At 58.3% G+C, this 115,343-nt stretch carries 88 protein-coding genes, 1 pseudogene and 1 riboswitch (2 of these 90 running past the window's edge); of the genes and pseudogenes, 68 read left to right on the forward strand and 21 right to left on the reverse strand.

From position 1 onward, the window contains the following. Both PQG80_RS07305 and PQG80_RS07310 read left to right on the forward strand, forming a co-directional pair. Positions 1-1,485, forward strand: partial view of a response regulator transcription factor gene (locus PQG80_RS07305; RefSeq protein ID WP_271750597.1) — the 3' portion only. 108 nt of this gene lie to the left of the window's left edge; only the last 1,485 of its 1,593 coding nucleotides appear in the window; its start codon lies off the left edge, out of view; the stop codon is at positions 1,483-1,485. A 44-nt stretch (positions 1,486-1,529) separates the two neighbouring features. Continuing rightward, positions 1,530-4,337, forward strand: coding sequence for a DUF8487 domain-containing protein (locus PQG80_RS07310; protein WP_271750598.1), 2,808 nt, complete (start codon positions 1,530-1,532; stop codon positions 4,335-4,337). A 169-nt stretch (positions 4,338-4,506) separates the two neighbouring features. Here the strand turns inward: PQG80_RS07310 and PQG80_RS07315 are convergent, their stop codons facing one another. Then, positions 4,507-5,019 (reverse strand): RrF2 family transcriptional regulator, encoded by a 513-nt coding sequence (locus PQG80_RS07315; RefSeq protein WP_271750599.1) that lies wholly within the window; start codon positions 5,017-5,019, stop codon positions 4,507-4,509. 186 nt (positions 5,020-5,205) lie between these two features. Between PQG80_RS07315 and PQG80_RS07320 the strand changes: the two genes are divergently transcribed. Further along, a complete protein-coding gene (locus tag PQG80_RS07320) occupies positions 5,206-5,853 on the forward strand; it encodes an FMN-dependent NADH-azoreductase (RefSeq protein ID WP_271750600.1) in 648 nt (215 codons plus the stop codon). Between the two features lie 25 nt (positions 5,854-5,878). Beyond that, a complete protein-coding gene (locus tag PQG80_RS07325; protein WP_271750601.1) occupies positions 5,879-6,517 on the forward strand; it encodes an HD domain-containing protein in 639 nt (212 codons plus the stop codon). A 92-nt stretch (positions 6,518-6,609) separates the two neighbouring features. Here PQG80_RS07325 and PQG80_RS07330 read toward each other — a convergent pair whose 3' ends face one another. After that, the gene (locus tag PQG80_RS07330) at positions 6,610-7,173 is read right to left on the reverse strand and encodes a TetR/AcrR family transcriptional regulator (RefSeq protein WP_271750602.1); all 564 of its coding nucleotides are present in this window, start codon (positions 7,171-7,173) and stop codon (positions 6,610-6,612) included. Between the two features lie 198 nt (positions 7,174-7,371). Between PQG80_RS07330 and PQG80_RS07335 the strand changes: the two genes are divergently transcribed. Next, positions 7,372-8,388 carry an oxidoreductase gene (locus tag PQG80_RS07335; protein ID WP_271750603.1) on the forward strand — a complete coding sequence of 339 codons (1,017 nt, stop codon included), beginning with the start codon at positions 7,372-7,374 and terminating at the stop codon, positions 8,386-8,388. A 28-nt stretch (positions 8,389-8,416) separates the two neighbouring features. Next, positions 8,417-8,713 carry a cupin domain-containing protein gene (locus PQG80_RS07340; RefSeq protein ID WP_271750604.1) on the forward strand — a complete coding sequence of 99 codons (297 nt, stop codon included), beginning with the start codon at positions 8,417-8,419 and terminating at the stop codon, positions 8,711-8,713. 57 nt (positions 8,714-8,770) lie between these two features. On the opposite strand, the gene PQG80_RS07345 is transcribed toward PQG80_RS07340, so the two are convergent. Beyond that, positions 8,771-9,637, reverse strand: a complete 867-nt coding sequence (locus PQG80_RS07345; protein WP_271750605.1) for a helix-turn-helix domain-containing protein — start codon at positions 9,635-9,637, stop codon at positions 8,771-8,773. A 189-nt stretch (positions 9,638-9,826) separates the two neighbouring features. On the opposite strand from PQG80_RS07345, the gene PQG80_RS07350 reads away from it, so the two are divergent. Together PQG80_RS07350 and PQG80_RS07355 are read left to right on the forward strand one after the other, a co-directional pair. Further along, positions 9,827-11,041 (forward strand): Gfo/Idh/MocA family protein, encoded by a 1,215-nt coding sequence (locus PQG80_RS07350; protein WP_271750606.1) that lies wholly within the window; start codon positions 9,827-9,829, stop codon positions 11,039-11,041. A gap of 84 nt (positions 11,042-11,125) precedes the next feature. After that, on the forward strand, positions 11,126-12,115 hold the full coding sequence (locus PQG80_RS07355; RefSeq protein WP_271750607.1) for an aldo/keto reductase: 990 nt from the start codon (positions 11,126-11,128) through the stop codon (positions 12,113-12,115). 45 nt (positions 12,116-12,160) lie between these two features. On the opposite strand, the gene PQG80_RS07360 is transcribed toward PQG80_RS07355, so the two are convergent. From PQG80_RS07360 to PQG80_RS07370, 3 genes are read right to left on the reverse strand one after another with little or no spacing between them, the layout of a single operon-like run. Next, a complete protein-coding gene (locus tag PQG80_RS07360) occupies positions 12,161-12,763 on the reverse strand; it encodes a hypothetical protein (RefSeq protein ID WP_271750608.1) in 603 nt (200 codons plus the stop codon). Between the two features lie 41 nt (positions 12,764-12,804). Continuing rightward, on the reverse strand, positions 12,805-13,503 hold the full coding sequence (locus PQG80_RS07365) for a response regulator (RefSeq protein WP_271750609.1): 699 nt from the start codon (positions 13,501-13,503) through the stop codon (positions 12,805-12,807). Continuing rightward, positions 13,496-15,073, reverse strand: coding sequence for an ATP-binding protein (locus tag PQG80_RS07370; protein ID WP_271750611.1), 1,578 nt, complete (start codon positions 15,071-15,073; stop codon positions 13,496-13,498). The genes PQG80_RS07365 and PQG80_RS07370 overlap by 8 nt, the downstream gene beginning before the upstream one ends. A gap of 457 nt (positions 15,074-15,530) precedes the next feature. Continuing rightward, positions 15,531-15,694: riboswitch (cyclic di-AMP (ydaO/yuaA leader) on the forward strand. A gap of 116 nt (positions 15,695-15,810) precedes the next feature. Here PQG80_RS07370 and PQG80_RS07375 point away from each other — a divergent pair. The 7 genes from PQG80_RS07375 (at position 15,811) to PQG80_RS07400 (ending at position 23,777) form a co-directional block, all read left to right on the forward strand. Beyond that, positions 15,811-16,224, forward strand: coding sequence for a hypothetical protein (locus tag PQG80_RS07375; RefSeq protein ID WP_271750612.1), 414 nt, complete (start codon positions 15,811-15,813; stop codon positions 16,222-16,224). A 123-nt stretch (positions 16,225-16,347) separates the two neighbouring features. Beyond that, positions 16,348-16,425, forward strand: a complete 78-nt coding sequence (kdpF, locus tag PQG80_RS28890; RefSeq protein WP_432432735.1) for a K(+)-transporting ATPase subunit F — start codon at positions 16,348-16,350, stop codon at positions 16,423-16,425. Positions 16,426-16,469: 44 nt separating this feature from the next. Further along, on the forward strand, positions 16,470-18,149 hold the full coding sequence (kdpA, locus tag PQG80_RS07380) for a potassium-transporting ATPase subunit KdpA (RefSeq protein WP_271750613.1): 1,680 nt from the start codon (positions 16,470-16,472) through the stop codon (positions 18,147-18,149). 21 nt (positions 18,150-18,170) lie between these two features. Further along, positions 18,171-20,207 (forward strand): potassium-transporting ATPase subunit KdpB, encoded by a 2,037-nt coding sequence (kdpB, locus tag PQG80_RS07385; protein WP_271750614.1) that lies wholly within the window; start codon positions 18,171-18,173, stop codon positions 20,205-20,207. 47 nt (positions 20,208-20,254) lie between these two features. After that, positions 20,255-20,869 carry a potassium-transporting ATPase subunit KdpC gene (gene kdpC / locus PQG80_RS07390; protein WP_271750615.1) on the forward strand — a complete coding sequence of 205 codons (615 nt, stop codon included), beginning with the start codon at positions 20,255-20,257 and terminating at the stop codon, positions 20,867-20,869. Between the two features lie 27 nt (positions 20,870-20,896). After that, the gene (locus tag PQG80_RS07395; RefSeq protein ID WP_271750616.1) at positions 20,897-21,529 is read left to right on the forward strand and encodes an alpha/beta fold hydrolase; all 633 of its coding nucleotides are present in this window, start codon (positions 20,897-20,899) and stop codon (positions 21,527-21,529) included. Beyond that, a complete protein-coding gene (locus PQG80_RS07400; RefSeq protein WP_271750617.1) occupies positions 21,456-23,777 on the forward strand; it encodes a histidine kinase in 2,322 nt (773 codons plus the stop codon). The genes PQG80_RS07395 and PQG80_RS07400 overlap by 74 nt, the downstream gene beginning before the upstream one ends. Before the next feature lie 79 nt (positions 23,778-23,856). Here the strand turns inward: PQG80_RS07400 and PQG80_RS07405 are convergent, their stop codons facing one another. From PQG80_RS07405 to PQG80_RS07425, 5 genes are all read right to left on the reverse strand, one after another. Continuing rightward, a complete protein-coding gene (locus PQG80_RS07405; protein ID WP_271750618.1) occupies positions 23,857-25,056 on the reverse strand; it encodes a trans-sulfuration enzyme family protein in 1,200 nt (399 codons plus the stop codon). Positions 25,057-25,086: 30 nt separating this feature from the next. Next, complete coding sequence (locus tag PQG80_RS07410; RefSeq protein ID WP_271750619.1) at positions 25,087-25,917, reverse strand: carbohydrate ABC transporter permease; 831 nt, start codon at positions 25,915-25,917, stop codon at positions 25,087-25,089. Beyond that, positions 25,918-26,793, reverse strand: a complete 876-nt coding sequence (locus PQG80_RS07415; RefSeq protein ID WP_271750620.1) for a carbohydrate ABC transporter permease — start codon at positions 26,791-26,793, stop codon at positions 25,918-25,920. It abuts the gene before it with no gap. Positions 26,794-26,885: 92 nt separating this feature from the next. Beyond that, the gene (locus tag PQG80_RS07420) at positions 26,886-28,247 is read right to left on the reverse strand and encodes an ABC transporter substrate-binding protein (RefSeq protein ID WP_271750621.1); all 1,362 of its coding nucleotides are present in this window, start codon (positions 28,245-28,247) and stop codon (positions 26,886-26,888) included. A gap of 182 nt (positions 28,248-28,429) precedes the next feature. Next, positions 28,430-29,113 (reverse strand): FadR/GntR family transcriptional regulator, encoded by a 684-nt coding sequence (locus PQG80_RS07425; protein WP_271750622.1) that lies wholly within the window; start codon positions 29,111-29,113, stop codon positions 28,430-28,432. Positions 29,114-29,315: 202 nt separating this feature from the next. Between PQG80_RS07425 and PQG80_RS07430 the strand changes: the two genes are divergently transcribed. Together PQG80_RS07430 and PQG80_RS07435 are read left to right on the forward strand one after the other, a co-directional pair. Further along, positions 29,316-31,328: a glutaminase family protein gene (locus PQG80_RS07430; RefSeq protein ID WP_334219810.1), complete on the forward strand. Its 2,013-nt coding sequence runs from the start codon at positions 29,316-29,318 to the stop codon at positions 31,326-31,328. Positions 31,329-31,486: 158 nt separating this feature from the next. Continuing rightward, positions 31,487-31,975 carry a DinB family protein gene (locus PQG80_RS07435; RefSeq protein ID WP_271750623.1) on the forward strand — a complete coding sequence of 163 codons (489 nt, stop codon included), beginning with the start codon at positions 31,487-31,489 and terminating at the stop codon, positions 31,973-31,975. 12 nt (positions 31,976-31,987) lie between these two features. Here the strand turns inward: PQG80_RS07435 and PQG80_RS07440 are convergent, their stop codons facing one another. Then, complete coding sequence (locus PQG80_RS07440; RefSeq protein WP_271750624.1) at positions 31,988-33,370, reverse strand: MFS transporter; 1,383 nt, start codon at positions 33,368-33,370, stop codon at positions 31,988-31,990. Positions 33,371-33,517: 147 nt separating this feature from the next. Between PQG80_RS07440 and PQG80_RS07445 the strand changes: the two genes are divergently transcribed. From PQG80_RS07445 to PQG80_RS07495, 11 genes are all read left to right on the forward strand, one after another. Continuing rightward, positions 33,518-34,486, forward strand: coding sequence for an AraC family transcriptional regulator (locus PQG80_RS07445; protein ID WP_271750625.1), 969 nt, complete (start codon positions 33,518-33,520; stop codon positions 34,484-34,486). Between the two features lie 214 nt (positions 34,487-34,700). Continuing rightward, positions 34,701-36,389 carry a CehA/McbA family metallohydrolase gene (locus tag PQG80_RS07450; protein WP_271750626.1) on the forward strand — a complete coding sequence of 563 codons (1,689 nt, stop codon included), beginning with the start codon at positions 34,701-34,703 and terminating at the stop codon, positions 36,387-36,389. Between the two features lie 110 nt (positions 36,390-36,499). After that, the gene (locus tag PQG80_RS07455; protein ID WP_271750627.1) at positions 36,500-38,110 is read left to right on the forward strand and encodes a response regulator; all 1,611 of its coding nucleotides are present in this window, start codon (positions 36,500-36,502) and stop codon (positions 38,108-38,110) included. Between the two features lie 41 nt (positions 38,111-38,151). Further along, a complete protein-coding gene (locus tag PQG80_RS07460) occupies positions 38,152-39,897 on the forward strand; it encodes a sensor histidine kinase (protein WP_271750628.1) in 1,746 nt (581 codons plus the stop codon). Between the two features lie 338 nt (positions 39,898-40,235). Further along, positions 40,236-41,099 carry an ABC transporter permease gene (locus PQG80_RS07465; protein WP_271750629.1) on the forward strand — a complete coding sequence of 288 codons (864 nt, stop codon included), beginning with the start codon at positions 40,236-40,238 and terminating at the stop codon, positions 41,097-41,099. Between the two features lie 36 nt (positions 41,100-41,135). Then, the gene (locus PQG80_RS07470; RefSeq protein ID WP_271750630.1) at positions 41,136-42,023 is read left to right on the forward strand and encodes a carbohydrate ABC transporter permease; all 888 of its coding nucleotides are present in this window, start codon (positions 41,136-41,138) and stop codon (positions 42,021-42,023) included. Between the two features lie 99 nt (positions 42,024-42,122). Further along, positions 42,123-43,799, forward strand: a complete 1,677-nt coding sequence (locus PQG80_RS07475) for an extracellular solute-binding protein (protein WP_271750631.1) — start codon at positions 42,123-42,125, stop codon at positions 43,797-43,799. A 90-nt stretch (positions 43,800-43,889) separates the two neighbouring features. After that, on the forward strand, positions 43,890-44,549 hold the full coding sequence (locus PQG80_RS07480; RefSeq protein WP_271750632.1) for a histidine phosphatase family protein: 660 nt from the start codon (positions 43,890-43,892) through the stop codon (positions 44,547-44,549). 44 nt (positions 44,550-44,593) lie between these two features. After that, positions 44,594-45,823, forward strand: coding sequence for an amylo-alpha-1,6-glucosidase (locus PQG80_RS07485; protein WP_271750633.1), 1,230 nt, complete (start codon positions 44,594-44,596; stop codon positions 45,821-45,823). Between the two features lie 51 nt (positions 45,824-45,874). Further along, on the forward strand, positions 45,875-48,415 hold the full coding sequence (locus tag PQG80_RS07490; protein ID WP_271750634.1) for an alpha-L-rhamnosidase: 2,541 nt from the start codon (positions 45,875-45,877) through the stop codon (positions 48,413-48,415). Positions 48,416-48,490: 75 nt separating this feature from the next. Then, positions 48,491-54,352 carry an InlB B-repeat-containing protein gene (locus PQG80_RS07495; RefSeq protein ID WP_271750635.1) on the forward strand — a complete coding sequence of 1,954 codons (5,862 nt, stop codon included), beginning with the start codon at positions 48,491-48,493 and terminating at the stop codon, positions 54,350-54,352. A 154-nt stretch (positions 54,353-54,506) separates the two neighbouring features. Here the strand turns inward: PQG80_RS07495 and nudK are convergent, their stop codons facing one another. Together nudK and PQG80_RS07505 are read right to left on the reverse strand one after the other, a co-directional pair. Next, positions 54,507-55,532 (reverse strand): GDP-mannose pyrophosphatase NudK, encoded by a 1,026-nt coding sequence (gene nudK / locus PQG80_RS07500; protein WP_271750636.1) that lies wholly within the window; start codon positions 55,530-55,532, stop codon positions 54,507-54,509. After that, positions 55,529-56,719, reverse strand: a complete 1,191-nt coding sequence (locus PQG80_RS07505; protein ID WP_271750637.1) for a MerR family transcriptional regulator — start codon at positions 56,717-56,719, stop codon at positions 55,529-55,531. Before PQG80_RS07505 ends, nudK begins: the two co-directional genes overlap by 4 nt. Positions 56,720-56,920: 201 nt before the next feature. On the opposite strand from PQG80_RS07505, the gene PQG80_RS07510 reads away from it, so the two are divergent. From PQG80_RS07510 to PQG80_RS07555, 10 genes are all read left to right on the forward strand, one after another. Beyond that, a complete protein-coding gene (locus tag PQG80_RS07510) occupies positions 56,921-57,433 on the forward strand; it encodes a hypothetical protein (RefSeq protein ID WP_271750638.1) in 513 nt (170 codons plus the stop codon). Continuing rightward, a complete protein-coding gene (locus PQG80_RS07515) occupies positions 57,399-58,097 on the forward strand; it encodes a response regulator transcription factor (protein WP_271750639.1) in 699 nt (232 codons plus the stop codon). The genes PQG80_RS07510 and PQG80_RS07515 overlap by 35 nt, the downstream gene beginning before the upstream one ends. A 130-nt stretch (positions 58,098-58,227) precedes the next feature. After that, the gene (locus PQG80_RS07520) at positions 58,228-59,334 is read left to right on the forward strand and encodes a sensor histidine kinase (protein ID WP_271750640.1); all 1,107 of its coding nucleotides are present in this window, start codon (positions 58,228-58,230) and stop codon (positions 59,332-59,334) included. Positions 59,335-59,445: 111 nt separating this feature from the next. After that, positions 59,446-60,840, forward strand: a complete 1,395-nt coding sequence (locus PQG80_RS07525) for an MBOAT family O-acyltransferase (protein ID WP_271750641.1) — start codon at positions 59,446-59,448, stop codon at positions 60,838-60,840. Between the two features lie 17 nt (positions 60,841-60,857). After that, on the forward strand, positions 60,858-61,973 hold the full coding sequence (locus tag PQG80_RS07530) for a hypothetical protein (protein ID WP_271750642.1): 1,116 nt from the start codon (positions 60,858-60,860) through the stop codon (positions 61,971-61,973). A gap of 126 nt (positions 61,974-62,099) precedes the next feature. Then, positions 62,100-62,849 carry a creatininase family protein gene (locus PQG80_RS07535; RefSeq protein WP_271750643.1) on the forward strand — a complete coding sequence of 250 codons (750 nt, stop codon included), beginning with the start codon at positions 62,100-62,102 and terminating at the stop codon, positions 62,847-62,849. Continuing rightward, positions 62,846-63,763, forward strand: coding sequence for a GNAT family N-acetyltransferase (locus PQG80_RS07540; protein WP_271750644.1), 918 nt, complete (start codon positions 62,846-62,848; stop codon positions 63,761-63,763). The genes PQG80_RS07535 and PQG80_RS07540 overlap by 4 nt, the downstream gene beginning before the upstream one ends. 190 nt (positions 63,764-63,953) lie before the next feature. Then, a complete protein-coding gene (locus PQG80_RS07545) occupies positions 63,954-64,625 on the forward strand; it encodes a helix-turn-helix domain-containing protein (RefSeq protein ID WP_271750645.1) in 672 nt (223 codons plus the stop codon). 42 nt (positions 64,626-64,667) lie between these two features. Further along, positions 64,668-66,017: a cytochrome P450 gene (locus PQG80_RS07550; RefSeq protein ID WP_271750647.1), complete on the forward strand. Its 1,350-nt coding sequence runs from the start codon at positions 64,668-64,670 to the stop codon at positions 66,015-66,017. A gap of 83 nt (positions 66,018-66,100) precedes the next feature. After that, positions 66,101-67,483, forward strand: a complete 1,383-nt coding sequence (locus PQG80_RS07555; protein WP_271750648.1) for a copper amine oxidase N-terminal domain-containing protein — start codon at positions 66,101-66,103, stop codon at positions 67,481-67,483. Between the two features lie 43 nt (positions 67,484-67,526). Here the strand turns inward: PQG80_RS07555 and PQG80_RS07560 are convergent, their stop codons facing one another. Further along, positions 67,527-68,480, reverse strand: a complete 954-nt coding sequence (locus PQG80_RS07560; RefSeq protein WP_271750649.1) for a TRM11 family SAM-dependent methyltransferase — start codon at positions 68,478-68,480, stop codon at positions 67,527-67,529. Between the two features lie 126 nt (positions 68,481-68,606). Between PQG80_RS07560 and PQG80_RS28845 the strand changes: the two genes are divergently transcribed. From PQG80_RS28845 to PQG80_RS07575, 4 genes are all read left to right on the forward strand, one after another. Continuing rightward, a complete protein-coding gene (locus PQG80_RS28845; protein WP_334219811.1) occupies positions 68,607-69,077 on the forward strand; it encodes a hypothetical protein in 471 nt (156 codons plus the stop codon). Further along, positions 69,078-69,314: a GNAT family N-acetyltransferase gene (locus PQG80_RS28850; protein WP_334219812.1), complete on the forward strand. Its 237-nt coding sequence runs from the start codon at positions 69,078-69,080 to the stop codon at positions 69,312-69,314. Positions 69,315-69,346: 32 nt separating this feature from the next. Continuing rightward, entirely contained in the window at positions 69,347-69,853 is a 507-nt protein-coding gene (locus PQG80_RS07570) for a DUF2569 domain-containing protein (RefSeq protein WP_271750650.1), read from the forward strand. Positions 69,854-70,023: 170 nt separating this feature from the next. Next, positions 70,024-70,560 carry a hypothetical protein gene (locus tag PQG80_RS07575; protein WP_271750651.1) on the forward strand — a complete coding sequence of 179 codons (537 nt, stop codon included), beginning with the start codon at positions 70,024-70,026 and terminating at the stop codon, positions 70,558-70,560. A gap of 19 nt (positions 70,561-70,579) precedes the next feature. Here the strand turns inward: PQG80_RS07575 and PQG80_RS07580 are convergent, their stop codons facing one another. Together PQG80_RS07580 and PQG80_RS07585 are read right to left on the reverse strand one after the other, a co-directional pair. After that, a complete protein-coding gene (locus tag PQG80_RS07580) occupies positions 70,580-71,212 on the reverse strand; it encodes a GntR family transcriptional regulator (RefSeq protein ID WP_271750652.1) in 633 nt (210 codons plus the stop codon). Between the two features lie 4 nt (positions 71,213-71,216). Further along, entirely contained in the window at positions 71,217-72,014 is a 798-nt protein-coding gene (locus PQG80_RS07585) for a sugar phosphate isomerase/epimerase family protein (RefSeq protein ID WP_271750653.1), read from the reverse strand. Positions 72,015-72,188: 174 nt separating this feature from the next. Between PQG80_RS07585 and PQG80_RS07590 the strand changes: the two genes are divergently transcribed. The 9 genes from PQG80_RS07590 to PQG80_RS07630 all read left to right on the forward strand — a co-directional run bounded on the left by PQG80_RS07590 (position 72,189) and on the right by PQG80_RS07630 (position 84,815). Further along, entirely contained in the window at positions 72,189-73,043 is an 855-nt protein-coding gene (locus tag PQG80_RS07590; RefSeq protein ID WP_271750654.1) for a phosphogluconate dehydrogenase C-terminal domain-containing protein, read from the forward strand. Positions 73,044-73,055: 12 nt separating this feature from the next. Beyond that, positions 73,056-74,123, forward strand: coding sequence for a Gfo/Idh/MocA family protein (locus tag PQG80_RS07595; protein WP_271750655.1), 1,068 nt, complete (start codon positions 73,056-73,058; stop codon positions 74,121-74,123). Beyond that, a complete protein-coding gene (locus tag PQG80_RS07600) occupies positions 74,120-74,881 on the forward strand; it encodes an amidohydrolase family protein (protein WP_271750656.1) in 762 nt (253 codons plus the stop codon). Before PQG80_RS07595 ends, PQG80_RS07600 begins: the two co-directional genes overlap by 4 nt. Beyond that, the gene (locus PQG80_RS07605) at positions 74,878-76,158 is read left to right on the forward strand and encodes a glycoside hydrolase family 140 protein (protein ID WP_271750657.1); all 1,281 of its coding nucleotides are present in this window, start codon (positions 74,878-74,880) and stop codon (positions 76,156-76,158) included. Before PQG80_RS07600 ends, PQG80_RS07605 begins: the two co-directional genes overlap by 4 nt. Positions 76,159-76,367: 209 nt before the next feature. Then, positions 76,368-78,659, forward strand: a complete 2,292-nt coding sequence (locus PQG80_RS07610; protein ID WP_271750658.1) for a fibronectin type III domain-containing protein — start codon at positions 76,368-76,370, stop codon at positions 78,657-78,659. Positions 78,660-78,898: 239 nt separating this feature from the next. After that, positions 78,899-79,813: an ABC transporter permease gene (locus tag PQG80_RS07615; RefSeq protein ID WP_271750659.1), complete on the forward strand. Its 915-nt coding sequence runs from the start codon at positions 78,899-78,901 to the stop codon at positions 79,811-79,813. Between the two features lie 14 nt (positions 79,814-79,827). Beyond that, on the forward strand, positions 79,828-80,772 hold the full coding sequence (locus tag PQG80_RS07620) for a carbohydrate ABC transporter permease (protein WP_271750660.1): 945 nt from the start codon (positions 79,828-79,830) through the stop codon (positions 80,770-80,772). 103 nt (positions 80,773-80,875) lie between these two features. After that, positions 80,876-82,414: an ABC transporter substrate-binding protein gene (locus PQG80_RS07625; protein ID WP_271750661.1), complete on the forward strand. Its 1,539-nt coding sequence runs from the start codon at positions 80,876-80,878 to the stop codon at positions 82,412-82,414. A 73-nt stretch (positions 82,415-82,487) separates the two neighbouring features. Then, positions 82,488-84,815, forward strand: coding sequence for an AraC family transcriptional regulator (locus tag PQG80_RS07630; RefSeq protein WP_271750662.1), 2,328 nt, complete (start codon positions 82,488-82,490; stop codon positions 84,813-84,815). Positions 84,816-84,923: 108 nt separating this feature from the next. On the opposite strand, the gene PQG80_RS07635 is transcribed toward PQG80_RS07630, so the two are convergent. Then, on the reverse strand, positions 84,924-85,763 hold the full coding sequence (locus PQG80_RS07635) for a phytanoyl-CoA dioxygenase family protein (RefSeq protein WP_271750663.1): 840 nt from the start codon (positions 85,761-85,763) through the stop codon (positions 84,924-84,926). A 137-nt stretch (positions 85,764-85,900) separates the two neighbouring features. Here PQG80_RS07635 and PQG80_RS07640 point away from each other — a divergent pair, with 137 nt between their 5' ends. The 7 genes and pseudogenes from PQG80_RS07640 to PQG80_RS07670 all read left to right on the forward strand — a co-directional run bounded on the left by PQG80_RS07640 (position 85,901) and on the right by PQG80_RS07670 (position 100,857). After that, positions 85,901-86,770, forward strand: coding sequence for a helix-turn-helix transcriptional regulator (locus PQG80_RS07640; RefSeq protein WP_271750664.1), 870 nt, complete (start codon positions 85,901-85,903; stop codon positions 86,768-86,770). Between the two features lie 162 nt (positions 86,771-86,932). After that, positions 86,933-88,450: a malate:quinone oxidoreductase gene (locus tag PQG80_RS07645; RefSeq protein WP_271750665.1), complete on the forward strand. Its 1,518-nt coding sequence runs from the start codon at positions 86,933-86,935 to the stop codon at positions 88,448-88,450. A 213-nt stretch (positions 88,451-88,663) separates the two neighbouring features. After that, the gene (locus PQG80_RS07650) at positions 88,664-90,562 is read left to right on the forward strand and encodes a PAS domain S-box protein (protein WP_271750666.1); all 1,899 of its coding nucleotides are present in this window, start codon (positions 88,664-88,666) and stop codon (positions 90,560-90,562) included. Between the two features lie 164 nt (positions 90,563-90,726). After that, entirely contained in the window at positions 90,727-91,479 is a 753-nt protein-coding gene (locus tag PQG80_RS07655; RefSeq protein ID WP_271750667.1) for a YheC/YheD family protein, read from the forward strand. 266 nt (positions 91,480-91,745) lie between these two features. After that, entirely contained in the window at positions 91,746-95,165 is a 3,420-nt protein-coding gene (locus PQG80_RS07660) for a fibronectin type III domain-containing protein (RefSeq protein ID WP_271750668.1), read from the forward strand. A gap of 296 nt (positions 95,166-95,461) precedes the next feature. Beyond that, positions 95,462-99,358: pseudogene (locus PQG80_RS07665) on the forward strand (fibronectin type III domain-containing protein); the annotation flags it as partial. A 209-nt stretch (positions 99,359-99,567) separates the two neighbouring features. After that, the gene (locus tag PQG80_RS07670; protein WP_271750670.1) at positions 99,568-100,857 is read left to right on the forward strand and encodes an FAD-binding protein; all 1,290 of its coding nucleotides are present in this window, start codon (positions 99,568-99,570) and stop codon (positions 100,855-100,857) included. Positions 100,858-100,878: 21 nt separating this feature from the next. Here the strand turns inward: PQG80_RS07670 and PQG80_RS07675 are convergent, their stop codons facing one another. Further along, positions 100,879-101,688, reverse strand: coding sequence for an AraC family transcriptional regulator (locus PQG80_RS07675; RefSeq protein ID WP_271750671.1), 810 nt, complete (start codon positions 101,686-101,688; stop codon positions 100,879-100,881). 135 nt (positions 101,689-101,823) lie between these two features. Here PQG80_RS07675 and PQG80_RS07680 point away from each other — a divergent pair, with 135 nt between their 5' ends. Beyond that, positions 101,824-102,570 (forward strand): phytanoyl-CoA dioxygenase family protein, encoded by a 747-nt coding sequence (locus tag PQG80_RS07680; protein WP_271750672.1) that lies wholly within the window; start codon positions 101,824-101,826, stop codon positions 102,568-102,570. A gap of 64 nt (positions 102,571-102,634) precedes the next feature. Here PQG80_RS07680 and PQG80_RS07685 read toward each other — a convergent pair whose 3' ends face one another. Further along, positions 102,635-103,486, reverse strand: coding sequence for an AraC family transcriptional regulator (locus PQG80_RS07685; protein ID WP_271750673.1), 852 nt, complete (start codon positions 103,484-103,486; stop codon positions 102,635-102,637). A 121-nt stretch (positions 103,487-103,607) separates the two neighbouring features. On the opposite strand from PQG80_RS07685, the gene uxaC reads away from it, so the two are divergent. Beyond that, positions 103,608-105,026: a glucuronate isomerase gene (uxaC, locus tag PQG80_RS07690; RefSeq protein WP_271750674.1), complete on the forward strand. Its 1,419-nt coding sequence runs from the start codon at positions 103,608-103,610 to the stop codon at positions 105,024-105,026. A gap of 345 nt (positions 105,027-105,371) precedes the next feature. Here uxaC and PQG80_RS07695 read toward each other — a convergent pair whose 3' ends face one another. Then, a complete protein-coding gene (locus tag PQG80_RS07695) occupies positions 105,372-106,211 on the reverse strand; it encodes an AraC family transcriptional regulator (protein WP_271750675.1) in 840 nt (279 codons plus the stop codon). A gap of 156 nt (positions 106,212-106,367) precedes the next feature. On the opposite strand from PQG80_RS07695, the gene PQG80_RS07700 reads away from it, so the two are divergent. The 8 genes from PQG80_RS07700 to PQG80_RS07735 all read left to right on the forward strand — a co-directional run. Continuing rightward, a complete protein-coding gene (locus PQG80_RS07700) occupies positions 106,368-108,443 on the forward strand; it encodes a beta-galactosidase (protein ID WP_271750676.1) in 2,076 nt (691 codons plus the stop codon). Positions 108,444-108,749: 306 nt separating this feature from the next. Beyond that, positions 108,750-109,607 (forward strand): hypothetical protein, encoded by an 858-nt coding sequence (locus tag PQG80_RS07705; RefSeq protein ID WP_271750677.1) that lies wholly within the window; start codon positions 108,750-108,752, stop codon positions 109,605-109,607. A 118-nt stretch (positions 109,608-109,725) separates the two neighbouring features. Continuing rightward, positions 109,726-110,463: an ABC transporter ATP-binding protein gene (locus PQG80_RS07710; RefSeq protein ID WP_271750678.1), complete on the forward strand. Its 738-nt coding sequence runs from the start codon at positions 109,726-109,728 to the stop codon at positions 110,461-110,463. After that, positions 110,460-111,206 carry an ABC transporter permease gene (locus PQG80_RS07715; protein ID WP_271750679.1) on the forward strand — a complete coding sequence of 249 codons (747 nt, stop codon included), beginning with the start codon at positions 110,460-110,462 and terminating at the stop codon, positions 111,204-111,206. The genes PQG80_RS07710 and PQG80_RS07715 overlap by 4 nt, the downstream gene beginning before the upstream one ends. Positions 111,207-111,242: 36 nt before the next feature. After that, positions 111,243-112,721, forward strand: coding sequence for a sensor histidine kinase (locus tag PQG80_RS07720; protein ID WP_271750680.1), 1,479 nt, complete (start codon positions 111,243-111,245; stop codon positions 112,719-112,721). Continuing rightward, positions 112,718-113,410 carry a response regulator transcription factor gene (locus PQG80_RS07725; protein ID WP_271750681.1) on the forward strand — a complete coding sequence of 231 codons (693 nt, stop codon included), beginning with the start codon at positions 112,718-112,720 and terminating at the stop codon, positions 113,408-113,410. The genes PQG80_RS07720 and PQG80_RS07725 overlap by 4 nt, the downstream gene beginning before the upstream one ends. 52 nt (positions 113,411-113,462) lie before the next feature. Beyond that, positions 113,463-114,110, forward strand: coding sequence for a DUF2306 domain-containing protein (locus tag PQG80_RS07730; protein ID WP_271750682.1), 648 nt, complete (start codon positions 113,463-113,465; stop codon positions 114,108-114,110). Between the two features lie 169 nt (positions 114,111-114,279). After that, positions 114,280-115,343, forward strand: the 5' portion of a protein-coding gene (locus tag PQG80_RS07735; RefSeq protein WP_271750683.1) for an FAD-dependent oxidoreductase. The gene runs 367 nt beyond the window's last position; the window shows 1,064 of its 1,431 coding nt (coding positions 1-1,064); the start codon lies at positions 114,280-114,282; its stop codon lies beyond the right edge, outside the window.

The raw sequence follows: 115,343 nt of genomic DNA on the forward strand, positions 1-115,343 counted from the left end.
GGGGATGCGGCGCTCCGGATCATGCGCGAGCATCGGGTCGACGTCTTGATTACGGATGTCTCCATGCCCGTCATGACCGGAATCGAGCTGGTCGCCCGATGCAAGGAAGCGGATCCGGCCGTGCAGGTGCTCATGGTCAGTGGCTTCAACGAGTTCGAATTCGTGCAGGAAGCGATCCATGTTGGGGCGCAGGGTTACGTGCTAAAGCCGATCAAAGTGGAGGAAGTCGAATCCAAGTTGACCGCTTTTCGCGTCGCGATCGAGAAACGGCGCCGCATCGAGGAGGAAACGAACGAGCTGCAGGAGAAAGTGACGGAAAGCCTCAATGCCGTGAAGGAGCGGTTCGCCCACGACCTGATACAGGGGGCGGTAGACGCCAGCATGGTGGAATCTTGGAGCCGACTGCTGGAATTGCCAAGCTTGACTGGCGGCATACGCATTGCGGTGTTCGGATACGATCGCTTCATGGACGGCGGTCTGGACGCCAGAGGCCGGGTCGTTCGCGGCGTGGGTTTTCAACAAGCGGTCAGCGTAGGTCTGTCGGACATCGCTTCCGTCATCGTAGCCCGAATCGGCGCGGACGAAGTACTCGCCTTGCATCTGAATCCGACGCCGGAGGCCCAAGCGATTACGGAGAAGCAGATTGCTTTTATCCAGCGCTTCATGGAGGAACAATACGGTTCTACCATCACGGTCGGCATCAGCCACAAATTCGCGGAGTGGGGCGAGACACCGCTTGCCTATAAGAGAGTGAAGTTCATGATTGCGCGGGCACGATTAATCGAAGGCGGGCAGCTGCTGTACGAGGACCGGTTGGACAAGATGGATTACCAGGATTATCGGGTCCGGGAGGAGTATATCCCGGAGATCGTCCGGATGCTGGCGGAGTCGGACGACGCGAACGAAGTGCTTGAATACGCCCGCAACGTGTTCGACCTGCTGGTGACGCGGCACTCTTTCTCCTACATCCAAGCGTTCGGAATCGGACTCATCAGCGAGCTCATGCGCAGGCAGAGACAGACGGATAATTCTGCGGCCGAATGGAACGTATCGGTCATGCAGCGGTTGATCGACAGCAACCAGGCAGCCTCGGTTCGCGAGATGGTGCTCGATTATATCGATCGTTATGCCGCAGCCGAACGGACGGAGCAGGTGAACCAGCAGCATCATCTGATTCGCCGGATCGCGGCCTATATCGAGGAGCATCTGCACGAAAACGTGACGGTCAAGCATCTTGCGGAGCTGCATAACATCAATGTCAGCTACTTGAGCGTCCTATTCAAGAAGGAGACGGGTAAGACGGTGTTGGAATTCATCCAGGAGACCCGAATGAACAAGGCGATCGCGCTGCTGCAGGATCCAACGATACGAATCTATGAGGTCGCTGAACGGGTAGGGTTCCAGACGGCGGCGTACTTCGCCTACCTCTTCAAGAAGTTTACGGGCCGGACGCCGCAGGAATACAGAGATTACCACTGGAAATGACTACGGGTGCGCGAAGAAGCGCCGAAAGGTCTGAGAATGACAGCATGCTTACGAGAATCGGATTGGAAGGCACTTGGGAATTGCAATTGGACGCGAACAAGGAAGGGCTTCGTCAGCCGCTCGGCGACACGATGACGCTGCCGGGGACGACTTCGTACGCACGGAAGGGCCAACGGAACGAGCTAGTCGAGACAGGCACGCTCACGGATGAATATAAATTCGAAGGCTATGCTTGGTTCTCGCGAGAGGTCGACATCCCGGAAGCGTTGGACGGCGTCGCCTGCACGTTGTATCTCGAGCGGACGCGCGTGACGACCGTTTGGGTCGACGGCCGCGAGATCGGGACGCAGAACAGCCTGTGCACGCCGCATCTCCATGAGATCGGCGGGCTGACGAGCGGCAAGCATAGGATCACGATCCGGGTCGATAACACCGACTACCCGACGAAGGGCGGACATATGACCTCCCGCGATACCCAGACCAATTGGAACGGCATCACCGGCCGAATCGAACTGCAGTTCTACGGAACGGCGTATCTGCATGATGTGCAAGTGTACCCCGAACCCCGGGACAAGTCGGTGACCATACGCGCGCAAGTGATCGGGACGCCGGAAGGGTCGCTGAGCGTATCGGCAGCATCCGTTCATGGGGGGAGCGGGGACAGCGCAGAAACGGTGTCGTACGCGGTGAGAGCAGGCGAGGTCGTCGCTCGCTATGAGCTGGGGGAAGATGCGAAGCTCTGGAGCGACTCGGAGCCTCATCTGTACCGGCTTACGCTTCGTCTCACCGGCGGCGATCAGCGGGTGGATACTTATGAGACCCTGTTCGGCCTGCGCGAATTCAAGGCCGACGGGGACAAATTCGCGATTAACGGCGCGAAGACATTCCTTCGGGGCAAGCATGACGGGCTGATCTTCCCGCGGACCGGCTTTGCCCCGACGACGGTAGAGGAATGGCTCGACGTGCTCGGCACCGCCAAGTCCTACGGCATTAATCACTATCGCTTCCACACGTGCTGCCCGCCGGAAGCCGCCTTCACGGCTGCGGACATGCTCGGGATCTATATGGAGCCGGAGCTGCCCTTCTGGGGGACGATCACCGAGGAAGGCGACGAGAAGCACGATCAGGCCGAACAGGACTACTTGATCGAAGAGGGCTTCCGCATCCTCCGTGCGTTCGGCAACCACCCGTCGTTCGTCATGATGTCGCTAGGCAATGAGCTGTGGGGCAGCAAGTCCACGCTGAGCAGGATCCTGAAGGCTTACAAGACGTACGATGACCGCCATCTCTATACGCAGGGATCGAACAACTTCCAGTTCGTGCCGGTCATCCTCGAGGAAGAAGATTTCTTCACCGGCGTCCGCTTCTCGCGGGACCGCCTGTTCCGCGGCTCGTATGCGATGTGCGACGCGCCGCTCGGCCACGTGCAGACGGACAGGCCGGGCACGATGAGAGACTATGACGAACAGATCGTACCCGCTCGCAAGCCGTATGGTACGGACGGGACAACGACCGACGGCGGCACGATCCAGATCCAATACGGCACCGAGGCTCGGACGGTGAAGGCGGACGCGGCAGGGGAGGAGCTGATCCCGCATCTGCCGGTCGTCTCCCATGAGATCGGACAATATGCCATGTATCCTCGGTTCGGCGAGATCGAGAAGTATACGGGGCCGCTTAAGGCGCGCAACTTCGAGACGTTCCGCGACCGCCTCGAGGCGAAGGGCATGGGCCATCTGGCGGACCGCTTCTTCGAGAGCTCGGGTCAGCTCGCTGTAGCCTGCTATAAAGAAGAGCTGGAGGCAGCCTTCCGTTCGAAGCGCCTGGCAGGCTTCCAACTGCTCGACCTGCAGGACTTCAGCGGCCAGGGGACGGCGCTCGTCGGGATCCTGGACGCGTTCATGGATGCCAAGGGGCTGATCTCTCCGGAGGAATGGCGGCGTTACTGTTCGGATGCCGTGCTGCTCGGCCGATTCGAGAAGTACAACTACGTCGCAGGCGAGCCGTTCAGCGCCGCAGTGGAACTCGCCTACTTTCGGCCCTCCCCGCTTCGCAGCGTGCAGCTGACATGGTCGCTTGCGGCAGGGCAGCGCGTCATCGCCGGCGGCCAGCTTGAAGCAGCGGCGGAGGCGGGCATGGCCTACATCGGCGTAGGCGAGATCGCCTTAGACATGCCGGACGTGACGGAGATGACAAAAGTCCACCTGACCATGGCGATTGCGGGTACGGACATTGCGAAATCGTACGATCTGTGGATCTATCCCAAGGGCGTGGACGCCGATGCGGACCTGGCGGGCGTGCATCTGTTCCATTCGTTGTCCGCGGAGGCGCTCGTCCTGCTAGAACGCGGAGCGAACGTGCTGATCATGGCAAAGACCGACGATCTTTCCCATACGATCGAGGGTACCTATTGCACGGATTTCTGGTGCTACCCGATGTTCCGCTCGATCTCGGAGAGCATGAACAAGCCAGTGCCAGTAGGCACGCTAGGCTTGTTCATCGATCATGCGCATCCGGCATTACAGCGATTCCCGAGCGAGGCGCACTCGACCTACCCGTGGTGGAGCATCGTGATGCGTTCGCGCTCGTTCATCCTGGACGACATGCCGAGGGAGCTGCAACCTATCGTCCAGACGATTGATAACTTCGAGCGCAACCACAAGCTTGGTTTGTTGTTCGAGTGCCGCGTTCTGAACGGGAGCGTAGTCGTGTGCGCGCTCGATGCCGCCGCCGTAGCAGAGACGCCGGAAGGGCGGCAGTTCTTGCGCAGCCTTGCCCGGTATGTCCGTTCCGAACAGTGCCAGCCATCCGTTCGGCTGGAAGTATCCCAACTAGGACGGCTGCTGGGTTAAGCATCTCGCTTGATTCTTCTTGTTGAATAGGTCATCAGCCTGAACCCTTGCTGGTTCAGGCTTTTTTCGTCCGACGGCAGGCGACCGGGTTAGGTGAGGAATATTCAATCGAGGTTTTGGGGAGTTTACTAACGATTTTCACAGTCGTAGCGATCTTATATCCGGTTATTTATTCGCTCTCGTAAACGGAATCGTTCTTTGCGAAAAAGGCGCGAGTATCCCTGCGTGTCTGCGCAGGCAGCACACGGTCCAACTCCTCCTCCAGCCAGGACAATTTTTTACTCCGCAAGAAATTTTGCATCGCCTCTTCGGCTTGGAGCATGACTAAGTTAATGGAGCAGAAGCTCGTGGCGTCCGTACAGTCCGAACAGTCGCGATCGCGATATAAATACCCTTTATCCTTAATGTTCTGACACTGGAAAATCGGCTTCTTGCCCTCGACGGCCTCGACCACATCCCAGAAGGAAATCTCATCCGGATTCCGAGCCAGTTTAAATCCGCCTTTGACGCCGGGAACCGACAAGACGATACCTGCGTTCGCAAGCTTCGTAAATATTTTGGATAAGTAGGTCTCCGGAACGCCTTGGAAAAAAGCAAGTTCCTTGATGCCGATCTTCGTATCGTTTGGAATTAAGTAAACCAGACAATGGAGCGCATATTCGACGCCGACGCTGTACTGCATAATAAAGCCTCCCCTCTTATTAGGGACAAATAATTTATAAATCTAATGATAACAGAGCCTATTGTCAAATGTAGGGGTCTCCATAAAAAGGATTTGACGTGCGTCATCCACTGAAGTATATTGAGGTCGAAGATTATCGACGATTAAAGTTGTCGCCAATATGAAATGTAATGAGGAGTGGAAAAAATGGAAAAGTTACTGGTGATCAATGCGCATGCCACCGTCGATTCCCCTGGCTCAGTCAGTCTTCAAGTCGGCAAACACTTTTTAGACAGCTACCGCCAGATGAATCCGAACGCACCGATCGAGCAAATCGATCTATATGGCGAAGAAATACCGGAAGTGAACGGCGTCGTTCTGAGCGCTTGGGGGAAATTCGCTACTGGCGGAGAGTTGACGGACGAGGAGAAACGCGTGACGGGCAGAATGAACGACATTTTGCAGCAATTCAAGAGCGCGAAAAAATACGTGATTATCATGCCGCTTCACAACTTCAATATTCCCTCGCGGCTTAAAAATTACATGGATAACATTATGATCGCCCGCGAAACCTTCAAATATACGGAAAATGGCGGAGTTGGTTTGCTGACCGACGGGCGCAGTCTGCTCGTGATTCAAGGAAGCGGCGGCGTGTATACGAATAACGACTGGTACACCGATAACGAATTTTCCCACAAATACCTGAAGTCTATGTTTAACTTCCTCGGCATTGAGGATTATGAAATCATCCGAGCTCAAGGTACGGACTTGCTTGATAAAGCAGAGGTGCTGAATCAAGCAAAAATGGAGGCCCAAAAAGCCGCAGCGCGCTTGTCGAAAGAGGTAACGGTCTGAAGCGAGCATAAGGGGGATGTTTGAGGTGACGAATTTAATCGCTGATATCAAGATTCCGGATAGTAAACTAGCCGTCGAAGCTGCTGAATTGGTGCGCGAGCATGCCGACGACCTTCTGTGGAACCATTCGAACCGGGTATTTCTGTTTGCGGCTATGAACGGTAACTTGAATCAAATGAAATACGATGCTGAATTGCTTTATATCAGTTCGCTATTCCACGATCTCGGCCTTACTCCCGCATTCCGAAGCCCGGACAAACGCTTTGAGGTCGATGGGGCGAATGCCGCACGCGATTTTCTGAAAAGCCGCGGCGTCCCGGAACAATCCATTCGGCTCGTATGGGATGCCGTTGCCCTGCATACCACCATCGGAATCGTCGAATATAAGGAAACCGAAGTGGCGCTTATGAATTTTGGCGTCGGTTATGACGTCGTCGGGAAAAATTTCGAAGACATATCTTCGGCCGCGCGTCAGGAAATCGTCCAGGCCTTTCCTCGCAACGAGTTCAAACACAAAATCCTGCATGCCTTCTTGGAAGGGTTCAAGCACAAACCGGAAACAACGTACGGAACGATAAACGCCGACATTTGCGAAGCGCTCCTGCCGGAATATAAGCGTCCCAACTTCTGCAATCATGTCCTTCATTCCCAATGGGATGAGTAATCGGCTTAGATCGATGAAGTGTTATACAAGTAAACGGGACAGTCCGGCATCCGGGCTGTCCCGTTTACTTTGTTCATCGCTTGGAATCGGCATTAAGAGGCGGAGGCAAGGAAAATGCGGAGCAGGTCTTCGATCATTCGGCGAAGCTCAGACGCGTCTTTTGCGACCATTTTAAACCCGCGCATGGCGCTTGTTAAAAGATGCGCCAAATTCTCTGGAGCGAGGCCGTGCGGGCTGCCTGCGGCGTTCGATCGCGACTCAAAAACAGAGGTCAGAACGGCTTCGAGTTTCTTGTAGCACGCATCGAGTGCCTCTTGCGCGAATGCGTAAGAGCTGTCGGTCATTTCTTTCACTTCCGGCGACCGCAAAGACTCGTCGAATTGGTTTAAGGTCCACACTTCGAAAGCAAATAAAATTTTGTCTTCCGTCGAATTTCTGGCCGACATTCCTTTCCCGATTTCCTCAATGAGCCGGTCGCCATAATGGAGAATCGTCGCGTTAAAAACTTCCTCCTTGTTCTTGAAATATAAATAGAGACCCGCACGCGAAATTCCAGCCGCTTCGGCTATTTCATTCATGGAGACTCGCTTGTACCCATACTTGAAAAACACGTCCAAAGCGACAGACAGTAGATGAAGCTTCTTTTTGTCGTCCATGAAACGATTATTATACACTTTACAAACTTTGTCCAGTCGTATAATATAGGCACATAGACAAATTACGATAACTGTCTAAAAGAATAAAAAGGGGAGCATGCCTGAATGAATCAACGAGCATAGTATCCGAAATGCGAGGGCCGTTCAATCGGTTTAAAAATACAAGTCGCATTCGCTGCGACACTAAAGGAGATTCATATGACAACGAAGATAACGAAACAAACACCTATCGGCTCCGGCTATGGAGCTTCCTCTACGGCTGAAGACGTCATCAAGGGTATCGACCTGTCCGGCAAAATCGCCATCGTCACCGGAGGCTATTCCGGACTCGGTCTTGAGACCGTGCGCGTGCTGCGTTCCGCCGGGGCTAAGGTCATCGTCCCGACGCGCGATCGCAACAAAGCGGCGGCTGCGCTTGCGGATATCGACGGCATTGTAATTGAAGAAATGGACTTGCTGGACCCTGCCTCGATAGATGCCTTTGCGGAGAAAATTCTTGCCACCGGCGAGCCGCTGCACATTTTGGTCAACAGCGCGGGCATCATGGCATCGCCCTTGAAACGCGATTCGCGCGGATATGAATCGCAATTCGCGACGAACCATCTGGGGCATTTCCAGCTTGTCGCGCGTCTATGGCCTGCGCTGCGCCGGGCGAACGGCGCGCGGGTGGTTTCGGTGTCGTCCTGGGGACATCACTTTTCCCCGATCGTGTTCGATGATCCCCACTTCGATCGACGCGATTATGACCGCTGGGGAGCTTACGGCCAGTCAAAGACGGCTAACATTCTCTTCGCGGCAGCGCTCGACCAACGCGGCAAGGATCATGGCGTGCGCGCCTTTTCTCTTCATCCGGGCAGCATCGTGGGCACCGGCCTCGAAAAACATCTTTCGAAGGAAGAACTGCAAGCGTCCGGCGTCATCGACGAGAACGGAGAGCCGGTCCTCGACCCGGCAAAAAATCTCAAGACGGTAGGGCAAGGCGCCGCTACCAGCGTCTGGTGTGCGACGAGCCCGCAGCTTGACGGTATGGGCGGCGTCTATTGCGAGAACTGCGATATCGCCCCACTGGGGAAGGACGCCGAGTCCGACTTTGAGTTCGACAACAACAACACCTTGACGGACTCCGGCGTCATGCCATATGCAGTCGATCCCAAGGCGGCCGATCGGCTCTGGAGCCTTAGTGAGCAGCTGGTAGGTTTAACGTTTGCGCTATAAAAAACGGATGGCGTGAGGAGAATAAAAGATGGAACGGACGGAACGGGAGGAGGTATTCGAGATTCTTGAAGGCTCCTTCCGTTTCCAATGCGGAGGACAGGAATTCGAAGCTGCTCCCGGAACGAGCGTCGTGGTTCCGCGCGGCGTACCTCACGCCTGGGCGAATGTCGGATCCGGGATGGGACGTATCCTTTTTACCTTCGCGCCCGGCGGCATCGACGATTTCTTCCGTGAAATCGGCCGGCATTCCATCGAGGAAATCGGACCGCTGGCCGAGCAGAACGACACGCTGATTGTTGGACCGCCCTTGCTTTCGCAATTTTGACGATATTGTAACCAGAATGATGGACTTCCATCTCAAAAGGAATGTCGTACAGAACGGCTATTCGCCGCCGGTCGTCATATACAGGCTCGCGCAATACTGGGACAGGCTGATGCCTGTCTTTTTTTTGAACATTTTGCCGAAGGTGTGGACGTCCGAGTAGCCGACTTCGGCAGCGATCTGGCTGACGGATAGCTTCGTCTGGATCGCGAGATCCTTGGCGCGCTGTACTCTGAGCCAGGTCAAATACTGCAGCGGCAGCATGCCGAATTCCTGTCGGAACAGGTGGCAGAGGTAATTGCGCGACAGCCCGGACACTTCCTCCAGCTCATCGAGCCGGACATCCTCGGCGAAGCGGGCGTGAATATAGTTTTTGACATGCAGCAGTATCGTTTTATGCTTCAGCTGCACGGGCGTCATTTCGCTTTGCCTGGACAGCTTGGCCAGCTCGGCGAGCGTGCGCATCAGCTGCTGCTGGCACTCCATCTGCCGCAATACGCCCGGTTGATGGTAGTGCGAGACGATCTCCTGCAGCAGCTCGTCGATCGGGTGATCGGCCAGGCCGGCAAAATAATGCCGCTCCCCCAATAAGTCCTTTACCGGAAACGGCGCGCTGCCGAAGTGGAATACGATGGATATGCAAGAATACGGCTCTCCGGGTTCAGTGAACACGTGATGCTTTTCATGGGGACGATGGAGAATGAGATCCCCTTTGCGCGTGAGGTATTCCCGATCCTCGACGACGTAATGTGCCAGGCCGTGGCTGACGTATTGGATCTGATACTGCTTATGGAAGCCGAGCGGCTTGCGCCAGCCTTCGGGCGCATGAAAAAGATGGGCCAAAGTGATATAAGGGGGAATGAAGTAATCCCGCAGCATCGGGATCGTCTCGTCCGGCTCCCAATTCTCCATATCGATTCGTTTCATGACAGTACCTCGATCAACTCGTTTTTTCTAGCATAAGACACCGGCCCCAAGCGCACAACCAGCCCGCAAACAAATTGTGCGATTGGCAACCAAATTGCGAGTTTAAGCCAAATACAACGGGTAAACGGGAGGCTATACTAGAGGCGTGCAAAAGGTACGATCCTAGAATAGAAACGGAGACGATCGGATATGGGACTGAAAATAGGCGTGCTCGGCGCAGGAATGTTCGCTACCGAGTTTATCCCGCTGTTTCAAGCGCATCCGCTGGTGGACAGCGTCGCCCTGGCCGAGATTAATCCGGAACGGCTGAGCGAGATCGCAGGGAAATTCGGTATATCGGAAACCTACGCTTCCTTGGAGGCGTTGTGCCGGAGCGATGTCCATGCGATCGCCATCTTTACGCAGCGTCATTTGCACGGTCCGCATGCGCTGCAGTCTCTGCGCGCGGGCAAGCATACTTACTGCGCCGTGCCGATGGCACATTCGCTCGAAGACGTGCGGGCCATCGTAGAAGAAGTGACTAGCAGCGGACTGATCTATATGACAGGGGAAACGAGCTATTATTATCCGAGCACCATCTATTGCCGCGACCGGTTCGCCAAAGGGGACTTCGGCGATTTCGTGTATGGCGAGGCGCAATACCTGCACGATATGTCGCACGGGTTTTATGACGCGTTCCAGCACTCCGGCGGCAGCGAATGGAAGCAGGTGGCCGGATTTCCGCCCATGTACTACCCGACGCACTCCGTCAGCATGCTGTTGTCGGTCACGGGCGCCAAGGCGACCCATGTCTCGTGTCTGGGCTATCGCGATCGTCACGCCGACGGCGTATTCCGCGAGGACAGCAATCTGTGGCGCAACGCGTTCAGCAACGAAACGGCGCTCGTGCGCACGTCGGACGGCGGCATGGCCCGCCTGAATGAATTCCGCCGGGTCGGCTGGTCCGGCAAAAACAGCGTCTACCTGAGTATGTTCGGCACGCTCGGCAGCTTCGAGGAGCATGCCGATTCATCGATCTGGACCTCGATCGTGCCCGACGATATTCAGCCGCTGGACGATCTGCTGCGTACGGCGCCGTCGATCGCGCACGACGGCGAAGATGCGCTGCCCGCCGGGCTCCGGCGCGATTTCCACAGCGGCGTGAGCCGCGTGCATCCGAAGGAGCGTCTGCCTGCCGGGTTCGAGAATATGCCGAACGGCCATTTCGGTTCGCATCAGTTCCTCGTCGACGACTTCGTCCAGAGCGTGACGCAGATGAAGCTGCCGCCGAATCATGCATGGAATGCGGCCAAGTATTGCGTGCCGGGTATCGTCGCGCACGAATCGGCGCTGCGCGACGGCGAGCAGCTGCCGGTCCCCGATTTCGGCGAGCCGGGTGCCCAGTGGGAGCATCTGAAGCTGTAGGCGCTTCCTGTTCCTTGTCATCGTCGGGAGGGGTATATTATCGACGTATGCATGGACATCCCGCATGGGGAGGAATCGTTTAAAATGGAATACGTTAAACTAGGGAATACCGGCTTGGACGTATCCAGGCTATGCCTCGGGTGCATGAGCTTCGGCGATGCGAGCAGATGGACGCATCCCTGGGTACTCGACGAAGAACGGAGCCGACCGATCATTCGAAAAGCGCTTGAACTCGGCATTAATTTTTTCGATACGGCCAATGTGTATTCGACGGGCGCGAGCGAGGAGATCGTAGGCAGGGCGCTGAAAGACTACGCGAACCGTGACGAGGTGGTCATCGCCACGAAGGTTCACTTTCGCATGCGGCAAGGCCCTAACGGCGCCGGACTCTCCCGCAAGGCCATCTTGAGCGAGATCGATCGGAGTCTGCAGCGGCTGGGCACCGATTATGTGGACCTGTACCAGATCCACCGCTGGGACTACGACACGCCCATCGAAGAAACGATGGAGGCGCTGCACGATGTCGTGAAGGCGGGGAAAGCAAGGTATATCGGCGCTTCTGCGATGTTCGCCTGGCAGTTCCTCAAGGCGCTGCATACCGCGGAGAAGAACGGCTGGACCCGTTTCGTCTCGATGCAGAATCATTACAACCTTCAGTATCGCGAAGAGGAGAGGGAGATGCTCCCGCTCTGCAAGACGGAGAAAATCGGCGTTATTCCTTACAGTCCGCTTGCATCCGGCAGGCTGCTACGGAATTCGGGGGAGACGACGACCCGCAGCGTATCCGATGAAGCCCAGAAGATGAAGTATGACGCGATGGCGGCGGCCGACCGGCCGATCGCCGAACGGGTAGCGGCGATCGCCGCGCGGCGCGGCGTCCCTCGCGTGCAGATCGCGCTGGCTTGGATGCTGCAAAAGGAGACCGTCAGCTCCCCGGTCCTCGGCGTGACGAGCCTGATGCAGCTCGAAGAAACGATTCCGGCGCTGTCCGTCAAGTTGACGCCGGAGGAGATCGCGTCGCTGGAGGAACCGTACGTTCCGCATCCCGTCGTCGGCGCCATTGCTACCAGATAAATGACGGATATGCCTAGGCACGGCCTCCACAAGGTCGTGTCCTTTTTATTTGAAGTAACAGATATAATGGGTGGCCTGCTCGAGCAGAAGGGACCGTTTATCCAAGGGGGTGGGTTCTGTATCGCCCGCGATCCGCCGCAGCGCTGCGGCGGCTAGCCGGGCATGAACGCTGTCCCGGCCAAGTTTTTGCATCAACCCGTCCAGGTCATGAGATTCGCAGGCATTTAAAATTTTGCGAAAACAAGAAGACCAAGTCACCCAATCGGCCGGTTTCTCATAGGCTTCAAGCCTAGTATCGCAGGTCAGCAGCCCCGCGTCCGTCGATAACCATAGATGGACGCGGTACCCGCCGCCAACCTGGTCCTCTTGGTTTACGACGAAGAGCTCCAGCTCCCTGATCTGAACGAATCTCGAGAGGCTGGGCTTAGCAAGCTGTGGTTCGATCGTTTGCACGGACATGTCGTTCACCTGGGTTTCCCGCTGTTTTTCCAATCCGAAGGCATTCAGCGAATAATCATAGCCGGCGCCGGCTTGCCATTTATCATATGCCGCTCCGGATCTTCTGTAAAACGCCGCGAACGTAGATTGGCCCGTAATTTTCGGCAATTTGATCACCGGCAGTAAATCTAGGACCGTAAAATCACGCATATTGCGGCGTATCTCGCTGAATCTCGTTTAATCTGCCCGGATCAAGAATCCCGGGATCGAAAGCGGTACCCGACCCCCGGCTCCGTCACGATCAATTGGGGCTGCGTCGAATCCTCCTCGAGCTTCTTGCGCAGATGACCGATATACACCCGCAAATAATGGCTGTCCGACTCGCCGTGCTGGTCGCCCCACACCTGCTGCAGAAGCTGACGCTGGGTTACGACCTTCCCGGCGCTGAGCGCCAGGATCTTCAGCAAGTCGTATTCGGTCGGGGTCAGCTTGATCCGCACGCCTTTCAGCTCCACGACGCGCTGCACCAGATCGATGGTCAGCTCGCCGAAGGAAAGGACGGGTTCATTGACGGCATGGGCCGCATGCCGCAGCGCTACCCGAATTCTGGCGACCAGCTCGCCCATGCCGAACGGCTTGGTCACGTAATCGTCGGCGCCGCTATCCAGGGCGACGATCTTGTCTTCCTCCCGATCCTTGACCGTCAGCACGATAATCGGTGCGCTGGACCACTCCCGGATGCGCCTCAGCACCTCAAGGCCGTATAGATCGGGCAAACCGAGATCGAGTACGATCAAGTCCGGACGAATGGAAGAAGCCTGCTTCAGCCCTTCCTCACCGGTCGCCGCTTCATGGATACCGAATCCATATGCCTGCAAGGTCACTCTCAGGAGTTTGCGAATCTGCGGCTCGTCATCCACGATCAATATCCGTTTGTCATGCTCATCCATCGGTTTCGAGCTCCGTTTCCTGTCGGTCGTGTCGTTCGCTTTCAAGCGCTTCGCCGCTCGGCCGATGGACCGGCAGCCTTATCGTGATGACGGTGCCTTGCGGCTCGTTGCGCCGGGCGGCAATGGTTCCATCGTGCAGCTCCACAATTCCTTTGCAAATGGCCAGCCCCAATCCCGTACCCGTCACCTGCTTGGCGGCGCCGGCGCGGTAGAACTTGTCGAAGATTCGCCCGTATTCGCCATCGGCCAATCCGATCCCGCGGTCGGCGACCTCGATGACCAGCATGTCCGTATGTGCCGACACCGCGATGCCGATCTCGCTATGATCGGCGCTATATTTAATGGCGTTGCTAAGGACGTTCACCAGCGCCTGCTCGAGCAGCACCTCGTCGCCGAGGACCATCGGAGGCTCGGGAGGCAGCTGCACCTGCAGCCTGCGATGCTGCATGAAGTCCTTCACCTGTGCCAGCGCGACCCCGATCAGATCCTCCACGTCGCACCAGTATTTCCGCAGACGCAGCATGCCGCTCTCCAGCTGCGCCATGCTGAGCAGGTTCATCACCAGCCGGTTCATCCGCAGGGCGCCTTCGCGAATCGTGACGAGGAGCTCCTGCCGATCCTCGGCATTGAACAGATGATCGTCGCCGGACGTCAATGCGGTAGCAGATCCAATAATCGCCGCCAGCGGCGTGCGCAGCTCATGGGACACGGAATCCAGAATAGCCGTGCGCAGACGCTCCGACTCCGCCGTCAGATGCGCGATCTTGGCCTCCTCCGCCAGCTTCACGCGGGCGATCGCGCTGGCCGCCAATCCGCCCAGCGCCTCCAGCATCTGCCGCTGCGCGCTCGTGAAGCGGAATTTCCGATCCTTCAGATTGAGCGCGAGCACTCCGTATACGCGATCCTCGGTACGCAGCGGCAGGTAGTAGCCCTGCGCGTTCCGCAGCGTATCCGATCCGTATCCGACCGCTTCGCCGTGATCGAACGCCAACTTGGCGATCACCTTCTCCGATTCTTCCTTCCCCCAAGGGCTGCCGAGATCGGAGAGGTGGGTGAGCGTCAGATGGCTGCGCTCGTCGGGCAGATAGATCGCGACCTCCGCGCCCATCGTCCGGGACGCCTCGCGGGAGACGTTGTCGAGCAGGGCGTGAAGGTCGGTGATCGCGCTCATCTGCCGGCTAAGGGAATAGAGCGCGGCCGTCTGCGCTTCCCTCTGCCTGGAATAGCGCAGCTGCTGCTTAAGTCTCGACGCGAGGCTGGCGGTTAACGAAGCAACCGCCATATAGACGGCGAAGGAAACCAGGTAACGAATATCCGCCACCGAAAAGCTCAGCGTCGGCGGCACGAAGAAAAAATCGAACGCCAGAACGGCGAGAAACGCCGCGTATACGGCGGGACGCAATCCCCACCAGACCGCGCTGACAAGTACCGGAAATAAAAAGATCAGCGCGATATTCACCAAATCCAAAGCGGATCCCAGCGGACGCAGCGCCGCCGTCATGAGCGCAATCAACAACGTAATGCACGGATAAGACAGCCAGGATAACCAAAAGCCTTGTATTCTTCGCATGCGCATTCCCTTCCCGCCCGTCCGACATCCGGCTTGATGCTTCTTAAGGTTACTGTAAATAGAGGTGAAAAGAAACCGCCCAAGGGTGTAAAAATACTATAAAAATAGCTGATATTCGTCTTCAGACAGACTATAAGCGAGGAAAGAAGAGCATGGTTCGGTTTCTCTATAAAAACGCAGGCAATTCTTCCGGATATAACCGAAATCAGTCGTTGAGCGGCTTTACAGCATTTATGGCAAGGCGTAAGATACGGGCATGAAAGGACGCGATGCGAACGGCATCGGACCTTCCGGCCGAACGCGATTCGAGGCATCGGCTGCGACTCGGGTAGGCGCTTGTGTGGGAGCAGGCGAACCGATCCGCGCCGCGGCGCGAGCTGCCGCGACGAGCGTCTCTCACCGCCGCGTGCTTCCTGCAACATGGTATTATCATGCCATTTTTTGAAAAGCATTTTCAACTCGTTAGACGCTGAATCCTGTCGCGAACAGGAACGGGGGAACCAAATGGGGCCGGCAACGGCTCCGCGGGGTGAATCGTCCGGCACTTGAAGGTGCCGCGCGTAGGGCGACTCTCTCGCCCGAATCCGACAGCTAACCTCGTAAGCGTATGGGAGAGGCAACGCTGAACGCGAGTGATCAGACCATCGTCTTGATCAAGAAGCCGCGGGAAAGGTTCCTCCTTTGCCGGGCTTCTTTTTTGTTGCCTTCTTCCTGCGATAAAGGAGGAGGAGCTTAGGGTGGATCGTCGTATATTGGTGGCCGCGCCTAGCGAGGCGGGAAGAAACTTCATCCGGCTGCTGCTGATCAAAAAGCAGCCGGTAGCGGCCGTCACGAATAGCCGCAGGGAGGCTAAACTGCTCGAGAAATTAGGAGTAGACGTTATTTGGCAAGTAAATACTACCAGTACGAAGGACAGCCTCGTGCCGGCGTTCCCGATCGGACGCGTCTTTCTGTTCGAGTCCAGCCTGCCGCTAACCTGTCAATATTTAAAGCTCGTCTCCAGATTCGACTGCCAAGCGATAACGGTCATATCGCATGACTGGCATCCTCAGATCGTCTACAAGAAGCTGGGTGCAACCTATGTCGTGCGTACGCGTGCCGAGGAAGTCGGATTTCTGATCGGCTGTCCGGCCGACGTAAGACCAATCTAAGAGAGGAGTGCAACGAATGCTTGATATAGGCATGACGGTAACGCTAGTCGCCGCATTTGCGCTTGTCGCCGGATTCGTCCATTGGTGCGGCAAGACCTTGGAAGAGACGGGAGGGGATCAAGAATGACGATCGTGCTGTCATTCACCGGCGTATTGTTCATCTACTTGGTGTACGCCTTGCTTCACCCGGAGAAATTCTAACGTTAAGGCCTAAGCTAGCCGCATAAGCCCAAGGAGGAACGGCCATGGATCTACTGCAAATCGTCATCGTGATCGGCATTCTCGTGCTGATCGCCAGACCGCTGGGTCATTATGTCTATCACGTGTTCTCGAACGAATCCAATCGTACCGATCGGCTGTTCGGCTGGGCGGAAAAACCGATCTATGCCCTGATCGGTCTGAAGCATCGCGCGGGGATGGGCTGGAAGCGGTACGCCCTCAGCTTCATCGTCACCAACTTCGTGCTCGTGGCGGTCAGCTACGTCCTGCTGCGGGCGCAGAGCGGGCTGCCGCTCAATCCGAACGGTATCGGCAATATGGAGCCGACGCTTGTCCTGAATACGGTCATCAGCTTTATTACCAATACCAACCTGCAGCATTACAGCGGCGAGACCGGGCTGTCCTACTTCTCGCAGATGGCGGTCATCATGATGATGATGTTCACGTCCGCGGCCACGGGGTTCTCGGTCGCGGTCGCGTTCGTCCGGGGCATTACGAGCAAGGGCAAGACGCTTGGCAACTTTTTCGAGGACTTCGTCAAGGCGCATACCCGGATCTTCTTCCCGCTGGCGATCCTCGTCACGCTGGCGCTGGTCGCGTTGCAGGTGCCGCAGACGCTTGATCCCACGCTGTCGGTGACGACGCTTGGGGGCGCCGCCCAGCAGATCGCGATCGGGCCCGTAGCCTCGCTTGAATCGATCAAGCACCTCGGCACGAACGGCGGCGGCTTCTTCGGCGCGAACTCGGCGCATCCGTTCGAGAATCCGAACGGGCTGACCAACGTGATCGAAATCCTGTCGATGTGGGCATTGCCCGCGGCGCTGCCTTTTATGTACGGACGGTTCGCCAAGAGCCGCAAGCACGGCTGGGTGATTTTCTCGGCGATGATGACCTTGTTCCTCGTCTTCCTCGTCGTCTCCTATACGGCGGAGAAGAGCGGCAATCCCGCGCTTAACGCGCTGGGCATCGACGCTTCGCAAGGCAGCATGGAAGGCAAGGAGGTACGCTTCGGCATCGCCCAGTCCGCGCTGTTCACCACGGTGACGACGGCCGCGACGACGGGCACGGTCAACAACATGCACGATACGCTGACCCCGCTCGGCGGCCTGGTGCCGCTCGGCGAGATGATGCTGAACGTCGTCTTCGGGGGCAAAGGCGTCGGGCTGGTCAACATGCTGATGTACGCGATGCTCGCCGTATTCATCTGCGGCCTGATGGTCGGCCGTACGCCGGAGTTCCTGGGCAGGAAGATCGAACCTCGCGAGATGAAGCTGATCGCGATCGCCATACTCGCGCATCCGTTCATCATATTGGCGCCGACGGCGATCGCCTTCTTGACCGAGCTCGGCAAGGGCTCCATCACGAATCCGGGCTTCCACGGGATCTCGCAGGTGCTGTATGAATATACCTCGTCGGCGGCCAACAATGGTTCGGGCTTCGAAGGCCTGGCGGACAATACGCCGTTCTGGAATATCACCACCGGCCTGGTCATGTTCTTCGGCCGCTATATCTCGATGATCGCGCTGCTGGCGGTCGCCGGGTCGCTCGCCCGCAAGCAATGGGTGCCGGAGACGATCGGTACGTTCCGCACGGACAATGCGCTGTTCACGTTCCTGCTGATCGGCACGGTTCTCTTGATCGGGGCGCTGACCTTCCTGCCCGTCATCGTGCTGGGTCCGGTCGCGGAGCATCTGACAATTCGTTAATAAGGATGGAGTGAATCTGCCGTGAGCGATAAACGCAAGAAAAGCATGTTTTCCGGACCGCTGGTCGCGGGCGCCTTGAAGGCGAGCGTGATCAAACTGAATCCGGCGGTCATGATGAAAAATCCCGTGATGTTCGTCGTCGAGGTCGGCACCTTCATCGTGCTGCTGATGACGCTGTTCCCCGGCTACTTCGACGCGAAGGACCGGATCGGCTTTAACCTGACCGTATTCCTGATCCTATTATTCACGGTCCTGTTCGCCAACTTCGCCGAAGCGCTGGCGGAGGGCAGAGGCAAGGCGCAGGCCGATACGCTGAAGCGGACGAAAAAAGAGATCACGGCGAACAAGCTCCTAAGCGGCGGCGGGACGAAGACCGTCCCCTCCACCGAGCTGCACAAGGGGGATGTCGTCGTCGTGTCGCAGGGAGAGATGATTCCCGGAGACGGCGAAGTCATCGAGGGGCTGGCCTCTGTCGACGAATCGGCGATCACCGGGGAATCGGCGCCCGTCATCAAGGAAGCCGGCGGCGACTTCAACTCCGTCACGGGCGGCACGCGCGTCATCAGCGATCAGATCAAGGTGAGAATCACGAGCGACCCGGGCGAGACGTTCATCGATCGGATGATCGCGCTGGTCGAAGGCGCGAAGCGGCAGAAAACGCCGAATGAAATCGCGCTGAACACGCTGCTGATCAGCCTCACGATCATTTTCCTCATCGTCGTCGTGACGCTCGGGCCGATCGCTTCCTTCGTCGATATCGATCTGGAGGTTCCCGTGCTGATCGCGCTGCTGGTCTGCCTGATCCCCACGACGATTGGCGGGCTGCTGTCGGCGATCGGCATCGCCGGCATGGACCGGGTGACGCAGTTCAACGTGCTCGCGATGTCCGGCAAGGCCGTCGAGGCGGCGGGCGACATCAATACGATGATCCTGGACAAGACCGGTACGATCACCTTCGGCAACCGGATGGCCAGCGATATCCTGCCCGTCGGCGCAGCGCGTCTCGACGAGACGGCAGCTTGGGCGGCGATCTCGTCGGTCCAGGACGAGACGCCGGAGGGCCGCTCCGTGCTGGAGTGGATGAGGAAGAACGGCAAAACGTACGAGACGGCGATGGCCGACGGCGGAACCTTCGTCCCGTTTAAAGCGGAGACGCGGATGAGCGGCATCGATCTGTCGGACGGACGCCAGGTACGCAAGGGCGCGGTCGACGCGATCCGCAAATGGGCGATCGCGCAGGGCGGCTCCGTCCCCGAGGATCTGGGCGCGCAGGCGGACCGCATCGCATCGGAGGGCGGCACGCCGCTGGCCGTAGCGGTTGACAAGCAGATTTTCGGCGTTATTTATCTGAAAGACACCGTGAAGCCGGGGATGAAGGAGCGATTCGACCAGCTCCGCGCGATGGGCATCAAGACGATCATGTGCACGGGCGACAATCCGCTGACGGCGGCGACGATCGCCAGGGAAGCGGGCGTCGACGACTTTATCGCGGAGAGCAAGCCAGAGGACAAGATCGCGGTCATCCGGCGCGAGCAGGCCGACGGCAAGCTGGTCGCCATGACCGGCGACGGGACCAACGACGCGCCGGCGCTGGCGCAGGCGGACGTCGGCCTGGCGATGAACAGCGGGACGACCGCCGCCAAAGAAGCGGCCAACATGGTCGACCTGGACTCGGATCCGTCCAAAATTATCGAGGTGGTCGCGATCGGCAAGCAGCTGCTCATGACCCGCGGGGCGCTGACGACGTTCAGCATCGCCAACGATATCGCCAAATATTTCGCGATCATACCGGCGATGTTCATGCTGGCGATTCCCGAGATGGACGCCTTGAACGTCATGCAGCTCGGCTCGCCGTTGTCGGCCATTTTGTCCGCGCTCATCTTCAACGCATTGATCATCCCGCTGCTGATCCCGCTGGCGATGCGGGGCGTCGCGTATCGGCCGATGAGCGCTTCGCGCCTGCTGAGCCGCAACCTGCTGGTCTACGGACTGGGCGGCATCGTGGCTCCCTTCGTCGGCATCAAGCTGATCGATTTGTTCGTGCATGTGTGGATCTGACGCAGCGCTCGCCCGTTGCCCAATTAAGAGGAAAGAAGGAAACGAACATGAATGCAATCGCCCATGATGAACAGAATAGGCGCTCCGGCGGCTCGATGCTCTGGATTGCCCTCCGCGTCAGTATCTTGTTCATCGTTCTATGCGGCATCGTTTATCCGCTCGTCAGCACGGGGCTGGCGCAGCTGCTGTTTCCCCACCAGGCGAACGGCAGTCTGCTGAAGGACAAGGAAGGCCGGGTGATCGGCTCCGAGCTGATCGGCCAGTCGTTCGCAGATCCGCGTTATTTCCAAGGACGCGTGTCCAGCATCGACTACAAAGCGGAGGCTTCGGGCTCCAACAACTACGCGCCCTCCAACCCGGATATGCTCGCCCGCACCAAGGAATCGATCGCGCAGTGGCAGAAGGACAACCCGGACGTGCCGCTCGACCGGCTGCCGATCGCCCTCATCACCAACTCCGGCTCCGGCCTCGATCCGCATATTACGCCGCAGTCGGCGCTCGTGCAGGTGCCCCGGATCAGCAAGCTGACCGGCGTGCCCGCTGCTGAATTGGAATCGCTCGTCAGCGCATATACCGAGAACCGCGATCTCGGCATATTCGGCGACAAGCGGGTAAATGTCCTGAAGCTGAATCTGGCGCTAAACGAAAAGCTGGGCCTTTAATCCGCAAGCGTAAACGGGGTGCATCCATTGCCAGTCGCCAAGCTCAACGAAACGTCGCTCTACTATGAATCGCAAGGAAGCGGAACGGCCATCTTCTTTATTCACGGGCATGGCTGGACCCATCGCATGTTTAAGCTCCAGCTCGATCACTTCTCCAAGCATTACCGGGCGATCGCCTGCGATCTGCGCGGCAACGGCCAATCGGGCGAGCTGAGGCAGTCGCCGGACGAGATTATCGATACGCAGTGCCTGGATCTGCTCCTGCTCATGAATATGCTCCATATCCGGGAAGCCGTCTTTGTCGGCATCGCTTATGGCGGCTTGATCGTGCAGCGGATGGCCGGCCAATATCCGGAGCGGGTCCAAGCCATCGTCATCGCCGACAGCTTCTGCCGCAGCGACGTATCCAGGTTCATCGGCAAGCTCCAGCTGGCCGCGGCGTATATGAGCTGGATGGATTACTACGCGCCCGGGGAGCTGATGCTGCCGTCGCTGCGGCTCGCCTACCGGCACTGGGATCTGACTTATCGCGAGCTGAGGCGCAATATGCGCAGGCGGCGCGTTCTTCGCGGGAGGAGGGTTATGGATGACGCCGTATCGGCGCAAGACGCCGGAAGAGATCTTGTACTCGATCATGCGGCTGCATCGGGGGCGCCTTAAGATCCTCATCGGCGCGGTGAGCGGATCGGGCAAGACGTACCACATGCTGCGGGAGGGCAATCTCTTGAAGCAGCAGGGGATCGACGTCGTGATCTGCGCGGTGTCCACGATGCGGCGGGCGGATACCGTGGAGCAGACCTTGGAGCTGGAACGGGTGCCGAGCATTCACTGGTGGAAGGACGGCAAGGAGCAGAAGGATCTGCCTCTGGAAGCGCTGCTCGCCCGCAATCCGGAGGTCGTGCTGGTGGACGGTCTTGCCCATCGCAACCGCAAGGAGGCGCAGTTCAGGACCCGGCTAGAGGATATCCGTTACTTGATGGATCACGGAATCAGCGTGATTACGACGATCAACGTCTACGAGCTGGAAGGGGAAGACGAGATCGTCTTCAAGCTGACCGGGATCCGCGCGGAGGATACGGTGCCGTCCGATACGCTGGAGCTGGCCGACGAAGTCCGGCTCATCGACGTCTCGCCGGAGACGATGCTCAAACGGATCGACGAGGGCATCCTGGGCGATCGGGCGAATCCGGCGATGTGCCGCCGGGGCAATCTCGGCGTGCTGCGGGAGATCGCGCTGCGGCTGATGGCCGAGGGCGTTAACGATTCGCTGGAGAAGCACCGCGAGGCGCAGGGGCTCGTCGGCCCGTCCGGCGCGGCGGAGCGGATCCTCGTCTCCGCGCAGTACCACTGGAACGGCTCGCTTCACGTGCGTAGAGGGCAGCAGATCGCCAGACGTCTGAACGGCGAGCTGATGGTGGTGACCTTCGTGCGGCCCAAGCGGGCCTTGACGAAAGAACAGCAGGTATTCAAACGTTCCATTCAGAAGCTGGTGGAGAAAGTGGATGCCGCGTTCGAGGAGATTCCGCTCGCGCGCTTGCGCAAGCTGCCGGCGCTGCTGGTACGTTACGCTACCGCGAATAACGTCACGCGCATCGTCATGGGGCACTCCAACCGCAACCGCTGGCAGGAGCGATGGCAGGGCAGCATCGCGAACCGGGTGCTTCGCAAGACGAGGAACATCGACGTATTCATCATGGCGGATCGCGCCGCGCACGCAGGCGAGCGCATCCTGCCGGTCAAGCCGAAGCCGAGAGCCGGAGCGGACACGTTCCGCCGTCTCAGCACGGGGGAGATCGAGAAGAAGATCGAGACGATCCGTCGCGGTACCTTTAAGGTATATATTGGCGCAGCTCCCGGCGTAGGCAAGACGTTTAAGATGCTCCAGGAGGGCAATTTGCTGCTTGGCAAGGGGATCGACGTCGTCGTTGGCTTGTTGGAAACGCACGGAAGAAAGGAGACGGCGCAGCAGGTCGGCCAGCTTCCTATCGTGCCAAGAGCCAAGTTGAGCTACCAGTCGGCGCGGCTGGAAGAGATGGACACGGACGCGATCATCGCGCGTCAACCCGACGTCGTCCTCGTCGACGAGCTGGCGCATACGAACGTGCCGGGGAGCCGGGACAAGAAAAGGTACGAGGACGTCATACGCCTGCTTAACAGCGGCATATCCGTTATATCTACGGTCAATGTGCAGCATCTGGAAAGCCTGAACGACGCGGTGGAGCAGTTGACCGGCGTGCGCGTCCGGGAGACGGTGCCGGATGCGATGCTGAAGCTGGCGGACGAGGTCGAACTCATCGATGTCACGCCGCAAATGCTCCAGCAGCGGATGCGCGAGGGGAAAATTTACGCTGCGGAGAAGGTCGACCAGGCACTAGGATCTTTTTTTAAGATCGGCAATCTGATCGCGCTCCGGGAGCTGGCGCTGCGCGAGCTGGCGGACGACGTGGACGAACGCCTGGAGGCGTGGGACCGCAATACCTCCCTGCGCGGAATCTGGCGAAGGCAGGAGACGATCTTTGTCTGCGTGGACCTGGGCCCGAGATCGGAGCGGCTCATACGCCGAGGCTTCCGAATCGCGCACAGGCTTAAGGCTGCGTGGCATGTTCAGTACGTGGGGAGAAGCGACGATACGGATAGCGAGCGCGAGAAACGGCTTGAAACGCTGCGTCAACTGTGCGAAAGGCTGGGCGGGAAGCTGGAAGCCGCTCCGCTCGCACGCGGCGGCGACGGCATCGGCGAGACATTGCTGAAGCGAATGACCGAATTAAACGCGACCTTGCTCATCGTCGGCCAATCCCGCAGACCGTTATGGCATTCCTTGATCAAGGAGACCGTCGTACACTTCATGCTGCGCCGCGCGCGCGGCATCGATATGCTCATCGTGGCGGATTACGATCGGACGTCCTAATTTGCTCAAACGAACAGCCGGCCTGCGACCTAAAGAGAAAAAGGGATGAAGCAGAAACGCTGCTTCATCCCTTTTTCAATTATAACGCTTGGCCTTCCAAGGTAGGCTCATACAGCTTCGCCCAGTTCCGCTCGATGTCCGCGATCAACTCGTCGGGATCCTCGATGCCGATGTATAAGCGAACGCTGGACGGCGTGCCGCCGTCCGCATTGAGCTGGGGCGGGGCGGAGCCGACGGTAACGAGACTCTCGTATCCGCCCCAGCTCACGCCGATGCGGAAGTAATTCAGGTCGGTCGCCCATTGCTTCATCTTCTCCACGCTGTGACGCGTCACGAACGAGAACAGGCCGCCATATCCGGTCAGCTGGCGTTCGGCCAGTTCTTTCTGGGGGTAGCCTTCAAGTCCGGGATGATTGATGCGGACGACATCCGGCTTGGACGCCAGGTGCTTCGCGATCTTGAGCGCGCTGGCTTGGTGACGTTCGAGGCGCAGAGGCAGCGTCCGAAGGCCGCGCGTGATGAGAGCGGCGGTCTGCGGCGCCATCGCGGCGCCCAGATTCAGATAGCTGCGATGACCGATCAGGCCGATGAGCTCCCTGCTGCCGACCACGACGCCGCCGAGGCTGTCGCTATGACCCGAGAAGTACTTGGTGAGCGAGTGCATGATAAGGTCGATGCCCATCGCGAGCGGCTTCTGGAAGTAAGGCGTCGCCCAAGAGTTGTCGATAGCCGTAATAATGCCGTGCGCCTTCGCCAGGCTTGCGAGCGCGGGGAGGTCCTGCATCTCGAACAGCCCCGACGTCGGGCTCTCCAGATAGAACATCTTGGTATTCGGCCGGATCGCATCGGCGAATCCCTGCGTGTCCTTGCCGTCGATGAAGGTAACTTCGACGTTGAAGCGCGCCGACATGTCGGCGAGCAGCTCGCGGGTCGGGCCGTATGCCTGATCGACGCAGATGATGTGATCGCCCGATCCGACGAGCGCGAATATCACGGCGGAGATCGCGCCCATGCCCGAGGCGAAGCAGCGCGCGCTTTCACCGCCTTCGAGCAGTGCGATCTTTTCCTCCAGGTACATCACCGTCGGATTGTTGCCGCGCGAGTAGACGGAGGCGGCCAGCACGTCCTGCATCGCCTCGTCGAACTTCTGGTGGGATTCGAACGCGAAGAGGCTGCTCTGGTAGACCGGCATCGAAATGGCGCCTTGATGGCGAGTATCCACCGCATCGTGCGATACTTCCGTATAGAAATGATTCTTGTCTCTCTCGCTAGTTGTCATGTAAATCTACTCCTATCCGCAGGAACTTGCTTAACCTTTCTCTGCCCCTTGCGTCAAGCCTTCGACGATGAAGCGCTGGGCGAAGGCAAACATAATAATGGTCGGGATGACAGAGATGACGGCTCCGGCCGACATGGATCCCCAATCGATATCGAACTTGAGCACGAATGAATTCATCCCGACGGGAAGCGTCTTAAGCGAGTTCGTGTCGATAAACATGACGGCCTGGAACAATTCGTTCCAGTTCTGAACGAAGGCGAAAATGAACGTCGAAGCGATACCGGGCAGCATGACCGGAATAATGATGCGGAAAAGCGACGTAATCCGCGAGCAGCCGTCGATCATCGCCGCTTCCTCGAGACTGGCCGGTATGCGCTGGAAGAAGCCTCTAAGCATAATAGTCGAGAAGGCGATCGACCCGGTCGTGTACAGCAGGATGAGCGACAAGCGGGTGTTCGTCAGCCCCATGTTGGACATCATCAGGTACAGCGGCGCAAGAGATACGAAACCCGGCAGCATCTGCGTGAGGAAAAACGCGAGCATGATCTGCTTGTGGCCGCGGAACGAAAAGCGTGCCATCACGTACGCGCACAGAATCGAGATGATAATGACGGCGACGGCGGACACGATCGATACGAACAGGCTGTTCATGATATAAATATGAAACTTGGAAACCGTGAAGATACGATCGAAGTTATCAAGAGAGAAGGTTTTCGGCCAATACGAGATCGGCAGCTTGAAGATCTCGCCTTTCGGCTTGAGCGACGTGATGACGATCCAGTACAGCGGAAACACCATCACGATCAGATGCAGCGCCAGATAGATGATTTTTAATCCTTTAAGCGTCGCTTTGGCGGCCATTTAGAAGTCACCTACTTTCTCGGACTTCGTCACGAACAGATAGAAGATCGTGTACAGCATCAGGATCACGAGCATAATGACCCCGATCGAGGAAGCCGCTCCATAATTGCCGGCGAGCAGTCTCTCCATCAGGAGGGAGGACAGCACGTGCGTGCTTCCGGCAGGACCGCCGTTGGTCATGCCATAGACGAGCGCTGGGTCGTTGAAGATCCAGATGACCCGCAGAAGCGTCGTAGCGATGATCGTCGGCATGATATAGGGCAAGGTGACGTTGAAGAATTTTCGGACCCCGTTCGCGCCGTCGATATCGGCTGCTTCGTACAATTCGCCAGGCACGGACTGCAGCGCGGCGAGAAGCATGATCGCGAAGAAGGCGATGCCGTACCATACGTTTGCGACGATAACCGAGAACATCGCCCAGCTCGGGTCGGACAGGAAGCCGATTCGATCGTCGATGAGGCCTATTCTGAGCAGCAAGTCGTTGATTACCCCGTATTGGGAGTTAAACAACCACTTCCAGATCAGACCGATCAGGAATCCGGACAGCGCCCAGGAGTAAAATACGAAGCCCTGGTAAACGCCTCTTCCGCGGAACTGCTTTTTCAGCATAAGCGCGAGCGCAAGTCCGATGATGAATTGAAAAATCAGCGAGAAGAATACCCAATAAACGCTGTGTTCAAGAGCGGAGAGGAATTTGCTGTCCTTGAACGCATTTTCAAAGTTCTCCAAACCGACGAAGTCGGTGTTGTTGAGGTTGAACAATTCATAATGCTGGAAGGCCATGACCACGCCGCGCAAAAACGGATAGAACGTGAAAACCGCAAGCAGCAGAAAAGCGGGGAACAGACTAAGCCATATAAATGTACGCTGTTTCAATAGGAGTCACCGCCTTTAGATGCAGGGAACATGGCAGACAGCCTGCGCTGTCCGCCATATCCGCTTGTGTTTAACCCATGCGTTGCCGCTTCTTATTTAGCCGCTTCAAGCTCTGCTTTTGCGTCGACCCAGAACTTGTCCCACTTGGCGAGCGTTTCTTCTACGGTTGCTTTGCCGAGCAGCATTTGCTGGCCGGTCTCCATGGACACCGTGCCGAACTTGCCGTTGGCAGGGTAGTTGAACGGAGCCTTGTAGCTTACGAACGTCTTGGCGTCGGCCGTCATATCCAGCAGCGTCTTGTAAGGACCGGATTTGAAGAATTCGTCTTCGGTCGCGGTGCTGTGGATCGGAATCGTGCCGTAGCTCTTGGACCATTCGACGTTCTGCTCGTTGGAGCTCAGGAATTCGATCAGCTTCCATGCCGCATCCTTCTTCTCGGAGAAGGAGGTGACTGCCCAGCCTGCGCCGCCGGAGTTAATCAGCGCTACGCCGGTCGGGCCGACCGGCATCGGAGCCGTCGCCCAGGTTCCTTCTTCCATGCTGTCCTTCAGCGTATTGATGACGTCCGGATCCTGAAGCAGGAACGCGGTTACGCCGGAGGTGAAGGCTTGCACTTGTTCGGAGAAGCCCCAGCCGACGGAGTCTGCAGGCGAGCCTTCCTTGAAGAGCTTGACGTACAGATCGACCGCTTGCTTGGCTGCCGGGGAAGAGTAGATCGACTTGCCGCTGTTCAGGAACATGGCGTCGTTCGTATTCACGTCTGCGCCGTTGTAAGCGAGGACCATCGCATCCGGAACGCCGTTCGCGCCGGAGCCGCCGCGGAAGGAGAAGCCATAGCGGTTCTTGGACTTGTCGGTCAGTTTGATCGAGGCGTTGACGAGATCTTCGTAAGTCTTCGGCACTTCGATTCCCGCTTCCTTCAGCCAGTCGGCGCGGTAGAACAGTTGGCGCTGATACAGACCGTTGGAGATGAAGTACAGCTTGTCGCCGATGCTGCCTACGTCAAGGGCCGTTTTCGTCATCGTGGAGAATTCGCTCCAATTTTTCGTAAACTCGTTAAGGGGTTCCAAGTATCCGTTGTTGACGAACTCGGCTACGTTAAGGTCGCGCGCTTCGACGATGTCGATATCTTCCTTGGCTGAGAGCATCGTGCGGATCTTATTGTCTGCTTGGTCGAACGGCGGCGAGATCAATTCGACGTCGATATTGGAATTGGCTTTTTCGAATGCGTCGATCATCGATTGAAGCATGGCTGTACGGGTGTCAGAGGTCAAGCTTTCGATCATACGGAGCTTGACTTTTTCTCCGCCGTTGGCGCTGCCAGCGGAAGCGCCGGCCGAAGCACCCGACGAATTGTCGTTGTCGTTACCGCCGCAAGCGGACAATACCAGCGCAAGCGCTACCGAGGAAATACCCAGCTTTGAAACCGTTTTCATTCCGTTTTGTGTAAACAATTTAATTCCCCTCCTTCTATGGATACCATACCGGCTGGATAGCTATCTAACTATCTAACTATCAACCTGTATGATAGGTTAATCGTATGTCTCCAGATATTTTTTGTCAACAGTTTTGTTACGTAGGTGTTAATATTTCTTACAAACATTTATTCAATCATGCCATAAATTAGTAACCGCTTTCATACTTCATAGGCTTTTATAATTTCTTCCAGGGAATTCATGAGTTTGTCGAATTCCGACAACGCCTTCGGTACATCGTGAGCCGCGATCGCCTCGAACATCGTGAAGTGAAAGGGATAGGTCGCATCGAACAATTGCGTATTGCCCAAAGGCTTGTCGAAAAACTTGTTGTAAAGAACCGAAAACGAATTCAGCACGCTTTCCAAAATCGGATTCGCCGCAGCCTTGATCAGGAGTTGATGGAAGGCCAGATCAATCTTGGACGTGCTTTGACCCCCTTCCTTTAACCTGCGGTATTCGTTCAGACAGGCTTCGATCTCCTTGATCTGCTTCGACGTAATGCGCCGCGCGGCCAGCTCGATCGCCTTGCCTTCAAGCGCGCGCCGGACATCGAGGATCGAGAGGAGCGAATTGCGCTCGATTTCGATCTTGACTTTGCCCGTGAAGCGGAACGTATCCATGTCCTTTACGAAAACGCCTTTACCGTTCTCGATCTTGACGATCTCGTTCGCTTCGAGGTATCTGAGCGCTTCGCGCAGCGAAGAGCGGCCGACGCCGAACATCTCCGTCAACCGGTCAACTGAAGGAAGCTTGTCGCCTTCCTTCAGTTCCTTTTCTTGAATATAGTTTTGCAGCTCTTGAGACACCTGTTCGTATAAATGTATTTTCTGAATCTTCTTCATGAACCTTTCCTTCTTCCCTGTTCACCTATCAGACAGGTCAATCATAGTCAAAATCCCCTATAATGTCAATCGGAATCGCAGCCGATCGGCGTTAACATAATGGTAACTCATTGGTTATCAATTAACATTTAAGTTGACAATAGAAAGGGAACTATTTATCATAACTGTATTCGCTTACATTGAGCAAAAGAGGGATAAAACCATGCCAAACAACCTCAGACCGCCCGCCGTGCCGCTCGTGACGATCGATCCGTATTTCAGCGTATGGTCCATGGCGGATCGGCTGACGGACGATGATACCAGGCATTGGACGGGCAAACGGAACGCGATGACCGGACTGATCCGGATTGACGGCGTTCCCTGGCGATTCGCCGGACGGGTAGAGCCGGATCCCGAGCGGTACTATGCGGAGCCGCAGGCCATGCATCAGAAGGCCCTGCAGCTGTCGCCGTTGTCGACGACGTACATTTACGAGCAATCCGGCGTGTCGCTGACGGTTAAGTTCACGAGCCCGCTGCTGATGGACGACTTGAAGCTGCTCTCCCGGCCGGCCTCCTACGTCTCCCTTTCTGTCCAAGCCTTGGACGGCAAGCCGCACCGGGTCCAGATTTACTTCGACGTTACGGGCGAATGGTGCGTGGATACGAGCGATCAGAAGGTCGTATGGGGCCGGGAGAAGAAGGGGCATTTAACCGTTTTGCAAATGAGCCACGAAGAGCAGCGCATCCTGAACCGCTCCGGAGACGACGTACGCATCGATTGGGGGCATTTTTATCTCGCCGCATGCAGCCCGAGGATTCGAGCCGGGGTCGGTCCGGCCTCCGCGCGCAAGACCTTCGTAAGCGACGGCGCCTTCCGGGAGGACGCCGAATGGCCGATGCCGCAAACCGTGCGGGAGTCGACGCCGTCGATGGCCTGCGTCTGGGAGCCGGATACGGTGGCTTCGGAGGCGCAGTCCGAGCTGCTCGTACTCGCTTACGACGATTTGCGCGCCATCGAGTACTTTGGCGAGCCGCTGGAGGCCTATTGGAAATCGGATGGCGCGACGACGCTCGGGATGCTCGAGGCTGCCTTCGCCGAATATGGGGAAATTCTAGAGCGCTGCCAGGCATTCGATAGACAGCTCGTCGAAGAAGCGACCGGCGCCGGTGGGGAGAAGTACGCGGAGCTGCTGACGCTCTCCTACCGCCAAGCGATCGCCGCGCACAAGCTCGTGTCGGGCCCGGACGGCGAACTGCTGTTTTTCTCCAAGGAATGCTACAGCAACGGCTGTATCGCGACGGTCGACGTGAGCTACCCTTCGATTCCGTTGTTCCTGCTATACAATACCGAGCTGGCCAAGGCGATCCTGCGCCCGGTTTTCAAATACGCGGCAAGCGATGCCTGGACCTACCCGTTCGCCCCGCATGATGTCGGTCAGTACCCCTTGGCCAACGGCCAAGTCTACGGCGACAACCGGCTCGAGGACCAGATGCCGATCGAAGAGTGCGGCAACATGCTCATCATGACGGCGGCCATCTGCCGCGCGGAGGGCCACGCGGGGTTCGCCGAAGAGAACCTGGAGCAGCTGGCGCGCTGGGCCCGTTATCTGCTGGACAACGGTCTCGATCCCGCCGAGCAGCTGTGCACGGACGACTTTGCCGGCCACCAGGCGCACAACGCCAACTTGTCGATCAAGGCCATCATGGGGATCGCCGGGTACGCCGACGTGCTGGACCGGTTGGGCCGATCGGAGGAAGCGGAGGCATTCCGGTCCTCCGCGCGGTATATGGCCGGGGAATGGCAGCGGCTGGCGCAGGACGGGGATCGGTATCTGCTTGCCTTCGAATCCGCCGGCACATGGAGCTTGAAGTATAATCTCGTATGGGACGTGCTTTGGGATATGCGTTTGTTTCCCGAGGAAGTCGCGGCGCGGGAGATCGCGTGGTACCTGAGCAGCAACGAAAAATACGGCGTTCCGTTGGACAGCCGCGCATTCTATACGAAATCGGATTGGCTGGTCTGGGTCGCTTCGATGGCGACCCGGCGCGAGGACTTCATTCGCCTGATCGAACCGCTGTGGGCGTTTGCGAACGAGACGCCGGACCGGGTACCCTTTTCGGACTGGTACGATACCCGTACGGCGAGGCAGATCAATTTTCAGCATCGCAGCGTGGTGGGCGGCCTGTTTATCAAGCTGCTTCGAGAAAGAGGCCTTGCAGGCAAAGGCGCATAAGGGCAATGAAGAAAGACCGGGCGGCAACCGCCCGGTCTTTGCTGTGCGTCGATGCTTCGGAGAGAAGCGGTCTTAAATTTGAGGAAAGCAGCAATTCAAAAGAAATGGCCTGCCGCATCTTATCTTATAATCGGGTTATCACGGAGGAGAGAATCGTAATGAGCGTCATTCAGTTGTTAGTAGAAGAACTACGCCGGGAAGCGTCGTCGACCCGCCGCCTCATCGAGATCATGCCCGAGGCGAGTCTATCCTGGAGGCCGCATGCCAGATCGATGTCGCTGGGGCAGCTTGGCCTGCATCTGGCGGGCTTGCCCGAAGCGGTGGCTTTGATGCTGCAAGCCCCGCTTCATGAAGTGCCGACCGTACCGCTGCCGGAAGCGGCATCCGTAGCGGAGATCGTCGCACGGTTAGCGCATGCGACGGCCGCGGCGGAGACCCTACTGGGCGAATGGAGCGACGCGTACCTCCAGGAGAACTTTAGCTGGACGCTGCAAGGGACGGTGATCGCCGCGACAACGCGATACGAGCAGGTTCGTTCAACGCTTCTCAATCATGTTTATCACCATCGCGGCCAGTTGACCGTCTATCTCCGGCTGCTCGACGTGCCGATCCCCGGCATATATGGTCCTAGCGCCGACGAACGGTGAATCGGAGATGCCTTAAGCTTGTCTGCGTCCCGTACGCAAGCAGAAAACCGTAACGGCCATGGCGGACGCGAGCAGGATGGCGGATCCCCACAAGGTATGGGATACCGCATGCGCGAATTGGAGCTTGGACGGCTGATCGTCATGAACCGCCATGTTGAAGACGGTAATGAGCACCGCCAAGCCCAGCGAAGCGCCGCTCTGGTGCGCGACGTTAATCAGACCTGATGCGGCGCCGGAATCGCGAGGATCCACGCCAGTGAGGCCCATTGCGGTGAGCGGCTGGAAAACCATGCCGGCGCCGATCCCCATAACCGTCATCAGGATGAACATTCGGGGGAAGAAGTCCGCTTGCGCGGCGATCATCTGGCTCATCCACAGCGTGCCCAGGATGGCCAGCAGCAAGCCGGCCGCGAGTACGTTCCGGTTCCCATAGCGGCGAATCAGCCTTTGCATCACGAACATCATCCCGAACTGAGCGGCAGTAAAGGGCAGAAAGGCAAGGCCTGCTTCAAGCGAGCTGAGTCCGAGAACGTTTTGCAAATATTGCGGGATAAAGAAGAAAAGCGAAAAATTGCCGCTTACCAATAAGAACCTGCCCAGGTAAGCCCCCGACCGCTGCCGGTTCGCGAACAATCGCAGCGGGACGATCGGTTCGCCCGCGCGGGCTTCGATCGCCACGAATGCCGCCAGCGACCATATTCCTGCGCCGAGCCAGAGCCAGGTCCCCGTCTCTCCCCAGCCGCGATCCGCAGCTTGTACGAAGCCGTATACCAACGCCGTCATGCCGACGACGGACGTCAGCGCGCCTCCAAGATCGAATTTTCCGGTCCTTGTCGCCGAGCTTCCGACAAACCGCCATACCAGATACATTAAAACGATGCCGATGGGCACATTGATAAACATCCCGACGCGCCAGGTAATAAAATCGGTGAAAAACCCGCCGAGCAGAAGACCGACCCCGCCGCCCGCGCCGGCGACCGCGCTGTACATCGCGATCGCTCGCGATCGCTCGCGTTCCTCCGTAAAGGTCGCCGACAACAAAGCGAGCGCGGCAGGCGTCGCCAATGCGGCCGCAAAGCCTTGGAAGGCCCGGGAGACGAGCAAAAACTCGGCCGAAGGGGCCAGCCCGGCGAGGAGCGAGGTCAGCGTAAAAAGTCCGATGCCGGCGCCAAGCATCCTTCTGCGACCGATCAGATCTCCAGCCCGTGCGCCGAGCAGCAGAAATCCGCCGAAGGCCAGAATATAACTGTTCTGGACCCAGGTCAGGCCAGTGGTCGACATATGAAGCGTACGGCCGATCTCGGGGATCGACGTCACCATAATGGAGGCGTCGAGCACGACGAGCAGCTGGCACGCAATAATAATCGTCAAGATCATGCTTTTCGACGTATGCATTTTTCATGTTCCTTTCCTGATTAGAAGTAACGGTGCTGGAGCTAATTATGGATGGAATCGGCCGCCGGAAGTAGACCGTTCCTGCCTGGTTATTGCCTAAAACTGCAAACCGGTTATATAATGCGGATAGGACGGAGGTCGATCGACATGACGGAATCCGGATCGGATGGCCGCGCGACGCTAGAAAAGCCGGTGTCGATTCATAAGAAAGCATTGAAACAGCTGCTCGTCATGACGGATCGGAACGGCTTGGCGGAAGGACGTACGCCGACCATCGTTCCGTTTCTGTCCATCGTGAAGCGCAGCAGCGACACCTGCCGAAGCCCGGGCGTACTGACGCCTTCCTTTTGTCTGATCCTTCAAGGCGGGAAAAAGCTATACTTGGGGCATGAGGTTTATTATTATGGGGCAGGGGACTACTTGGCCTCGCTGATCGATATCCCCGCGTCCTCCCAAGTCGTAGGAGCGACGGAGGAATCGCCTTATATCGGATTGCGCATCGATTTTACGACGGAGGAGATCGCGTCCGTGGTCATGGAGGCCGGCGTCAAGTTAGAGCCTGTCGAGAAGGGATTGAGCGCCGGAGCGTTTATCGGCAAGTCGGATGCCGGACTGCTCGAGCTCTTTTCCCGGCTGCTGAAGCTTCTGGATAAGCCGAACGAAGCTCGATTTCTGTCCGAGCTGCTTAAGAGGGAAATGATCTTTAATCTGCTGTCGGGCGATTTCGGGCATTTGTTTTTCCAAAAGGTGCTGTTCGATCAAAGAGCGGACGGCGTGGGCAAAGCGATCCAATGGATCAAGGAAAACTATGCGCGGTCGTTTACCGTAGAGGAACTTGCCAAATCGTGCAATATGAGCACTTCCGGCCTCCATCACAAGTTTAAAGCGATCACTACCATCGGCCCCCTGCAATATCAAAAGCAGCTTCGTCTGCAGGAAGCCAGGCGCATGATGCTGAGCGGTCCGGTGGGCGCGACGACCGCGGCGCTCGCGGTCGGTTACGAGAGCCCGTCGCAGTTCAACAGGGAATACCGGCGGTTGTTCGGGTTGCCGCCGCTGCAGGATATCAAAGCGATAAAAAAGTCTTCCGCCGCGTGGAGTTTCGAGGATCGCTGAACGATAGGCGTAATACACGAATGGAGCTCGCCTCATGGGCGAGCTTTTTTTGCGGACGGATCTGCCTTTATATGTATCGAAAATGTTTGTTTTTATCTCCCCGGAAGCGGCGAAGTGTGAACGATAGCGATACGGTTCGATGGATATTTGAATGGTTGGCTCATTCCCTGCTTATATAATGGATCTATAGCGTATCGGGAATGGGAGGATCGGGATGAAATTAAAGGTGCATGCGTACGACGAAAACAGGAATCCGATTTTTTGTAAAATCGATCTCTATCGACTCCCGGCCGAAGGCGAGGCAGCCGCGGACCGGCATCGCATCGAAACCGTATATTGCCGCGGAGGGCATGACTTCGAAGTGGAGGCCGGCGTTTATGCCATCGAAGGCCATAAGGGAAAGCTGTTCGTGCCTGCGCAGGAAACGGCGGTTCTGCGCGAGCGCGACGCGCAGGTGACGTTATATTTAAAGGAGATCGTCGACACGAGAAGCCTCGGTCTGTACGCCTTCGACGCTCACTCTCATGTCGCGCGCAGCGAGAGATCGAGTACGGGGAACCTGGAGAGCGCCTCGGCGGTCATGAGGGGCGAGGGCTTCGATTTCTTTTTCGCCGGATCGCCTTATGACGCCGAGATCTTGATGGAGGATCTTAACCCGCCGCTCGCGTACGATAACGTCCCGTACCGGGAGAAATATCGCGAGGTCTTAAGAGCCGTGAGCGACGCCGAGTTTATATTGGATATCGGCAACGAGATCGTCAAGTGCCGGTACGGTCATACGTTTCTCATGAATTACGAGCAGAAGCCCCCGTTCAGCCGCTACTACGACCGGGCATGGGATCCCTGGCTCTTCACCAAGGTCGGAGAGGAGCCCGGATACGAGATCCTGTATCCATATGAGGCGCTTGCGCAGGAAAGAGGCGGCAACTCGGTCGCGGTCGCTGCCCATCCGACGAGCTGGTGGGATCATAAGGGAGAATTCATTACCAATATCGCCACCACTCTAGGGTTCGATATTCTGGCGCGATCGATCGACGCGATGGTCATTATGGGGTATGACAGCGACCACGTCCACTATCAGAAGCTGTGGTACGAGGTGCTCGACCAGGGATATTTTATGCCCGGCGTAGCGGAAATGGATCTGACGTTCGATTCGATCTCGCGAAAGCATCTCCAGTTCAAAACCTACGCGTACGCGGACGCGTTCAGCATCGACGCATTGTGCACGGCCGTCAGAGCGGGACGCAATATCGTCTCGACCGGGCCCATCCTGCAGCTTACCGTAAACGATCAAGGACCCGGGGCCGTACTGAACTATAAGGAAAATGAAGCGTTTGAGATCAAGGTCGAAGCCGTCGGCTGTTATCAGGCGCCGCTCCGCAAGATTCAGCTCATCGTGAACGGCGAGGTCTGGAAGGAATATATGACGGACGATGCGCGCTTCGAACAAAAGGACAAGCTGCACGTGGAGCGGGACAGCTATATCATAGCGAAGTGCTATGACGGGGCCGGTAACGTCGCCATCGCGAATCCGGTGTACGTCCGGAACGAGCCGTTCGAGAATCGGGACTTCAAGTCGGACCTGACCGTGCGGGTCTTCAAGGATGGCAAGCCGGCTGAAGGACGCTTCTGGATCGGCGGGCAGCCGGAAAAGGCGCCGTTCTCGGCGCGTATCGGCTGCCGGATCGGGGTGGCGGACCACGTCCATATCGAGGTCGGCGGCGTCGTTCGCACCGTCAAGCTGTTCGAATTGCCCGAGCTGCAGGCGATATTCAAAAGCTTGTATTTCGGCGATTTCAATCGGGACCGTCGTTATGCGCCCGGAGAAGTGCCGGCCTCGGCCTTTGAATTGGCGCGAATCAAAAAACTATTAAGCGAGGTCGAGCTCGAGGTGGAATTTTAAGGGCGATATTTTTATATCCAATTGATATAGGTCTGTTATAGTATTTGCATATTGAATGCTTGCATGTTGAGAGACGGAACGCCACTTTGGGGAAAAGGAAATCGCCGCCTATGATCAAACTCCTGATCGTCGAAGATAACGACTTCGAACGCAATGCCCTGCAAAATTACATGAACTGGGACATCCTCGGCATCCGGCAGGTGGAGACGGCCTTCAACGGGCTGGACGGGCTGGAAAAAGCGCGGGCGCTCATGCCCGATATTATCATCAGCGACGTCAAGATGCCCGGCATGAGCGGGATCGAGATGGCGAAGAACATCATCCAGTTCTGCCCGCACGTCAAGATCATTTTTTCCAGCGGCCATGAGGATATCAGTCTGATGCAGGAAGCGATGGAGGTCAGGGCTTACAGCTACTTGATCAAGCCGTTGAAGCAAGAAGAGTTGACCGCGCTGATCAAGAAGACGACCTCGATCCTGGTCGACGAGAAGCTCTCGAGTGTCGAGAACAACAAGATGATCGAGCAATTCAACAACAACCTTCGTTATTTGCAGTCCAAGTTTCTGGAGGAGTTAATCGTATCGGGTAAAAGCGCCGACGATTCCAGATCGTTGTACGTGCAGGCCAACGATCTCAAGCTGAGAATGATCGGCATGTACAAGCTGGCGCTGATCGAATTCAATTTCGGCGAGGATACGGATATCTTCGAGAATTCCAACATATTGAACGTCATTCTGTACCGGCTCGAAGGCATCGGCAACCGGAAAAACGCGATTTTCCTGAAGAAATCGGGGAAAGGGCTTATCGTGCTGCTGCATACGCTGGTCAAAGGCGAGGCGGAAGAAGCCAGAATCATCGGCGAGATTCAAAATGAAATCGAAGGCTTGGCCAAGGAGAACAGCTTTAAATATATTATAGGCGTCAGCGACCTGTTCGCTAATCTCGACGAGCTCCATCTGGCTTACAAGCAATCCCGGACGGCCGCCAGAAGGAAAATAGAGCTGGGCTACGGACGTATCGTCTATTATGCGGAGAGCATCGAAGCGCTTGCCGCAACGCATGAAAAGGAGCCGAAAAACGCGAAAGCGGCGATCTCGCAATTGATCGACCAGGTATGCGCGGGAGACGGCAACGAGGAGGAAATGAACCGCCTGGTTCAATTCATGCTCGTCGATCCCAACAAAAATTTCGATCACGTACAGAGCTTGTTTATCTATCTCTTCTCCAGCTTGTCCACGCGGATGGCGGCGACGGGCGACAGCTTCGAGAAAATCGCCGAAGAAGAGGTCGCCATCTTCAAGACGATCATCAATGCCAATACGATTCCGGATATCATCCTGTACGCGAGCAAAATCCTGATCTCCGTCTCTTCGTACATGGGCAGGAAAAAGCTCAATAAAGACGATTACATCATCCAGGAAATCTTGCAAATTTTGAATCACGAATACCGGGAACCGATCACCCTCTCTTACCTCTCGGACAGGGTCTATCTAAGTCCCAACTACCTCCGGATCTTATTCAAGGAGAAAATGGAGATCAGCATCCAGGAGTATCTGACCCGGCTGCGGATCGGCAAGGCTAAGGAGCTGCTCAAGGAAACCCGATATAAAATTCACGAGGTCGGCGAGAGGGTTGGCTACGAGAACAGCACCTATTTCAACATCGTCTTTAAAAACTACGTTCAGATGACGCCCGGCGAGTACCGGAACAAGCACATGTAAATGACAGGCGTGCATGGCTGCGCAGAAGGTGATAAGCGGAGATGGAGCTCGCGGACAGGAAAAGAGATTTTAAGTTTTTTCATATCATACTGACGTTTAATATTGTCATGGTCCTCGTCTGCTCCGTGACGATCAGCTGGATTATATCCGGCAGATTAAACCGGACGCTGAACGATCAGAACGTGGAATTCATGCGCTACGCGACCTCCCAGGCGCTGAACGGCATCGAGAATATCATGAAAAACTGCGAATTGACCGCCAGGAACATCTATTCCGACGGTACGATCTCCAGTTTTTTTCTAGGCAAAAGATCCGGCAGCGTCGACTATACGCTTTTCCATCAGTTTATGGATATCAATGGTATATTCGAAAATTATGTCACGACGAACAACGATATTAAAAGCATTACCATCTATAAAATGGACCCCGACCTGATCACGGACGGCAAAAACATCAAGAGCATCGAGAGCTTCAGCAGACAAGATCTCATGAAGAAGGCGGTCGACGCGCGCGGAAAAGACGTATGGGTCACCTTTGACGAGGACGGCGCGGGGACGAAGATCCTCTTGCTGAAGTACATCAATATTAATCTGCCGGGCGGCGTGCTGGCCATCGAACTCAATCAAGAGAGATTAAAAAGTCTGTATAAGGCGGACGGCAACGCGAAATACCTGATCTATCTGCTGAGCGAGGGGGATATCGTATTCAGCTCCAATCCGCAGGTATGGATCGGGAAGAAGACGCTGGACGACGTGGAAAACCACGCAGAGAGCAATCAGGCTTTCGCGAAAATCCAGCAGGGGAACGACTTCTACTATTCCTATTACGGGAAAATCAACAATGCCTTGACCTCGGTGATCCTCTACGACGCCTATCAGCTGGAAAAGGAAAAGCGGTCCATCGGGAAATATGTGTTGTTATGCACCTGCTTCTTCGTGCTGATCGGCGTGCTGCTCGCGATCCTCTTCTCCAAGCGGTTCTCCCGCAGCATCGAGAAGCTCGTCAATAAAATCAAAGCGATCGAAATCGGACGCCTGCATATCGTTCCGGGTCATAACCGGATCCGCGAGGTGGCCGCGCTCGATCAAACGTTATGCAGCATGGCCCTCAGGATCGAGGGTCTGACCGAGGATATCACGCGTACGGAGCGGCAAAAGGTCGAGAGCGAGATCAAATATTTGCAGATGCAGATGAACCCGCATTTTTTGTATAACCTGTTATCCGCGGTCAGATGGATCGCCTTCGGCAAAAACGAAAATAAAATCGTGACGATCATCGACTTGCTCAGCGACTTCTACAAGATCGTACTCAGCCAGGGAAGGGACATCATCCCGATCAAATCGGAAATCAAGCTGATCGAGTATTACGTCGCCCTGCAGAACCTGTGTCACAGCGATCAGATCCGATTGGACGTGCGGGTGGATCCGGCTTACGAAGAGCTGCCGATCAGCAAAATGACGATTCAGCCGTTCGTGGAGAACAGCATCGTCCACGGCCGCATCCACGGGAAAATCATCCGCATCGTCGTGGATATCCGCAAAACGGACGAGCACTTCGCCATTACGATCCGGGACGACGGCATGGGCGTCAAGGACAGCTTCGTCGAGTATATCGAGCGGCTGAACCAAGGGGAGGTGCCGGACAACAGGGTGGGGTACGGCGTCACGAACACCTTTATGCGTCTCAAACTGTTCTATAGCAACGCCAGCATCCATATTTACCCCGGCAACCCGGGGACGGTCGTAGAGATCCGGTTTTCCGTTGACAGCAATCGACAGTTGGAATGAAGCTATTGTCCCAAGGCAGACGCCTTCCCGGCCGCTTGAGAGCCTAACCGGGAGCGTCTGCTTTTTGAGTTGTTCGTCCTTTCATATGTGAGCATACGACAAAAAAAGACTTTTATTTTTAATGATTATGTTTATATGTATGCTTTTTTATTTAGAAAACGCATTCATATCCCAATATGATTCGATAAATCCTTAAATTGAACTGGGACCGGCGCGCCAGCATAATTGAGTTATGAAAGCCGGCGCTCGTTCAAGCGGAGCCCGGGATACAACGGGGATAGGGGAGGAATTCGTTGAGCGTTCTAAAGAAAATGAAAAGGCAAAGAGTCCATCTTCTCTTGTTGGTACCCTTTATCTTATTCATGGTGATCTTTAAATACGGTCCGATGTACGGCTCGCTGCTGGCCTTTAGAGAATTTTCCTACCGGACGCCTTTTGGCGGAGAGTGGGTCGGACTCAAGTATTTCAAGGCGTTTTTTAACAGTCCCGACTTCTCCTACGTCATGCGCAATACGGTCGTCATCAGCTCATTGGGCCTTGTGTTCTCTACCATTGCGGCCATCGTCTTTGCGATTATGATCTGCGAAGTAAGGAATGCCATGTACAAAAAAGTCGTGCAGACCGTATCTTACCTGCCGCACTTTATCTCGTGGGTCGTGGTAGCGGGGATGGCGATGACGATCTTCTCCATCGACGAGCTGGCGCCGCTCAATTCCGTGCTGCTCAAGCTGAATCTGATCGACAAACCGATCAACTTTCTGGGAGACGCGGATCATTTCTGGCCCCTGGTCACCAGCCTCAATGTGTGGAAAAACGTCGGCTGGAATTCGATCATCTATATCGCGGCCATCACCTCCATCGACAAGCAGATGTACGAATCCGCCATGATGGACGGCGCCGGCAAGTTCAGACAGATTACCAGCATTACGCTGCCTGCCATTATGCCGACGATCATCCTGCTCTTCACGTTCGGCCTGGGCTACATCCTGAACGCCGGTTTGGACCAGCAGCTGTTCCTTCAGAATCCGATGAATATGAAGCACTCCGAGGTGCTCGACACTTATGTTCTGAAGTATGGCTTGCAGCAGGCGGCGTACTCCTATGGAGCGGCCGTCGGATTGTTCAAAAGCGTCGTCGGTCTGGTGCTCATCGTCATTTGCAACTATTTCTGCAGAAGATTTTTGAAGACGGGCATTTTCTAGGGGGCGAACCTGGATGTCAGTCATGGAGGAACCTGAATGAGAATCACAAAGGGAGAACGGTTGTTTTATGCAGTAAACGGCACCCTGCTGCTGTTGATCGGATTTTTAGCGGCGTATCCGTTCTGGAACATCTTCGTGGTGTCCTTCAACGAGGGAAGAGACGCCATGAGAGGTACGATTTACTTCTGGCCGCGGAAATTTTCGATCGAAGCCTACCGCGCCATTTTTAACGAGAGCAGCCTGCTGCACTCCACCTATATCAGCATTGCCAGGACGCTGCTGGGTACGGTCGTAGGCGTCGTATGCACCGCGATTCTAGCCTACCTGTTATCCAATCGCGAGCTGATCTTCCGAAGAGGCATCCTGTTCTTCTTTATCATCACGATGTACTTTTCGGGGGGGCTGATTCCCGAGTTCATGCTGATCCGAGACTTGCACTTGTACAATAACTTCCTCGTCTACATTATCCCCGGCGCCATCGGCGTGTGGAACGTCATGGTCATGCGGCAGTTCTTCGAGGATCTGCCGCCGTCTCTGGCCGAATCCGCCAGGATCGACGGCGCCTCAGAGCTCAGGACGCTGCGCAGCATCATCCTGCCGATGTCGACGCCCGTACTCGCCACGATCGCGCTGATGATCGGCGTCGCGCAGTGGACGACTTGGTTCGATACTTATATGTATACGACGGGTTCCCAGGAACTATCGACGCTGCAGGGCGTGCTCGTGAAAATATTGATGGAAACGCAGATTCAATCGACGGACCCCACGCAGGCAGCCAGGCTGGAGCAGTCGGGCTCCATCCTGACGCCCGAGGTCATCAAGATGGCGACCATCACGATCACGACCGTGCCGATCGTCATGATCTATCCCTTTTTGCAGAAGTACTTCGTAGGCGGTCTAACCGTCGGTGCCGTAAAAGGATGATAGGCTTCTCGGATTTCTCGAAAGCCTACTATTCATAAATAGCTCAAAAAAAGGGAGAGACAAACAAAGATGAAAAGGTATTTGAGGTCTGCGAAATTCATGGCAGTCTCGGCAATCTGTATTGCGATGCTTGGTGCTTGCGCCAACAACGGGGGCGGCAAAAACGCCGGCGAACCGAGCGGTACGAGCGGCCCCAGCAGTCCGAGCAGTCCCGCGAGCAGTCAGGCAGCTCCGAGCAAGGAGGCGCCGATCACACTGACGATCGTCAATTCCGGCGGCGGCACGCCGAACTTCCCGACGGGCGACCCGTTCTGGGAGAACAATCCCGTCGCCAAGCAGATCGAAGAAAAGCTGAACATCAAGCTGAAGTGGGATGTGTACTCGGGCGTCGGCAAAGACAAGCTGAACGTCGTGCTCGCCAGCGGCGAATACCCGGACCTGATCATGCTGTCGGATCCGACCCGGGTCATCGCGGACAAGATCGCCATTCCGCTGAACGATCTGATCGAGCAATACGGCCCGGATCTCAAGAAGAAGTACGGCTCCGCGCTGAACATGCTGAAGCAAAGCGACGGCAACATCTATCACCTGACCAACAGCTATCTGCCCGAAGGCGCTACGCCTCCCGGCTACGGCTACAGCCTGCAGGTGCGGACGGACATCTACGAAGCGCTCGGCTCTCCGAAGCTGGAAACCTCGGATGACGTATACAACTACCTGAAGCAAGTGAAGGAAAAGTATCCGAAAACGTCCGACGGACAGACGATGTATCCGCTCAGCGGCTTCAACCGCAACTGGGGATCCCCTTACTTCGGCATGATCGCCATGGCCGGTTCTCCCGCGGATTCCAAGGTTTATGTCGGCGCCGACGATTCGATCAAGTTCTGGCCAAAAGCGCCCTGGGCCAAGGACGTGCTTATGTTCTACAACAAGCTGTACCGCGAAGGCCTGATCGATCCGGAAGCCTTCACGCAGGATTATGCGACCTGGCAGAAGTCCAAGCTCTATCCGGCAAGAGTCGCGGCTCACATCGGCGGCTGGAACCAAACGTACGACGTGCTTAAGACGTACACGGAAGCCAATATGCCGAACGCGGAAAAAATGTACTTCCAGAACTTCGTATTCAAGTTCCCGAACGGCGACAAGCCGGCCGTATTCTCGGTCAGCAAGAAGGGGATCGGGGCGCTGATCATCACCGACAAAGCCAAACATCCGGAAGCGGCCATGAAGCTGCTTAACTACCTGGCGACCGAGGAAGGCAACTTCATGGCGATGAACGGACCGCAAGGCATCCAGTGGGACATGGTCGACGGCAAGCCGACGCTGGTGAAGTCTTATCTGGATCGCTGGCTGGCAGGCGAGAAGCAAGTGAACATCGAGAAAGAAACGGGCATGGGCCATTATGCGAGACTCGTAGGCTCCGACCTGGGCAAGACCAGCTGGGGCACGTATTGGATCCTGAAGGACGACCCGATCGCGACGAACGATACGAGGGCGCAGCAGCGGGATAAAGAGCTTAGCCCGTATTGGTACGACGCTACGACGCTCGGCGATCTGATGGTGGGGGCCGATACGGATACGATGGCCAAGCAGCAAGCCGTAGACAAGCGGCTGTATGAAAATGCCTACTCCGTCATTCTGGCGAAATCCGAGGCCGAGTCCGCCGCGGAATTCGACAAGTACGTGAAGGAGCTCGATGCTGCGGGCGCCGTCGAGGTCGAGGAGTACATGACCAAGATGCACAAGCAGTACGTGCAGCAGTTGGCCGGCAAGTAACGAACGGGCACTGAACGCAAGCGAAAGGCAATGGGTGGAGATAACCAACTTCATTCATTGCCTTTATTCATGAGCAAAGGAGAATTGCGGATGAGACTCACATTAATCAGGCACGGGCATATGGCCGGAGATCCCTTCATCTGTCCCGAACGGCCGGTGGCGGGCTGTCTGTCGGACGATTGCGGCATCTTGCAGGCGGAGGCGACGGCAGAGGCATTAAAGAACGAGAGGTACGATTACGCATTCTCCTCGCCGTACGGCAGGGCGCTGCAAACCGCGGAAATCGTCCTCGACGGCAGAGATGTGGATATTCAAATTTTACCATTTCTGTACGAGTGGATGCCCAACCGCGAGTTGGAGAAGATCCCGAGCACGGCGTTCGAGGAGATGCAGCGGCAGGCCGGGGATGCCTACGCGGAGGAAACGTGGAAGACCGATATGGGCGAGGGTTACTACGACATGTGCGCAAGGATTATACCTCCTTTCCTGAAGGAATTGGCCAAGATCGGTTTGCATAGCCGGATGGGCGGCTTCGTGCCCGAAGCGCATGCGCATTCGCTCTCGGCGGCCGTATTCGCCCACGGCGGTTCCCTTAGCGTGCTGCTCGGCTTTTTGCTCGGCGTGAGGCCGTTTCCCGTCGGCAGCTTTTCTTTCGAGCATACAGGGGTGGCCGTCATCGACTTTGCGGAGCGCAAGGGCATCTATTACCCGCAGCTGGTCCTGCCGGCGCTTCATTCGATCGGCAAATAAATCGCGTACCGAAAATACAGCACAGGCGAAAGGATTCGAACATAATGAACCTGCTCGACGAAGCATACCAACAGTCCATTCTTGTCGTAGAACGATGCATGCATGCCATCGGCGCCAAGGCGTCCGCCTTGTCCGAAGGGTACAACCAGGTCTTCGCCAGGGACAGCATCATCACGTTCCTGGGCGCCTCTTTCATTGAAAATCAGGCATTCCAGGGTGCCTTCAGGATAACGCTCGAAACCCTCTCGAAGTACCAATCCAAGCTAGGCATGATTCCCTTGTCCGTCGACGTCGATCGCCCGGCGATCGAACCGAACCAGGGCGCGGTTGACAGCAACCCCTGGTACATTATCGGCCATAGCGTCTACTATGCGCGCTACAAGGATTTGCCTTTTCTGAAAAGCCATCTGGACTCGATCAAGAAAGCGATGCTGTGGCTCGAATACCAGGACAGCAACAACTGCGGACTGCTGGAGGTTCAGGAGGCGGCGGACTGGGGCGATCTGTATGCGAACCGGGGCAACATTTTGTACGACAATGTCCTCTACTACAAGGCGCTCGTCGAATACGCCAAGATTCTGGAGCTGTGCGGGGAGAACGGAGAGGCATACCGCCTGCAGGCGGAAGACGTGAAGTTAAAGCTGAATCTGCTGCTCTGGCCTGGGGACGTCGAGGAAAAAACGAGAATCGTGAACGAGCGGGGCTACAGCCAGGAGTGGCTGCGGATTATCCGGATGAGCACCGAATTGTACTGGTTCGGCAAGTTTTATCTTCCTTATGCTTCCTTCCGCGATTTCGGCTATCACTGCGACGCGCTCGGCAACAGCTTGGCGATTCTGTTCGGCGTCGCGGACCAAGCCAAGGCGGACACGATCATCGACCACTTCGTCCAGACGGGCATGAACAAGCCTTACCCGATCATGGCGAACTATCCGCCGATCATGCCCGGCGACAAGGACTGGCGCGAGTATTATCGCAACGCGCATCTGAACCTGCAATACCAGTACCACAACGGCGGCATCTGGCCTTTTATCGGCGGCTTCTACGTCGCGGCGCTCATGAAGGCGGGAAGGAAGGAATTCGCCAAAAAAGAGCTTGAAAATCTGGCAAGAGCGAACAGCGTCGGTAAACGGTTCGAATGGGAGTTTAACGAATGGCTCAACGGGAGAAGCGGCATGCCGTCCGGCATGGCCTACCAGGCTTGGTCCGCGGGCATGTACATATTCGCCTATCGGTCCGTCATCGACGAGGATTCGTTTATCCGCTCTCTCTGATCTCTCTGTCTTCCTGCCATTCGGCATAAATCCAACAAGCGGGGTTATAACATGAAGCTCACGAATCTAAGATGCGAATACCGGACCGCGCCTTTGGGCGTGGATAAACCGCGGCCCAAATTAAGCTGGGAAACGGAGAGCGCCGGGACGAATATGATCCAGGGGGCCTATCGGATCGTCGTCGCCTCGCGCCCTTCTCTGCTCGACGACGACGAAGGAGACCTCTGGGATAGCGGCAGGATCGAATCGAACGAGCAAAGCGCCGTGCGCTACGGCGGCTCCGAACTGAAGCCGAGAAGCCAGTATTGGTGGAAAGTCAAAATATGGGATCGATACGGGAATGAGTCTTCGTGGAGCGAGACCGCCTGCTTCGAAACCGGCATGTTCGCATTCGCGGACTGGGGATGCGGCTGGCTCAACTGCGAATATCCCAACAGTCCTACGGCCGTTTATTATGAACGCGCGGCGTTCGAAACGAAGCAAGGGGTCCGCATCGCGGCGGCAAGAGCGTATATCGGCGCGACCGGCAGCAAAGCGAATGCGTACGAGCTGCGGATCAACGGCTCCAAGGTCGGCGATGACCTGATCAGTCCCGGACAGACTCACTTCAGGCGGGGGATGTACCGCACGCACGACGTGACGGGTCTTCTCGCCTCGGGGCCGAATGCCGTCGGCATTATGCATACGAGAAAGGTCATCTTCCGCCTCGACATCCGGTACGTCGACGGCACGACAGAGACGATCGTCTGCGACCACGCCTGGAAGCGGCTGAAGAAGGGTCCGTATGTCGCCTTGCGCTATGCGGGCGGCAGTATATCGGAAGGAAAGGGCGAGACCTACGACGCCAGGCTCGAGCCCGTCGGTTGGGACCTGCCCGGTTACGACGACGCGGCTTGGGGCAGACCGATCCCGGATAGCGGGCCGCTGCTGCTGACCGCGCAGCCGCAGCCTATCGTTTGCGCCGAAGAGATCCGGCCGGTATCCGTCTCCGGCGGCGGGAACTTTCCGTTTCTCGTCGATTTCGGCCAGAATCTGTTCGGCACCCTCAGCCTCGCCGTCAGCGGCCCGGCAGGGACCGCCGTCACCATCCGCTACGCGGAGTGCGTCCGGGCGGACGATACGATCGACACGGGCACCACCGAAGCCGGTTGGCTGGCCGAACCGCAGCCGCATTACGACGAATACATTTTGCGAGGCGCGGGGGAGGAAGTCTACCAGCCGCGATTCTCTTGCCATGGCTTCAGATACGCGGAGATCTCCGGCTACCCGGGCGAGTTGACCGCCGATCGGATCGTCGCCAAGGTCGTGCACAACGATATTTTGGACGGCTCGCGTTTTGAGTGCGGCAGCGAGCTGCTGAACAGGCTTCATCATTGCGCGGCCTGGTCGTTCCGAGGCAACCTCGTATCCGTCCCGATGGATTGCCCCACCCGGGAGAGACAGGGCTGGCTCGGCGACGCCCATTGTCATTCCGAGGCGGACTTTTTCAATTTCGATATGGCTGCATTCTATGAAAAATGGTTCGACGATATCGCCGACTGTCAGTTGGAGAACGGCATCATCCCCCTCATTTGCCCAAGCGAAGGCCATGAATACGCCCTCGATATCCCCTGGGTTTCCGCAGTCGTTTTTATTCCTTGGGAATATTACATGGCTTACGGCGACAAGTCGTTTCTGATCCAACATTATTCCATGATGAAAAAGTGCCTGAATGTCTTCAAGGACCGCCTGAACCGTGATGGGCTGCTGCAGGACAGCATTCTGTTCGGAGACTGGTTCGGCCAATCGAAGGATATCTCGAAGCCGTACCTGGCTAGCGCCTATTACTATAGGTGCCTCTATCTATTCTCGAAAATCGCCGAGGCAGTAGGGAACGGCGCCGATGCGGCAACCTATGCAGAGCTGGCCGGTCAAGTCGGAGAGGGCATCAATGCCGCTTATCTCAGGGAGGGCGGCTATTACGACAACAATTCGCAGACGGCCAATGCGCTGGCCCTGTACCTGGGGTTCGTGCCGGTTGCCGCTCGGGCGAATGTGCTGACCAGCCTGGCCGAGGATATAAGGTCCAGGCAGACGATGACGGTAGGGTGCCTGGGCGCTGAGGCGATCATGGCGGCGCTGGCGGAAGGCGGAAGAAACGATGTCGCGTACGAGCTCGCCACGAATACGCGCCAAGGCAGCTGGGGCTACTGGATCGAGGAATACGGCGCCACTACCGCGTTTGAGAGCTTCGCGGATAATCGGTCCTCCAATAACCACGCTTTTCTGATCGGCGGGCTCGATGCCTGGTTCTACAAGCATCTGGCCGGTATATCGCCGACGAAGCCGGGTTACGAAGCGGTAAAGATTAAGCCTTACTTTGCCCGGGATCTGACGCATGCAAGCGCGCAGGTCCGTACGGTCAGGGGCATGGTGCGATCCAGCTGGAGAAGGACGGGCGCGGAGCTGGAGATGCAAATCTTGATTCCACCCAATTCCACGGCGGAAGTGTACGTACCGTCGGATGAGACGGGGACGAAATATAGGATTTATGAGGTCGGTTCCGGAGAACATCGATATACTACATCTTTCGCAGCGTTGGGGGGTGATTGACTTTCGAAAATAACTGAAGTACCTATTCGTCGTCAGGGAACAGTCACGGAACCATTCTATCGAGGAGGCACTCAGATGATGGTAAAGAATAGGCTTCGCAAAGCAATGATGATTGGGTTAACGGCAATTCTAATGGTAATTACCTTTTCAACCGCATTCGGCGGACAGGCTTACGCGCTCAAGGAGCGCGCGCCGGTCGCGTACAATCCCCAAATCTCCCATGCGAACGTGCTGAATTCGCAGTGGATGGAATATGTGCTGGTCGACAACCCCTATGTCGACGCCAATGTAACCAATACGGATTACTACACGATTACGAGCGCGAACGATCCGAATTTCTCCGGCAACGGCGTCAAGCCGGTGCTGGTGAACTACCGGTATTTTCCCGAGCAGGCGCCGTACAACCCGACCATGTCGGGAAATATCGGGAAAATCCAGGTGTTCTACCGCGCTTACCTCAAGCTGCCTTCGTCCGTTAAGTTCCAGGAAGGCAAGGACTATACGCTGACGATCGATCCCGCGGTCGCGAGCGTCGGCGCTCTGAACTTTACGTTCAGCCTCAGCGAGCCGAACCTGATGATTCACACCAACCAGGTCGGCTACCCGGCGGAAGGGAAAAAGGTCGCTTACCTGAACCAATGGACTGGGCAGGGGAGCATCGATTTCTCCGGCTACCCGAAGTTTTATATCGTGGCGGGGAGCGATGCGACCAGCGTCGGCAAAAGCGTCTACAGCGGAGACATCCTCCCGCAAAGGGATCCGATAACGAACGCCATCGTCACGGACAGATGGACGAAAAGCGTCATCTATGAGATGGACTTCAGCACATTAAAAGCGGAAGGAAGCTATCGCCTCTACATCCCGGGGATCGGCGTATCCTATCCGTTCAAAATCGACAGCCTGATCTACAAAGACGAGATCGCGTATACGATCACGCGCGCCTTGTTCATGCAGCGCGACGACGCCGATGTCGGGCTTCCGGCCGCCAATACCCACTGGAACCGCCCGCCCGCGCATGAGGACGACGCGATCGACCAGGCCGAATTCATTGACAACGGCGGGGACCTGGAAGAAGCGCGCGTCGACCTCACAGGCGGTCATATGGATGCCGGAGACCGGGGGAAATATCCGTATAATTCCGCCTATGTCGGCATCGATATGCTGCTCGGCGCCAAATATTTCCCCGAGCAGATCGAGGCGCTTGGCGAGTCGCTCGAGATCCCGGAGTCGGGCAACGGCGTTCCCGATTATCTGGACGAACTGGCGTACGAGCTCGACTGGTTGACGAAAGCGATCAATAATACGACTACCGACGGGACCTTGACGAATTACCTGCGGCCGCAGACGCCCGGCAAGCCGGATGAAGGGACGTATGAAACCGGGCAGCCGCTCACGGGCGCCGCGAACCGGTTCTTCTACAACCGGACGCAGGGACCGAACGTCGCGGAGACGCTGTTCGCCGCCGGCGTGCTGGCGCAGGCCTACAATACGCCGCTGATGCAAGAGCACCTCTCCGGCAAATCCAATGCCTATCTAAAGGCCGCGATCCGCGCGTTCAACGGCTTCAAGAAGCATTGGTACGAAAACCCCGAGGACCCCAGACGGGCACAGGACCCCGACTACCTCAAAACGAACACCTATTATGACGTCAGCCAGGAAGGAATCCCTCACTCGTGGTCCAACGAGATGCTGCTGGCGGCCAGCGCGCTGCTCGTTGCCATGGGAGACCAGAATTACATTGAGGATCCGAGCGTTCCGGACAGTCGGATCACCGCGGACGAACTGCTGCTCTATATTCAGCAGGAGATGCCCAAGCGGCCGACCCAGTACGACACGTTCAAACGCTATACCTGGGTTCTGGACCGCGCGTGGCTGGGCGTGTTCGTATCCATGTATGAAAACCCGCGTATCACCCCAGATCTCAGACAGTGGGCTTATAACTGTATCATCGATTTTGTGAATCGCGAGATGAATCACCAAACCCCGTTCGGCGCGTCGACGCAGGACGAAGGGTTCCCGGACCGGATCGGGTGGCGGTTTACGACCTCGACGCTCATGCCGATCATCGTCGGCTACGGCCTGACCGGCGACCAGCAATACCTGGATCGTATTCAACAGACCTGGGACTATACGCTGGGCAGCAATGCCGTCAGCCGTTCGTTCATCACGGGGCTGGGCGATCCGCAGCGGGAGCCGCGGTGGTTCGTCAACGAGATCAACCAGTACCAGCATGTTCAGAACAAGCTGGGAAATGGCGGCTGGATCGAGCCGCCGCCGGGTCTGCCGAACTCGGACATTCAGAGCGCCAAGTATCCGTCCTGGTTCAGCGATACGTGGAATACGGACGCGAAAACGAAGGCATTCCCGCGGTACGAAGATCATGCGGTTATGTATCGTTATACGGACTCCTGGAATACGCAAAACGAATACTCGGTCAACATCCTGTCGGCCAACGCGGCGAGCATGCTGCCGCTTATTCCGGTAGAGACGCATGCGCTTAGCGTCAACTCGGTCTACGGGGACGTCTTGCCGGCAGGCGGAACGTACACGAAGGGCATGCAGCTGAACCTGACGGCCAAAGGACACGTCGGCTACAAGTTCACGCATTGGAGCGGCGATATCGGCGGTGTCGACAGCTCCAGCAGCTCGATCCCGATCACGATGGACGAGGACCGGGAGATCGTGGCTAATTACGAAGAGGTCGAGGTGCGCACGCTCACGGCCACCGCCCAGACCGGCGGCACGGTGCAGCAGGATCATGCGGACGGCAGATACAGCGACGGCGACGTCGCCAACTTGACCGCCGTACCGGCCTACGGCTATAAGTTTGTCCGCTGGGAAGGGCAATTGACGAGCGATCAGCCTTCCGAACAGGTCACGATGACGGACGACTTCAGCGTCCATGCCGTGTTCGAAGAGCTGCCGCGACATACGCTGACGACCGTAGCGGATCCGATTCAAGGCTCCGTGAAGGTCAATCCCTCCAAATCGAATTATGTCCATGGAGACGAGGTCATCCTGACAGCCGTGGACAAATTCGGGTATCGCTTCGACGGCTGGACCGAAGTGAACAATGAAACCGAAGATCAAACGACGTATGAAGAGAATCCTGCGATCGTAATCGTCGACGCGCCCAAGCAGGTAACGGCGAACTTCATCGCCGTGCCGAAATACGCGCTTGCCGTCGAGACGCAGGAAGGCGGCACGGTCAAGGCGACCGCCGACCATCCGGCGAACGCGTCAGGTACGCTCTACGAGGAAGGCACGAAGGCGACGTTGACCGCGACAGCCCAGCCGGGCTATCTGTTCACGGGCTGGACCGGCGCCGTCACGAGCAGCGCCAACCCGCTCGAGATCCCCATGAACGGGAACAAGGCGATCACTGCCAACTTCAAGCCGGCCAACGCCTTGATGAGCGTGGATATCTCTCCGCCGGGAACGCCCGGCGCCACTTCGGTCAGCGGCGACGTCTATACGCTGACGACGACCGGCAACCAATTCGCGCAAGCGCCCGACAGCTTCCGGTATATGCTGCGGCCCGGACTTAAGGGCAACGCCGTGTTTACGGCGAAGCTCGATTCGCTGACGGCGAGCGGCACAGCCGCGGATGCCGTTGCCGGCATTCAGATTCGCTCATCGCTCGCGAGCGGTGCCCAATACGCCGCCATTATGGTGAAGAACGGCAAGCTGATCGTGCAGTCCAGAAAGGGCGGCGACTGGTACAGCACGGAAAAGACGATCGACAACGTGACCTCGCCCGTATGGTTGCGTATCGAGCGTACGATCAACCGGGACATTACGCTATCCTGGTCCAATGACGGTATCGTCTGGAATACCCCCGTTAAAGTCACGATCTGGGATTGGGACAATGCCAACCTGGAGCTGACCATCGGCTTGTTCGCTTCAGCGGGTCCGACCGGCGGTACGGCGACCGCGCAGTTCAGCCACGTGAGCTGGCCGGACATGCGCACGCTGACCGTGAACGCGAACGGACATGGCGCGGTATCGGCGGCGTCCGGCTTGTACGTGGCCGACTCCAAGGTGAAGTTAACCGCGCTGCCCGAATTGAATTACACGTTCACCGGATGGTCGGGCGCGCTTGAAGGCAGAGTGAACCCCGCATACTTGAAGATGGACGGCGACAAAACGGTCACGGCCTCCTTCGACGACATGCCGGAAGTGTGCATGCTGACCGTACAGCCGACGACAGGGGGGACGATCGAGATCGATCCCGCTTCGGCGGACGGCGGTTATGCGCCGTATACCGTAGTCACGGTCACGGCCAAACCGGCGCTAGGCTACCGCTTCGTGCATTGGGAAGGGGACCTGATCGGGACCACGTCGGAGACCGCCACGCTGATCATGGACGGCCACAAGACGATATCGGCCAAGTTCGCGTCGTACAAGGACGCGGATATCGGGACGACGTTCGCGGGCAGTACGGTGGACGATGCGGAAGGCGTCACGATCAAGGCATCCGGTCAGACCGTCTGGGGGAGCAGCGACAGCTTTAGGTACACCTACCAGGACAACCTGAGCGGAGACAGCGCGATCGTGGCCAAGGTCACCGATTTTGCGGCGACGGCCGGCGATGCCAGGGCGGGCGTCATGATCCGGCAGAGCACCGCCGCGAACAGCAATTACCAGGGCATTTTCATCTCGAAGGATAAAAAAGTATACAGCCAGTACCGGGACGGGTCGTACGCGATTCGGGAATACCTCTCGGACGCGGCCGTTAACGGCGCCGTATGGCTGAAGGTCGAAAAGGTCGGCACGCGCCTGACGACCTATACCTCCGCCGACGGACAAAACTGGACGCAGCGGGGCTCGCGGACGATCGCTTCCTTCACAGGGGCGTACACGGCAGGTTTGGCCGTTACGGCCGGTCAGGACAGCAAGTTCGTCACCGCCAAGTTCGGGCAAGTCAACTGGCCGGCGGCGCCATCGTACACGCTGCATACCGAAGCCGTTCATGGGACCGTATCGGCCGGACCTTCGGTTCCCGCCTATCCGGCGGGCTATGCCGTGACGTTGACGGCGACGGCCGACGAAGGCTACGTCTTCACCGGCTGGAGCGGCGACCTCAGCGGCAATGCCAACCCGGCGACGGTCACGATGAATGCCAATAAATCGATCACGGCAAACTTCAGACTCGCGACAGATGTGTATACGCTGACGACCAACGCGGTTCACGGGACGATCGAGCGAAGCCCGGCCCAAGCTTCCTATCCGGCCGGCGCTTCGGTCACGCTGACCGCCGTGCCCGCCCAAGGCTATGCATTCATCGGCTGGAGCGGAGGCGGATTAACCGGCAGCGACGGCCCGGCTACCGTTATCATGGATGATAATAAGACCGTCACCGCAAACTTCGTCGAAGTCAAATCGCCAACCAGTGCGGAGATCGGTACGAAGCTCGACGGCACGACTGCGCAATCCGGCGCATCCGTGACGGTGACGGGGGCCGGCGCCAACATATGGGGACAGTCCGACAGCTTCCGCTATGTCCACCTTGGCAATCTGAGCGGAGACGTGACGATCGTAGCCAAGTTAGCAGGCGTCAGCGTCTCCGGCGCGAACGTCAACTCCAATACCAAGGTCGGCCTGATGATCCGCCAGAGCGTGGCCGCGGACAGCGCCTTCCAAGGCATCTTCACCGTCGGCGGAACCGAGATCAGCGGCATCTATCGCGATCAGACGAACGGATGGGCAGCTAAAAATACCGGCAGTACGACGGAGGGAACATGGCCGATCTGGCTAAAGGTCGAAAAGATCGGAAATGTCATCAAGACCTACGCATCGGCTGACGGTGCGACCTGGACGGAGAAAAGCTCTCGGACGATTACCTTCACCGGGAATTTCACGGCAGGTTTGGCCGTATCTTCGGGTACGGACTCCAAGCTGGCCGAAGCCGTCTTCAGTCAAGTGATTTGGCCGTAATCGCAAGCTGAGCTTTTGACAAGCTGACCTTGGCCCTGTGCCGGTGTCAGCTTGTTTTTTGATTTGCGGGGATGATCGGAAAGGCTTAAAGCGCCTTGAAAAATGACCCGGTTCAAGTTCCTCGTTCAACCAGTCTTCTCTCTCGGCAAAAATATTATTCTGCGTTAGGATGATCCCGTTCCGCCCGGCGAGTCGTTTCATTTGAACGCAGAGGCAGGACATGCGGAAGATCCGCCGGACGTTCATATACAAGCAGCCCTTTCTCTCTTGCAAGGCGAACCATTTCATCGGCCCCCGCGGATGCGCCTCCGACGCGAAGCACGGCATCGCAGTGGTCCAATAGGCGTATCGAAGAGGGATGGAAGATGCGCGTGAATATATCGTCTCCGAGCGAGACGGATCCCGCCGTGGCGATCAAGGGCAATGCGTACCACTCCCCTAACACCGGCAGGTGCCCGGCTTCGTAAACTCGAAGAGCGATTTCGTTCATGCGCTGCATGTTTTCTTGAATTTTCGCGGGGTCGTCGCCCGTTCCCGAACGGTAGGGTCCTGCAATCAGAACGTGCAGGGTCTTGGGCGCAGCCGTCTGCAGTAGACCATGAATATGGGCGTATTGAAGCAGCATAATCGTTTTGCCGTCGCGGATTTCTCCGTTTTCGACCATTTGCATGGCCTGAGCGTAAGGGAGTTCCATCACCTCGATGTTCTCCTGTTCCTCGTCAAGTCCGCCCCCCGTACCGATCGCCATGTCTTCAGCATATTCGGCGACGAAGAAATGCAGGATTTCCGTCACGGAACCTGGCGACATATACGCCTCCCCGATCTTCTGCACCCTGTTGATTCGATATCCGGTTTCTTCCTCCGTCTCCCGAAGGATGCTCGTTTCCGGCGTCTCCTTGTCGAGCAGTCCGGCACAGGCTTCGATCAACATGCCCGATCGGTTCCCGTTCTTGTAGGTCGGCATGCGGAATTGCCGGGTTAACACGACCGTTTGTTTTTGGCGATTATAGAGCAGTATCGTGGCTCCATTGCCACGGTCGTATACTTCGCGGGATTGAACTTCCCATTGTCCATTGCCTTTCTCGTAATCGAATGTGACTTTCTTTAAGACATACCAGTTATCCGACAGCAGCTCTTCCTTGATGATTCGTATTTGAGGCAGCGGCTTCGCTCCGTTCATGGACGTTTCCTCCCTATGATCATTCCGTTTTCTTTGGTCATACGAATGACCCCGGCTTGCTTTAACTGGTCCCCGACATGGTCGCGAAAGCGTTCCATGAGTGGGCCGACCAGCTTTTCTCTCGCATTCATGGGCGTCGACACCATATATTCGATGAGCGGTTCTGCCTCATTCACCAGCAGCTCATCCTGATATTGAAGTACGCGAAGATCCGTAAAATGGGGGGAGAGGTATGCTAACCCGTTATCGAGATGGAATCTGAATATAGCCGTATCCAAAACGCGAAGATCAGGGTCGAACGATGCGGCTAAGTCTTCCAGCTCCCGGAGATGCCGAGTACTCATGGTCGACGCGAAGAGCATCCCCCCCGGTTTGAGGACGCGGTGCAATTCTGCGACGGCAACGGGGATCTCCGCGACATGGTAGAGCATGTTGCACGCAAGTATCAGATCGAACTGTTCCTCGTGAAAGGGGAGTCGATGGGCATCGGCCGGCAAGAACACAAAGCGCGATGACTCATGGCCTAACCGGGAACGGGCCGCCTCTACCATTCCGTTCGATAGGTCGGTAAGGGTCACGCGCCAGCCCTCGGGAATCCGGTCGGCGTTGCGCAGCCAGAAGGTTCCGTCTCCGCAGCCGACTTCCAGAATGCGGGCATTCGGTGGAAGCTCCAGCCGATCGAACAGCCAACGATGCCAGCCTAACGGATTCGCGCTGAATTTGTCGTATAGATGGATGCGGGTTTGAAGACGAGTCGACGTCCGATATTGCTCGGACCAGTTTTCTTCGACCTGCACGGCTCGAATGAGTTCTTCAAGATGAGCCCAACCGGTTCCATTCCCCAACGTCCTCAGCGACTTGCGAATGGCTTGTACAAGGTGTTCCGCATGCGCGATCTTCTTCTGCAACACGTCCAATTGGGCTTCCAGAGAGCGCTGCATGCCATCTTCGGACAGGGGTTCCCGATCTAAATTATCTTTTATTTCTTCGAGAGACAGCCCCACATATTTCAGGGTTTGAATGCGCTGCAGACGTTCTAAATCGCGAATCGCGTATTTGCGCGCGGCACCGGAGAGATGTTCCTGCGGCGTCAGGAGCCCGATCTGATCGTAATATCTTAAAGTTCTTAGCGTGACCCCCGTACGTTTGGCGAGCTCGCCGGTCGTTATATATTCTCCAGTGGCCATAAGCTCCCTTCCTTTCTCATTGCGCTGATCTTGCTTTTTCTAAGTATAGCGGGTGACGTTACGTAACCTGCAAGCACTAATTTATAGATTGCGTAGGCGGGTGAAAACAATGGCGCACGATAACGGCACTATTTTGACTATAGATCGTCTTATTCTCTGATTATCCAAATCCTGAAGTGAATTCAAAAGGGAATGGTGTAGATGAGAGCGCTAGTCTATCTTGCGATCGGAGTTTGTGCGGGGCTGTTATGGGGATTCATCATCGCCACGGGCGGAAATAGCTCGGAACGGATGGCAGGCAAGGTCGTTCAGAAGGAATGGGACCTGCTGATGGAGGGGCGGACGATCGGCAAAGCGCTGGTCATTAACGAAAACAGTTATGTGGCTGTTAAGGATGTGGTGGCACTGACGGACCTCGAGGCGCTTCAGCAGGGAGATCAGCTGTTTCTCCTGTTGAGCGGAGAACCTTTTCGACTGCCGAAAGGCATCGGTCTTGACGATGTGAAGCGTAAGATCGAATTCGTTCAGAAACGCATTCAAATCCTTCGGGCACAAGGGCCGGCGCAGACGGAATCCCTCGCGCTTCTGGCGTCCAAGCTCCAAGCGGAGCTGGCGGTATATGACAACTGGAAGACGGAACTGGAGCTCGGTGAAACGGTGGACGAACGGGGGGGAGCGAATGGCGCCGACAGGAACGATTCTGATCGTGGATGACGAACAAGACATTATTACCTTGATGCAAATTTATTTACTTAATGAAGGATACCGGTTACTGACGGCATCGAACGGTCTGGAAGCCATCGAATTGCTGTCTCTTCATCCCGTCGATGTCGTCATACTCGACGTGATGATGCCCCATCTGGATGGGATTGAAACTTGTATCCAGATCCGTAAAAACAGCGACGTTCCGGTTATTATGTTGTCGGCGAAAAGCCAGGACATCGACAAGATCCGAGGCCTGAGCATCGGAGCGGACGATTATGTGACCAAGCCCTTTAACCCGCTTGAACTGGTCGCCCGGATTAAATCGCAGATTCGCCGGTATAATCGGTACCGGAACGACCGCAGCCGGGACGACGGCCAGTTCGAGATTGACGACCTTGTCGTCAATGTGTCCACCCACAAGGTGTCTGTGGACGGGCAAGAGGTGAAGTTAACGCCGCGGGAGTTTGCCATTCTGCATATGCTTGCTGTTAATAGAGATCTTGTGATGAGCATCGAACGAATTTATGAGGAAGTCTGGCAGGAGCCGTACGTCGATTCCAAAAACACGGTGATGGTCCATATCCGGAAGCTTAGGGAAAAGATCGAACGAGACCCGCAGCGTCCGAGGTATATTAAGACGATATGGGGAATCGGGTACAAGCTCGAATCCTAATGAAAAGAGGCTCAGGCGCATGCAAACGTCTTGGTTTTTCTCGCTGAAATGGATATACCTGGGGTACTCCGCGGCCAGCGCTTCCGTGACGGCGGCGATCCTATACATGATCTACCGGACGATGTCCTTCATGATCGATTATCCGCCGTTTTCTGCCGTCATCGTGTATCTGGTCAATCATGTTGGCTCGGGAACTATGCTGACTTGCGTCGGCGTGCCGCTGTACCTGTTCGTCTATCGGGAAATGACGCGGCGAGTAACAGTTCGGCATCAAATGGTTGAGCAACAGGCTCGAAGTCTTGCCCAAGGAAGCCTGGGGACGCCATCCAGGCTGCCGGGCAAGGATGAGACGGCGCGGTTGTCCGAACTTCTCGGCAACGTCGCCTTCCAGCTTCATGCCTATTTCGAACGTACCTCGGTTGGTCTTGCGGAGCTCGCGGGCGGAAATTTTCAATACCGGCTGGAATCCGGACCGGAGGATGAACGCTGGTCGCAGCTGACGGAGCGCATCAATGCAATGGCAGCCCAATTAGAGCGCTCAATCAAGGACGAGCGGAATGCCGAGAAGTCCAAAAACGATCTGATCACCGGCGTTTCGCATGATCTGCGTACGCCGCTGACTTCTCTTCTGGGCTTCCTGGAAGTCATCCAGAGCGACAGGTACCGGGATGAAGCGGAGCTCCGGCATTACATCGACATTATTTACAAGAAGGCACTGACGCTTAAGAAGCTGATCGATGATTTGTTCGAATATACGCGGATTTCCGGCGGACTTCCTGTCATCAAGGAGGAACTGGATCTGCTCGGGTTTATGCGGCAGCTCGCCGAGGAATATGTCCCCGAGCTTGAGCGGATGACAATGGCTTGTAGGGTGGAGTCCGACATGCAACGGCTGTCCGTCAGGGCAGACGGCGAACTCCTGGCCAGATGCTTCTCCAATTTGCTGGATAACGCCATTCGGTACGGAAGCGGAGGCGGGGCGGTAGAGATTCAAGTCTCTACCCGTTCCGAATATGCATGCGTCCGCGTGATCAACTACGGCGACCCTATATCCATACAAGATCTGCCTTATCTGTTCGAGCGCTTCTACAGAGGGGATACGGCCCGCACGTCGGGAGGATCCGGTCTTGGCCTCGCCATCGTCAAGAGCATTGTACAAGCCCATAGCGGCGAAGTCGCCGTTCAGAGCAGTCATAGCCGAACCGTATTCGAGGTGCGTCTGCCGCTTGAGCCATAAAGTTTTTTTATTTTTTCATCAATTGTTAAGAAAATGATAAGCATTTCGGAACATGCCCGTTAAGCAGCAGGCGTTATAGTAATCGTGTCCTTATGGAAAGGAGACGCTGCAATGCTGTTTAACAGTTACCCGTTTATTTTTGTATTTCTGCCTGTTACGGTTGCGGGATATTTTCTGTTGGCCCGCCTTCGTGCCCGTACGTGGACACAGCTGTGGCTGGCTGCCGTATCGCTCGTGTTCTATGCGTGGTGGAGCATCGAATACGTGCCGCTCCTCCTTATGTCCATCGGTTTTAATTTCGGCATGGGCAGACTGCTTGCACGAACGAGAAAAGAGAGCGTCGGAAAGCGGCGGGCCTGGCTGGCGGCGGGAATCGCCGCGAATCTGCTATTGCTCGGATGGTATAAATACGCGAACTTTTTTGCCGGCACGCTAAGCGATTTAACAGGCTTTGAATTTACGGTCCGCAGCGTCGTGCTGCCGCTAGGCATCAGTTTCTTTACGTTTACCCAGATCGCTTACCTGGTGGACGCGTGGCGCGGCACGGCCAGCGAATACAATCTTGTAAACTATGTCCTGTTCGTCACCTTTTTCCCGCACCTGATTGCGGGCCCGATCCTTCATCATCGCGAGATGATGCCGCAGTTTGCAGATGAAGGAAGCGGGCGGCCGCAGTGGACGAACATTTATCAGGGGACTTATTTTTTTTGCATGGGACTGGCCAAGAAAGTCATCGTCGCAGATACGTTCGCCGGCTACGCGAATGACGGTTTCGCTCATGCAACGGGCTTCTTCGGGTCGTGGGCGGCCGCTCTCTCCTATACATTCCAGCTGTACTTCGACTTCAGCGGATATTCCGACATGGCGGTCGGCATCGCGCTGTTGTTCAACGTCAGACTGCCGCAAAATTTCGACTCGCCGTACAAGGCGGCCGGCATTCGCGATTTTTGGAGACGTTGGCACATGACATTGAGCCGCTTCCTGCGCGATTACATCTATATTCCGCTGGGCGGGAACCGCAAGGGAGAGATACGGGCTTGCCTGGGTGTTCTGGTTACGTTCCTGATTGGCGGTCTCTGGCATGGCGCCGGCTGGACTTTTATCGTGTGGGGAGCCTTGCACGGCATGGCGCAGATCATACAGAGGCTATGGTCGCTGCGGATCGGCGTAAAGCTTCCGTTTCCCGTCTCTTGGCTGCTGACCTTTCTGTTTATTAATGCAACTTGGGTGCTGTTTCGGGCGGAAGACCTGCAGCAAGCAGAGAGATTGCTAGCGGGCATGGCAGGATTAAGAGGAGGAGGAAGCACGGCTGAATTCCTGGCTAACCTCGTACCCCTGCTGTTAGCCGGAGCAGGTCTGCTGCTCGTCCTGCTGCCGCGCAATGTTAACGCCGCCGCGGCGTCTTTGCGGCCAAGCACCCGCCTGGCGTTTACGGCCGCTCTGCTGTTTGTCCTATCGCTTCTCTTTTTGAATCGTATACAGCCTTTTTTGTATTTCAACTTCTGACCGGAGGAACAACGACCATGCATGCACCCTCACTCATTCCAGCCGAGCGTTCGGCAGCTATTCTCGCCCAGAAAAAGATGGGACAGTTCGCGTTGTTCGCGATTCTGATATCCATCATTACGGCCGCAAGCGTTATGTTCACCGATCCGCTGCAGATCTACCACCGCCAGGATTGGTACACGCCCGTATTCTTCAAAGAGGAGCGCTACCAGAATGCCGGCCTCGCTCGAACGCAGGACTACGACATCATCATTATCGGCAGCTCCATGACGGAAAACTTCCGGTCGTCGCAAGTCGGAGCGGAACTGGGCGGAAAGGCGCTGAAGCTATCCATCTCAGGCTCGACGGTCGACGAGCAGTACAAAACGGCAAAGCTGGCTCTGGAGACGGGGAAGGTAAAAAAGGTGCTCTGGGGCATCGATTATTTTTCTCTAAAAACGGAGAGCGGGGACAACAAAGATTTTCCCGATTATTTATACGACAACAAGTTATGGAACGATTATCCCTATTGGTTCAATTACACGTTTTTTAAACTGTGGCTGCGGGGACTTCAGCGAACGCTGGAAGGCGGCCCTCCTACGAATCTGGATCTCCTGAACAATTGGGATCATGCCGTAAAGTTCGGGAGAGAAAAAGCGTTAACCGCCTACGAGCGTGCTTTAAAATCGGAGGTCGGCTATGGCCGGAACGAAGAACCGTTAGACATCGTACGCGCCAATTTCGACAGGTATATTCTTTCGCTTGTCCGGGCGTATCCCGAGGTCGAATTTATGTTCTATTATCCGCCTTACAGCATTCTAAGGCAGCAGGTCTGGTACAAGTTGAATCCGACCCGTTTTCAAAATCAGATGCAGATGCGCAAGCTGATGTTCGAAGCCTTCGACCGATATCCGAACGCCGCCGTGTACGACTTTCAGAACGAACGAAGCTGGACTTATAACCTCGACCTGTACAGCGATTTATCCCATCATAAAGGTTTAATTAATGATCGGATCTCGGAAGCGATCGGGCGCCGCGATGCGAAGTACCTCCTTACTGCCGAAAATATCGAGCAGCTAAACGAACGACTGGAGATGGATGCAAGATCCGTATTCCTGAATAAAGAAGGGGACGTAATAAACAATTCCTTGTAGCCGATATCCGATAAGGATACGCATCGTCCGTCGGCTTGTTTGCAAATGCCTAATAAAACATTAAAAATGGCTGTATTGGCCGCGCGGCGCCTTCCTCACATAATGGAATAAAAGGGAGGCGTCTGCATGCTGACTATTTTTCATTCGAAGAAAGATTTCGAAGCGTCCGATTGCCGGATCGCCGTGCTTCCGGTAGGCGCTACTGAGCAGCATGGCAGTCATCTGCCGGTGGGGACGGATACGATTTTTGCGGAGCACTTCTCGAGAAGGCTGGCCGAAGAGCTGGATGCTTACCTGCTGCCTGCCATCGCCATCTCCTCGTCCATCGAGCATCGGAAGGGCAAGGGCACGGTATACCTGAAGTCGGACACGCTGGCGCTGGTGCTGCGGGATATTGCCGAATCGCTGCAGTATTCCGGCTTCACGAAGCTGATCATCGCCAACTTCCATGGGGGCAACTGGATCATCAAGCCAACGGTTCGGAATCTGAACCGGGAGCTAGGGGGCTTGCAGACGGTCCTGCTGTACGCGGGCGATGTGGCGAGACCCCGATACGGAGAGATATTTAACCATGTCCAGGGCGACATTCACGCCGGCGAGATGGAAACCTCGCTCATGCTGCACCTCCATCCGGAATACGTATCGGACATTAAGGTCCAGAAGAATCCCGTATTATTCCCGCAGGCGTACATGGATTACTTCGATGTCGGCGAGCTCACTGCGGACGGGTACTGGGGATTCCCGGAGGAAGCGACCGCCGAGAAGGGAAGCAAGGTCATCGAGCTCATGCTGCATGAAGGCTTGAAATACATTGAAGAGCTGGAGCGGGTCACCCTTGAGGTGAAGGCGCGGCACGCCAGGGAGACCGGACAATGACGGGAACGCGGATCCGGCGACTCACCGAGCGCGACATCCCTTTTGCGATGGCGCTCAAAAATATCGCGGGCTGGAATCAGACGGAGGAGGACTGGCGGGGCTACCTCGCCTTCGACCCCGAGGGCTGCTATCTCGCCGAGTTCGGCAGGGAGCCCGCAGGGACGATGACGACGATCCGCTACGGGGACCGATTCGGATGGATCGGCATGGTGCTGGTGCATCCCGATTATCGGGGCCGCGGCATCGCCACGGAGCTGCTTCAGCTGGGCATCCGCTACCTGCAGGAGAGCGGGGTGCGCTGCATTAAGCTGGACGCCACGGCGATGGGGAAAAAAGTATACGTCCCGCTTGGATTTGTGGAAGAGTACGACGTACGCAGGTACGAGCTGAGCTGCTCGCCGCCCGCAAGCGGCTTGAAGGTCGGGGCCATATCCGATTCCGCTTCCGAGTCTGTATACAAGTCCGGGTCCGGGTACAAGGTCGAGGTCCGGCCCTTATCCGGGGACCTTCTGGATGAGATCGCCGCCTACGATGAGATCGTCTTCGGCGCGAGCCGGAGGGCCGTGCTGGATCGGCTCTCGTCGAGGGACGCGCACTACTCTCTGTATACGCGAGACGAACGAGGAATCACGGGATATATGATGGCTCATCAAGGATATGAAGCCGTCCAGATCGGACCTTGGGCGGCATCGGATGCCCATACGGCCGAGATGCTTCTGACGGCGTTGCTGTCGCAGATCGGACACGGCAAAGTTTTCTTCGACCTGCCTGTTCCAAATGCCGAAGGCATTGAGCTGGCAGAAAAGCATGGATTTCGAATTCAGCGGGCGTTCTGCCGGATGTACCTGGGCGAGAATGAATGTGCCGGCTGGCCGGCGAGGATCTACGGAACATCGGGCGCAGAAAAAGGTTAAGCGTGGGATGGGTCCCCAGGGATACCGCTTACACTTATACGACGGAAAATACGCTCGGAGCAGAGCGTATTTTTTCCGTTTTTTTTGCTTTTTTCAAAAAAATGATACTCATAGTCCGTCGACTCCGTCGCTTATTACCGATTAACATGTAGTTACGGCTTTGGAATTTACGCGCTGAAGGATGTTGCCCATGAGTATATTACAGGACTTCGGTTTGCGGCTCAAAGAGCTGAGGCAGCGGTCGAGTATGTCGCAAGATATGCTGGCGGCCCGTTCCGGGCTGGATCGCACCTATATCGGCGGGGTGGAACGCGGCATTCGCAATATCTCTCTCAAAAACATCGAGCTGCTGTGCAATACGCTGGACGTCGACATCAGTTACTTTTTTGATCACGAACGGTTCTCCCTGCATACGACGTCACTGAAAAACGATCTGGATCGGCCGCTTCCGGATCGCTTCAATTATCGCGTAGAGACAGCGGACAACCTGATCATCTGGCAAGTAACGGGCGCGATCAGCCTGGATGAGATCAAACAGATCTCTGCGGATCTGAAGGCCGTCTGCCGAACGCTTGACCCCGGCCGTGTCAAGCTGCTGATCGACAACAGGAAGATGATGCTCTGCGGGCAACCGATCGTGTTCCAGCACGAGGTTACGGAAAAGTGGGAGGAGCTGCAACGTTGGTTCCTGCCGTATTGCGAGCAAGTCGTGGTATTGTGCAACTCCAAACTCATGCAGAACCAAATGAACCGGCTGGCCAAGCGGAGCGGGATCATCCAGGTGCAGAAAAGCCTCTATGTCGAGGGAGAGGCCTGGCTGACCGAAGAACTTGACCCGGGTCCTTTATTCGAGGCGCGTTGAGCGGCCGTCCTATGCCACATCATTCTAAAAGGGAGCGAAATCATGAGCTCGTCACAAGCAACGTTGGAGCCGCAGGGGCCAAAAGGCTCTTGGCTCGGCGGCAACCTGATGGACTACCGGAAGGATCCGCTCGGATTCTTGACGGAGCTACAAACCAGATACGGAGGGGTAGCTAAGATTCGGTTCGGTCCGCAAAAAATGTACGTCATTTACGACCCGATGCTGCTCAAGGAACTGTTAATTACCAAACAAGAACAATTCGTTAAGCTCAAGGCTTTCGAAGAAGCAAGGCTGTTCGTCGGAGACGGCGTCGCGACCAGTACGGGGGAGAAGCACAAGCGGGTAAGGCGGTTGATCCAGCCGCACTTCACCAGAGCGCACGTACATAAGTATGCCGTGCAGATGGCGGATATCGTGGACAGCGAGCTAAGCGGCTGGAAGGTGGGCGAGCATCGTCTTCTCACCGACGATATCTCGAACATGACCTTCGCGATTATCGCCAAGACGCTATTCAGCTTAGAGGGCAACGCATACGCAAGCGCGATCCGCGAGCCGTACGAACTGATTAACCGGATGTGCGCCGAGCGCATGCGCTCGCTCTTCTCGATGCCGCTGTTCGTCGCCACGGCGAAAAACAAGGCGTACAAATCGGCGCTCCAGGCGCTGGATCGCGGCGTCTACGACATCATTAAATATCGAAGGAAGAACCCGGAAGCCGGGGAAGGCGATCTGCTCTCCGTGTTGCTCGCGGCCAAGGACGATCAAGGAAACGGCATGACCGACCAGGAGCTCCGCGACGAGCTGATGATCATGTTCATCGCCGGCCACGAGACCTCGGCCAACGCGCTCGCTTGGGCCTTCTCGTACATCCTGCAAATGCCGGAGGTAGAGCGGAAGCTGTACGAGGAATGGGATCGGGTCCTCCAAGGCGATCGTCCCACGGACGCCGATTATATGCAGCTCACCTACACGCAGAACGTGTTGTGGGAAGCCATGCGGCTGCGTTCTCCGAGCTTTTTCACCGGTCGCTCCGCGATCTGCGACGTAGAGCTTGGTTCTCTCAAGGTGAAAAAAGGTCAATCCGTCCTGTTCAGCCCCTATGCGATCCATCACAATCCCGCTTACTTCCCGAATCCGGAGTCGTTCATCCCGGAGCGGTTCGAGAACGATTACCTGAAGCGCATTCCGCAGTTCTCTTATATCCCGTTCGGCGGCGGACCGAGAGGATGCATCGGCAACCACTTCGCGATGCTCGAGATGGTCATCGCCTTGTGCATGATCGGTCAACGCTATCGTCTGCAATTAAAAGCCGGGCATCCGCCCATAGAGATGGAGCCGCTCATGACGCTGCGGCCCAAAAACGGCATCGAGGTCCTGGTCGGTCGGCGCTAGCCCGCTGTAATCGCCTAGCCCGCTGTAATCGCTTCGCATACGCGGAGAAAAGAAAAATGGAAAAGAATACGGGAGGATGGAACATGAAATCATTGCGCAAAACGCTGCAGTCCGCAGCTATCGGGGCGCTGGCCCTGCAGAGCTTGTTCACGGGCGGCGTCGCCTTCGGAGCGGACGTGGCGGCCACGTCCCAGCTGGTCAAGGAGTTCCGCTATTTGGATAAGGAGCTGGACCGGATCTCCCTGGAGAAGACCGGCGCGCCAGACGGTACGAGGGACGGTCACCTAAGCTTGCTGATCGACGCAGGCGAAGGCACGGAGATCAAATCGATCGTCATGAAAACGGCGGACAGCGCGGGGACCGATACGGGGCATGGTATCTGGGCGAGCTGGAAGGAACCGAGCGACATCGGCAAGTACCTGCTCGCCGTCGAGCACGACGGCAGGACGCTGAACACGACGTTTAAGGAAACGCTCGGACAGTTCAAGGGCGTGAACCAGTTCGAGCTGTATGCGTCGGACAACAACAGCATGAAGGATGGCGAATACTATTATCTGGAGATCACGACGGGCACCGGTATCGTCAAAACGGACGTAACGCCCTTCAAGGATGCCGATACCTCGTATGCGCCCGTCATCATCCGTCAGTTCGCTTCCGCCGATCTGACCCAGGATAAATTCGGCAGCGCCTTTTACGGCGAGGACGGCAGTCCGGACGGGCACTTTAAGCTGAAGCTGGCGTTCGCGCAGAAGACGAAGGTGCTCTCCGTCATTCTTCGTCCGACCGACGAAGACGGCAAGGAAGTATCGGCCGGCATCTGGCGTACGAACCGCGCCGGCGTAGGCTGGCTGCTGGGGATCATGCAGGACGGTAAAGCGGTCAATCCGGAATTCAACAAGGATGTCACGGCTCCGGTCGGTTCGTTCCGCGGCACGGTCTCGCTCGACCTGTACGCGACGAACAACGGTTCGATCAAAAACGGTCAGCATTACGTCATCGAGGTCGAGACGCAGTTCGGTACGGTCAAATCCAAGCCCATCGAGTTCGGCAATAAAAACTCCATTTTCACCGACAGTACGGTGTTCCCGTTCAAGACGATCTCCTTCAAGCTGAATTCCAAGGACGCAGCCGTGGACGACAAGAGCTTCAAGCTTGACGTTGCGCCGTTCACGCTGAACGGACGTACGATGGTGCCGCTGCGGTTCATCAGCGAAGCCTTCGGCGCCAAGGTAGGCTGGAATCAGAAAGAGCGCCGGGTCACGATCGCCAAGGGCGCCAACACAATCGAGCTCGTGATCGACAAGAAGGAAGCCGTCGCGAACGGCGGGAAGGTCCTGCTGGATTCGCCCGCTATCGTGCGGAACAACGTCACGCTGGTGCCGGTTCGATTCGTCAGCGAGTCGCTGAAGATGAAGGTGTTCTTCGAAGAAGGCGAGCTGTTCGTTACGGACGCCATCGAGCAATAAGCGATTGATCCAAGCTTCCGGATGTCTTCCGGAAGCTTGTTTTTTATTCGCATAACATGACATATCGGAAAAACGAGCCTTTCTTGACGCTCCCTCGGTCCGAGATGGAGAAGCCAGCCCTGTTCAGCATCCCGTCGATCGGCTCGATCGAGATCACGACGACCCGTCCGGCAATGCGGCGAGCGTGCTTGAGGATGGACATTTGCTCCGCCGGCGTGATTTTGGAGACATGATTGTACGGCAGATCCACGATCGCGGCATCGTAGCGGGCGGCCGCCTCGGAGATCGGACCGAAGACCACCTCGCCCTTGAGTCCGAAGAAGGCAAGGTTTTCCCGTGCGCCGCCAGCCAGCTGCGGATTCAGCTCGCGGCCCGATAAGTCGATTCCCATCGATAAGCCCTCCACCAGCACGGTACCGATGCCGCAACAGGGATCGATAGCCCGGACGCCTTCCGGCTGCGGAACCGCGATATTCGCGACCGCCCTCGCGACCCGCGTAGGAAGCGCCATCGAGTAGTTGCGGGGCTTGTTCATGTGGGTGAGCCATACGGACCGGTTTTTCATATGACGGCCGAGATACCAGCGACCGCCCATCGTTACGATGCCGAAGACTTGATCCGGATGACGGACATCTGCGTTGCCGCTGATGCGTCGGCCAACTCGCCGCTCGATCTCCCGCTGCGCCTCGTACGTCCATTTTTCGGCCGCCGGCAGGTCATTCGTTTTGACGAACAACACCTTGAACGTGGACTGCAGCGCCGGTATATGGGCCGCTTGATCCTCGATCTCGCTCACGCTGTCGCCCGCGCACGCCACCTCGATCCTTTCCCTGATAAATGGGCTGCGACTGGGGTCGACCGCCCTGTCGCTCATGAAAATGCCGGACTCCGGATGGACGCCGAACAGCGAGCGAAGCTCCAACCGGCACAATGAAAGCTCGTCCTCGTGCGAGGCATACGTATAGATAAACTGCGGGGTTTGCTCTGAATAAGTCAACGCTATGCCGCCTTTTCGCAGTAGTACATTCCGGTCACTTGGACCATTATACAGCAGTTGCAGGAGATAGCGGAACGGTATGGAATATAATGGAGAACACGACATAACTTGATGGAGGAATTCCAAATGGAGGAATCGCATGCGCATATAATCTCGCAATATGCAAAACTCGCCGATCATGAGCAGCAACAGCTGGTATCCGCATTATCCTTACATTTCGGCGAGCAGCTAGAGATCTCAGAGGACGGGTTGAATAAGTTCGGCGCTACCCAGCTCGAGATCATCAAAAATGCGTTGGGCGGTCTGATTCTTACGAAGGAAAATGTGCCGGATATACGAGAAGCGTACGAACGGCTGAAGGGTACGGATCTGCCACGGAGCGTGTCGTTCGGACGCCTAAAAGACAAAAATTCATTCACCATTGTGCAAGAAGGACATGATCAAACCAAAAGCTATGTCAAAAGCAGAATGATTGAATTCAACGCCATGCATTTTCCTAACGAACTCCATGGACGATTCCAGGAGTTGAATTTGTCGTTAATTAATGACCAAGGCGTTATACAGGGCGGATTAACCGGCGAGTTTTGTTGGAATTAGTTGGAGATCCATTATTTATTCGTCGAGCCAGAGTATCGCAAGCTCGGCTATGGAAGAGCACTGCTCCAAGAAGCGGAGAAGCTTGCAAAACAAAAGAAATGCGATTTTATCAAGCTGGATACATTAAGTTTTCAAGCATTGGATCTCTATTTAAAAGAAGGTTACCGGATATTCGGAACTATTGAGAATGCCGGGCGGCACACGCACTATTATTTAATGAGAGAATTGGTCGATTAATTGCATCCGCGAATAGGGAGTTGCTTCGTACAATGGAACCGAATTTAGTCGAAACAAAAAATAAAAAACTGCATCTTGAGGTGTCGGGATTGGGCGGTTGGCTCGTTCTCGTTCAAATAGGTCTCATCTTTACGACTATCAACGCCATCCTGCAGTTGATAAATACATCGATACCTTCGCTTAGCAACGAAACGTGGACCTATCTTACGTCCAAACAATCACTTCAGTATCATCCGCTTTGGGGTGTTCTATTAATATTTGAAACCATCGTGAATGCGTTGTTTTTCATTTTAAGCATCTATGTGTTGATAGCATTTTATCAAAAAAAAGCGAATGTCCCGAAATTGATGATTAATTATTATATAGCCAGCTTTCTTTTAGGGTTAGTCGATTTAGCGCTGATCTACCAGATTCCCCTATCCCGGGAACTTGACGAAGGAGCTTCGTTTAGAGCAACGATTCGATCCTTCATAACCTGTCTCATATGGATTCCCTATTTTTTGAACTCGCAAAGAGTAAAAAATACGTTTTTAAAATAATGCATGGAGTGAATCCTTGCTAGGGGTTGGCATTCTCTTGTTTATCGGTGCAAGCCGTTTAATTAGGGACCAATGGAAACTAATTAAACTAAGAAACGCTGAGTATGCTGAAAAAGAAAAGGAAAGTCAAGGACTATAACGGAGTACTGCAAAGGAGATTAATATCTGCAGTGGAGCATCTATATCTATTTCATTATTATGAGGCGAAGCTGGGACCGTTTAAGAACTTGTCTTCCTTATCCCCGGATGAAGCTCAGAAGATTATGGACGCTTTGAAGGCCAAAAATAACGTTTATGCGGCCAGAAGATCAGATGACTATTTATATATCAGGAAGGACATTGAAGAAAAAGCGAGAAAGCTGTTTGTTCTTAAGGGCGGCCAACCAAGAAAGACGTATCCTCATTACTTGACGTTAGGGCGATGCGACTGGCTGAAGGACTGGTACAATGACGGTCGAGAGCTGAAGATCCGTCTCGACGATTTTTCTCCCCACGTCGTTAGCTTCACATACGGCGACTTATTTCCTACGATGAGATATCGGGACGATAGAGCCTATAGAGGCCAAGTTTATACGCTGCAAGAGATGAAGACGCTCATTGAGCGTTACGGCTGGCCGCAAGTATGGAATCGCGAAGGAAATAACGGTCCCGAAAGATATATTGAAGCACAAGTGTGGGACGATGATGTCGTTCAGATGTACTTTTAAAAGGTTAAGTCTTTTTGCATCAATGAATCAATATCCGCTTCCCATACTCTAGGTGCTCGGTCATCGCTGTAGCGGCCTCGTCGGCGCGGCCAGCGACGATGCACGCGAAGATGCGGACGTGATCGTCGTATGAAACGCGGATGCGCGTCGCGTCTTTACGCAAAACGCGAATGGCGATGCGGTACAGCTTGTCCTGCAGATTTTCCATCGACTGAATAATCTCGCTATTATCATGATATTTAGCCAGCTGCAGGTGGAACGCGGAGTCGGCGGCCGTAAAGCCCGCGTTGTCGTTTTGGTCCGCGTATGTCTTTTGCATGGCCAGATTGTCCCGGAACCACGCCAGCTCGTCCTCCTGCCAGGCCCGCGCCGACAGCTTGCGCACGATATGCGATTCGAGGGCGACCCGGATGTCGTAGAAGTCGACGGCGCGCTGTATGGAAAAATCAGCGACGAACAGACCTTTGTTGGGCGTATAACGAACTAACCCTTCGCTTTCCAATCTCTCGAGCGCCGAGCGGATCGGCGTCCGGCTCATGGAGAGCCGCTCTTCAAGCATCCGTTCGGTTAAGTAATCCCCGGGCTCCAATTCGTTTCCGAGGATAAGCGCCTTTAACTCGGCATACGCTTTTTCTTTCAAAGTCACTTTCATTTCGTTATCGTACTCCTCGCAGGAATTGTATGCTTTCTTCGAACCATTCCTTTTCAATATCGATCGTCCGCTCCACGCTGCCCGCGAACGGCGTCCACAGCTCGAGAATCCAATTGGGCTCCCAGCGACTGGCCTGGAGGGCTTCGCGCAGGAGCGCCCAATTCAGTCGTCCTTGTCCCGCCGCCGTGCCGAGCACCGAGAAGCCCATCTGATGGTCGACTCTGCGGATATCGAAGTCCTTGACGTGCAGATTCGCCGTATACGGCGCCAGTGCGCGGATGACGCTATCGGGAGATTCCAGCGCGCCAAACGAATTGACGGTGTCGAGGCAGCAGCCGAGAGAAGGCGAGTCGAAATGCCGAAAGAGCCGGACCAACTGATCCGTCGTGTGCAGCCCGTGATTCTCGACCGCCAGGACGATTCCGTTCTTCTCATAGAAAGGAAGTACCGCCTCGATCTCTGGGTAGGACAAGCCGATATCCGGCTCGGTAATTAAGGTGCGAACTAGGGGAGAGCCCGCCTTTAACGCGATATCGGCATATCCTCTTAGCGCATCGGGCGTGGTGCCGCGCAGGCCGACCTCGATTCCGATTCCCCAATCGTTCGCGAGCTTGACGATCTCGTCTTGTGCCGATCCGGACAGGAGATGCAGGGGCAGGTTGTCGGCGTATTGGACGACGCTCGCGCCATGATCCCTTGCCAGCTCGAGCAGGCCAGCGGCAGTCAACGGCCGCTTCGGCGGTGCATACCCGGGTACGCCGACGGCCCACGTCAACGAATAACTGCCGATTCCCCACCTCATGACGTTCCCCCCTACGAATCCAGCCGCTTCAAAATTTAATTGAAGTGTAACACGTCCGCGCGCGACCGACAATACATTAGGTATTTTTTTGGTATACCAATTGTATTCTTAGAATAGGCATGTTACGATGAGCACGAAAAAGCGGATAGGTAATGGCGATAGGAGGAGTATTCCGTGGGTAAAGTCGTGGCATTGATCGGCGCGGGAGGCAAGATGGGCTGCCGCATCGCCGATAATCTGAAGGCATCCGCGTACGACATGAAATACGTGGAGACGGGCGAGCGGGGAATTGCCCAGCTGGCGCAGCGCGGGTGGGTCCCGACGGCGCAGGAGGAAGCGGTACCAGAGGCGGATATCGTCATCATGGCGGTGCCCGATATTCGGATCGGGGCGGTCGCGGCCAGCGTCGCGCCCCTGATGAAGAGCGGGGCGATGATGATCCTGCTGGACCCGGCGGCCGCATATCTGAATCAGTTGCCGGACCGTGCGGACGTCGCTTACTTCGTCTCCCATCCCTGCCATCCGCCGGTGTTCAACGATGAGACTTCGCCGGAAGCCCGACGCGATTACTTCGGAGGCGTCAAGGCCAAGCAGGCCATCGTCTGCGCGCTCGTCCAGGGCGGCGATGCGGCGTACGCAACCGGCGAAGCCATGGCCAAGGAGATGTTCGCGCCGGTCTTCCGCTCGCACCGGATCACGCTGGAGCAGATGGCGATCCTCGAGCCGACGATGGCGGAGACGGTGAGCTCGATGCTGGCGACGCTCATGCGCGAAGCGATGGACGAGGCGGTGAACCGGGGCGTCCCGTACGAGGCGGCCAGGGACTTCATGCTCGGGCACGTCCATATCCAGCTTGCGATCGTGTTCGGCGAGGCGGGCAATCCGTTCTCCGACGCATGCAAGATCGCGATCGAGTACGGCAAGCGGTTCATGATCCAGCCGGATTGGCGACGGCTGTTCGAACCGAGCTCCGTCTATGAGCAGATCGACGTGATGCTCCATCCGGAGAAGCTGAATCCAACGGGATAGGGGAATCGCGCGATGAGAGCATGGAAGATCGGATTGATCGGTACGGGCTGGTGGTCGGAAAAGCACCTGAACGCCTGGAGCCGAATAACGAACGCGCAAGTCACGGCGCTGTGCGACCTCAGCAGGGAGAAGCTGGCGCGCAGAGGGACGGCGTATGGCATACCGCCGCAGCGTCAATATGACCGTGCGGATGAGATGCTGTCCGAAGCCGAGATCGATATCGTCGATATCGTGACCGGCCCGGATACGCATCTGGCGCTCGTGCGTCAAGCGGCCGCGGCAGGCAAGCACATCCTGTGCCAGAAGCCGTTCGCCCGTACCGAAGCAGAAGCCCGAGAAATGGTTGAGCTGGCCCGGGCGGCGGGCGTGCGTCTGATGGTGGCGGAAAATTGGCGGTGGCTAAGCCGGTTCCAGAGGATCAAGCGTCTGCTGGACGAGGGCCGCGTCGGGAAGCTGCACGCGATCCGTTATATTCACTCGGACTACTACACGCCCCGCATGAAACCGGAGATCGCGCTTCCGCAGCCCTTTTTCCGCGACATGCCCCGTCTGCTTTTCTACGAGATGGGCGCGCACTGGTACGACACCTGGCGATTCCTGTTCGGGACGCCCTCCAGGCTGTATGCGGAGACGATGACGGTCAGCCCCTACGTTCGCGGGGAGGATGCGGGCATCGTCGCGCTCGGGTACGAGGATCACTACGGCTACATGGATATGAGCTGGGCGACGAGGCAGAAGCTGGACGCGCCGCTTGGCGATGAAGTCGGGCCTGTTCACCTGGAGCAATTGATCGTGGACGGGGAAAAGGGAACCATCAAGTTGTATGCGGACGGCGCGATCGGATTCGTCGCGATGGACGGCGGCGGGGAATCTCGCTTGCTCGAGCCGCATCCGTTGGACCACGAGGATAGCCATCTTAGGCTGCAAGCCCACATGATCGAATGTATCGAGCGCGGCGAACCGTTCCAAACGAGCGGGGAAGACAACCTCGCGACGCTGCGCATGATGTTCGGAACGTACGAGAGCGCGGCGAACCATACGCCCGTTTTTTTCGACCGAGAGGAGCGACGACAGGCATGACGATCATCGACGTCCACGCCCACCTGGGCGCGGATTGCGTATTTGACGAGCTGTTCACGGCGGAGGAACTGCTGAACAAGCACCGCGAGCACGGTATCGGACTGTCCATCGTGCAGCCGGCCTCCTGCCACGATCTGGAGAAGGTGCGGGAGCAGCACGATGCGATCGCCGCGCTGGCCGCACAGTACCCGGGGCAGATCCTGGGCATGGCCAATCCCAATCCGCATCTGCCCGATGCGGCATACGCCGAAGAGATCCGCCGCTGCATGGAGGAGCTCGGCTTCGTCGGCATCAAGATGCACACGTCGGCTCACGCGGTTCATCCCGACAGCCGCGACGGCCGCAAGGTGTTCGAGCAGGGCCGCAGATGGGGGGTGCCCGTCATGGTACACACCGGCGCGGGCATCCCGTTCGCGAATCCTGCCAACTTGATGGCGTCGGCGGAGCGGTACCCCGACGTGAATATCGTCATGGCCCACTGCGGCATGATGATTCTGGCGGGAGAGACGGCGCTCGCGATGTCGAGGCACGGCAACTTATACGCGGACATCACTTGGACGGCGGGGTTTCAGGTTCGGCGTTGGGCGAAGGAATTCGGCGCGCACCGTTTTTTGTTCGGATCCGACCATGCGGACAACGCGGGCGCGGAGCTCGGCAAGCTTCGCACGTGCGGGCTGTCCGCAGAGGAACAGGCATGGATTTTCGGCAAGAGCGCAGAGGCGCTGTACCGACTGCGACCGGAGGGGGAGAAGGCATGAGCATCGCGATCGATCCGACGAAGGAATTCTTTCTGAAGGACGGGAAAAAGTTTTTTTACCTGGGCGACACCGTATGGAGCGTTTTCTCGAACGCCACGCTCGAGGAGTGGGAGGCGTATCTGGACTACCGCCGCAGCCAAGGCTTTAACGCGGTGCAAATCTCCATCCTGCCGATCATCCACGACCGGAGCGAGTCGGGGCTCGGCCTTCATCCGTTTCGCGTTAAAGACGACGGCTCGTGGGATTTCTCCGACATCGACCGGGCGTTCTTCGAGCGTGCGGCGCTCATGGTCGGGATGGCGGTCGACAGAGGCTTCCTGCCGGCGCTGGTCGTGCTCTGGGGCAATTATGCGCCGGGGAACTGGATGAGCCGGATTACCGAAGACCGGTACGTCATGCCCCGCGAACTGGTGAAGCCGTACGTCGAGTTCGTGTCCGCGACATTCTCGCGATACGAGCCGATGTACTTCATCAGCGGGGATACGAACTTCGAGCAGGAAGGGGCGGACGATTATTACCTTGAAGCGATGCATACGATCAAGCGGCTCGAGCCGGACGCGATCGTAGCGATGCACTGCGGCGGGAGCGTCGTCGACCTGACGGATCGCCTGGAGCGCGACGAAGCGCTCGATTACTATGCTTATCAATCCAGTCACGGCGACGATAACCAATACGAGACGTATGCGATGGCCCTGAAGCTGCGCGACAAACCGGTCAGGCGGCCCGTCATGAATGTCGAACCCTGCTACGAAGGCCACGGCCGCGGCGGGAAATACGGCAGATACGACGCGTTCATGATCCGCAGGGCGTTCTGGACGAGCGTGCTGTCCGGCGCGGCGACCGGCTTCGGCTACGGCGCGCACGGCGTCTGGTCCTGGCACCGCAAGGGGCAAGCCTTCAACAACGAGGGCTACTCGATGACGCCGCACGATTGGCGCACCGCGCTTCGGTTCGAGGGCGCATGGGACGCGGCATTCGGCAAATGGCTGTTCGAGCGGTACGACCTGTTCGGCTGGCAGCCGGCGCAGGCGCTGCTCGAAGCCGACGAGCCCGAGATTCGCGTCGCCGCCTCCGCAGACCGGTCAGGCATCGCGGTCTACGCGCCGTACGCGAGGACGCTGCGCCTGCGCACCGGTCCGGACCGCTACCGCTGGGAAGGCTTCGATCTGCGGACGCGGTATCCGTTCTCGCCGCTCGCTCGCTCGGGCGAAGGGATCGCAATCCTGGAGCTGCCCGAGGCGAATTCGGACGTGCTGTATATCGGCACCCGCATCTAATGGCGCGGTAATCCCTTGAAGACCCTAGACAATCGGCGTGCCCTAATCGGGCATGCTTTTTTTGCGCATTTGCAAGCGATTACAATTCTGTACAGTCGGCCGGGTGCGCGTGCGGCAATAAAGTTCAAAATATATCGTATCGCCGCGGCCGGGGCGCGTGGAACAATGGGAGCGCAACACCATTCCGAAGCGCAGAGGAGGATTCAGTAATGGGCAAGGCAATCGGCATGAGCAAGGGAAGAGCTTCGCGAGGCGCGGTATGGCTGTTGGTCGGGGTATGGTGGCTGGGCGTCATGGGCTTGGCCTCGTTCGCAGATCGTTCGTACGCGGCGACGAACTACTATGTCAGCCCGTCCGGCAGCGACGCGACCGGCAGCGGCACGTCGGGGAGTCCGTGGAAGACGATCGCTTACGCCGCGGCTCACGTGCCCGCGGGAGCGGGCAACACGATCGTGCTGTCGGCAGGAACCTTTACGGAGACACAGCCGATCCAGCTTCCCTTAGGCGTCAACGTGACGGGGGCCGGCGTCTCGCAGACGACGGTGACCGCCGGCTCGCTGCCGGCGGCGGGCGGGCGCAACGAGCTGTTCCTGCTCGTCTCGTCGTCTCACGCCAACGGCGCCCAGACGCTCAGCGGGTTCAAGATCGACGGCCAATCCGAGGCGCTCGAAGCGGGCATCCACGTCCAGGGCCGCGACAACGTCGTCATCCACGACGTGAACGTGCAGAACACCAAGCATACGGCCATGCGCATCATCGCCGGCTGGAGCGCGACGGACACGACGGCGCCGCCGTTCTATTTGACGGGCATCCAGGTGTACAACTGCGCGCTCACGAACGTATCCCAGGACCTGTCGGGATGGACGTCCGGCGCGATCCTCGTCGGCGGCGTGGACGGCGCGCTCATTCACCACAACACGATCAACGAGAACGCCGGCTACGGCATCAAGTTCGAGAACAACGGCTGGTTCAAGGGGCTGAAGGTGTACAACAACACGATCAATACGAACGCCTACGACACGCTATGGGGATCGGACGCCGCTCTGGAATTCTGGAACATTTACGACGGCAGCGAGATCTACAACAATACGTTGAACAACTGGGTGTCCCTGGTCAACCGGTTCGCGGGCACGGGCACGTCGGTATCCGTCCATGACAACACGGAGATCAACGCGCGGGATGACACGCCCGTAGCGGCCATCGAACTAGCCGTCGGCAATGCGAAGGTGTACAACAATTACATCGAGCAGTCCCGTTGGGGCGTCGGGATGTGGCAGGAGAAGTACGTCAGCAACAACGAGATTTACAACAACGTCTTCTATAACCGGGTGTTGCCGGCAGACGATTGGAACGCGGGCATTTACTTCGAGAACCTGAACGTCGGTTACGCCTACAACAATAACAAGATATACAACAACTACTTCAACAAGTTCGAGCAGGCCGTCTGGTACAAGGCGATCGGCAACTCGCCGATCACCAACACGAAGTTCCAGAACAATGTGGTCGAAGACATGGAGTACGCGCTGATCCTAACGGCCTCGGATACCAATTACCTGATCGACACGACGATGACTTACAACGCGCTGAACAACGTGCCCGCGGTCCTGCGTCCGTTCGGCGCGACGCCGGTCAACCTCGTGACGACCAACAATCTGACCGGGAATCCGGGGCTGACCAAGACCGGCGCGAAGCCCGATCCCTACTTCCGTCCGTCGTCCTCTTCGAGTCTCGTCGTGAACGCAGGCACGAACGTAGGTCTCCCTTACAGCGGCTCCGCGCCGGACATCGGCCGGTACGAGTGGACCGGAACCGGCGGCGGAGCGGACGCGACTGCGCCGACCGCGCCGACCGGTCTGACCGCGCCTTCGAAGACGGATACGACGGTCAATCTGACCTGGACCGCCTCGACGGACAATGTCGCCGTGACCGGATACGATGTCTACCGCGGCACGACCAAGGTCAACGCATCGCCGGTCTCCGGCACCGCTTATACCGTGACGGGGCTCGCGGCCTCGACGGCGTATTCGTTCACGGTCAAGGCGAGGGACGCGGCGGGCAACGAGTCGGCTGCGAGCGCGGCGCTGTCCGTCACGACGAACGCCTCATCCTCGACGGGCGCAGCTTACGAGGCGGAGGCGACTGCCAACACGCTGACCGGCGGCGCCTGGAAGGCGAGCTGTTCGACGTGCTCGGGCGGATTCTCGGTGAACAATATCGGCAACAACGACGGGACGCTCCAATTCAATGGCGTGTCGGCTTCCTCGGCAGGCAGCTATACGGTTCGAATCTATTACAAGAACGGAGATGCGGCGGCTAGAACGGCGCTGGTCAGCGTGAACGCCGGTTCGCCGATCTCCGTCACGTTCGCGTCCACGGGCAGCTGGACGACGGTCGGCTTCGTAGACACGACCGTCAGCCTGAATGCCGGCAGCAATACGATCAAGTTCTATCACAACGCCGGATCGTACGGACCGGACTTCGACAAGCTGACGAGGATGTAAGTCCGGGGCAACACGAGCATAGGCATGGGAAAAGGAGGCCGCGAGGCCTCCTTTTCTGCGTGATCGCGCTTGGCTTGCCGCTATCCGATCGCCATTCCTGCGAGCAATGTTCAGTTTATACAGTCCCGCCGGCCCGTAAAGTTCAGTTCCGGCAGTAGCCCGAAGTCGGGCCGGATCCGCATAATAGGCTTCAGAACGGCGGAGAGAATTCGCACAATAGACCGAGGTGACCTAAGGCAATGAAGAAAAAGCCGTCCTTCCTTCGCGGAAAAAACGGAGAGTTAAGCGTACTGTTTCTGCCGGGATTTTTATTCTTCCTCGTCATGTCGTACATCCCCATGGTCGGCATCATCGTCGCGTTCAAGGATTATAACCTGCGCAAGGGAATCTTCGGGAGCGAATGGGTCGGTTTCGAAAACCTGAAATTTTTCTTCGTCAGCGACACGGCCTGGCGGGTGACCCGCAACACGATCCTGTACAGCTTCAGCTACATCCTCATGACGCTGCTCGTCTCCTTGACACTGGCGATCCTGCTGAACGAGCTGACGAGGCGATGGGTCAAGATTCACCAGACGGTCATGTTCCTGCCGTATTTCCTCTCGTGGGTGCTCGTGTCTTATATTTCCAACGCCTTCCTCGACCATCAGAACGGTTTCCTGAACGCGATGCTGAAGAGCGTAGGGGGGCAGCCGGTCGAATGGTACTTCGGCGCGCAGTATTGGCCGATCATCCTCAATCTCGTGCATCTGTGGAAAGCGGTCGGCTTCAACGTACTGCTGTACTACGCGGGCATCATGGGGATCGACCAGAGCTACTACGAGGCGGCGAGAATCGACGGGGCGAGCAAGCTGCAGATGGCGCTGAAAATTACGGTCCCGCTGCTGGCGCCGCTCGTCACGATATTGCTGATTCTGTCTATCGGCGGGATGTTCCGCGGGGACTTCGGCCTGCACTATTTTATTCCGAACAACACGGGACTCATCTACTCGACGACGGACATTATCGATACGTACGTATTCCGCGCGCTTCGGACGATCGGCGACATCTCCATGTCGGCGGCGGTCGGCTTTTTCCAATCGGTCGTCGGTCTCGTACTCGTTTTGTTCGCCAACATGGTCGTCCGCAAGCTGAACGAAGAAAATTCACTCTGGTAAGGGGAGGTGCCCGCATGACCACCATTCACGCTGCCGCCGGCGCCGCGCCCGAAATTCCCGCAGCGAGATCCGCGGCGCTCGACTCCCGTCCGATCTACCGATGGTTGATCAACGCGCTGTTCATCGTCGTTTCGGCCTGCATATTCGTTCCTTTTCTGCTCGTCGTCGTGTCCAGCTTCTCTTCGGAAGAATCGATACTCCGGCACGGCTATCAGTTCATTCCCGAGCGCTGGTCGCTCGGCGCGTACCGCCTCGTCTTCCAATCGCCGAAAATCTTGCTGCGGGCGTACGGCGTCACGATCGTCGTCACGGTCGTCGGGACCGCGCTCGGCCTGCTTCTGACGGCGATGACCGGGTGGGTGCTGTCGCGCTCGGATTACCGGTTCAACCGCCAGGCTACGTTTTACGTGTTTTTCACGATGCTGTTCGGCGGCGGACTCGTTCCGTTCTATATTCTGATGACCCAGTACCTGCATCTGAAGGACAGCCTGCTTGCCGTCATTATCCCCGGCCTGCTCAGTCCGTTCCACATTATGGTCATGAAGGGCTTCATGTCGAAGATCCCGTTCGAAATGATCGAATCCGCCAAGGTCGACGGGGCCAGCGAAATGCGCATTTTCTTCACGATGGTGCTGCCGCTGTCCACGCCTGCGCTCACCACGCTCGGGCTCACGATTGCCTTTAATTATTGGAACGAATGGTTTAACGCGATGCTGTTCATCGACACGCCCAATCTCGCGACGCTGCAGCTGCTGCTCGTCCGGATGCTGAGCACGATCGAGTACCTCACGGCCAATACCGAGTTCGTGAAGCAGCTCGGCATCGACGTCGGGCAGCTGCCCAAGTACAGCGTGCGGATGGCGATGGCCATTCTGGCGGCGGGCCCGATGCTGTGCATCTTCCCGTTTTTCCAGCGCTACTTCGTATCCGGCCTCACGCTCGGCTCGCTCAAGGGCTGAAGCTTACGCATGGGAATCCGCGGCCCGGGGACAGGCCTAAAAAACGCTTGTTCTCGCCGCCGCCGTCCAACATAATTAAAAAGAACAGGGAGGTTTTTTGGAAATGAAAAAATGGACTACGGGGTTGACCGCGGCATTATCTCTGGGATTGATCTTAAGCGGCTGCGGCAATAACGACGGAGGAAACAACGCGGCGTCGTCCGCGGCCGCCTCCCCGTCCGCGTCGAACGCGGCGTCTCCGTCGGCCTCGCCCGCGGGCGATGGCGCCGCGTCGCTGGAGCCGGTCAAGCTCAAGTGGTACTACGTCCAGTTCGGCGTTCCGCAGGATCAGCAGGCGGTATCCGAAGCCTTCAACGAGATGACCAAAAAGCTGATCAACACGACGGTCGAGCTCGTCCCGATCGACGGCGGCGATTACGAGAATAAACTGAATACGATCGTGGCCGCGAACGACGACTACGATCTCGTATGGACCTCCAGCTGGCTGTTCAAGTACGGCGACAACGTCAACAAAGGCGCGTTCATGGAGATTACGGACGAGATGCTCGACAAGTACGCGCCGACCATCAAGGCGAGCTTTTCCGAGATCGCGTGGAACGACGTTAAGGTCAAAGGAAAACGGTATGCGATTCCAAACTTCCAGACGTTCACCAAGACGCCGGGCTTCGTCATCCAGAAGCGGTTCGTCGACAAATACAACTTCGATACCGGCAAGGTCAAGACATACGCCGATCTGGAGCCGCTGCTCGCGCAGATCAAGCAGAACGAGCCGGGCGTCACCCCGTTCGCGATGAACAAAGACCAGACAAGATTGAGCGAAGCCTACGGCATGCAATGGCTCGGCGGCGTCGACTATCGCCTGAGCGATCCTTTTACCGCCATCGATCTGCTCCAGACCGAAGAATACAAGACGCACGTCAAGCTCATGAAAAGCTGGCACGACAAAGGCTACACCAACGCGGACGCCGCCACGGTCGCCGACTTGAAGCCGCTGCTCGCCTCCGGCAACGCCGCCGTCGTGCAGGACTTCACGCTGGCGCCCGGCAGCGAGGCCGGACGCAAGGCGGACTTCGGCGGCAACGAGGTCGTCTACGTGCCGATCGCCGAACCGACCTTTACCGGCGTCACGCCGACGATGAACGCGATCAACTACAATTCCAAGCACGCCGACCGCGCGCTGATGCTGCTCGAGCTGCTGAATACGAATGCCGACCTCTTCAACCTGCTCACGTTCGGCATCGAGGGCAAGCACTACAACAAGGTCGCCGACAATACGATAAAGATCGTCGAGAACGGCGGCTACTCCAACAACGCGGGATGGATCTTCGGGAACGTGACGAACGGCTACCTGCTCGAAGGCCAGCCTGCGGATACCTGGGAGCGCGTCAAGAAGCTGAACGAAGAAGCGACCGTGCCCGCGCTGAGCGGCTTCAACTTCAACAGCGAGAACGTGAAGGCCGAGATGGCCAACATGGACGCCCTGTTCAAGGAGTACAGCCCCGGCCTCGAGACCGGTACGATCGATCCCGACAAGTACCTGCCGACTTACGCGGAAAAAATGAAAAAGGTCGGCTCCGAAACGGTGCTGCAAGAAAAACAAAAGCAGATCGACGAGTGGGCGAAGGCCAACGGCAAAAAATAAGGCTCTCCAGAGGACCGATCCCGCGAGGGGCGGTCCTCTGAGGCCGTCATTATGAACGATGCGGGTGAACCTGATGTCCTTGTTTCCGTCGATTCGATCGAGACGCTACTTGCAGCGGATCTGGCTGTCCGTCACCTTGCTGACCGTCGTCCTGCTCCTCGCGACGGCCTTTTCGATCATGTATACTTCCGAGCGCACCGTGCTGCGCGTGCAGCAGCGCGCGAACGCCAAGGTGCTCTCGCAGATCCGGTACAACGTCGCGCAGATGAACGAGATCGTCGCCGACACGGCGCAGACTTTGTACCAGAATAACGACGTGAAGATCCTGCGGTTCGCCAAGACGGACGACGAATTCATGTACCAGCGGATCGCTGCGCTTGACACGTTCGTCGGCACGTCGTCTTTCCTGCACTCGATTTTCGTCTATAACGGGAATATGAAGCGTTTTTTCATCGGCAACGGCAACGTGAGAGCGCTGAAGGAGCCTTACGAAAAAAAATTTTCGGCCTTGCTCACCGATTCCAGGCGCACGCCCAAGCTGCGCCTGCTTCCGATCGACCTGGGCGAAGAAGGCGCAGAGTTCCGGAAGGTCGATTTCTTCAGCTACATTTTATTCGATCCCAGCTCGCGGGAAGGGCTGGACGACGCCTTAATTCTGAATGTGAAGTCGACCTGGCTTTTCGATAACCTTGCGCTCATCGCCAAGGAAGACGGAGGTCGCTCCGGGCAGGCCTACCTGATGGACGCTGCGGGCGTGATTCTGGGCGAGGGCAGCGAGCCGGAAGCGGGCGTGTCCCGTCTCGCGGAACGCATCGGCCGGCTGACGGCGGACGGCGATACGGGCGGGTCCAGGGTCATCGGCAGCGGCGGGCATAAGCAATTCGTTACCTTCATGGCCGCAGGTCTCCAGGATTGGACGCTGATCTACGCGCAGCCGTATTCCGAGGTCGTCGGTCAGGTGCAGCGGCTCCGGTATACGACGCTGCTGCTCACGGTCTTGTTCCTGGTGCTGGCGCTCTGCGTCGCCGTGGTCGTCTCCAGGCGTCTGTACCGGCCCGTCGAGCAGCTGTTCCGCTCCGTCGTCTCCAAGACGCCGGACGCGATGGTGCGCGGGGAGCCGATGCAGGACGAGATGACGTTCCTGTCGGGACTCTACGGCCATATGGCGGACCGCGTGAAGCTCGCGGATTCCAATCTGACGGAGAACCGCTGGATACTCAAGCGCTTCACGCTCCGTCAGCTCGTCCAGGAGAGCGCGCTCCGCACGCCCGGGCAATGGGCCAAGGAAGCCGCGGACAACGGGCTCGCCGTCGATGCGTCCGGCGGATACCGGATCTGCGTAGCCCGCGTCGACGGCGCGGCTTCGCTCAGTACGCGCGAGCCGAACGATCTGCGCCTGTATCATTACGCGATCTCCAACATCGCCGAAGAGATCGTGTCGCGCGAGTACGCGATCGAAGTCGTCGACCTGAAGCCCGACCATCTCGTATTCCTCGTGCAGCGGCGCAATGCGGATTTTGAGCGGCTGACTGCGCTGCTGGCGGATGTGCAGCAGGTGGTGAAGGCGTATTACCGCCTCACGTTCTCGGTCGCAGTCGGCGATACGGTAAGCGAATGCCGGGCGCTTTCCGCGTCTTATGCCAAGACGCTGAATTTGTCGCTGTACAAATGGTTCTACGGCCGGGGGTGCATGCTGACGGCCGAGACGGTCCTGAAGCCCGAGTTCGCCGGGCGGGACGCGACCATGTCTTCGGAGCTGGAGCGCAAGCTGGTCGAAGCGATCCGGAGCGGGAACGCCGAAGCCGCGGAAGCCGCGCTCGACCGGATATTCGAGCTCGCCGGCGCGACGACGTACGACGACTGCGTTCATGCGCTGTCCTACCTGGCGATCGTCATCAAGCGGACGGTCACGGAGGTGAACGCCAACAAGCTGAAGCCGATCGCCCACGACCTGTACCGGCTCCACGCGATCGTGCTGGAGCAGGAGACGCTGGAGGACGCGAAGCTCGTCTTCCGCCGGACGCTGCATGAGCTGTGCGCTTCCCGGCAGGAAGCGCGGGAGACGGACGCGGGCAGCTTCATGATCGAGACGATCAAGGAGATCGTTCAGGCGAACTACAAGGACTTGAACCTGAGCCTGCAGAGCGTGTCCGACATGCTCAAGATGTCCTCTGTCTACGTCGGCCGGCTGTTTAAAAAAGCGGAGGGGATGTCGCTTGCGGATTATATCAACGAGGTCCGGCTGGCGCACACGATGCAGCTGCTCGAAAAGGGCGATTATACGGTCAACGAGATCATGGAGGAGACCGGCTTCAGCAACCAGAGCCACTTTTTCCGTTCGTTCAAGAAGAAGTTCGGCACGACGCCCCGCGAGTACCGCTTGAAGAAGAGCTTGTCCTAAAATGCATCGCGGGACCGGTCGCGCGCGCAGGTCGCCGCGCATGCTGCGGATCGCACCGTAGGAAGACAACGATGAAGGCGCCCGACCCCCAGGTCGGGCGCCTTGCTATTATGCCGGCGCGCGGCTCGCGCTGTAGACGACGGGGAAGTGCTCTCCCTGCATGAGTTCGCCTTTCTCCACCGTCACGTAAGGAATCATGGGATGCTTGTTCGACGGCTCGTAACGGGTGTGGCCGGGCATATAGTGGACCGCGATCGCGCGCCTTTTCAGCGTGGACGGGTTGTGCGGGCTGCCGTGCCAGGTGAGGCTGTGATGGTAGCCGACCTGTCCTTTCTTGATCTCGAAGGGGACCGCCTCCACGACCGCGCCTTCCGGGAGCAGCTCGGGTTTCCGGTGGAAGGGCTTGAAGTCGTCCGTGCTCGCGAGATACTGCTGATGATCGCCCCATCTGTGACTGCCGGGCACCATCCACATGCAGCCGTTCTCGATCACGGCGTCGTCGAGCGCGACCCAGGCGCTGACGAGGTCCGCGGGCTGGATGACCGGCCAGAGCGGATGGTCCTGATGCCAGGGCGTCGGTCCGCCGGTGATCGGCGGTTTGTACTGGATCTGATCGTGCCAGACCCGGACCGTATCCGTCTTGCACAGCTGCGCGATCTCTTCGCAGATGACCGGATGGGCCGCATGCTGCAGGAAGGCGTCGCTCGCCATCCAGATGTTGACGATCTGCACCACCTTTTCGCTGACGCTTTTCTTCATGCCTTTGTACAGATTGTCGGCTTCCTCCTCGCGCATGTTGTGATTCAGCACCGGCCGCTTGACGGACTTTCCTTCCATGACCAGGTCCAGCTCCTCCCGCAGGCGCTCGACCTCCGCGTCGCTCAGCACGACATCCCCTTTCAGAAAACCGTTCTTCTCGAATTCCGCCAGTCTGCCCGCGTTCAACATTTTTGTTGCACCTCTCCTTTGGCTTCCCTATGATGTTGGTGATAGCGTTATCTTATCAACCCGCATCGCGGATGTATTTCCATAAAACCAACATTCATTTGCGTATTTCTAATCGATCGGGGAGCGGGAATGAAGCGATGCAGACGAATGAACTGGCGCTTGAAGCGATGATGCCCACCGTTAACTTCGCGAACCGTAGCGCGGCCGTTGCCGGCGAGAGCTGGGGCTGCCGGATCATTCCGGACCATCAGCTGTTCTACGTCGTGTCGGGGCGCGCCGAGCTAAGAATGGACGGACGCGTGTATGGCGCCCGGAACGGGGAATTCGTTTACTACGGTCCAGGCTATCCCGCGCAGCTGTCGGTGACGGAGCCGACGGAGTATTTCAGCCTGCACTTTCATTGGCACCACGAGTCTCCCGAACCCGTTCATCCCGGCTACCGGCTGAGGCTCGCGGAGTTCGGGGAGGCTGCCGGCGATACCGGGCGGCTTGTGCTGAGAGGCGGCGGCCGCGAGGATGCCGTCATGCCGACGATGCTGTCCGTATCCGGGCTGGAATCGCTGCTGACCCGGATGGTCCGGGAATACGAGCAGGAGCAGCCGGGTTACGCGTACGCCCTGCGCGGACTGATGATGCAGGCTATTTCATTGATTTTCAGGCAGATCGTCGGAGGACGCGGCCGCCATGCCCGCGATAACAAGATCGAGCAGGCGATTCAGGCGATCCAGAACCAGCCGGGCTACAACTGGTCCGTAGCGGAGCTGGCTGCCTTATGCGGCTATCATCCGATTCATTTTTCCAAGCTATTCAAGATCGAAGTCGGCCGGACGCCCAAGCATTACATCATCGGGGAGCGGGTACGACTCGCCAAGACGGCGCTGCTGCAGGGCGAGAAGATGGAGTCGATCTCGCTGCGCCTCGGCTTCACGAGCGTTCATTACTTCAGCCATCAGTTCAAGCGGATGACGGGGCTTACGCCGACGGAGTTTCGGATGCACGGGCAATAGACCGCGCGGATCGATCCTCGCGGCGCGACGGCCGGCGGCGGCATAACTTATATCGATCGACTCAATAGTAAACATTTATTAAAGTGCGTAGGCAATAGTGATAAAATAGATAGGGTTAAATATGATTCTTCCGTAAAATCTTAAGATATAAGGACGGTAAAAATGAGCAACGGACAAACAAGTTCAGACGTAATCCTGATCGGCGCAGGCATCATGAGCGCGACGCTGGGCGCCATGCTGAAGGAATTGGTGCCGGAGTGGAAAATCACCGTACTGGAAAAGCTCGCGAAAGCGGGGGAAGAAAGCTCCAACGAATGGAACAATGCGGGAACCGGGCATGCCGCCCTGTGCGAGCTTAACTATACCGTCGAGAAGCCGGACGGTTCCATAGATATCAGCAAGGCGATCAGCATCAACGAACAGTTCCAGGACTCGATGCAATTCTGGAGTTACCTGGTCGAGAGCAAGCTGATCCGCAATCCGCACGATTTCATTATGCCGCTGCCCCATATGAGTCTCGTGCATGGGCAAAAGGACGTCTCGTTCCTGAAAAAGCGGTTCGAGGCATTGTCCGGCAACCCGCTGTTCGGCGGAATGGAATATTCCGAAGATCCGGCCGTGCTGAAGCAATGGATCCCGCTGATCATGAACAACCGGACAAGCGGCGAACCGATCGCCGCGACCAAAGTCGATGCCGGCACCGACGTCAACTTCGGCGCGCTGACGCGCATGTTGTTCGAGCATCTGAAGAAAAATAACGTCGATATCAGGTACAATCAAAAAGTGGACGACATGAAGCGCGCCCGCGACGGATCCTGGCAGCTGAAGGTCCGGAATACGGATAACGGAACCGTTGAGCGCCATTCCGCGAAGTTCGTCTTTATCGGCGGCGGGGGCGGCAGTCTCCACCTTCTGCAAAAATCGGGCATTCCCGAAGGCAAACATATCGGGGGATTTCCGGTCAGCGGACTGTTCATGGTGTGCAAAAACCCCGAGGTCGTCGCGAAGCATCATGCCAAGGTCTACGGCAAGGCGAAGGTGGGCGCGCCTCCGATGTCGGTGCCTCACCTGGACACCCGTTTTATCGACAACAAGAAGTCGCTGCTGTTCGGACCGTTCGCCGGCTTCTCGCCTAAGTTCCTGAAGACGGGATCCATGCTGGATCTGGTTACTTCTGTCAAGCCGCATAACCTCGTCACGATGATGGCCGCGGGCGCCAAGAACATGTCGCTTACCAAGTATCTGATCCAACAGGTCATGCTATCCAAGGAACAGCGGATGGAGGAGCTGCGGGAGTTCGTTCCGGACGCCAAGACCGAGGATTGGGATCTGCTCGTGGCCGGCCAGCGCGTACAGGTCATCAAGGATACGGCCGCCGGCGGCAAAGGCACGCTGCAGTTCGGCACCGAGGTCGTGACGGCCGCGGACGGATCGGTCGCCGCGCTGCTCGGCGCTTCTCCGGGCGCATCTACCGCCGTCTCCGTCATGCTGAACGTCATCGGGAAGTGCTTCCCGCAACATATCAAGGCTTGGGAGCCTAAGCTCAAGGAAATGATTCCATCGTACGGCGCGTCCCTGGGGAAAAACCCGGAGCTGCTGCGCGAGATTCAAGCTTCGGCCTCCAGCTCGCTGGGGCTCAGCCCAAGCAAGTCGTACCAGGCGGCCAGCCGAAGCGTTTAATTGCACCATTAATCTATAGGCTGTTTCTAGATAGCGGCAATCTTGGACGGAATCGTTCGAGATTGCCGCTTCATCTATGAGACGGGGGGGTTCCGATCGAGAGTCGATGTTTAGAAATGGAGCGAAGCGGGTATTAATCATCAAAAGTGTGCCTGCAGGCGAAAAATCCGAACGAATTGTAAAGATATAATAGAACGAAGATGGAGGTCAGCTATGCATCGCGTCAACTTAGACCAGAATTCCTTTAATGGTCAGGTATTCGAATTTGCTTCCTTCGGCGTCGCGCTCGTCGATCCGAAGGGTCTCATATTAGCCGTGAACCCCGCCATGGAGCGAATCTTAGGTTACGGTAAAGAAGAGTTTCTAGGAACGAATTTCGGCTGGTTCTCTCTTTCCGGCGAGCCGGTGCAATCGGTGGAGGATCTGCGGCGATTGATGGGCGACTCCGAGCTCGAAGTGCAGCTGGAGTCGCGCTTTGCGAGAAAGGACGGCCATACGATCTGGGCGCTCCTATCCGTGCGGTTGTTTCGCGGAGAGGAAGGCCAGCCGCTATATTATATTGCCCAGATCATCGATATCACGAAGCAGAAGGAATCCGAGCAGCGGCTTCAGGAGTCCGTAGAACGATATACGTCCCTCAAAAAGTACAATCACGACGCCGTCATCTCTTTCGATCTGAGCGGGCGGGTGATCAACGCGAACGCGATGGCGGAGAAAATGACGGGTTACAACATCGAGTCCGAGCTTATCGGGATGGAACTGGCGAATCTGATCGGTCAGCCCAACGTGAATCGCATTCTGTCCGAGGCGCTGCACGACATTACGGTGGAGCGGGGGATCGACACCCTGGTCGCCAAAGAAGGCGATATCGTCGAAGTGATCACGAGCATCGCGCCGATCTTCGTCAACAATCAAAATATCGGGTTTTATCTCATCTGCAAGGATATTTCGGAGCAGAGGCGGCTGGTCGTGGCCAAGGAGATGGCGGAAGCCACCAATAGGGCGAAGAGCGAATTTCTGGCCATGATGAGCCACGAGATCCGCACGCCGATGAACGGCGTCATCGGCATGACCGATCTGCTGCTCGACGCGGAACTGGACGAGGAAAATGCGAGTTACGTCGAGATCATTCGCAAGAGCGGGGAAGCGCTCCTCTCCATCATTAACGATATACTCGACCTGTCGAAGATCGAGGCCGGAAGAAGCGAGCTGCAGGAGCTCACGTTCGACCTGCGCAACTGCATCAAGGACTGCCTTTCGGTCGTCTCCGCCAAGGCGGACGAGAAGCAGCTCGAGCTCTCGTATTCCATCCAGCACGACGTGCCTGACTTCATCCACGCGGACCCCGACCGGTTGAAGCAGGTGCTGCTCAACTTGCTCGGCAACGCGGTCAAGTTTACGCCCGGCGGCAAGGTGTCGGTGTCCGTCAAAAAAGCGAAGGGCGATCAAGCCATGCTGGAATTCGCAGTGTCGGATACCGGCATCGGCATTCCGCCCGACCGGCTGGATGAAATTTTCGAGCCCTTCTCCCAGATCGACAGCTTCATGATGAGGAGGCACGAAGGGACGGGACTCGGTCTATCCATCAGCAGGCGCATCGTCGAGCTCATGGGCGGGGAGATCCATGCCGAGAGCGACGGCAAGAGCGGATCGACGTTCCGATTCACCTTCTCGCTCAACGAGAGCGAATCCAAGCACATCGGAGATCCTCAACTATCGGATGCCGCCGAGATGCCGCAAGCGAACATCTTGATCGGAGAGGACAATCCGATCAATACGCTGGTGCTCAAAAAAATGCTGGAGAAGATGGGCCACAGGGTCCAGGTCGCCGTGAACGGCAAAGAGGTGATCGATGCGGCGCTTCGCGAGCCGTTCGATCTGATCTTCATGGACGTCCATATGCCGGTCGTCAACGGATTGGACGCGACGCGCGCGATCCGGCAAAAGCTGCCATCCGGGCAAATGCCGCGGATCGTCGCCGTAACCGCGAACGCGCTGAAGAGCGATCGAGAAAATTGCATTGCGGCGGGCATGGACGACTACGTAAGCAAACCGGTCAAACGCGACGTGATTAGGAAGATTCTGAGGCAGCATGCCGGCAAAGCGGTCTAACGATTTAAATGGAGGGGCACTCGTTCGCTTGCGGACGGGTGCCTCTTCCGTTGCGTCCGAATAGAACGATGATCGCGTCCATACCGTCATGCGCATAGTTGACCGGCAATGCCGCCGCATATACCTAAAGAGCGGCATAAGTGCGAATCGCAGGAGGATGAGGCGTGTACGGAAACAACAAGTTAGGCAAATACAGGATGCTGTTGAAGGAAAAGACGCTCGCGCGGCATCTGCCGCCGACTAAGCTGGCGACCCTGGCCCATGTCCGGGCCATGCTTCGTAAGTATCGCGCCGTCTACCTCAAGCCGAGCCATGGCACGGGCGGATCCGGCATCTTTAAGCTGTCGAGCGTCCAGGGCGGCTGCCAGCTTAGACACGGAACGCATAGCAGGGTTTATTCGACGCTCGAGCAGGCATACTCGGCCTACGACAAGAGCCGGCCGAGAAAAACGTATCTCGTTCAGATGGGGATTCCGCTGCTCGGTTATCGGCGCCGCCCATTCGACCTGCGCGTCATGGTCCAGCGCAATCCGCGTCGGGAATGGGAAGCGACGGGCATCGTCGGCCGACTGGCCATGCCTGGCAAGGTCGTGACCAATTATCACAGCGGGGGCAGGCCGATGCCGGCGGAAACGCTGCTCGCGCCATCGATCGGGTCGGGCCGGATGAAAGTCTACCGGCTGCGGCTCGAGGCGCTTGGCCTTCGCGTCAGCCGGCATATGAGCGTCCATTTTCCCCGCTTCCAGGCTTACGGCATCGATATCGGCATCGATCGGAACCTGAAGCCCTGGATTATCGAGGTGAATTCGCGCCCGGATAAGTCGATCTTTAACGCGTTGTCCGACAAGCGCATGTACCGCAAGATCATGCGTTACGGGCGGCAGTCATACGCAAGGGCGCATCGCGCCAAGCGTTAGCATTGTGCGCCCGCAAAGGAATATAGGGCCGCTTCCCTCCAAAAAGGAAGCGGCCGTCCTGCGTTGGAGAGACGACGGCATAGGAATGAACAACTTTCATAGCTCAAAGACATACCATTTGCTGCTTTTCATAGTTACAATTTCCGCGTCGGCATGGCAGACTGTATCGCAGAGGGGGTGAAAAAGTCGAATCATCGCCATTAAAATGCAGGGCAATCCCGATTCCGTACCAACATACGACTCTAACAAAGCGAGGGAACGAACTGATGAAGCAAGCATGGCCAGGGACGCAACGAACAGGAACATGGAAGTCCAAGTTGTTCGGCTTGATATGCGCGGCGACGATCGTCGTACCGGTGATTCCGGCGCCGAGCGCGTTTGCCGCGACGATAAATGTAACCGCTTTCGGAGCGAACGGCGGCGACACGGCGGACGATCTGACCGCGATTCAGAACGCCGTCAATTCGGCGGCTAACGGCGATACCGTGTACCTGCCCGCGGGCACTTACTATCTGTCCGCCAACGTGAACGGCAAGACCGGCGTCAAGATCGCCGGCGCGGGACGCGATTCGACGACCGTGAAGCTGACGTCTGGTTCTTCCGCGGACAAGTTCTTCTATCTGCACAACGTGTCCAACGCGGAGATCGCGGACATGACGCTCGACGGCAACAGCAGCGCTACGCTGCTGTCGGCGATCACGTCCGAGTCGGGCGACGGGAACAAGATGCGTCATCTGCGGGTCAAGGATCTGGCCGCGTCCGCCGGCTTCGGTCCGTTCGCGCTGTACGGCATCGGATCCACGCATCTCGAGATCTCCGACAATATCGTGACGAATACCGGCGTGAACTCCGATTGGGGCGGCGGCGTCCGCGTCGGCTGGGGCTCGAGCTATGCCCTCATCGAGAACAACACGATCGCGGATACCGGCCGCGGCGGCATCTTCGTCAACGACGACAGCGCCTACGCGGTCGTACGGGGCAATACCGTGACGGGTACCGGTAAGAAGATGGAAGGGCTCGGCATCGAACTGCACACGAACGCCGACTACTCCATTATCGAGAACAACAACGTCGACCATTGGATCAGCGCCGTGCGGTCCAAGTACATCGCCGTCCGCAACAATGTCGTCAAAGCGAACGACGGCTCCGTGGGCAACATGGGCCTCGAGGTCATGGTCGATCACGGCGTTACGTCGGGCAACCTCGTCGACGGCGGTCAGCAGGTCGGCATGCAGCAGTCGCCGGGCACCGGCTACCAGCTGTGGAATTACAATACGGTGCAGAACATCGTCATGTGGGGCATGCAGCTCCAGGGCGCAGGGACCGGCGCGACGGAGCAGTACCAGTATTTCTACAAGAACACGTGGAAAAACGGAGCCGCGGGCAACCCGGCCGCCGCTTATCCGGGCTATGACGGCAATGCGGTCCGGATCCACGGGGATACGAAAAATATCGTTTTCGACAGCAACCAGATTCTGAACAACGGCCGCAAGGCGATCGAGATCACGACGGCCTCCGGCACCGACCGGCTCAGCTTCGTCAATAATACGATTACGGGCAACGCCGGTCCGTCGATCGACCAATATCCATCATCCGCGGCTGATCTGGAGTGGAGCGGCAACACGGTCAGCGGCAACGGCACGAACACGCAGCTTACGAGCCGCGGTTTTTCGGATCCCAAGCCGGTCGCGAACTTCACCGCGCCGCTGACGGTGCAGCTCGGTCAGCCGATCACGTTCACGAATACGTCGACCGACAACGGCACGATCGTAGAGAACCTGTGGGACCTCGGCGAAGGCCTCCCGGTGACGACGGCCAGCCCTACGTATACGTACCAGAAGGCGGGCACGTACAAGGTCATTCTCGGCGTCTGGGACAACGGCGGCCGCGCGAGCGTCAAGGAGCAGACCGTCACGGTCAACGCCGGACCGCCCGACACGACGGCCCCCTCTGCGCCGGGCAGTCTGACCGCGCCGTCCAAGTCCAACGTGACGGTCAATCTCTCCTGGTCGGCGTCGACGGATAACGTAGCGGTCGTCGGCTACGACGTGTTCAAAGGCGGCGTACTGGTCGGCTCCACCTCCGGCGCGACGACTTACACCGTGACCGGACTCACGCCGAGCACGGCCTACAGCTTCACGGTCAAGGCGAAGGACGCCTCCGGCAACGTCTCGGCGGCGAGCAATACGCTGAACGTCACGACGGATGCGGGCGACACGCAGGCGCCGACCGCGCCGACGGGATTGACTTCCCCTGCCAAGACGGATACGAGCGTCAGCCTGTCCTGGACGGGCTCGACCGACAACGTGGGCGTTACGGGCTATAACATTTACAACGGCGCCGCGTTGGCCGGCTCGACGACGGGCGCGAGCGCCACGTCCGTCACGTTGACCGGATTGCCGACGAACACGACCTTCTCGTTCACCGTCAAGGCGAAGGACGCCTCGAACAACCTGTCGGCCGCCAGCAACACGTTGACGGTCACGACGGATCCGGCCGCGAACTGGGTGAACTGCGCAGGAGAAAACAACCTGTGCTCGTTCTCCGGCACGAAGCAAGTGCGTTACGGCGCCGCAGGGAGCTACGTCTACGGCACATACACGACTTCGGTCATGTGCTCCAACAACGCCTTCGGCACGGACCCTGCCCCTGGACAATACAAGACGTGCGACGTGAACCTCGCGGGCGGAAGCGGCGGAGACACCCAGGCGCCGACGGCGCCGAGCGGTCTGACGTCCCCGTCCAAGACCTCGTCCAGCGTGAGCCTGTCCTGGACCGCGTCGACGGACAACGTCGGCGTCACGGGCTACAATATTTACAACGGCGGCAGCCTCGCGGGCTCCACGACGGGCGCGACGACGTATACCGTCAGCGGCTTAAGCGCGAATACGGCGTATGCCTTCACCGTCAAGGCGAAGGATGCCGCGGGCAACCTGTCGGCGGCGAGCAGCACGCTTAACGTGACTACGAATGCGTCCTCCGACACGCAGGCGCCGACGGCGCCGAGCGGTCTGACGTCCCCGTCCAAGACCTCGTCCAGCGTGAACCTGTCCTGGACCGCGTCGACGGACAACGTCGGCGTCACGGGCTACGATATTTACAACGGCGGCAGCCTAGCCGGCTCTACGACGGGTGCAACGACGTTCACCGTGAACGGGTTGAGCGCGAGTACGGCGTATACGTTCACGGTCAAGGCGAAGGACGCGGCCGGCAACGTCTCTGCGGCGAGCGGCGCGCTGAGCGTCACGACGAACGCAGGCTCCACGCCGGCGAACGGACTGATCGGCGCGTATTACGCAGGCAACTTCGGCACGCTGGCGATGACGCGCACCGACGCGACGGTCGACTTCGACTGGGGCGACGGCCGGCCTACGGGAGACGTGCCGGGCGAGTGGTTCACGATTCGCTGGACCGGCAAGGTGCAGCCGCAGTATTCGGAGACGTACACCTTCTACACGGATACGGACGACGGCGTCCGGCTGTGGGTGAACGGCCAGCAGCTGATCAACAACTGGGTATCCATGAACGGCGAGCTTAGCGCCACGATCACGCTGACCGCCGGCACGAAGTACGATATCGTCATGGAATACCTGGAGAACGGCGGCAACGCCCATGCCAAGCTCTCCTGGTCCAGTGCTTCGCAGGCCAAGCAAGTCGTGCCGACGGGCCGGCTGTTCACAAGCTGATCTTAAAGCTCAAGACCCGAGCTAATCGGCAGGAGTGATCCAGGCAAGCCGGTTCCGGCGCAGCGCGCCGGAGTCGGCTTGTTTTAGTCATTCGGCGCCGGGAGAGGAAGTCGGATATTTCATAGTCGTCACCGATAGTTTTTCGAATTTTTTACTGTCGTTTCCATTTCCTGCGCGTGGGATAATCTCGGGCGAAGGGAGGTGAAGGCGCTTCGCATGACCATGGCCGATCGTGCCATGCGGCATCCGGATCAGTCAGCCGATCGATAGCTTGATTCGAGAGGAGCTCGAGATTAATGAGGAAAGCACGGGCAAGAAAGCCAGGTTTCAAGGTAGGCGCCGTTTTGCTGGCGCTCGCTACGCTGCTGCCGGTCGTCCCGATGCCGGCCGCTTTTGCCGCGACGCTAAATGTAACCGCTTACGGAGCGAACGGCGGGGACACGTCGGACGACCTGCAGGGGATTACGAACGCCATCGCGGCGGCCGCGAGCGGGGACACGGTTTATTTCCCGTCCGGCACGTATTACATCAGCAGTACGATCAATGCCAAGTCGGGGATCAAGCTGATCGGGCAGAGCAGGGACAACACGATCATCAAGTACAGCGGCACCGCGGACAACAACATGATCACGCTCAGCAATACGACGGGCGTCGAGGTGGCGCAGCTGACGCTGGACGGCAACAACAATACGCACATCGTCGCCGGCATCATGGGCGAGCCCGGCAGCAGCCACAATATTCATCATAATCATATCAAGGACTTGGTCAAAGCCGACGGATTCGCGCCGTTCGGCATCCTCCTGTCGGCCACGGACAACGCCACGATCGCGGACAACACGTTCACCAATATCGGCGTCAATTCCACTTGGGGCGGGGCGATCCGCGCGGGCTGGAACTCCAACAACACGAAGATCCTGCGCAATACGATCGCCAATACGGGCCGCGGCGGCATCTTCGCCAACGATACGTGCAACGGCGTCGTGATCCAGAACAACACGATCACGGGCTCGGGCTTGCACGAGCACGGATTGTCGATCGAACTGCACACGAGCTGCAACAATTCCGTGATCGAGGACAACAACGTCGACCACTGGATCAGCGCGGTGCGGTCGGCCTACGTCGCGGTCAGGCGCAATACCGTCCACACGACGGACGGGACCGTGCAGGGCATGGGACTCGAGGTGATGGTCGACCACGGTGTCACGACGGACAATCTGGTGGACGGCGGACAGCAAGTCGGCATGCAGCAGTCCCCGGGCACCGGCTACCAGTATTGGGGCTACAACACGGTGCAGAACATGGTCATGTGGGGCATGCAGCTGCAGGGCGCCGATACGGGAGAAGTCGAGCAGTACCAATATTTCTATAAAAATATCTTCAAAGACGGACCGCTCGGCCATCCCGCAGCCGCCTATCCGGGCTACGACGGAAACGCCGTCCGGATTCACGGCAACTCGCGGAATCTGACCTTCGACAGCAACCAAATCGTCAACAACGGACGCAAAGCGATCGAGATCACGACCGCTTCGGGCACCGACCGGCTAAGCTTTATCAATAATGTCATCACGGGCAACGGCGGCCCGTCGATCGACCAGTACCCGTCGTCGGCCGCGGATCTGGAATGGAGCAACAACACGGTCAGCGGAAACGGCACCAACACGCAGCTGGTCAGCCGCGGCTTCGCCGATCCGAAGCCGGTGGCGAACTTCAGCGCGCCGCTCAGCGTGCAGCTGGGGCAATCCGTCACGTTCACGAACGCCTCCACGGATAACGGCACCATTGCGGAGAATCTGTGGGATCTCGGAGAGGGGCCGCCCGTAAACGCGGTAAGCCCGACGTATACCTACCAGAAAGCCGGCATCTACCGGGTGACGCTCGTCGTGTGGGACAACGGCGGCCGCGCGAGCCTGAAGGAGCAGACGATCAACGTCTACGCAGGCCCGCCGGATACGCAGGCGCCGACGGCGCCTGCGTTGTCCTCGCCGTCCAAGTCCAACGTAACGGTCGATCTCTCCTGGTCCGGCGCCTCGGATAACGTCGGCATCGTCGGCTATGACGTGTACAAGGGCGGCCAGCTCGTCGGCTCTACATCCGGAGCGGGCGCTACGGCCTATACGGCGACCGGACTTACTCCGAGTACGGCATACAGCTTCACGGTCAAGGCGAAGGATGCGGCCGGCAACGTCTCCGCGGCCAGCAACGCGGTGAACGTCACGACCGATGCCGGCGACACGCAGCCGCCGACCGCGCCGACGAACCTGGCTTCCACCGGCAAGACGGATACGAGCGTCAGCCTATCCTGGTCCGCTTCATCGGACAACATGGGCGTGAGCGGCTACGACGTATATTACGGCACGACGCTCGCAGGGTCCACGACCGGACCGAGCGGCACGACGTTCGTGGCTAGCGGCCTCGCGCCGAATACGGCCTATACGTTCACGGTTAAGGCGAAGGACGCCTCGAACAACGTCTCCGCGGCCAGCAATGGCGTCACGGTCACGACGGAGCCGCTCGCCAACTGGACGCTGTGCGCGGGCGAGAACAATACGTGCAGCTTCACGGGCACCAAGCAGGTGCGCTTCGGGGCGAATGGCAGCTACGCCTACGGCACGTTCACGAATTCCGTGATGTGCTCCACGAACCAATTCGGCGATCCGGCTCCGGGTTATTACAAGTCCTGCGAGGTTAATCTGGCCGGCACCGGCGGAGGCGGGGACACCCAGGCGCCGACCGCGCCGACGGGCTTGACCTCACCGTCCAAGACGGCGACGAGCGTCAATCTCTCCTGGACGGCGTCGACCGACAATGTCGCCGTTACGGGATACGACGTGTACAACGGGCAGACGCTCGCGGGAACCGTGACGTCCGGCACGACGTTCACGGTGTCCGGCTTGACCGCGAACACCGCCTATACGTTCACCGTCAAGGCGAAGGATGCGGCGGGCAACGTTTCCCTCCCGAGCAGCGCGCTTAGCGTCACGACGAATGCTTCGACGGATACGACTGCGCCTTCTGCGCCGACCGGGCTGTCATCGCCGTCCAAGACGAGCACGAGCGTCAATCTGGCGTGGACGGCTTCGACCGACAATGTCGGCGTGGTCGGCTACGACGTTTACAACGGTTCCAATCTCGCCGGCACCACGGCTTCGACGACGTTCACGGTGACGGGACTCACGGCCGGTACGGCCTACAGCTTCACGGTCAAGGCAAAGGACGCGGCGGGCAACGTATCGGCCGCCAGCGGCGCGACGAACGTCACGACCGATGCGGGCTCGACGGCGAACTGGGTATTTTGTGCCGGCGAGAATAATACCTGCACCTTTACAGGAACGAAGGAAGTGCGGTACGGCGCGAACGGCAGCTACAATTACGGCACGTACACCAATTCCGTGTTCTGCGGCAACAGCACCTTCGGCGATCCGATCTCGGGCACGTATAAGACTTGCGAGGTGAACATGGGCGGCTCCGGCAGCGGCGGCGGCGACACGCAAGCGCCGTCAGCGCCTGGAAGCCTGACTTCGCCTTCGAAAACGTCCACGAGCGTCAGCCTTACCTGGGCCGCGTCGACCGATAACGTCGGCGTGACGGGCTACGAAGTGTACAACGGCGTATCGCTGGCCGGGACGACGTCCGGCACTTCCTTCACGGTAAGCGGATTGTCCGCAAGTACGGCATATTCATTCACGGTGAAGGCGAAGGACGCTGCGGGCAACACGTCGGCGGCTAGCGGCGCGCTGAGCGTCACGACCGACGCCTCCTCCGGCGGCGGCAGCGGCAGCGTCGTCCGTGAGTATTGGACGGGAATTTCCGGCACTTCCGTGTCTACGATTCCGACCGGTACGACCCCTAGCGGCACGGGGACGCTGACCAGCCTGGAAGCGCCGACCGACTGGGGAGATAACTACGGCACGCGCATTCGCGGCTATATTACCCCGACGACGTCAGGCTCGTACACGTTCTACATTGCGGGCGACGACGAGTGCCAGCTTTACTTGAGCACGAACAACAGCCCGTCGAACAAAGCCATGATCGCGAACGTTTACGAGTATACGGGCGTTAGAGAGTGGAACAAGTATACGACGCAGCAATCCGGCGCGGTGACGCTGACCGCCGGGCAGCCGTATTATTTCGAAGTGCTGCACAAGGAAGGCGGAGGCGGCGATAATCTGGCGGTAGGCTGGACGGGACCGGGTATCTCGACGATCACGGTGGTCGGCGGCTCTTATCTTTCCGCTTACTGATCGAGGAGAGGGTATATAAAGCGCATTAAGACGCTTGACGCGGCTCTTCCGCGTCAGGCGTCTTTTGGCGCGCGCGAAAAACAAGGCCGCCATAAACGCGGAAAAGTGATATGTTTATGAGGGAACGTTGGAGGACATCGCGAAAGGGTGGATGGCAACCGATGAGCGAACAGCTTCGATATGAACGGAACTGGGCAGGCAATTATCGATATCGGGCTTCAGAAATATACGCGCCGGCCAGCGTGGAGGAAGTGCAGGAGATCGCGGCTCGCAGCAGCCGCGTCAAGACGCTGGGATCGCGCCACTCGTTCAACGGGATCGCGGATACGCACGGCGTTCACGTGTCGCTGGAGAAGCTCAACCGCATCGTCGGTCTGGACCGGGCGAACGGCCGCGTGACCGTCCAAGCGGGCATCAGGTATGGGGAATTGTGCCGGTATCTCGACGCGCACGGCTTCGCGCTGCCCAATCTGGCATCGTTGCCGCACATTACCGTCATCGGCGCCTGCGCGACGGCGACGCACGGCTCGGGCGACCGCAACGGCTGCCTCGCGACGTCGGTGCGCGCGCTGGAGCTCGTCGCGGCGGACGGGAACAAGGTCGCCCTCTCCCGCGACGACGGGCAGGGAACGCTCGAAGGCGCGGTCGTCGGGCTGGGCGCCCTCGGTATCGTGACGGCGGTCACGCTGGACGTCGTCCCGGCGTACCGCATGAGCCAGACCGTGTACGAATCGCTGCCGCTCGCGCGTCTGGCGGACGACTTCGAGGCCATTTTCTCCGCGGCCTACAGCGTCAGTCTTTTCACGGATTGGCGCGAGGCGGCTTTTAATCAGGTTTGGGTCAAGAAAAAGGAGACGGAACCGGACTTCGGGCGCGAGCCAGAAACGTTCTACGGCGCCGCGCGGGCCGCGTCGCCGAGGCATCCGGTTCCGGGCTTCCCCGCGGAGCCCTGCAGCGAGCAGCTCGGCATCTCCGGCCCTTGGTTCGAGCGGCTGCCCCATTTTCGCATGAACTTCACGCCGAGCGCGGGCGAGGAGCTGCAGAGCGAGTACATCGTCCCGCGCGCCTCGGCTTATGACGCGCTGCTCGCGATCGCTGGGCTGCGCGAGCGTATCGCGCCGCTGTTGTACATATCGGAGACCCGTACGATCGCCGCGGACGACTTGTGGATGAGCCCTTTCTACAGGCAGGACTCTGTCGCGATTCACTTCACGTGGAAACCCGACTGGCACGCCGTCTCGCAGGTGCTGCCGCTAATCGAGACCGCGCTTGCGCCCTACGATGCGCGGCCGCACTGGGGCAAGCTGTCCTTGATGCCGCCCGAGCGGCTGCGCCCGCTGTACGAGCGGCTGCCCGATTTCCTGCGGCTGGCCCGGCGGTTCGACCCGGAGGGCAAGTTCGGCAACGCATTTCTCGAGCGGTATGTAACCGGGACCGCCGCCGACGATTAACGCGGCGCGGCGCGTTCGCGGTCATCGGGGGTCGCTCCAGGCGGATCTTCTGATTTCTTTGGCGGTTTTTCCGGTGTCCTGTTTGAGCATGCGGGCGAAATGATGGGACGTCTTGAAGCCGCAGCGCTCCGCGACCTCGGATACGGTGATGCCGGTATGCGCGAGCAAGTCGATGGCGCGGGCGATCCGGAACCGCCATAAGTACTGGATCGGAGTCGCGCCTTCGTGCTTCTTGAACAGCCGGAGCAGGTGCTCGGGAGATACGCCGGCCCGGGCGGCCAGCGAAGGCAGCGTAATGTTCTCGGCGAAGTGCCCGCGGATCCAGTCGATCGCCGAGTACACGGCGGGATGCTTCTCCTGCTGCCGGCTGAACCGGACGGACTCGTAGGGGAACAGATGCAGCGCGGCCAGACCCAGGCTGCGGATGACGGGAGCGCCCGCTTCGGTCACGTGCTGCTGCAGTTTGAGCATGAGGTCGGTCAGCCGGTTCATCTCCTCTGTCAGCGGCAGCGCCTCGGGCAGGACATGAAGCGCGCGCAGGCAGGCATCGTCCAGGCGGCCGGTCGAGACCGCGATCCAACGATGCCAGGTCTCCTCGGTCCTGGAGAAGACGAAGGTCTCTTCATGCCCGGGCTTGAGGAGCAGCCCTTGGCCGGGGGACAAGGACAGCGACCTGTCGCCGATCGTGACATGCATCTCGCCCGTGTAGAGCATGACCAGCTGAATATCCTGCTGAACACGGGGACCGAAGCGTCCGCCGGGCGGATAGACGACGGAGCCGGCGGTCGCGCCGGTCACGTCGTCGTACGATATTGAATTTAATGGGTGCACGGATTCACAGCCTCCTAAATGTGACCATGATCAATAGCAGATACAGATATGATGTTTACAGCCATTGCTGGGCTCCCTGGCGAGCGGTATGCTGAAGTCGTTACGATGTACAGCAGCGAAAGGGGAACCGAATCCATGAATCCGATGACGACCGCGCCTTTGCTCCAGCCGCTTGCCGACGAGCAGATTCGATTTTTCAGGGAACAAGGCTATATTCTGCTCAAAAAGGGCATGTCCCCCGATTTAATCGATGCCTTTAACGGACACATCTACGATATTCGGAGCCAGGAACCGGTGCCGGAATGGGCGGGGTGCGATCCGAACAAAAAGTTCGCGCTCCGGCTGTTCAATCCGCACAAGCACGACAGCTTCAGCCGTCAGGTCATGAAGCTCCCGGTCGTGCGGGGCGCGCTGGCGCAGCTCATGGGCAGAGAAGCCGTCTGCGTGCAGAGCATGTATTTTTACAAAGAGCCGGGTTCGCCGGGCCAAGCCTCCCATCAGGACTATTACTATATCAAAAACGATCCGATGACGATGATCGCCGCATGGACCGCGATGGAGGACAGGGTGGACGAGGAGAACGGCTGCTTATGGGTCATCCCGGGCACGCACAAGCTGGGCCTGCTGCCGCACGGCGCGGTCAAGAACCTCGAGGAACACGAATCGTGGACCGAGGAGACCGAGGGCGCGGATACGAGCCGCCAGATTCCGGTTCCGATGGAGAAGGGAGACATCTTGTTTTTCAGCGAGCTGCTCATCCACTCCTCCAACAAAAACCGCAGCAAGGACCGCTGGCGCCGGTCTTACGTATGCCACTACATCCGCGAGGATTCAAGCGTGCTGCACCGCGAGGATCTGCGGCAAAAGTATCCGTTGTATTAAGGATCGAACACGACTGTACTAAGGATCGAATACGACCGTACTAAAGATCGAATACGACGACCGTTCAGCGGTTCCACTTGCGGTACCTGGTCGGACTCGTGCCCGCGACTTTCCTGAACGTCCGGTTGAAATGCGCGAACTGCTCGAAGCCCACCTTTTCGGAGATCGACGCGACCGTATCCGCCGTGGTCCCCAGCAGCGTCTGCGCCTCGCGGATCCGCACCAGATTCTGATAGCCGACGAGGGTGAAGCCGGTCACTTTTTTGAAGGTGCGGCTCAAGTAGGAGGGACTCATCGCGAACCTCTCCGCCAGCCCGGCGAGCGCCATTCGCTCCGCATAATGCGCGTTGATATGCCGCACGACCTCGGCGATCCGCTTGTGCGTCGGGCTGAGCGGGTCGTCCGCTGCGTCGACCTCCGCCTCCTTCAGCCGCGACGCGAACAGCAGCAGCTGCGTCACCAGCAGCCGAAGCGCGAGCTCGTAGCCTTCCTCCCGGTTTTTGACTTCCTCCTCCATTTTGCGGAACAGGTCTTCGGCCAGCCACTGCTCCTGCGGCTTCAGGCGGTACAGATGATTCGGACGCCTGAAGATACGCAGCAGTCCGGGATCGAAGAGCGGGTGATCCGTTCCGAGGAAGGCGTCGCTGAAATTAAGCACGATCCGCTCATGCTGCGGCGAGCCGAGCACGGACGACTTGTGGACGTCGTACTTGTTGATGAACACGAGATCTCCCGCGGCGACGTTGTACGCGCGCTCTTTGATGAAGTGGTGCTTGCGCCCCGCGACCTGATAGTACACCTCATAAGTGCCGTGGTAATGATTGTTCCGCTCGAACGGAGCCGCGCGGATCACGCGGTGGAGATAAATGTCGCGGTCCTCGTGTCCGTAATCGACCAGCAGCGTATCCTTGCTCAATGCGCTCACCTCAGGGCAAAAAAGATCATTTATGAGCCCATTATAACAAAAAAGGCCAATACTTAGCGCTTACATTGTCTTATGATAAGGGTCAGAAACCGTAATAAAGGGGTGCTGGCCGGTGAAGCCGTTTATGGATGAGCAATTTTTGCTGGGAAACAAGGTGGCCGAGCGTTTGTATCACGAGTATGCGGCGCCGATGCCGATCATCGACTATCATTGCCATCTCGACCCCAAGGAAATCGCGGAGAACAAGCGGTTCGCGAACCTGACGGAAGCCTGGCTGTACGGGGATCACTATAAATGGCGGGCGATGCGGGCGAACGGCATCGAGGAAAGTCTCGTGACGGGCGGAGAGGGCGCGGGCGACTACGAACGTTTTGTGGCCTGGACGCGAACGGTGCCGGCGACGCTGGGCAATCCGCTGTACCACTGGTCCCATCTGGAGCTCAGACGGCTGTTCGGGGTCGAAGAGATCATCCGCGAGGACAACGCGCGCGCGATCTGGGACCGGACCCAGGCATGCTTCGACGGCGAGGGCTATTCGGTCCGCGACCTGATCGCGAAGAGCCGCGTCGAGGTCATCTGCACGACGGACGATCCGGCGGATTCGCTTGAATATCATGCGGCGATCGCGGACGACGCTACGATCGACACGCTCGTACTGCCGTCGTTCAGGCCGGACAAGGCGCTTAACCTGCTGGCTAGCACGTTCCGTCCGTGGCTGGAGAAGCTCGAGGCCGCGACGGGCGCGCCGATCGCGGATTACGACGCGCTGTTGACGGCTTTGGCGTCGCGAGTCGCGTATTTCCACGAGCGGGGCTGCCGCGTCTCGGATCATGCGCTCGACACGGTGCCGTTCGCGCCGACGACTCAAGAAGAAGCGGCCGCGATCTTCGCCAAGGCGCTGGCGGGCGACGCCGTCTCCCGGGAGGAAGCGGACAAGTATCGCACGTACACGCTTCTGCAGCTGGGACGCTGGTACAGCCAGCGGGATTGGGCGATGCAACTCCACATCCACGCCCGCCGCAACAACAGCTCGCGCATGTTCGCCCGGCTCGGCCCGGATACCGGCTTCGACTCGATCGGCGACGGCCCGCTCGCGGATCAGATCGTCGGCCTGCTCGATACGCTCGACCGCGAAGGGGCGCTGCCCCGCACGATTCTGTATTCGCTCAACGCGGGCGACAACGACGTGCTCGCCTCCATCATCGGTTCGTTCCAGGGCGGCGGCGTTCCGGGCAAGATTCAGCTCGGCTCCGCCTGGTGGTTCAACGATACGAAGGACGGCATGCTCGCGCAGATGACGACGCTGGCGAATATCGGGCTGCTCGGCCGATTCGTCGGAATGCTGACCGACTCGCGAAGCTTCCTGTCGTATACGCGACACGAGTACTTCCGCCGCATCCTATGCGACGTGCTCGGCCGGTGGGTCGAGCGCGGCGAGGCCCCCGGCGACATCGATTGGCTGGGCGGCATCGTCCGCGACATCAGCTACCGCAACGCCAAGCAGTATTTCAAGTTCGGCGCCGGCGCCTGACGACCGCTCATTAAAAGGCTGTTCCCATGCCATGCCGTTGGCGGGGAACAGCCTTTTTTTGCTTCCTCTAGGCTTGCGGTCCGAAAGTAGTCTCCGTCGGAGTCTCTTTTGCCCGCTAGCCGACCGATGAGCCGGAAGTGATCTCCGTCAGAGTCTCTTTTGCCGACCAGACAACGTATGTGCCGAAAGTAGTCTCCGTCAGAGTCTCTTTCGCCGACCAGCCGACGTATGAGCCGAAAGTAGTCTCCGTCAGAGTCTCTTTCGCCGACCAGCCGACGTATGAGCCGAAAGTAGTCTCCGTCAGAGTCCCTTTTGCCCGTCAATCAACCGATGAGCCGAAAGTAGTCACTTGCCCTTGCCCCTCCGATAGTGCCCCGGCGGCGACCCGTACGCCTGCTTGAACGCGCGGATGAAGTAGTTGGGGTCCATGCCGATCCTTCCGGCGATCTCCGACACGGGGGTACCCGGGGTCTCTTCCAGCCAGACCGCCGCCTGATGCAGCCGGAAGCGGCGCAGATAGGCGAGCGGCGGTTCGCCGTAGGCCTCGCGGAACAGGCGCTGGAAGTGCTGGACCGAGTAACCGACGGCGCTCGCGACGTTGGACATGACGAGCGGTTCGGCGAAATGCTCGTGCAAATAATGGACGGCACGCTCGAGCGCGGCGTCCGACTGGCGTGCGGGGGGCGGCAGGGCGGGAGAAGCCGGCCCGGTTCCGAGCGACGCGAGCAGCAGCAGAAAATCGTAGAGCCGCGACGACAATGCCCGGGAGGCCGCCGCGTCCGCGCCGTCGGCCAGATGCCACAGCGTTCGGACCGCGTCCGCGAGCGGCGCGGTGTCCTTCAAGGAGATCGTCGCGCCGAAGGGCATCCCGCAGGCATCTGCGATGCCGCGCGCGGAGGGGCCTTCGAATCCGACGAACCCGAGCAGCCAAGGTTCGCGAGGCAGCGGATCGTAGCTGTGCGCCTCGTCGGACGGCAGCAGCAGCGCTTGCCCGGCGCCCAGATAGAGACTGCTGCCGTCGGCGAACGCGAAGCGTCCTTTTCCCCGGAGCGCGATAAAGCACTGCATGACGGGAAATCCGCCGGGGCGGGCCACGGGATGCTGCGCGTGCGCGCCGATGCAATACAGGCGGATCGGCAGCCGATCGTCATGACCGTAAGGAGACAGCCGGAAGGGAAGGTGCATCGCGGGATTCCTCCATGTTCATTTTGTGCTTATATAGACGCGCATTGTGCTAACGCTATAGACATGAGACATCTTACAATCAGACTATAGTTTAGTTTGTAAGCGTTGGCAATGCGGTCACGCGACGAATAGCGATCGAATAGGGGAGAGCGAACAATGACGAATCGATATGCGCCGGTCAGCGGCAAAATTCGGGGATTCATGCACGGCGCCGATTACAATCCGGACCAATGGCAGCATGATCCGCATGTGCTCGAGGAGGATATCCGGCTGATGAAGCTGGCGGGCTGCAACGCGATGGCGGTCGGCATCTTCGCCTGGGCGGCGATCGAGCCGGAGGAAGGTAAATTCGAGTTCGGCTGGCTGGACCGGGTGCTCGAGCGGTTCGAGGCGAACGGCATTTACGCATGGCTGGCGACGCCCAGCGGCGCCCGTCCCGCCTGGATGTCGGAGCGGTACCCGGAGGTGCTGCGCGTCAACGCATCACGCGTGCGCAACCTGCACGGGCACCGCCACAATCACTGCTACAGCTCCCCGGTGTACCGGGAGAAGGTGGCGATCATGAACGGCAAGCTGGCCGAGCGTTACGCGCGGCATCCCGCCGTCCTCGGCTGGCACATCTCCAACGAGTACGGCGGAGATTGTCATTGCGACTACTGCCAGGAGGCGTTCCGAGAGTGGCTTCAGGCGCGTTACGGCACGCTGGACGCGCTCAACGCGGCCTGGTGGACGTCCTTCTGGGCGCATACCTACACGAGCTGGTCGCAGCTCGAGGCGCCTTCGCCGCGCGGCGAGAATATGGTTCACGCGCAGAATTTGGACTGGCGGCGCTTCGTAACCGACCGCACCGTGGACTTTTGCAGCCACGAGATCGCGTCCGTGCGTCCGTTCAACCCCGACCTGCCCGTAACGACGAACCTGATGGAAGGCTACGAGGGGCTCGATTATCGCAAATTCGCCGACATCCTGGACGTCGTCTCCTGGGACGCCTATCCCAAATGGCACGGCGCGCGGGACGACATCGAGGTCGCGGCATGGTTCGCGTACAACCACGATCTGTTCCGCTCGCTCAAGGACCAGCCGTTCCTGCTCATGGAGAGCACGCCGAGCATGACCAACTGGCAGCCGATCAGTAAGCTAAAGAAGCCGGGCATGCACAAGCTGGCATCGCTGCAGGCCGTCGCGCACGGCTCGGATTCGGTGCAGTACTTCCAGTGGCGCAAAAGCCGCGGATCGAGCGAAAAGCTGCACGGCGCGGTCGTCGACCACGTCGGACACGAGCATACGCGCGTGTTCGCCGACGTGGCTGAGCTGGGCGAGACGCTCCGGCGCCTCGCGGATGCGGCGGGGACCGGCGTGGTCGCCCGAGCCGCGCTCCTGACCGATTGGGACAACCGCTGGGCGGTCAACGATTCGCAGGGTCCCCGCAATGCGGGCGTTCATTACGAAGATACGCTGATGGAGCATTACCGCGCGCTCTGGTCGCTCGGCATCCAGGTCGACATCATCGGCTCCGAGGAAGACCGGGATCTCTCCCGCTACGACCTGATCGCGGCCCCGATGATGTACCTGTGCCGCGCATCGGCGGGCGAGCGCCTGGAGCGCTTCGTCGAAGCGGGCGGCACGCTGGTCGCCACGTACTGGAGCGGCGTCGTCGACGAGCACGATCTGTGCTACCTTGGGGGTTTCCCGGGTCCGCTCCGGCGCACGCTCGGCATCTGGGCGGAGGAGATCGACGCGCTGTACGACGACGAGCGCAATGCGCTCGTGCCGGTGGACGGCAACGCGCTTGGCCTCGAGCGGACTTACGAGTCGCGCGAGCTGTGCGAGCTCGTGCACCTGGAAGGCGCCACCGCGCTGGCGACGTACCGCGACGACTTCTATGCGGGACGTCCGGCGCTCACGGTCAACGCCCTCGGCCAAGGGCGCGCCTATTATCTCGCGACGCGCGCCGATACCGCGCTGCTGGGCGCGCTGTATGCCAAGCTCGCCGACGCGCTGTCGCTCCCGCGGGCGCTCGCGACCGATCTGCCGCGCGGCGTGACGGCGCATGTCCGCACGGACGGCGAATCCGAGTACGTGTTCGTGGAAAATTACAGCGGCGCGGACCAGTCGGTCAAGCTGGACGGGGCCGCGTACCGCGACGCGGAGACCGGGGAACCGATCGCCGGCAGCGAGCTCGGCCTCGCGCAAAATGGCGTACGCGTGCTGGTCCGTCCGGCCGCGGGTTAAGGCGGAGGCGAAGAGAAGAGCAGGGAAGCGCATCGCATGGCCCCCGAAGCACTACGGTCTCTGTACGACGTAGCCCGCTCCGATAAGTTCATACTCCCATCTGATTCCAACCAGCCTCGCATAAGCCTCCGGCTTTGCGGGGCTTTTCGCTGCGCGGGTTTGCCTCCGGCGTTTTTATACTTTTTTTAGAATTGCTTTGAGGATGGTTTAGACTTGCCGTTTAAGCTGAATTACAGGGAGCCGAGAGCGGCCGGCGGATACCGGACCGAAGGGGTTTCAACATTCAGATCAGCGGAGGTATCGGATATGAAGAAGAAATGGTGGATGGCAGGCGGCGCGTTCGGCGTAGGGGCGGCGATGCTGCTGGCGAGCGGATTCAGCGCGATGGCGAGCACGTCGGGATACGAGGCTTATGACGCCGCGCTTGAGAGGACGACGCAGGCTGTCAGCTTAACGGCGCGAGCCGACTTGACGGTCACGGATAACGGCAAGTCGCTCTTCGCCGGAGCCTCGGAGATCCGGTGGAACGAAGCGCAGCGAGCGGGCAGCGTCGTCGCGACCGCCCATCGCGATGGGGAGACGCACGGCGCGAATATTTACGTCCAGGACGGCCAGTTCGTCGTCAAAACGGCGGACAGCGACGCCTACCGCGTCAAGCCGCTGGACGGGGAGACGGACAAGGGCCGCTCGGAGAAGCCGCACGGTCCGCCGCAAGCTGCCTTGCAGCTGTTCGACGCGCTCACGGGCAACGTCAGGGAGCTGGCGACAGTGGAGACGGCGCCGGACGGCGGCCAGCGGGCCGCGCTGCATCTGTCGGGCAGCCGGGTGCCGGCGATCGCGAACGCGCTCGGCGCATTGGCGACCGCCGGGCTGTCGGAGCGGGGCGCTGCCGGCGCAGAGCTGCCGAAGCTGACGGAGGCGGTGAAGGTCGAGCGCATCGATCTCGACGCGGATATCGGCGCGGACGGCAGGCTCGAGGAACAGACCGCGAGCATCGTGTTGACAGGCAGGGACGAAGCGGGCGTCAAGCATGAGCTCGAACTCGCGCTGCGCATCGACTTTTCGGATTACGACGTCACGACGCCGGAGCGGATCGATCTGGCAGGCAAGACCGTCGAGCCGCTGGTGGACGCAAAAGGACCGCACGGCGGCTGGCGCCGGTAAGCGTCGCACTTATCGACCGGGCAACGGGGAACGGCGCCGTTCTGCGACGGAGCCTGGGGGCGGCAAGCCGCCCCTGCGCTTGATCCGCGCATGGAAGACAGAATGGAAGGGGAAATGAATGATGGAAACCGTGCTAAAAGTAACGGACGTCGCCAAAAGGTATAAAAACAGCCGCGGCGTGCAGGACGTCAGCTTCGAGGTGGCGGCGGGCGAGGTGTTCGGCCTGATCGGCCCCAACGGCGCGGGCAAGACGACGCTGCTCAAGCTGATCTCCGGCCTGGCGCGTCCGGACCGGGGCAGGATCGAGCTGTTCGGCCATGACCTGGCGACGCGGTTCGAGCAAGCGATGGCCGGCGTAGGCTGCATCATCGAGACGGCCGATGTCTACGCGAAGATGACGGCGTACGGCCAGCTCCGGCAGGCGGCCCGATTTTATCCGCGGCTGCCGGCCGCGAGGATCGACCGCGTGCTGGAGCAGGTGGGGCTCGCCGCCTACCGTCATGAGCGTGCCGGCGGTTTTTCGCTGGGCATGAAGCAGCGCCTCGCGCTGGCGTCCGCGCTGTTGTCCGGCCCGAAGCTGGTTCTCCTCGACGAGCCGACCAACGGGCTCGACGTCGAAGGGATGGCCGAGCTTCGGACCGCGATTTGCCGTCTGGCGGACGAGGAGGGCGTCGCCTTTCTCGTGTCCAGCCATCTGGTGCACGATCTGGGCTTGATCGCGAGCCGGGTCGGCATCATGAGCGAAGGACGAATGATCCGTACCGAGGCGGTGGACGAAGGGCTCTGGGGCGAATCGAGCCTGGAGCAGTATACGATGGCGCAGATTCGCGGCGAAAGGGAGGTGAGGTTCGGATGAACGGTCTGTATGCGAGCGCGCGCAACGAGACGGAGCGTCTGTGGCGACGGAGGAAGACGAAGGGCTTCGCGCTTGTCGCCGTCCTGCTGCCCATGCTGGCCGCTTGGGCGCTGGGCGCGCTGCCCGAAGACGGCTTGACCGGGGTGCTCGGCGGAGATTTGCCGATGCTGACGCTCCGCTTTCTGACGCTGATTCTGGTGCCTTTGTTTCTCATGATGACCGCCGCCGACCTGTTTGCCGGCGAAGCTGCGGACGGCACGCTGAAGCTTGCGCTGCTTCGACCGGTCACGAGGGCGAAGGTGTACGCCTCGAAAATATTCGTGCTCTCCTTCTACGCGGCGGCGCTGCTGGCGGCGGGCTGGATCGCCGCGACGGCCGCGGGGATGTTCGTCGCGGGCGCGGAGGCCGCGGACGGCATCGCCGAGAGCCTCAAGGCGTACGCGGTGTCCCTGCTGCCGATGATCGCGCTCGGGTTGCTGGCCAGCCTCGTCGGCCTGATCGTGCGCAGCGCCGCAGGCGGGATGGCCGTCATGCTGCTGGTCTACGCGGCGGCCGGTCTGCTGCCGTTTCTGGTGCCGCAGGCATCGGTGTGGTCCGTCGTCGCCTACGCGGACTGGCATGTCCTGTGGGCAGGCGCGGGCGCGCCCGCCGGCAGCCTGATCCGCTCGGCGGGGATCTTGATCGCCTATTGTATAATGGCTTATACGGCAGGCGTCGTCCTGCTCGATCGCAAGCAGCTCTAATTCCAGGCGCCGTGCCGTGCCCTAAGGAGATACCCCATGTCCATCAAGTTCAGGCTCGTGCTGTCGTACGTCGCGATGACGGTCATCCCCGTCATCCTGTTCGCCCTGATCGCGACGAGCGTAGCCTCGCTGCTGTTCAAGACGCCGGGGGACGGGAGCGCCACGAAGATTCCCGCCTCGTGGTCCGCCTCCAGCAGACTGGACGAATTGACCGCGGGCGTGAAGTTCATGGCGGAGACCGATCCGGACCGGTACGGCGACGTAGATTTTCTGGCCAAGACGACCCGGCGCCTGCAGGAATTCGACGCCAGGCTCGTCATTGCCAAGGACGGCGCGATCACCTATGCGTCGCCCGAAGCCGCAGCGGTCTCTAACCTGTACCGGCGGCTGCAGGAGGCGCGCCCGAACGACGAGCGGCCGTCTTGGGGCAAGAAAAAGATCGACGGGAAGTACAGCGTCGTCAAGTACGACTTCCGATTCGGAGACGGGAGCGCGGGCGAAGCGTTCGTGCTTTACGATATGAGCACCTTTTTCGGGAGCATACGCTCGCTGTTCCTGCTGGGGCTGGCCGCGCTGCTCGCCGTCGTCGCGCTGACCAACGGCATCCTGACCCTCCTGGTCTCCCGCAGTCTGATCCGGCCGCTGAATGCGCTGCAGCAAGCCGCAGGGCGGATCAAGGACGGACAGCTCGACCAGCGCGTCGATCTGAGGCGCAAGGACGAGATCGGCAGGCTGGGGGAGGCGTTTGAAGCCATGCGCGTCCGTCTGAACGACTCGATCCGCCTCCAGCTGCAGTACGAGGACAACCGCAAGGAATTGATCGCGAACATCTCGCACGACCTCAAGACGCCGATCGCCGGCATCAAGGCCTGCGTCGAGGGCATTCAGGACGGCATCGCCGATACCGGCCCCAAGCGGGACAAATATATCGGCATGATCGCCAAAAAAGCGAACGATATGGACCGGCTGATCGACGAGCTGTTTCTTTTCTCCAAGCTGGACCTGAACCGGCTGCCCTTCCAGATCGAGCCAACGGATCTTGGCGCGTACCTGGCGGATTGCGCGGAGGAGCTCCGCGCCGATCCGAGGATGGCCGGGATCGGCATCGTCGGCCCGATCGGCGGCGCCGGCGTCGGCGCCGTGCGCGTGCAGGCCGACAGGGAAAAGCTGAGGCGCGTCCTCATGAACGTCGTGGAGAATAGTCTGAAATACATGGATAAACCGCTCCGCGAGATCGTCATCGGATGGACGGACGGCGACGGAGAAGCGACGGTCCGGATCGCCGACAACGGAGCGGGCATCGCGCCAGATGCGCTGCCTCACGTATTCGACCGGTTCTATCGCGCCGAGCTCTCGCGCAGCACGGATACGGGAGGCAGCGGGCTGGGCCTCGCGATCGTCAAGCAGATCGTCGAAGGACAGGGCGGCCGGGTCTGGGCCGAGAGCCGCGAGGGAGAATGGACGAGCATTTGCTTCACGCTTAAAAAGACGGAAACGGACGGTGTGCGGCCATGAAGCGGATTCTGATCGTCGAGGATGAGCTGGTGATCGGGGAAGTGCAGAAGGATTACCTGGAGGCGGCCGGCTGTGCGGTCGAGATCGCGACGAGCGGGGACGTCGGCCTCGCGAAGGCGCTGGCGGAAGATTACGATCTGCTCATCCTCGATCTCATGCTGCCCAAGGTGGACGGCTTCGAGATCTGCAGGCAGATTCGCGCGCGCAAGAACATCCCGATCCTGATGGTATCCGCGCGCAAGGAGGACATCGACAAGATCCGCGGCCTCGGCCTTGGCGCCGACGATTATATGACCAAGCCGTTCAGCGTCGGCGAGCTCGTCGCCCGCGTGAAGGCGCATCTGGCCCGGTACGACCGGCTAACCGGTTCGGGGCACGCAGCGAGGGCGGAGGAGATCCGGCTGCGCGGCATCCGCATCGACAAGCCGTCGCGCAAGACGTACGTGAACGAGGCCGAAGTCCCGCTGACGTCCAAGGAATACGATCTGCTGCTGTTTCTGGCGCTGCATCCGAACCGCGTCTTCGGCAAGGACGAACTGTTCGAGAAGATCTGGGGCCTGGACGCCAACGGCGATACGGCGACCGTCACCGTATACATCAGCAAGCTCCGCGAGAAAATCGAAGCCGATCCGTCCAAGCCGCAATATATCGAGACGATCTGGGGCGTCGGATACCGCTTCAACGTATGACCGTGCACAATCGCCCCGGGATCTTGCCGGTGCTTAGGAGAGGGGGATGCGCTTGTTCAAAAAACAAAAATCCTTGTGGATTCTGTTCATCGTATCGCTCGCCGTCATTTTGCCGTTCGCGGCGCCTTATCTGACGATGAATCCGGCCGTCAGCCGCGTGGAGTTGAACGCCGCGAAGCTGCAATTCCCGATTCTCGTCGCGCATATCGGCTTTGCGCTGGTCGCGCTGCTGACCGGCTTCGTCCAGTTCGCGGAGCCGATCCGCCGCGTGCGGCCCAAGCTGCACCGCTATGCGGGCATGCTCTATGTCGCTAGCGTGGGGATCAGCGGTATTCTGGCGGTCGCGCTCGTATTCTACATGGCCTCGTTCGCGAAGGCGACGGGCTTCCTGATGCTGTCGGGCGTATGGCTGTACGCCAGCTGGCAAGGCTACCGCCATGCCCGGGCGGGTGCGTATGAAGCGCATCGCAGATGGATGATTCGCAGCTTCGGGATTACGCTCGTGGCCGTCAGCGGCCGGCTGGCGATGCCCGCGCTGCTGCTGGCGTACGCGCTTCTCCACGGCTTCTCGCTTCCGGAAGGCAGGGAGGGGATGGTGCGGGAGGCGCTCGAGGTCAACATCTGGGTCGGGCTCCTGGCGAACATGATCGCGGTCGAGTGGTTCGTGCTGAAGCCGGCCGCGGCCCGCGCGCGCTCGTGATCGTGAACAATACGCCAAACCTAATTTAGCAATCCTCACAATAAATCCTCTGTCTACTGTCCATGGCAATCCCGGCGCGCTATGATAAGATCAGGCTAACAGATGATGTCGCCTATGCTGACATAAACTGAAGGCCGAAGGCCACTTGCCATGGAAAGGTAGGATCCCGATGAGCCTGGAAGCCTTGAACGCGCGCGTGAAAACCGACCTATCCTATCTCGCGTACGGCGGGGCCACCTGGGTCCGTCCGACTCCGCATCCGGAAGGCCATGTCTACGATGCGGTCATCGTCGGCGGCGGCCAGAGCGGCCTGGGGATCGCCTTCGGCCTCTTGCGCGAGCGGATCTACAATATACTGATCATTGACGAGAATCCCGAAGGCGCCGAAGGGCCGTGGGAAACGTACGCGCGCATGATGACGCTGCGCACGCCCAAGCATCTGACCTCGATCGATCTGGGCATACCTTCGCTGACGTTCCGGTCCTGGTGGGAGGCGCAGTTCGGCCCGGAGGGGTGGGAGGCGGTCGACAAAATCCCGCGCGGCGACTGGATGAACTATCTGCGCTGGTATCGCCAGGTACTGAACCTGCCCGTCGTCAACGAGACGAGGCTGAGGCTGATGGAGCCCGCGGGCGACGGCATTCACCGGCTCCATCTCGAAGGTGCCGGGGCGCTCTCGCCGGCGCTGCTCGCGCGCAAGGTCGTGCTGGCCACGGGCGTCCAGGGCGGCGGCGAATGGCATGTGCCCCCGATGATCGCGGAGAGCTTGCCGACCGGCCTCTACGCGCATACGTCCAAGGCGATCGACTTCGGAGCGCTCCGCGGCAAAAGGGTGGCGGTGCTCGGCGGAGGCGCGTCCGCCTTCGACAACGCCAACTTCGCGCTCGCCGAAGGCGTGGCCGAAGCGCATGTGTTCGTGCGGCGCCAGTCCCTGCCGCGCGTCAACCCGATCCGCCAGATGGAGGGCTCCGGCATGATCGAGCGCTTCGCGGCGCTGTCCGACGCGGACAAATACGCGGTCATCTCGCACTTTTTCAGGTTCAATCAGCCCCCGACCAACGACACGTTCGAGCGCGCGAGCGCCTGGCCGGGCTTCGCGCTCCATCTCGGCGCGCCATGGCTCGCGGTGCGGCCGGAGGGAGGCGGCGCGGTCGTGACGACGCCGCAGGGCGAGCATTACTTCGACTTCCTCATCGTCAGCACCGGCCTGCTCACCGACCCGGCACTGCGCCC

It is taken from the genome of Cohnella rhizoplanae, assembly GCF_948329515.1.
GTDB classification, from domain to species: domain Bacteria; phylum Bacillota; class Bacilli; order Paenibacillales; family Paenibacillaceae; genus Cohnella; species Cohnella rhizoplanae.

Excerpts from the sequence above, each read along its gene's own strand:
- PQG80_RS07310 (WP_271750598.1), top strand. The coding sequence starts at position 1,530 with ATGCTTACGAGAATCGGATTGGAAGGCACTTGGGAATTGCAATTGGAC.
- PQG80_RS07315 (WP_271750599.1), bottom strand. The coding sequence starts at position 5,019 with ATGCAGTACAGCGTCGGCGTCGAATATGCGCTCCATTGTCTGGTTTAC.
- PQG80_RS07320 (WP_271750600.1), top strand. The coding sequence starts at position 5,206 with ATGGAAAAGTTACTGGTGATCAATGCGCATGCCACCGTCGATTCCCCT.
- PQG80_RS07330 (WP_271750602.1), bottom strand. The coding sequence starts at position 7,173 with ATGGACGACAAAAAGAAGCTTCATCTACTGTCTGTCGCTTTGGACGTG.
- PQG80_RS07335 (WP_271750603.1), top strand. The coding sequence starts at position 7,372 with ATGACAACGAAGATAACGAAACAAACACCTATCGGCTCCGGCTATGGA.
- PQG80_RS07340 (WP_271750604.1), top strand. The coding sequence starts at position 8,417 with ATGGAACGGACGGAACGGGAGGAGGTATTCGAGATTCTTGAAGGCTCC.
- PQG80_RS07345 (WP_271750605.1), bottom strand. The coding sequence starts at position 9,637 with ATGAAACGAATCGATATGGAGAATTGGGAGCCGGACGAGACGATCCCG.
- PQG80_RS07350 (WP_271750606.1), top strand. The coding sequence starts at position 9,827 with ATGGGACTGAAAATAGGCGTGCTCGGCGCAGGAATGTTCGCTACCGAG.
- PQG80_RS07355 (WP_271750607.1), top strand. The coding sequence starts at position 11,126 with ATGGAATACGTTAAACTAGGGAATACCGGCTTGGACGTATCCAGGCTA.
- PQG80_RS07360 (WP_271750608.1), bottom strand. The coding sequence starts at position 12,763 with ATGCGTGATTTTACGGTCCTAGATTTACTGCCGGTGATCAAATTGCCG.
- PQG80_RS07365 (WP_271750609.1), bottom strand. The coding sequence starts at position 13,503 with ATGGATGAGCATGACAAACGGATATTGATCGTGGATGACGAGCCGCAG.
- PQG80_RS07370 (WP_271750611.1), bottom strand. The coding sequence starts at position 15,073 with ATGCGAAGAATACAAGGCTTTTGGTTATCCTGGCTGTCTTATCCGTGC.
- kdpF (WP_432432735.1), top strand. The coding sequence starts at position 16,348 with ATGACGATCGTGCTGTCATTCACCGGCGTATTGTTCATCTACTTGGTG.
- kdpA (WP_271750613.1), top strand. The coding sequence starts at position 16,470 with ATGGATCTACTGCAAATCGTCATCGTGATCGGCATTCTCGTGCTGATC.
- kdpC (WP_271750615.1), top strand. The coding sequence starts at position 20,255 with ATGAATGCAATCGCCCATGATGAACAGAATAGGCGCTCCGGCGGCTCG.
- PQG80_RS07400 (WP_271750617.1), top strand. The coding sequence starts at position 21,456 with ATGACGCCGTATCGGCGCAAGACGCCGGAAGAGATCTTGTACTCGATC.
- PQG80_RS07405 (WP_271750618.1), bottom strand. The coding sequence starts at position 25,056 with ATGACAACTAGCGAGAGAGACAAGAATCATTTCTATACGGAAGTATCG.
- PQG80_RS07410 (WP_271750619.1), bottom strand. The coding sequence starts at position 25,917 with ATGGCCGCCAAAGCGACGCTTAAAGGATTAAAAATCATCTATCTGGCG.
- PQG80_RS07425 (WP_271750622.1), bottom strand. The coding sequence starts at position 29,113 with ATGAAGAAGATTCAGAAAATACATTTATACGAACAGGTGTCTCAAGAG.
- PQG80_RS07430 (WP_334219810.1), top strand. The coding sequence starts at position 29,316 with ATGCCAAACAACCTCAGACCGCCCGCCGTGCCGCTCGTGACGATCGAT.
- PQG80_RS07435 (WP_271750623.1), top strand. The coding sequence starts at position 31,487 with ATGAGCGTCATTCAGTTGTTAGTAGAAGAACTACGCCGGGAAGCGTCG.
- PQG80_RS07440 (WP_271750624.1), bottom strand. The coding sequence starts at position 33,370 with ATGCATACGTCGAAAAGCATGATCTTGACGATTATTATTGCGTGCCAG.
- PQG80_RS07445 (WP_271750625.1), top strand. The coding sequence starts at position 33,518 with ATGACGGAATCCGGATCGGATGGCCGCGCGACGCTAGAAAAGCCGGTG.
- PQG80_RS07450 (WP_271750626.1), top strand. The coding sequence starts at position 34,701 with ATGAAATTAAAGGTGCATGCGTACGACGAAAACAGGAATCCGATTTTT.
- PQG80_RS07455 (WP_271750627.1), top strand. The coding sequence starts at position 36,500 with ATGATCAAACTCCTGATCGTCGAAGATAACGACTTCGAACGCAATGCC.
- PQG80_RS07460 (WP_271750628.1), top strand. The coding sequence starts at position 38,152 with ATGGAGCTCGCGGACAGGAAAAGAGATTTTAAGTTTTTTCATATCATA.
- PQG80_RS07470 (WP_271750630.1), top strand. The coding sequence starts at position 41,136 with ATGAGAATCACAAAGGGAGAACGGTTGTTTTATGCAGTAAACGGCACC.
- PQG80_RS07475 (WP_271750631.1), top strand. The coding sequence starts at position 42,123 with ATGGCAGTCTCGGCAATCTGTATTGCGATGCTTGGTGCTTGCGCCAAC.
- PQG80_RS07480 (WP_271750632.1), top strand. The coding sequence starts at position 43,890 with ATGAGACTCACATTAATCAGGCACGGGCATATGGCCGGAGATCCCTTC.
- PQG80_RS07485 (WP_271750633.1), top strand. The coding sequence starts at position 44,594 with ATGAACCTGCTCGACGAAGCATACCAACAGTCCATTCTTGTCGTAGAA.
- PQG80_RS07490 (WP_271750634.1), top strand. The coding sequence starts at position 45,875 with ATGAAGCTCACGAATCTAAGATGCGAATACCGGACCGCGCCTTTGGGC.
- PQG80_RS07495 (WP_271750635.1), top strand. The coding sequence starts at position 48,491 with ATGATGGTAAAGAATAGGCTTCGCAAAGCAATGATGATTGGGTTAACG.
- nudK (WP_271750636.1), bottom strand. The coding sequence starts at position 55,532 with ATGAACGGAGCGAAGCCGCTGCCTCAAATACGAATCATCAAGGAAGAG.
- PQG80_RS07505 (WP_271750637.1), bottom strand. The coding sequence starts at position 56,719 with ATGGCCACTGGAGAATATATAACGACCGGCGAGCTCGCCAAACGTACG.
- PQG80_RS07510 (WP_271750638.1), top strand. The coding sequence starts at position 56,921 with ATGAGAGCGCTAGTCTATCTTGCGATCGGAGTTTGTGCGGGGCTGTTA.
- PQG80_RS07515 (WP_271750639.1), top strand. The coding sequence starts at position 57,399 with ATGGCGCCGACAGGAACGATTCTGATCGTGGATGACGAACAAGACATT.
- PQG80_RS07520 (WP_271750640.1), top strand. The coding sequence starts at position 58,228 with ATGATCGATTATCCGCCGTTTTCTGCCGTCATCGTGTATCTGGTCAAT.
- PQG80_RS07525 (WP_271750641.1), top strand. The coding sequence starts at position 59,446 with ATGCTGTTTAACAGTTACCCGTTTATTTTTGTATTTCTGCCTGTTACG.
- PQG80_RS07530 (WP_271750642.1), top strand. The coding sequence starts at position 60,858 with ATGCATGCACCCTCACTCATTCCAGCCGAGCGTTCGGCAGCTATTCTC.
- PQG80_RS07535 (WP_271750643.1), top strand. The coding sequence starts at position 62,100 with ATGCTGACTATTTTTCATTCGAAGAAAGATTTCGAAGCGTCCGATTGC.
- PQG80_RS07540 (WP_271750644.1), top strand. The coding sequence starts at position 62,846 with ATGACGGGAACGCGGATCCGGCGACTCACCGAGCGCGACATCCCTTTT.
- PQG80_RS07545 (WP_271750645.1), top strand. The coding sequence starts at position 63,954 with ATGAGTATATTACAGGACTTCGGTTTGCGGCTCAAAGAGCTGAGGCAG.
- PQG80_RS07550 (WP_271750647.1), top strand. The coding sequence starts at position 64,668 with ATGAGCTCGTCACAAGCAACGTTGGAGCCGCAGGGGCCAAAAGGCTCT.
- PQG80_RS07555 (WP_271750648.1), top strand. The coding sequence starts at position 66,101 with ATGAAATCATTGCGCAAAACGCTGCAGTCCGCAGCTATCGGGGCGCTG.
- PQG80_RS28845 (WP_334219811.1), top strand. The coding sequence starts at position 68,607 with ATGGAGGAATCGCATGCGCATATAATCTCGCAATATGCAAAACTCGCC.
- PQG80_RS07570 (WP_271750650.1), top strand. The coding sequence starts at position 69,347 with ATGGAACCGAATTTAGTCGAAACAAAAAATAAAAAACTGCATCTTGAG.
- PQG80_RS07580 (WP_271750652.1), bottom strand. The coding sequence starts at position 71,212 with ATGAAAGTGACTTTGAAAGAAAAAGCGTATGCCGAGTTAAAGGCGCTT.
- PQG80_RS07585 (WP_271750653.1), bottom strand. The coding sequence starts at position 72,014 with ATGAGGTGGGGAATCGGCAGTTATTCGTTGACGTGGGCCGTCGGCGTA.
- PQG80_RS07595 (WP_271750655.1), top strand. The coding sequence starts at position 73,056 with ATGAGAGCATGGAAGATCGGATTGATCGGTACGGGCTGGTGGTCGGAA.
- PQG80_RS07600 (WP_271750656.1), top strand. The coding sequence starts at position 74,120 with ATGACGATCATCGACGTCCACGCCCACCTGGGCGCGGATTGCGTATTT.
- PQG80_RS07605 (WP_271750657.1), top strand. The coding sequence starts at position 74,878 with ATGAGCATCGCGATCGATCCGACGAAGGAATTCTTTCTGAAGGACGGG.
- PQG80_RS07610 (WP_271750658.1), top strand. The coding sequence starts at position 76,368 with ATGGGCAAGGCAATCGGCATGAGCAAGGGAAGAGCTTCGCGAGGCGCG.
- PQG80_RS07615 (WP_271750659.1), top strand. The coding sequence starts at position 78,899 with ATGAAGAAAAAGCCGTCCTTCCTTCGCGGAAAAAACGGAGAGTTAAGC.
- PQG80_RS07620 (WP_271750660.1), top strand. The coding sequence starts at position 79,828 with ATGACCACCATTCACGCTGCCGCCGGCGCCGCGCCCGAAATTCCCGCA.
- PQG80_RS07625 (WP_271750661.1), top strand. The coding sequence starts at position 80,876 with ATGAAAAAATGGACTACGGGGTTGACCGCGGCATTATCTCTGGGATTG.
- PQG80_RS07630 (WP_271750662.1), top strand. The coding sequence starts at position 82,488 with ATGTCCTTGTTTCCGTCGATTCGATCGAGACGCTACTTGCAGCGGATC.
- PQG80_RS07635 (WP_271750663.1), bottom strand. The coding sequence starts at position 85,763 with ATGTTGAACGCGGGCAGACTGGCGGAATTCGAGAAGAACGGTTTTCTG.
- PQG80_RS07640 (WP_271750664.1), top strand. The coding sequence starts at position 85,901 with ATGCAGACGAATGAACTGGCGCTTGAAGCGATGATGCCCACCGTTAAC.
- PQG80_RS07645 (WP_271750665.1), top strand. The coding sequence starts at position 86,933 with ATGAGCAACGGACAAACAAGTTCAGACGTAATCCTGATCGGCGCAGGC.
- PQG80_RS07650 (WP_271750666.1), top strand. The coding sequence starts at position 88,664 with ATGCATCGCGTCAACTTAGACCAGAATTCCTTTAATGGTCAGGTATTC.
- PQG80_RS07660 (WP_271750668.1), top strand. The coding sequence starts at position 91,746 with ATGAAGCAAGCATGGCCAGGGACGCAACGAACAGGAACATGGAAGTCC.
- PQG80_RS07670 (WP_271750670.1), top strand. The coding sequence starts at position 99,568 with ATGAGCGAACAGCTTCGATATGAACGGAACTGGGCAGGCAATTATCGA.
- PQG80_RS07680 (WP_271750672.1), top strand. The coding sequence starts at position 101,824 with ATGAATCCGATGACGACCGCGCCTTTGCTCCAGCCGCTTGCCGACGAG.
- PQG80_RS07695 (WP_271750675.1), bottom strand. The coding sequence starts at position 106,211 with ATGCACCTTCCCTTCCGGCTGTCTCCTTACGGTCATGACGATCGGCTG.
- PQG80_RS07700 (WP_271750676.1), top strand. The coding sequence starts at position 106,368 with ATGACGAATCGATATGCGCCGGTCAGCGGCAAAATTCGGGGATTCATG.
- PQG80_RS07705 (WP_271750677.1), top strand. The coding sequence starts at position 108,750 with ATGAAGAAGAAATGGTGGATGGCAGGCGGCGCGTTCGGCGTAGGGGCG.
- PQG80_RS07710 (WP_271750678.1), top strand. The coding sequence starts at position 109,726 with ATGATGGAAACCGTGCTAAAAGTAACGGACGTCGCCAAAAGGTATAAA.
- PQG80_RS07715 (WP_271750679.1), top strand. The coding sequence starts at position 110,460 with ATGAACGGTCTGTATGCGAGCGCGCGCAACGAGACGGAGCGTCTGTGG.
- PQG80_RS07720 (WP_271750680.1), top strand. The coding sequence starts at position 111,243 with ATGTCCATCAAGTTCAGGCTCGTGCTGTCGTACGTCGCGATGACGGTC.
- PQG80_RS07725 (WP_271750681.1), top strand. The coding sequence starts at position 112,718 with ATGAAGCGGATTCTGATCGTCGAGGATGAGCTGGTGATCGGGGAAGTG.